Origin of the sequence: Catellatospora bangladeshensis (assembly GCF_016862575.1) — a bacterium.
Lineage (GTDB): Bacteria > Actinomycetota > Actinomycetes > Mycobacteriales > Micromonosporaceae > Catellatospora > Catellatospora bangladeshensis.
The window spans coordinates 229,079-343,714 of record NZ_BONF01000010.1; the positions used below are offsets into that span (position 1 = coordinate 229,079).

Here is a 114,636-nt window from a genome sequence, read left to right on the forward strand (position 1 = left end):
CGCCGACCGGCTGTGCGCACAGATTCGGGCCTGGGACGCGGCCCGCAAAGAGGAGCCGAAGGTCATCGCCTACCGCGGCGGCACGCTCGCCGACGACCAGCCCGGCCTGGTCGTGATCGCCAAGCGGGATTGCTCGCTGACGGTCGAGTACCCAGCACGCTGAGGCCGGTCCTGCGCAACGCTCCCCGTCACCCCCAGCGGATCCACGCGTCGCTGTTTCTCGGACGCGACAGCCGCCGTGCGCCGGACCGTACGGCGGCTGGACGCCCGCACTTCGATGGTGGTCGTCGGGGTCCTTGAGCAGCGAAAATCATCGGTCATCTTCGCTTGTGTGATGCCTCCACTCCGCGTGATGGCGGACTGGGACATCGTGACGGCGCGCCTGGGAACGTCGCGACGAGGCGGGCGGCTCCTGGTAGTTTCCCGCCGGTGTTGTCAAGCCCGGCGTGGATCCCGCTGCAGTCGCCGTGACCGCAACGCTCGCCGAACCGGGCCACTTTCGGTCGCGGTCGGGTTACCGGGTGAGTGCCTGCCCCGTCGAGGACTCGCCGCCCAACAGTGGGTCGGTGCGCTGCTCGCTCTCGGGCAGATTCATCGCTGCGGCGAGGAGATCGCCGAGCCGGCGGGCGTCGTCCAGCCCTTGCCCCTTGCCCGCCCAGTCGTCGAAGGTGAGCCTGATGTTCTCGTCCATGGTGATGACATCCAGGACGGGGCCTCGCTTGTCACGTTGACGGAACCGCACGTAGCGGATGTCCGAGAGAGGGAACTCGCGATCAATCGTCCCCTGTCTGCGCACCGCGTTCTGTGCGGAGATGAAGAAGCGTCGGGGTGTCACGCCGAGGTACGCGTTGTCGCCGACGAGGCGGTCGAGATTCACGTCGGCGATGGCCAGCAAGGGCTCCTCGTCGGGAACGGCCCAGCGGAGGATCCGCAGCACATCCGCCGGCACGGCCTCATCGAATACCGTGAGAGGCGGATCAAGCGGAGCACGTTGGGTGCGGGCGACATTGCGGAGCTCCGCCACCCGCTCGGCCAACGCTTCGGCCATGGCGACGGCGTCGCGGATGTTCCGGCGCTTGGTGGTGAACGGCAGGCTGCGCTCTTCCGGCAATTCGGCCATCAGACGGCACTGGCGTTCGAGGCCGGCGAGCAGAGCCGCCACGTCGTCCATGACCTGGGTGTGTTCGCGCTCCGCCGCGGGGACCATTTCAGCCAGCAGTCGTTCGTTCTCGACGGCATTCGCCTCGTCGCGGCTGATGTGACCGGCCCGCAACACCTGCGCGCGATACCAGGACCACTCCGCCATGAGCACGCCGTGTGCGTCGGCGAGAAGCTGCTCGATGTTCTTCTGGATGTAGGCGCGACGGCTCGGCCCGTTGGTGTCGAGCGCCTTGATGTGCCCGCGGAGGAACGACATGAAGAGGAGGCGTTGCGTGCGCAGGTCTGCCTCCCTGGTCGCGATGGGGGCGAAGACGTGGTCGGTGACAGCGCCGACCACCTGGGCCTCACGCACAGCGCGCATCGTCGTCTCGTGCAGGCCGAGCAGCGTCGCCCACTGATCCTCGTGCAGCGCCCGGAGCACGTCACGCGTGAGTTCGATGTTCTCGTCGATGCGCCGTGAGATCGACGCCAACTGCACCTGCAGCGCCAAGAGCGCGGCGGCCGGTCCGAGGGTGGCGAGCAGGCCTGCGGTCTGCGCCCCGGTCGCCGGCGCCCAGCGCACCGAGTGGGCGAACCTGCTGTTGCTCGTGACGAGCGTGCCCATGTTCCAGCCGCCCGACGTCATCGGCTGCGCCGTCTTGAGCGCCTGCAAGGTCTGGGGCGCCAGACGCACCAGCCCCTGCACAGTCGTCGCGCCCTGCGCGCCCTGCGCCGCCAGATTGCCGATGCCCGCCGCCATCGCGAGCTTGTCGGTCAGGCGCCGGCCTGTCTTAGCACTCAGCATCTCGAAGGGGATCAGGTCGAGGTCATCAGGTGCCTTGTCCGCGAAGAGTACGGCCACTCCCGGCTCGATCTCGACCAGGCTCACCGTCGGCTCATCGGTCGGGGCCGCCGGGGTTCCGGTGGGCTCTACTTCGGAATTTGTCACGTGAGCTCTCTCTCATCGCCCGGCTGGAGGGATTGTAGGGTCGGAAACCGCTGACGCGGCTCCCACGGCTGGTTGACGGGTGTTCCACCATCAGTTGTGGCGGTCCGGCTCGCTTGCTGCGGCCGTATGGTCACGCGTTGTTCTCCACGTAGGTGCGGGTCTGCTTCAGCACCAGCTCAACGGCCTCCTTGCTGGCGTCCGGCGGATAGCCGTAGCGCGCCAGCAGGCGTCTGACAGTTGTGCGCACCAGCGCCTGCGCCTGCTCACGGATCCACCAGTCGACCGGCAGGTTCTGCAGACGTTCGACGAGCTCCTTCGCGAGCTGGGCGAGCTTGGCGTCGCCGAGCACCTCCTTGGCCGACTCGTTCTGGGCGACCGCGGTGTAGAAGGCATACTCGTCCTGGGACAGGCCCATCTCGGCGGCCTTGCCGCGGTCCGCGGAGATCTGCTTGGCCAGCTCTACCAGCTCAGCGATGATCTCGGCGGCGGTGAGCCCACCCGAGGTGTAGCGCTGCATCGTCTTGAGCAGCTTCGCGGTGAAGCCCTCCTGCGCCACGATGTTGTGCGGGTGCACCGAGCGGACCTCGCGTTCGATCGCGCGGCGCAGCGCCTCGATGGCCAGGTTCGGGCGCTGGCTCTCCCGCAGCTTGCGGATGAACTCCTCATCCAGGTGTGACAGGTCGGGACGCTGAATGCCTGCGGCCTCGTAGATGTCGACGACATCCTCGACGGCGATGGCGCTCGCCGCGAGCTGCCTGATGGCGAGTTCCACGTCGGCGGGGGTGGCGAGACCGCGCTCCACGCGCTCCTCGGCTTTGAGCTTGGCCAGGTACAGCCGCACGGCCTCGAAGAACTCCAGGTCGGGGCGCAGTTGACGCAGCTTGCTGTCGCGCGGGCAGTTGCTGAAGGCGCGGGCGAGCTTGCGGGCGTTGTCCATGTACCGCTCGGAAAGGGTCGGCCTGCCCTCTTCCAGGTCCGGCTCCGGCGCGCGCAGGTAGTTCACCACGTCAAGCACCGTGTTGTAGAAGGCCCGGTGACGGCCGGAGTCCCGCTTGGCCTTCCAGTTGATGCCGTGCAGCTGAGCACTGATGACGCCGTGCAGTTCGAGCACCATGTCGGCGGCGGCGCTGATGTCCTTGCCGATCGGCATCTCCGCAGCGTCGGTGTCGGTGTACTCGGCCAGCGCCTTGGTGAGGTCGTCGGCGATGCCGAGATAGTCGACGACCAGGCCACTGGGCTTCTCGCCCCAGCGCCGGTTGACCCGGGCGAGCGCCTGCATGAGCGCGGCGCCCTTCATCGGCTTGTCGAGATACATGGTGTGCATCGGCGGGGAGTCGAAGCCGGTCAGCCACAACGATTGCACGATGACCAGCTCCAAGGGGTCCTCGCCGTTGGTGGCCCGCTGCTGGATTTTCTTGATCGCGCCGGTGGACCGAACGTGTTTGGCGACCGGCAACTGGTCCTTGGCCGAACCCGTGTAGACGACCTTGATCTGCCCGGTGGCGTCGTCCTCGGGGTCCGGATCCCAGGCCGGACGGCGCGCGATGATCTCCTCGTACAGCCGCGCGGCGATCCTGCGCGAGAACGTGACGATCATGCCCTTGCCCGGCTTGCCGGTGAGCTTGACCATCTCGGTGCGGCGCTGCTCCCAGTGGTCGACGATGTCCTCGGCCAGCAGCTTGAGCCGGTCGGCGTGCCCGACCACGTCCTCGTACTGGGCGAACGCGCGCCGGATGCGCCGTGCCTCGTCCTCATCGAGTTCGGCGGTGAGGTCCTCGGCCTCCTCGTCGAGTTCGGCGGGGTCTACGCCGTCGGGCAGCCGGACGGTGATGTGCCGGTTCTCGTAGAACACCCGCACCGTGGCGCCGTCGCGCACGGCCCGGGTCAGGTCGTACACGTCGATGTAGTCACCGAAGACCGCCCGGGTGTTGGCCTCCGCCCGTGAGATCGGCGTGCCTGTGAATGCGATGAACGCGGCGTTGGGCAGCGCGTCGTGCAGGTTCTTGGCATACCCGTCGAGGAAGTCGTAGTGGCTGCGGTGCGCCTCGTCGACGATCACCAGCACGTTGCGGCGTCGCGACAGCAGCGGGAAGTCGATGTTGGCCTCGCGGTCGGCCTTGGAGCGGTTGAACTTCTGCAGCGTCGTGAAGACGATGCCGCCGGAGGGGCGGTCGAGCAGACGCATCAACTGCTCCTTCGAGTCGGCCTGCACCGGCGTGTCCGGCATCAGGTCGCTCGCGGCGAAGGTGAGGAACAGTTGGCTGTCCAGGTCGAGGCGGTCGGTGAGCACGACGATGGTCGGGTTGCGCAGCGCCGGCTCCTTCATGACCTTCGCCGCGTAGTACGCCATCTCCATGCTCTTGCCCGAGCCCTGCGTGTGCCAGACCACGCCGATGCGGCCGTCCCCGGCGATCGCCGTGATGGTCTTATCGATGGCCTTGTTCACCGCGTACATCTGATGGGCCTTCGCCAGCCGCACCGTGTCGATGGCGCCACCGCGTTCGCGCGAGAAGCCGGTGAAGTTCGCCAGCAGGTCCAGGAAGTGGCGCGGGTCGAACGCACCGCCCAGCATCACCTCCAGCGCACGCCCGTCGCTGACGTCGGCTGGCTTGCCGACATCGTCGACGTCCCACGGCGCCATGTGCTCCCACGGCGTGAGCAGAGTGCCGATCCGCGCGGTGATCCCGTCGCTGGCCACCGCGAACGCCACGGGTGCCAGCGCCGTCGCACCGAACTCCCGCTGGTACGTCATGAGCTGGTCGTACGCCTCACGGGTGCCGTCGGCCCCGCCGGCCTTCTTCAGCTCGAACACGGCCAGCGGCAGCCCGTTGACATAGGCGACGACATCAAGGCGACGCTTGCGCTTGTCATTCTTGACCACCACCTGGTTGGCAGCGACTAGATCGTTGGCGTACGGGTCGATGAAGTCGATCACCCAGGCGGTGGCGGTGCGGTTCTCCGCTGACACCGGATCGACATAGGAGACTTTCACTCCCCGGGTAATCTTCTTGTGTAACTCGTAGCGCTCGGTAAACGGGTCCGCCGAGATCCGCTTGCCGAACTCCGCCACGACCTCGTCGACCGCATCGGCCGGCAGCAGCGGGTTGATCCGGGCCACCGCGTCACGCAGCCGGTCGTGCAGGATCAGGTCATCCCAGGCCCGACGCTCACCGTCGCCCTTGCGGGTTGGAGCCAACTCCGCGCCGTTCTGCGGCTGCCACCACTCGCCGAGTTGCTCCTTGACCTCCAGTTCCCACTCAGCCTCAGACTCGTCATGGGGGTATGCCGCCTCGTTCGCCATCGTCATCGCCAACTCTGTGAGGGGTGAATGGGGTCGGGCATCTACTCAGGCCGCGTCCGATACCAAGCACTCGGCATCCTTGAGCCGCAAGGCGCCTGAAATCAGGCCTGGCAGCAGGGAGTCGCGAAGCCCCGCGAGGTGTATGGATTCCGCGTCGAGCGACCGAACGTGGTTAAACATCGCCTGCGCATCGGCTCCAAATTTTTGGAGATCTGCTTCGTCGGGACGCACGATGCGGAAGCCCGGCAGCACATCGGCTGGGCAACGCTGTCTCCCCGAGGTACCCACCATGTTAGAGATAGCGTGCTGTCTAAACCTCGGGCTACGGGCAATGGCATAGGTGAAATGCTGAGGTATCCCCGGCTTAGATCTAAGCACGATGAATTCAGTAGATCCAACTGCGATCTCGTCGGCATCCAAGAAGTCGATGAAGGCTGTCTTGCCATTCTCAAGGCAGGGAGTGATCCGGGCCATGATTGTGTCGCCGTTGCGGAATTTCATTCCCGAGGTGGCCACTCGCCGTCCCGGCGACGTCACCCGACCGCGACTTGTCGGAACCGCAGCCATGTCGACATACGCTGCAATTCCGCGCGGAGTCGGGTAGGTCGGGTTGAAGCTGATGAGATCCATAAGAGGAACAGTGTTCGACAGCAGGCCGGGTTCATCGTCCCAGCCGTATTGGACAAAGCGTGCCGCCAACAATGCCTCGTACGTCTCGGCGATCCGCTCGTTAACCCCGATCTTGTCGTCCAGCGCTCCTAGGATTTCAGCGATGGCCATCTGGGTTGTGTAGCCAGGATCAGGTATACGGACTTTCAGTAGCTCAGGCTGCCGGATTCCAGCGACGGTTGATCCACTGGCCCTGCTGTATAGGTCTGCCTGCACACTTTTTGTCTTAAAAGCGTAGTAAAGATACCTGCTATCCAGTACCCCTTTACGGCCCCGCAGAGCATAGAGACGTTGTGCGATCGCTAATGGTTCGTCACTCTCGACTAACGCGCACTCGCCAAGGGGTGCCTCTGACGTCAAGATAACATCGTGACGATTGATCTCGACCTGCATCCAGTTCTCGTAAGTTTCCCGGGAAATTCTCCGAGCCTCTCCGAGATTGATGCGTCCATTCTTCACCGCCTTTGCTGAGATCACGGGGATGCCGTTCTCCGTATACGGAGGATTCTTTCCTCGGTTATCGATTAAGACTTCCAAGGAGTCGCCGAGAATTAGCTCAAGCATCGACCCTCCCCAACTGCTTCCTCACCGCGGCTTCAAGTTGAGCTGCCTCGTCGAAGTGTTCGAAGAGTTCCTCGGTTAGCCTTGCGATCTTCTCCTCGGTCGGTTCGCCGCCGTCGGTGTCCATCTCGGCTACCCCGACGTACCGACCGGGGCTGAGCACAAAGTCGTGTTCGCGGATCTCGGCAAGGGTGACGTTCTTGCAGAAGCCAGCTACATCGGCATAATCAATGGTCTTGTCGGTGCCTCGCCAGGCATGGTAGGTCCGGCTGATCTGCTGGATCTCTTTGTCAGTGAGCTCCTTATCGGTGCGGTTGATCATCACGCCCATGTTGCGGGCGTCGATGAACAGCACCTGATCGACGCGGTTGGCAAGTCGTTTCGCGCCCTGCGGGCTCTTGTCCTTGGCAAGGAACCACACGCAGACCGGGATCTGCGTCGAGCGGAACAGCTGTCCGGGCAACGCGATCATGCAGGCGACGAGATCACCCTCGACCATCGCTTTGCGGATGTCACCCTCTCCGGACTGCTTGCTTGCCATGGAGCCGTTGGCGAGCACGACGCCGGCGCGGCCCTTGGGGCTGAGCTTGTGGGCCATGTGTTGCAGCCAACCGAAGTTGGCGTTGCCCACTGGCGGTATGCCGTACTCCCAGCGCGGGTCCATGACGAGTCGCTCGCCACCCCAATCGGAGATGTTGAACGGCGGGTTGGCCATGACCACGTCGGCACGCAGATCGGGGTGCTCGTCCTCGTGGAAGCTGTCGGCCCACTTCTTACCGAGGTTGGCCTCGATGCCGTGGATGGCGAGGTTCATCTTCGCCAGCCGCCAGGTGTTCTGGTTGAGTTCCTGGCCGTACACGGAGATGTCGAAGGCCCGTCCGCCGTGGGTCTCGATGAACTTCTCCGCCTGGACGAACATGCCGCCTGACCCGCATGCGGGGTCGTAGACCCGCTCGCCCGGCTGCGGTTCGAGGACTTCCACCAAAAGCTTGACCACGTGCTTGGGCGTGTAGAACTCGCCGCCCCGGCGACCCTCCGCGAGCGCGAACTTCTCCAGGCAGTACTCGTACACCTCGCCGAGCACGTCACGCGCGCTGCGGCGGGTGCCGTCCTCGTTGAGCTGGTCGCGGAACCCGAGCTTGTGGATCAGATCGACGAGTTCGGCGAGGCGGCGCTCGTCAACACCGCGGCCGTTGTAGAGGCCCTGCGGCAGCGCGCCCTTGAGGTCGGGGTTGGCGTCACCGACTACCTTCATCGCGCCGTCGAGCAGCTCGCCGATGGGGGTCTGCCCGGCACCGCTCTTGGCGCGCTCGGCCAGGGTCTCCCAGCGGGCCGCGGCCGGCACCCAGAAGACCCCGCGCCCGGCGTATTCGTCGCGCTCTTCGAGGAGCTCGATGCGGTTGGCCTCGGGGATGCCCTCGTCCTCCAGCTCCTTCTCGATCTGCGCACGCCGCTCGTCGAAGGCGTCGGAGGTGTACTTGAGGAAGATCAGACCGAGCACGAAGTGCTTGTACTCGGCCGCGTCCATGCTGCCGCGCAGCTTGTCCGCCGCCTTCCAGAGGATGTCCCTCAGGTCGGCGGGCGCCGTTTCGGCGCTCTTTCGGGCACGTGGTGGCATCTGTTCTTCTCCCTCGACTGTCACTTGGCGGTGCTGAGTTTCATACGCAGGCTGAAAGCTCCGGACGCGACGCCGGTGGCCAGCCGCCTCCGAGCGGCGTCCAGTGCGTTCACCTGCTGCTGTGCCTGTTCGGTGAGTTCGGTCAGCTCCCGTGCCGCCAGGTCGAGCTGTTGCAGCTCGGTCGGCGAGAGCATCGGGACGTCAAGATGGTCCAGGCCCGCCCGGCGGACCCGGTGGTCGCCGCGGGCGGTGTTGCGGTCCGCGACCATCAGCGCGGCCAGGGCGTACGGGCCGATCCATGCCTGCTGCGGCTCGTCGCGGTGCAGCGAGCTGTGCTTGACCTGACCTGGGATGCGCAGACCCTGCACAGGGGTGAGCAGGACGCTGCCGCCCTGCTCGTCGACGATGGCGCGCAACTGCTCGCCGGTCAGGATGATGACGTCGCCGGGTTCGGTGACGGCCGCCGCGTTGTACTGCCCGAGGGCAGCCAGCTCGATCCGGCGTGCGCCGACCGGCAGGTGGCCGAGCAGCTCCTCGCTGCCCAACACCCGCTGGCCCTGGCGGGTAAGCTGTCCTGCGGGAATGCGGTGCCCCGGCAGGCGGATCAGTTGGCGTCCCCGGATCAGTTCACCGATGCTGCGGTGCACGGTTCGCGCCTGCCGGGGGGTGATGTCGATGCGGTCGAGCGCTGACACCGCGTCGACGGCGGCGGTGAACGTCGCGATCGCCGTGGTGCGTGCCCGCACGGCGTCGAGGAGGTGATCCTGCGGAGCTGCCTGCGGTGTCAGCAGGTGTGCGGGGAGCAGGGTGCGCCCGGCCAGCAGCTCGGAGGCGGGAACCTCCCGGCAGAGCCGCGCGTCCCGAGTGGCCGAACCGCACACCAGCTCGGCGGTGTGCTGGGTCCAGGTCGCGCCGACGCGGGCGCGCACCCGGTCCGCGTCGCAGACGACCACCTGACGCGTGGTGTCGCCGGTGTCGGCGGCGAGCACCAGCAGCACCAGGTCGGCCCCGCCGAGGTACGGGTGGACGTGACGCGGCAGCTGGATGATCGCGCGGACGCAGCCACGCCGCACCAGCTGCTCTCGCGACCACGTCACCGGCAGCCGGGTGGCGGTCGCGGTGCGCGTCAGCGTCCACTGCGGCACGACGGCGAAGCCGACCGCGTCGTCGTCAAGGCATTCAACGACGCTGGCCGCCCAGGAGAGCGGGTGATCCTGCTGCTGCTCATGCTCGCCGGACTGGAACGGCGGGTCGGCGAAGACGACGTCGGCACTCGCCCTGCCGTCGTGGGGAGCCACGTCACGCAGGCCGTGGCAGAGCAGGCGAAGCCTCATCAACTCCACTGCGGCGGGGTCGGTCTCCGCGTACCGCGCGGTCCGGGCTCGGCCGCGCGAGGCGGCGGTGGCCAGGAACGCCCCGCTGCCGGCGGCGAGGTCGGCGACGGCGAGCTCGCCGGACTCGCCGAGCAGCTCACTGGCAATGTGGATGGCCAGGTCACTGATGGCAGTAGGGGTCTGGGTCGGTGCCGCCCACCACGTGCCGCCTGCCGACTCGATGATCGCTTCTGCCGCGGCAGGGGCGCCCAACTGGCCGATCAGACGCTCGACTTCGGCGAGCTGCGACAACGCCACAGCCGGGTGCTCGCGGACCGGCTGGAAGACGCCGGTGAGGTCGACGTGCTGAGCCTCGGCCGCCTCGGCGGTGGCGCGCAGCTGTTCCTCGCTGGTCGGCAGCGGCCGGCCGTGGAGGTGACGCAGCGCGGCCACTGCCAGGCCGGCGCGCACGCGGGCGTCGGCGTCGGCGTCGGCGGAGTGCGTGCCGACGGCAGGACCGCGGCGCAGGCCCTCGCGGAAGAGCTCGCCGTACGTCGCGCTCCGCTGCTGAGGCAGGCTGGTCGGCCGCTGGTCGAGCCATTGCGCCACCTGCTCGGCGTCGAACAGGGGCTGGGTCGCCGAACCGCCGATCGGGCGCGGAAAGTCGCCGTGGCGGCGTCGCCAGTTGCTGACACTGGGTCGTTGCACCTGGGCAAACTTCGCAATCTGCGCCATGGTCACTGTCACGGGCATCCTCCCCTCCTTCCGCCTCGATACAGTCAAGCAGGCACGCTACGGCGGGGCTCCTTTCTGAGTCAACGCGGGTCGCTGATAAGGGGGATTATCACTATCCTTTCGAGCCGGGTTGCGAACCCCCGTTATCAGAGCAAGACATCGCCTCACCATTAATTGCTCGCTGTCATGGATGTCGTCGCCGGCCTTCCGGCGGAAACACCACTACGGAAGCGAGCACGTTCATGCGAAAGATCCACCTGGCCGGCCTCACGGCGCTCATCACCTTCTCGCTGGCCTGCGGTGCCGGCTCGGGCGACACCAGCTCGTCGGTGACTGGTGGCGACGGCACGGCCGTCGAGGCCGCGCCCGAGAAGACCACCGCGACCGCGAAGGTCGGCCAGACCGTCACCCTCACCCGCGACGGCCTCGGCGAGAAGTCGGTCGTCGAGGTCACCGTCGCCAATGCCAAGCAGCACTCCAAGGAGCCGGGCGAGTACGGCAGCAAGCCCGAGCACGGCGTCTTCCTCGTCCTGGATGTGACGGTGGTCTGCAAGGACGGGACCTATCACGCGAATCCGTTCAACTTCAAGTTCGTCGCCAAGGACGGCACCGTCTCCGAGGGCGCGTTCAGCGTGGGCTTCAAGCCCGACCTCAACGCCACCGACCTGTCCAGCGGGCAGAAGGTCGCCGGGAAGATCGTCTTCGACGTGCCGAAAGCGGCAATCACAGGCGGCCGCATCCAGATCGACGGCATGGGCTTCGACTACGACAAGCCCGCCGCCTACTGGGCCCTATAGCCCTCCCCACCTGCCCGCAGCACCGCCCGTGGCCGAAGCCTGCCTGGACCGGTTCGATCAGCGACTGGTCCGGGCGGCGCAGGCACGCCACCCAGGAGAAGGCACACCATGACCATCCCTGACGAGACCATCGACCACCTCATCCTTGACCACCTCGACAACGCCGACCTGCCCGAGGCAGCCGCGACCCTCATCCTCGCCGCCGTACTCGGCGACGACGAGTTGGCCGCGGCGCTCGACGGGGCGGCTCCGCGCGGCGAGCTGTCACCGCCGCCCACCCCCGGCGACTCCGAGCCGATCGGCACCTACCTCGCCGGTATCGAGGTCACCGGATTCCGGGGCATCGGGCAGAGCGCCACGCTCAACCTGATACCGGGTCCGGGACTGACGATCGTGACCGGCCGTAACGGTTCGGGCAAGTCCAGCTTCGCCGAAGCCGCCGAGCTGGTGTTGACCGGTGACAACCAGCGATGGGCCGGACGCAGCACGATCTGGCGCGACGGCTGGCGCAACCTTCACACGACCGAGGACCCACGAATCCGGGTACGGCTCGGCGTCGAAGGCCACCGCAACGGCGCCAGCGTCGAATGCCACTGGCGCACCGGCGGCGGCCTGACGGATTGCACCGCCTTCCTGCAGCTGACCGGCCAGCCCCGACAGTCCGTTGCCGAACTCGGCTGGGACAGGGCGCTGCAGCTGTACCGGCCATTCCTTTCCTACGCAGAACTCGGCGGCCTGCTCGGTGGCAAGCCAAGCGAGATGCACGACTCCCTGCAGCGCATTCTCGGCCTCGGCCGGCTTGTCGAGATCGAGAGCCTGCTCAAGACGGCGCGCAAGGACGCCGACGACCGCCGCAAGCTGGCCGGAGCCAGGCTGCCGGACTTGCGAGCAGCGCTGGCCGCCCACCCCGACCCGCGCAGCCGCCGAGCCGAACAGGCACTGGCCGGCAAACTCGCCGACCTCGACCAGCTCGAAGCCTTGGTGACCGCGGACGAACCGGCCGACGACGCGAACGTCACGCCGCTTCGCCAGCTTGCCGTGCTGCAACTGCCTGACCGCGACCAGGTAGCCGCCGAGGTCGAGCGACTGAGCACCGCGCTACGCCAGATTGAAGAACTTTCCGGCACGCCTGTCGAACAGGCGCGGACACTGGCCGGGCTGCTCCGCGACGCCCTGCGCCACCACCACAGCCACCCGGACCAGCCCTGTCCAGTGTGCGGGGGTCGCACCCTGGACGCGGCATGGGCCGAGCAGGCGCAAGCCCAACTGATGCAGCTCACCACGCGAGCCGAACAACTGGAAGATTCCTACCGCGTCGAGAAGCTGGCGCGCAGGGTGCTGCGCGACCTGGTTCCCGCGCTGCCCGCCGTACTGGCCCTCGACCTCACCGCCGAAGGTGTCCAGCCCGCCGACGCCCGTATCGCCTGGCGGGACTGGGACCACCTGCTCGGATCCCAGGACTCCGCCAAGATTGCGAACGGCACGCTTGCCGCACTCGATGCGCTGCACACCGCACTGCAACCGACTCAGGCGGCAGCACGACGAGCACTGGAGCGCCGCCGTCAGGCGTGGCAGCCGGTGGCAGACCAGATCCGCGACTGGATCGCCACCGAACGAGCCAGCCGGCACGCATCCGAGGCGTACAGCGCGCTACGCAAGGCGATCACCTGGCTGCAGGCAGTCAGCAACCGGATCCGCAACGAAAGGCTCGCACCTCTCATGCAGGAGGCGACCTCTATCTGGAACACGCTACGCCAGGAGAGCAACGTCGACCTCGGCGTGATCCAGCTGACCGGCACAGGTCCCACTCGCCGCCTCGATCTGAACGTCACCGTCGACGGCGTACCCGGAGCGGCGCTCGGCGTGATGAGCCAGGGCGAGCTGCACTCGCTCGCGCTCGCGCTGTTCCTGCCCCGCGCCACGATGCCGGAAAGCCCATTCCGGTTCCTGGTCATCGACGACCCGGTGCAGTCCATGGATCCCGCGAAGGTATACGGCCTCGCCCAAGTCCTCGCCGAGGTCGCCAAACACCGCCAGGTCGTCGTCTTCACCCACGACGACCGGCTACCCGCCGCGGTTCGGCACCTCCAACTGGGCGCGCGGGTCCTGACCGTCAGTCGGCTTACGGGGTCCCGAGTGACCGTCACCGGCGACAGGCTTACCAACCCGGCGATGCGCTACCTCGACGATGCGTGGGCGATAGCACGCGATGAGGCCATGGCAGACGATGTGCGCGTACACGTCGTTGGCAACCTGATCCGCGACGCCATCGAGTTTGCCTGCCAGGAACTGATCCGCATCCGCGGCTTCCAAGCCGGGATGCCCATCGCGGAGACCGAGCAGGCGATCAGCGAGGCCCATGGACTGCGCCCCATCCTGGCCCTGGCCTTGCTGTCCGACGCCAAGCGGCTCGGCGACCTGAACGCCGCTCTGCACCGGCTCCACCCGGCAGCCGCGCGGGTGGTCGCCATCGCCAACAGCAACGCGCACGGCGGCGCTGGAGCCGACCTCATCGCCCTGGTGCAAGACGCGCAGCGCGTAGTCGAGCGGCTGGGCCGGCCATGACACCTCAGCAGCTCCTCGACGTGGCAGGCAACCTGCTGATCCGACCCAGCCCCAGCATGCGCCGGTGCTGGCACCGCGGATGCGCCTGCCTGACCCGCATCGCCCTGGAGGAGGGACTACGCAGCTACTGGTCCCGCGTGGCGCCCTCCGTGGCCAGCAGCCCCATGCGTCACCAGTTACTGGCACTGCCTGCCTTCGCGGGCGACGAACCTGCTCGGACCGCGCGCACGGCCTGGTACGGGCTGTCGCGGGCGATGCACCACCACACCTACGAGCTGGCGCCGACCGCCGCGGAACTTCACGGCTGGCACCAGGACGTCGCGTCACTGCTACCCCGACTCGACCCAGCCTGGTCCGCGGCGAACAAGGCAGCGACCACGGAACGCGATGATCATCCGCCCTCAACGCCACCCGTCACTTGGGGTATCTCATGAATGACCAGCCGAATCTCCCACCGCTGCCGTCGGGCATCGGATTCCGCGTCGGATCCATGCCGACTGTCCAGGCACCCCTCCCAGTCTCGGCCCCGAAACGGCACAGGGTCTGGCTGTGGATCCTTGCCGGGGGCACCGCCGCCGTGCTGCTGTGCTGCACCGCCTTCGTGGCGAGCAGCTTCCTTAACGGCAAGGACCCGGAGCAGGTCGCCGCCACGGCCGCTGCCACACGACCGACACTGACGACTGCGGCGCCCAGTGCCGTGGCACCCAGCACCGCAGTGCCCAGCAGCCTGGCGTCGACCAAGCCCGTCGCTCCACCGCCGAAGCCGACATACAAGGCCCTCAGCGCTCGCGAATGGAAGCTGATCGCCAAGAACCCCGACTCGTACATCGGCAAGACCTATGTCGTGTACGGGGTCGTGACCCAGTTCGACGCAGCGACCGGCGACGACACGTTCCGCGCCGACATCTCGCACAAGAACATGACCAACGCTACGAATACGACACCAACACGCTGCTGTCCGGATCCTCCACGCAGCTCAAGAACCTGGTCGAAGACGACGAGTTCCGAGCAAACGTGACGGTGCTGGGCTCCTTCTCGTACGACACGCAGATCGGCGGATCCACGACTGTCCCGTTACTGCAGGTTGACTCGATCAAGATCCTCTAAATCGGTGGCGTCGATGCAGCCGGTCGCTCGGGGCCAATGCAACAACGACGGCCGGCTGCCGACCAGTGAGTAAAGGACAGCTGAGGCGGCGCCTTGCACTCCAACCTGAGCTACTACCGTGGCCCTCATCGAGCGACGATAAGGCAACTCGGGGTAATCGTAGGGCAACGGCTGGCCGTCCGTCCGATACCCGAAGTGCGCCGATTGCAACGATCCTAATCCGGCACGTGTGGGCTGTGCCAAAACCAGGCAAGTGAGGTAGATGTGGAAGATCTCGCACCAGGCCGCGAGGCCCGTACGCTCGTGGGACATGCCGAGAACATCCGTAACGCCGCATACTGTCTCATCCACGCCGAGCACAGCCAGATTGCACAGATCCGCAACCTCTCCGAGCTGGCGCGCCGTCACCTCGTGGAGGAGCAACTTCACGAATCGGACGTGACGCGTTTGCGGGCCAGCGTCCGCGGGGGCGGGCTGCGCCTCGGCCCACTTCAGGCTGCCGGCTTCCGCACGGTCGGACAGCTGGTTCAGCAGCGCCACCAGCTCGCTCACTATCCCGGCGTCGGGCCTGCAACGGTCGCCCAGGTGTCGACCGCCATCGACGCGCTGGCGCGAACTATCGCGACATCCGTGACCATCCGTCCTGATGCCAATCGACCTCGACCGTACGATGCGCAGCTGCTCCTGGCACTGGCCCGTCTGTCGCTTGTACGCCGCGAGATCCACGCGACGGTGCCAGCCGCACGCGAGCTGCATGACGCGATCGCCGGTCATCTGATCGGCGCGCGTCGAGCGGCAAGCCGTTGGCGGAGTCTGTGGCGCTCACCACGCGGGAGGGCCGCCGACCGTGATGCTCTGAGCGCAGTCGCCGATGTGATGCGCTCACCACGGCTAGATACCGCCAAGATGGCGGTGTCCGGGGCGTTTCGCAAGCTGTCGGACGAGCCGGTAGTCGACCAGCTCTGGGCGGATTACCGCCGACGCAGCAGCGAACTCCTGTCCCTTCTCGCCGCCGCGACGGGATCAGCTGCCCCCGTGGCATCCGCACAACCGAGCCTGTCCGGATCTGCCAGCGAGCCTCCGGCATCTGCTGCCGCGCAGCCGTCGGCGGCTCGTGCCACGACCGTGGTTGCCGGACTGCTTCCGGTAGGGCCACACGCCCACTGGGTACCCCACGACCAGCCTGTGCAGCTCGGTCCGCTCTTGATCGATGGCGGGCTCTTCTACCTGGGCCAAGGCCTGGAGTCCGTACACGGAATGGTCGAGCCGGCCCTCATCGACCCCAGCTTGCGCATCGACCTCAAGAACCCAGACCATGAAGGCCGTGGGCTCGACTACTGGCCTGCATATGAGGACTTGAGCCCACGTGCTCGCGCTGCGTACCTGTCCTGGCTCGCTGACGGCCGACGGTCACCACAGGCACCCATCGGTTACGTCTTTCTTTACTTCTATGGCCTTGAGCGTAGGGTTCTCGTCGACCTGTCCCACGATGCGAACGCCTTCCAGGACCTTCCCGCCATCGAGGCAGAGGTCACCAGGCTGCTCTCTGTCTATGGACGTAGCGACTCGTTCCGCTCCTACGCCTCTGGCTTTCTCGATCTGATCCGAGCAATGCGCTTGGGCAGCACACCCGGGTCCCTTCCCAAGCGGCCGCCGGCTCTCAGCGACGACCACTGGTCCGTTCCCTTGATGCTGCGCCTGGGCCTCGGTTCGTTCGCCGCTTCCGGCACCCCTGTGCCCACCGACTGGGCACGTGCCTGGGCCTGGTATCACCCCTCTATCTATCCCCGCACGCCACAGACCCGCTGCGCGGAGGAGTTCGAGAAGCTCTTTGAGCTTCGATATACACAGCGGTTCAACGAAGGCATTCGTCTACGACCCGGCAAGTCGCGCGTGCGCCTCTCGTATCATCCGGCGAGCGCTGGAATCGACTCACAGGACATACCACTTCGAGACTTCCCTGACGTGTTCGAGCAGGCTGCACCGACTCGGATGCTCACGGACCTGGTGGATTCCGTCACCGGCGAGCTAGACGCTTACAGTCGCTGGCTCGGCCGCAACCCGCAAGGCCGGGGCTCCCTCGCCGCCATGGCCCTTCTCCCTGCAGAGCTCGCCGACAATCGTTCCAGCACCGTGGCTGCGTTGCAGCAATGGGCTGAGACTCACCTCGGCGGTAGGAGGGTTGCGGTTGTCAACGGCGCCGAACTGATCGCGTTCTGGCCAGGCACAGATCAGGCCCGTCTGCCGAAGGCAGACTTCGTCGCCTTGGCGCAACTGCTGTCTCGCCTTGGATTCGGCATCGAGCCGGACATCCGATTCGGTGGTCCCGCGCTGGCCCAGACCGCAGTGCTGTTTCGCGACGAGGGCGAGACGTCGCGTACGGCGGGACCCGCCTACACAGCCGCAGCAACACTTCTGCTGTTGGCAGTGGCGGTCAGCGCCGCCGATGGAGAGGTGAGCGTTGAGGAGCAAGAACACCTCCTCTCGCATCTCAAGCACGCACTGGAGCTCAACCGCTCCGAACAGGTACGCCTGGAGGCACACCTCCACTGGCTCATCGTGAGCGGTGTCAAGCTGGCGGGCGTCAAGAAGCGGGTAGAAGCGCTGGCTCCCGACCGACTCGTGGAGATCGGTGACTTCCTCGTAACAGTTGCAGCAGCTGACGGGGTGATCTCGCCGGAGGAGGTCGCGACGCTGTCGAAAATCTACGGGCTTCTCGGCCTCGATCCGGCAACGGTCTTCGGCAAACTCCATCACGCAGCGAGTAGGCCACCATCGGCCAATCGCCCGACGCCCGCGATCGGCCCCGTGGTGGTCCGCCCGGCCTCACAGGCGCCGATCGAGTACGCGATACCTGTGATTCCGCCGTCAAGTTCCAACCAGCTGGCAACCGCAACCCGGCGACCGGCCTCCGCGTCGGTGCCGCCTCCTTCTGACGCATTCACGCTCGACTCCGAGGCGATCGCCGTGAAGCTCCACGAAACCGCGACGGTGTCGGCACTGTTGTCGAGCATCTTTACCGACGATGACGTGATGGTGAACACTTCACCGACGACGTGGGTCACCTCTGCCGACCCTAACGCCTCGTCCGAGCAAGCTGATCGCATAGCCGGACTCGACAGTGGCCACGGCGCGCTCCTTCGCGACCTGGCCAGCAAACCGTCGTGGACCCGTGCCGGATTCGAGGACCTGGCGGCTCGTCATGGACTGATGCCCGACGGCGCCATTGACGTGCTTAACGAAGCCGCGTATGAGAAGGCCGGCGAGCCGGTCATCGAGGACGACGGCGACCTTCAGATCAACCAGTACGCGTTTGGAGAGATGAGCCGATGATCGACCACATGGCCGGTACGCCCCCACGCATCCGTCCCCGCGAACGTGACGCGATCATCCAGTCACTCCGTGCGGGAGTGGTGCCGCGGATCGGACATCAACACGTACAGGTCGGTCGCTTCGAAGAGGTGAAGGCACTCCTCACCGACATCTCGCGCATCACCGATGGTGGCGCGGGGAGCCGGTTCATCATCGGCGAGTACGGCTCCGGCAAGACCTTCTTCCTCCACCTGGTTCGCTCCATCGCTATGGAGAAGCGGCTGGTCACCGTCCACGCTGACCTGTCGCCGGATCGCCGACTCCACGCAACCGGCGGTCAGGCCCGCAGCCTGTACGCCGAACTGATGCGAAACATGGCTACCCGTGCCAAGCCCGACGGCGGCGCCGTCGCGTCGGTGGTCGAGCGTTTCGTCTCGCAGGCATTGACACAGGCCCGCGACTCGGGGCAGAGCCCGCAGGTCGTGATCCGTCAGCGGCTGGACAGCCTCTCCGAACTCACCGGCGGTTACGACTTTGCCGATGTTGTGGCGAAGTACTGGCAGGGCCACGACACCGGAAATGAACAGCTGAAGAACGACGCGGTCCGCTGGCTGCGCGGCGAGTTCGCCACCCGAACCGACGCGCGCAACGCGCTCGGCGTGCGCACGATCGTCGACGACTCCAGCTTCTACGACAATTTGAAACTATTGTCCCGTTTCGTGTGCATGGCCGGCTTCGACGGCCTGCTCGTCTGCCTCGACGAGATGGTCAACCTCTACAAACTCGCCAACACGCAAGCCCGCAACGCCAACTACGAGCAGATTCTGCGCATCCTCAACGACAGCCTGCAGGGTGCCGCCTCGCATATCGGCTTCGTTTTCGGGGGAACTCCCGACTTCCTGCTCGACACCCGGCGGGGCCTCTACTCGTATGCAGCGCTTCAGTCACGGCTGGCGGAGAACACCTTCGCTCGCGACGGGCTCGTGGACTACTCCGGGCCCGTGATCCGCCTAGCCAACCTCTCGCCCGAGGACTTCTACCTCCTGCTGCGAAACCTGCGTCACGTGCAAGCCAGCGGCGACCCGAGCGCGTACCTGCTGCCCGACGAGGGACTACAGGCCTTCATGAGTCATTGCGCTGCTCGCGTTGGCGACACCTACTTCCGCACGCCCCGTAACACCATCAAGGCCTTCCTCGACCTGCTCGCCGTACTCGAACAGAATCCCGGACAGGACTGGCGAGCGCTTCTAGGCGCGGTGACGATCGCTCCCGAAACCGATCCCGATTTTGAACCACTCGACACCACCGATGAGCCAGCCATCGCAGGCGCGCCTGATGACGAACTCGCTACCTTCCGACTCTGACCTGCGCTTCGGACCCGAGCATGCTCCACGGGCCAACGCTTCGGCGGCGTTCGACATCTTGCATCAGAAGGTCCAGCGTTGGGTCTACGCCAAGGGCTGGACACGTCTTCGTGAGGCGCAGGAGAAGGCGGTCGAGCCGATCCTCGCCGGCGGCCGCGACGTCATCATCGCGGCCGCGACCGCAAGCGGTAAGACTGAGGCCGCATGGCTCCCGATCTGCTCTGCGCTGCTCTTCGGAGCCGAGCATCGCCGAGACCAGGTACCCGGAGTAAAGGCGCTGTACATCAGTCCACTAAAGGCCTTGATCAACGATCAATATATGCGTCTTACAGGTCTATGCGAGGATCTCGACCTGCCGGTGCACCGGTGGCATGGTGACGTCGCCAGTTCCCAGAAGTCCAGAGTGGTCCGCAATCCAGATGGCATTCTGCTTATCACGCCCGAGTCTGTCGAGTCGCTGTTCGTCAACCACGGTTCCAGCTTGGCGACGTTGTTCGGAGGTCTGCAGTACATCGTCGTCGACGAACTTCATTCGTTCATCGGTACTGAGCGGGGTGCTCAGCTACAGTCGCTCCTGCACCGCATCGAACTGGTCGTTCGTCGCCGCGTTCCTCGCATCGCGCTGTCAGCGACATTGGGCGACTTCTCCACGGCCGCAGACTTCCTTCGGCCACGGAAAGGTGCCGAGGTCGAAAGGATCAAGGCGGTAGACGGTGATGTCGAGATCAAACTCGTATTGAAGGGATACAAGTGCGCCGAGCCGAGCCGAGCGACGAACACCGCGACGGGATCGGACGCCGCTGCGCCAAGGGACGACGAGAGCAGCGAGTATGACAAGGCCGCGATCGCTGCCCACCTCTTCCAGACGTTGCGCGGGACAGACAACCTGATATTCGCAAATACCCGGCGCGACGTCGAGATCTACACAGACCTCCTAAACAGACTATGCGCGGAAGCGCGCGTTGCGACCGAGTTCTTTGCACACCACGGCAATCTCTCGAAGGAGATCCGCGAGCACGTCGAGGGCCGGCTCAAGGACGGATCTTCACCCGCATCTGCCGTGTGTACATCAACCCTTGAGATGGGAATTGACATCGGCTCGGTCGACTCCATCGCGCAGATCCGCGCCCCGGCAAGTGTCGCCGGCCTTCGCCAACGTCTCGGGCGGTCAGGGCGGCGTGACGGGAAGAGCGCTATCCTGCGCATCTACGTCTCCGAGCCGGAACTTACTAACTCGACACCTCCCGTCGACCTTCTCCGCGCAGAGACGTTCCAGAGTGCCGCAATCGTCGAAATGCTACTGCAGGGTCGCTACGAGCATCCATATGTCGGCGAACTACACCTCTCTACGCTGATTCAACAGATTCTCTCAGTAATAGCGCAGCACGGGGGTGCCGATGCACAACAGCTCTATGGCGCATTGTGCGGCCATGGGCCGTTCGCTCAGGTTGATCGGTATACCTTTACCGCTCTGCTTCGCGCGATGGGGCAGCATGACCTGCTGACTCAGGATGGCCGGGGCATGCTACTTCCGGGCATACACGGCGAGCGGGTGATCAACCACTACACGTTCTACACTGCCTTCCAGACACCAGTCGAGTACCGGCTCGTCAGCAACGGGCAGACGATCGGCTCCGTACCTGTAGACCAAAGCATTCTGCCTGGCGCGCTCCTGATCTTCGCCGGACGGCGTTGGAAGATCCTCAATGTGGATGACAGGCAGAAGGTCATCGACCTGACTCAGGCTGGCGCTGGTCGACCGCCGAAGTTCTTCGGCGGTGGCGGAGAGGTCGCCGATGAGGTACGGCGCACGATGCGAGCGCTTTACTCCTCCGACGTCGTGCCCCGATACCTCGACAATGGCGCGCAAGATCTATTCATTGAAGGTCGATCGGCCTTCCAGCGCCAGGGCCATGCCCACTCCATGATCTTCGGTTGGGGAGGAGACGTGCTTCTCTTCCCATGGCGGGGTGACCGGATCATGAACACTATTGCCGTTGTCCTGGCATCGCGAGATCTCGAGGTCGGACTTGATGGCCTGGCATTGACAGTTCATAGAACGAGGCCAGATGACCTGCACCGGCTCGTCGCTCGGCTCGCAGGTGAGTCGAAGCCGACTGCTGAGGCGCTCGCGGCCGTAGCGGACGGCAAGGCCCGCGACAAGTACGACGGCTACCTCAGCGATGAGCTACTCGACCGCGCCTACGCAGCGAGAGCATTCGATATCGATGGCGCTTGGGACACACTCACCATGATCGCAAGTTCGCCGCCACGTGCAGTCGACGCAGAGCTATGAGTTGCGCCGTAGACCTTGGCGGTCTGGGCCGGCGGCCGGCGGCTTCCTGACGTACGTAGGGAGTGGTCCCGGAGGAGTTCGCATTCCGGGACCACTCGTGGCGCGACTACTACTTCGTGGGGTGTCGACGGGCAGGCGTAGGTAGGGCGACCTGTTCCGAAAGGATGAGCACGCGGGCCGCAAGGTGCGATGCGGATCCGCGTGGACCCCCTATAGCGTTAAGAAGGTGCCCTTCCTTTCGGTTTCGACGGCATGGCGACAGAGTGGGGCGGGACAGGCGAGGGCTTTGCCAACCTGGGGGCGACGTGATGCCGCGGCCTGGCCCGGGGCTGCGGGCGGGTGTCGGGGAAGGAGTCGGCGATGAGTCCCACCAGGGCCGGACCGGCGGGGGTACGCATTCTCGGGCCCATCGAGGTGGCCGGGGCCGACGGCCCGGCGGCGCTGTCCGGCGCCCGCCAGCGGGCCCTGCTCGCGGTGCTGGCGATGAACGCAGGCACCGTGGTGCACCAGCCGCGGCTCATCGACGCGCTGTGGGGCTGGGATCCGCCGCGCACGGCGGTGAAGACGCTGCACAGCCACATCGCGCGGGTACGCCAGGCGCTGGAGGCGTGCGGGCTGCCCGGCACCCTGCACACCCGGCACGCCGGATACGTGCTCGACATCCCGGCGCAGTCGGTGGACGCGTTCCTGTTCGAGTCCAAGGTGGCCGCCGCGCGCCGCCACCTCGGCGCCAGTGCGCCCGAACAGGCCGCCCGTGAGCTGCGCGAGGGTCTGGCGCTGTGGCGCGGCGACGCGCTCGTCGACGGCGAGCCCACCGGCTGGGCCGCGGCCGAGGCGGCGCGGCTCAACGAGGTGCGCCTGTGCGCGGTCGAGGAGCTGTGGGACGCCGAGCTGCGGCTGGGCCGCCACCGCGCCGCGGTCGGCGAGCTGGAGCGGCTGCTGGTGACCCAGCCGCACCGGGAACGCCTGGTCGGGCTGTCCATGCTGGCCCTCTACCGCTGCGGCCGGGCCGCCGACGCGCTGGACGCATACCGGCGGCTGCGCGCGTTCCTGGCCGAGGAGCTGGGCACCGACCCGGGCCCGGACCTGCAGCGCCTGCACACCGCGATCCTGCGCGAGGACCCGGCACTGGACCACACCGGACCCGTGCCCGAGCCTGCCGCGACGGAGCCGCCCGCCGGGACCGGCGAGCCGGTGCCCACGGAGCTGCCCAGCCCGGCCGGGCACTTCACCGGCCGGGACACGGCACTGTCCGCACTGGACGGGGTGCTGGCGCAGCGGGGCCCGCAGCCGCGGATCGCGTTCGTGGCCGGGCCCGCGGGCATGGGCAAGACCGCCCTGGCGCTGCAGTGGGCGCACACCGCGCTCGCCCACTTCCCCGACGGGCAGCTGTTCCTCGACCTGGCCGGGCACGACCCGGCCGCCGCGCTCGGCCCGGCCGAGGCGCTGGCCCAGCTGCTGAGCAGCCTGGGCGTGCCCGCCGGGCGGGTGCCCGCCGAGCTGCCCGCCCGCGCCGCGCTCTACCGCACGCTGCTGCGCGAGCGCCGGGTGCTGGTGCTGCTGGACAACGCGGGCGGGGCCGACCAGCTGCTGCCGCTGGTGCCGCCGAGCCCGTCGAGCCTGCTGCTGGTCACCAGCCGCAGCCAGCCCACCGGGCTGAGCACCCACCACGCCGTACACGCGGTCGGCCTGGACGCCCTCGACCGGCACGAGGCGGTCGCGCTGCTCGCCGAGGTGCTCGGGCGCGACCGGGTGGACCGCGAACCGGCCGGGGCGGCCCGGCTCGCCGCGCTGTGCGGCGGGATGCCGCTGGCGCTGCGCATCGCCGCGGCCAAGCTCACCGCCCGCCCCGGGCGCACCCTCACGGAGCTGGCCGAGGAGCTGGCCGACGACGACCGGCTGGACGGGCTCTCCGTCCCCGGCGACAGCCGCAGCGTGCGTACGGTGTTCGCGTCGGCGTACCGGTCGCTGCCCGGACCGGCGGCGCGCCTGTTCCGCCTGCTCGGCCTGCATCCGGGACCGACGTTCACCGCGCACCTGGCGGCGGCGGTCACCGGGACGGCGCCCGCGGGGGCGCGGCGGGTGCTCGACGAGCTGGTCGCCGCGCACCTGGTCGCCGAGGCCGGGCCGGACCGGTTCCGCTGCCACGACCTGCTGCGGCTGTATGCCCGCGAGCGCGCCCTGAGCGAGGAGCCGGCGCCGGCCCGCGACGAGGCGCTGGCCCGGATCGTCGACTGGCACACGGCCGTCGCGGACGCGGCCAACCGCCTGGTCGACCCGGGCCGCGACCGGGTCACCCCCGTGCTGGCCCACCCCCCGGCGCAGCTGCCGTTCCCCGCCGACCACCACGCCGCGCTGGACTTCCTCGACCGGGAGCGGGCGGGCATGCTCGCCGTGGTGCGCCACGCCGCCGAGCACGGCCACGACACCGCCGCCTGGCAGCTGACGTACCTGCTGACCGGGTTCTTCGACTCGCGCGGGCACTGGGAGGAACGGGTCGACCTGTGCCGGTGGGGTGTCGCCGCGGCGGCCCGCACCGGCGACCCGGCCGCCGAGGGCCTGATGCGCAGCGGGCTCGGCGTCGCCCTCATCATGACGCGCCGCTTCGACGAGGCGCTGGACGTGCTGCGCTCGGCGCTGGCGCTGATGCGCCGCTGCGGCGACGTACGCGGCGAGGGCCACGCGCACAACAACATCGCGGTGGCGAGCGCGGGGCTGCGCCGCTTCGACGACGCGGTGCAGGCCTACCAGCAGGCGCTGACGCTGCACACGTCGATCGGCAACGGGCTCGGGGTGGCGCTGGCGCTCAACAACATCGGCGACGTGTACGTCCGGATGGGACTGCCCGAGCTGGGCGCCGAATACCTGACCCGGGCCCTGGCCGCGGCCGGGGAGCTGCCCAACGCCCGGCTGGAGGCGGCCGCGCTGAGCGGCCTCGGACAGGCGCACCTGGCCCTGGACGACTTCGGCGCGGCGCTGGAGCACCTCGGGCGGGCGCTGGCCGTACGCCGGCACAGCGGCGACCGCCGCCACGAGGCCGCCACCCGTAACACCATCGGTGTGGCGCACCTGCGCGGCGGGGACCGGGCCGCCGCGCTCGCCGAGTTCGGGCAGGCGCTGGCGCTGAGCCGGGAGCTGGCCGACCGGCACCTGGAGGCCACCGCGCTGGCCAACATCGGCCGCACCCACCTGCGCCACGACGACACCGTCGCGGCGGGCGGCTACCTGCGGCTGGCGCAGGCGGTGCGCGACCGCGCGCCCGACCCGTACGAGGCCGCCGAGCTGGCCCGCGACCTGGGCGACCTGGCGCACCGCACCGGCGACGCCGACGCCGCCCGGGAGCAGTGGCAGCTCGCCGTGGACCTGTTCCGCAAGGCCGACGCCACCGACGAGGCCGACCGCCTCGCGGCGACCCTGGTCTGAACACACCGAGGCCCCGCCCGAGCAGCCGGCTCGGGCGGGGCCTCGTATCCCGAGGAGGGGTCTGGCGCCTAGACGCCGTCGCGGATGACGACGGTGGCGGTGGCCACGACGCGGCCCTCGCGGTCCAGGTACTCGATCAGGAAGGTCTCGCCGCGCTCACGCACGCTGTCGCCCTCGACGAAGACCTCCAGCTGCAGGGAGCCACCGGGTTTGAGCCACAGCACGCCCTCGCGCACCTCGGTGTAGTCGGCCGGGGCCGACGCGGTGCCGTCGGCGGTGCGGTACGGCAGCGCATACCCCTCCTTGGGGAGCGTGCCCTTGATCTCGATGGGGACGGCGCACCACTCCTTCTCCCAGCAGATCGCGTCACGGGAGATGCCCAGGCAGTCGTGCCCGCACGGGATGGGAGCGGCGGCCGCGGGCTGCGGCAGCAGGACGATCGTCGCCAACAGTGCCAGAGCTGAGGCGCTGAGCCAGCGCACGAAGCGGTTCATGCCCGGCACCGTAGGCCGGGCGGGTTGTGGAAAGGTTGTGTGCCTGGCCACCGGCCCTGCGGCCGGCGACCAGGCACCCGGTGCTCAGTCGATCAGTAGAGCAGGCTCCAGCCGCGCACGTGGCCGCTCTCGCCCTTGACCACGTCCTCGACGACCAGGGTCCACTCGCCGGGCTCGGCGACGCCGCCCAGCCGGACCGGGAACACCTCGGTCACGTCGGCCTCCCGGTCCTCCCGGTTCTGCGCCTTGATCAGGTACTCCTTGCCGGCCGGCGAGACCAGCGAGATGCGCAGGTCACCGCGGCGCGGGTGGGTGATGTTGACGCCCACCTCGATCGTCTCCAGGCTGCCCTTCTCCTGGATCTTGTGCAGCCACTTGTACGGGCCCGGGTCCGGGATCGGATTGCGCGGCCACTCCTCCCACACCAGGTCCCAGACCGGGATGATCAGGCACTCGATCGGCAGCGCCGAGCCGACGCCGACCGCCGCCCACGCCCGCGCCACGCTGCGGTACGTGGTGCCGCACTTGCCGTACAGCTCGGCCGTGGCCGCCAGCGTGTCCGAGCGGGCGTTCTTGAACGACTCACCGGCGGTGAAGTAGTGCCGCAGCGCGTGGTACCAGATCTTCGCGGCCTTCGTCCGGCCGATGCCGACCAGGCTGGAGTTGTTGCAGGTGGTGCTGCTGCCGTACGGGGTGTTGCCGCTGCCCTCGGCGAGCAGGAAGAAGAAGTGGTTGCCCACGCCCGAGGAGTAGTGCACGTCGAGGTTGCCGACGCCGTTGTAGTAGCAGTCCACCGAGGCGCCGTCCAGCGACGGCTGGTTCATGTAGCGCAGCGGCTCGCCGTTGCCGAACAGGTCCAGCTCCTCGCCGATCTCATAGTCGGCCGGGTCGCTGGCGTTGGCCGCGTAGAACTCGGCCATCGTGCCGAAGATGTCGCTGGTGGTCTCGTTGAGCCCGCCCGACTCGCCCGTGTAGAGCATGCCGTCCGGCGGGATCTCGGCCTGGTTCACGCCGTGGGTCATCTCGTGCCCGACCACGTCCAGCGCCACCAGCGGGCTGGCGTCGTTCACGCCGTCGCCGTACTGCATGACCTTCTGGCTCAGGCTCCAGCTCGCGTTGACCCAGCCGGTGCCGCGGTGCACCCGCGACTCGACGCCGGTGCCGTCGCCGAAGATGCCGTTGCGGCCCTGCCGGTTCTTGAAGTAGTCCCAGGCGTTGGCCGCGCCGTAGTGCACGTCGACCGCCGCGGTCTGCGCGGTCAGCGGGTTGCCGTCGCCCCACACGTTGTTGAAGTCGCTGAACGTGGTGCAGGTCCCCGACCAGGCGTGGTTGAGGTTGCACGTGCGGGAGTTGCCGCGCAGCGGGTCGATCGTGCGGTAGCCGAGCAGCCCCGCGGCCGAGGTGCTCAGGGTGACGGTGCCGCTGTAGATGCTGTTGCCGGTGCCCGTCGCGGTGTGCTCGTCCGGCAGGGCGCGCAGCACCCGGCCCTCGGTCGCGTCGACGGTCGCGTCCGCCGCGCCCGCCTCCAGCGTCACCGGCAGCTGCCAGGCCAGCCGGCCGGCGCCGCCCGCGGCATCGACGAGCAGCTGCGGCGTGCCCACCTCCTTGGCCTTGAGCTGCTCCTTCGCCGCTGCCGCGGCCTGCTCCGCGGTCAGCTTCGGGGTGGTGTCGACCGCCAGGGGCTTCTCCAGCGACACCGACACCCCGTCGAAGGAGCCGTCGGGGGTGAGGTGGACGACGAAGTCGCCGCCGGTCACGGGCAGGCCCTTGAAGAGCCGGGTGAAGCGGACGTGGGCGGCGCCGGTCTCGGTGACGTTCGCCTTCCACACCTCGTACCGGTCGCCCTCGGCCGTGCGCACCGCCTCCGGGTTTCGCTTGATGGCGTCCAGGGCACGGGCGATCGCCGTGTCCTCGGGGGTGCCCGCCGCCTGTGCGGGCACGGACAGCGCCACCGCGCTGCCGCACAGCAGCACCGCGGCGAGCGCCAGGGGGATCCGTCTCATCACGACCAACCTTTCGAACGTCGAGTTGCCCACAGGGGTACGCGGGCGCGGCTGTCACGGGGTTGTGGCAGGGTTGTGCCGCAGGTCCGCGCCGTGGCAGCCGGGCGGGGCCGCTTCCGCCGGACCGGGTGCGGCTGGCATGATCCCCGCCATGACCGAGCACGACGCCGACGACTCGTACGGCCACATCCGTCTCACCACCGTCGAGCCCGACGGCGAGCTGATCACCGAGGTGCTGCCCGCGCGGCAGCTGCCCGGCGGGCTCATCGAGCTGCTCGGCAGCCCCGGCGTGGTCACCGGCGCCGCCGCCGGCGACGTCGTCGTCATCCAGGCGAACGGCTTCCACGTGGTGCGCCGCGGCCCGAACGACTGCGTGCAGGTGTACGCCGACCCGGCGCTGGACGAGCACGCGCTGGCGTGGCTGGCCAAGGCGTTCGAGTCGGTCGGCGGCTACGTCGAGGCGCCGCCGCAGCGGCAGTTCGCCGTGGCGACCGTGCCCAGCACCGTCGAGTCCGCCGAGCTTGAGGCGATCATGGCCGCGGCCGCCGAGCAGATCCCCGGCCTGGAGTGGCAGCTCGGCACCCGCTGACCCGCAGGCCGCCCGCCGCCCATGCGGAAGCTCCCGTCACGTCGTCGCAACGACGGGACGGGAGCTTTGCTCAGCGCGCTCGGGCCGCGAGCAGGGTCAGGAAGGGCTGCCGATCTCGGCGAGCTGCTTGAGCGCGGCGGCGGTGCTGTCGGGGTCGGCCTCCAGCAGCGGCGGGCGCACCGAGGGGGTCGGGATGCGGCCCTGCGCGTGCAGCGCGGCCTTGATGACGGTCGGGTTGGGCTCGGCGAACAGCGCCTGCGACAGCGGCGCGAGCCGGTGCCCGAGCGCGCGGGCGCGTACCGCGTAGCCGTCCCGCCAGGCGGTGACGAGGTGGGCGAACTGTGCCGTGGCCAGGTGCGCGGAGGCGAGGATGCCGCCGCGCGCGCCCAGCGCGAGCAGCGGCGAGATGAACGCGTCGTCGCCGCCGAGCACCGCGAACCCCGGCAGCGGCTCGGCCAGCAGCGCGATCGTGTCCTCGTTGAGGCCGCCGACGGCGTACTTCACCCCGGCCACGTTCGGCAGGGCGGCCAGCTGCCGCAGCGCCGTCACGGACAGGTACTGCCCGGTGCGGTACGGGATGTCGTACACGACCAGCGGCACCGGGCTCGCCGCGGCCAGCCGCGCGAAGTGGGCCACCACGGCGGCCTCGCCCGGCCGGACGAACGGCGGCACCACGGTCAGCGCCGCCGTCGCCTCCGGCACCTCCCCGAGCGCGGCCAGCGCCTCGGCGGTGGCGGCGCCGACGATCAGCGGCGCTGAGCGCTCCCGGCACACCCGCGCGACGGTCGCCACGACTGCGTGCTTCTCCGCTTCGGTCAGCGCGCCCGGCTCGCCGGTGCTGCCGAGGGCGACCAGCCCGGTCGCGCCCGCGTCCAGGCTGTCGTGGGCCAGCCGCTCCAGCGCGCCGTGCGCCACCCCACCGTCCGCGTCGAACGGGGTGACCAGTGGAATCCAGAGCCCGTGCAGTGTCGTCATGTCACCGATGCTGCCGCCCCGGACCCGGAAGGACCAGTTCCGGTTCCTGAGGGGATCCGTAAGCTGAGCTGATGCTTGACGTACGCCGCCTGCGCCTGCTGCGCGACCTGGCCCGGCTGGGCACCATCGCCGCCGTCGCGCAGGCCCACACCTACTCCCCCTCGGCGGTCTCGCAGCAGCTCGCGGCGCTGCAGCGGGAGGCGGGCGTGCCGCTGCTGGAGCGCACCGGCCGGGGCGTCACCCTCACCCCGGCGGGCACCGCGCTGGTCCGGCACGCCGAGACGGTGCTGGCCGCGCTGGAGGCGGCGACGGCGACGCTGGCCGCCGCGCGCAGCGGCCTGCACGGCACCGTCCGGATCGGCGCGTTCCCGACCGCGGTGCGCACCCTGCTGCCCGCCGCGCTGGTCGCGCTCGGCCGCGAACACCCGGCCCTCGACCTGATGGTCACCGAGCTGGACCCGGTGCACATGCCCGACGCGCTGCGCGAACGCCGCCTGGACGTGGCGCTGCTGCACGACTACGACCTCGCGCCGGTCACCCCCGATCCGACCGTGGAGTCGGAGCCGCTGCTCGACGAGACGGTCTTCCTCGCGCTGCCCGCCGACCACCCGGTGGACGGCGACCCCATCGCCACGGTCGAGCACCGCGCCTGGATCGCGGGCACGCCGGGCACCCTGTGCCACACCGTGGCGCTGCGCACCTGCCAGGCGGCGGGCTACCAGCCCCGGGTACGCCATCACGCCGACGACTTCACGGCCGTGCTCGCCCTGGTCGCGGCTGGGCAGGGGGTGGCCCTGGTGCCGCAGCTCGGCGCGGTGCACGCGCCGCCCGGCGTGCGGCTGGTGCCGCTGCCCTCACGCCGGCGCACCCGGCTCGCGTACCGCCGCGGCTCCGGCGGCCACCCCGCGGTGTCCGCCTGCGTCACCGCCGTCCGCACCGCCACCGCCGCGTACCTCGCCTCCGCCGCCGGGCCGGGCGCGTAGCGTGGAGGTGATGCGACTGGTGATCATGGCGGACACGCACGTGCCGAAGCGAGCCAGGGATCTGCCCGCACCGCTGTGGGCCGCGGTGGACGGCGCGGACGTGGTGGTGCACGCCGGGGACTGGGTCGACGTGGCACTGCTCGACGCGCTGGAGGCCCGCTCCCGCAGGCTGATCGGGGTGTACGGCAACAACGACGGTCCCGCCCTGCGCGCCCGGCTGCCGGAGATCGCCCATGCCGAGCTGGCCGGGCTGCGCCTCGCGGTGGTGCACGAGACCGGCCCGGCGAGCGGCCGGGAGCGCCGGTGCGCGCAGTCGTACCCGGACGCCGACGTGCTGGTCTTCGGCCACTCGCACATCCCCTGGGACACGGTGGCCCCGAACGGGTTGCGCCTGCTCAACCCGGGCTCGCCGACCGACCGGCGACGTCAGCCGCACCACACCTACCTGACCGCGACGGCCATGAACGGGCTGCTCACCGACGTCCAGCTACATCGGATACCGGCATCGGTGTAAAGAATTATTGACACCACCCGGGGTCGCAGCCTACCGTGATGGTGTCAAGAATTCTTTACATGGGCGATGCGCGTGATCCGCCGCCCGCCCCGCGCGAGAGGATGCCGTCATGACCCCCGAGGCCGACACCGACCGCGTGCCCATGACCTTCGAGGAGCGCAACACCTGGCTGGCCGCGATCCTCGTGCCGCTCAGCACGCTGGGGTATCTCGCCGTGGTGATCCCCCGGCTGCTGAGCCGGCCCGTCGGCGAGGTCGCCTGGGCCGGGCCGATGCTCTGGTCGATCGGCGCCGTCATCGTCGCCTCGATCATCGGCTCGATCATCTCAGCGATCATGTCGGCGATCGTCTCCCGCGAGGCCAGGATGGAGACGGACGTCCGCGACCGCGACATCAACCGGCACGGCGACCGCATCGCCCAGGCGATCACGGGGTTCGGCGCGGCGGCGGTCTTGGTGCTCGCGATGCTGCGGGCCGACCAGTTCTGGATCGGCAACGCGCTGTTCCTCATCGGCGCCGTCGGCACCACCTGGGGTGCGGTCGCGAAGATCCGCGCCTACCGCGGGGGGTTCCATGGTTAAGCCCACCCGCGTCACCAACTCGATCCGCGCCCTGCGCGCCCGGCACGACGACATGACCCAGGCCGCGCTCGCCGAGCGGCTCGGCGTCACCCGCCAGACCGTCATCGCCATCGAGCAGGGCAGATACTCGCCGTCGCTGGAGATGGCGTTCCAGATCGCCCGCGTCTTCGGGGTGCCGCTGGACGACGTGTTCCAGTACCCCGACGCCGGCTAGGCAGCTCACCCTCTTCTCCCGGTTCGCGTGCGCGAGGCACGCGGCCTTCCCTCACCGCGCCCGCAGACGGGCTTAGGAGACGCCATGTCCGACCCCAAGACGCTCGGCCGCCTCGCCGGGCTGTGTTACCTGGCAGTGGCCGTGTTCGGCGGCTTCGCCGAGCTGTACGTACGCGACCGCGTCCGGGTGCCCGGCGACGCCGCCGCCACCGCCGCGAACATCACCGCCGACGAGACGCTGTTCCGCCTCGGCCTGGCCGCCGACCTGCTCATGGCGATCGCGTTCATCCTGCTCGGCCTCACCCTGCACCGGCTGCTGCACGAGTCACACCGACGCGCGGCGACCGCCCTGCTGGTGCTCGTCACGGGCGGTGCCACGGCGATCCTGGCGAACTCCGTGTTCCACGCCGGGGCGATGCTCGTCGCCACCGACCCCGCGTACGACAGCGGGCTGGCGCTGCTGCTGCTCGACCTGCACCACCACGGGTACGTGCTGGGCGGCGTCCTGTTCGGGCTGTGGCTGCTGCCCGTGGCGTACGTAGCCATGCGTTCGGCGCTGTTCCCCACGGCGCTGGGCGTGCTCCTGCTGGTCGGCGTGATCACGTGGCTGGCCGACCCGCTGCTGTTCTTCGCGGCGCCCGGACTGCCGGAGACGGTCCGCACGGCGGTCTCGGTGCCGACCAGCCTCGCCGAGTTCGGGCTGCTGCTGTACCTGCTGATCGTCGGCGTGCGGCGGACGGGTCAGCAGCTGGAGCAGGCGCGGGTGGACAGCACCACCCGATAGCCGTCGGGCCGGGCGAGCCGCTCCGCGCGCTCAGTGCGGGATGGCTCGCCGGGCCCGGGTGCGGTCCAGACCCTCGCGGTACGCCTCGATCGCAAGCGCCACCTCCATCGGCGTCCGGGTCCGCTCCAGGCCGTCCAGGTAGTGCACGTGCCGGGCCAGCCCGTCCAGGTCGGCGGTGAAGTACATCGCCATCAGAGGGTTGACGAACAGCTCGGTGCCCGCCGTGCGCCCGGTGCTGTGCACGTCGCCGAACTCGCCGCGCAGCGCCGCCGCGACCTGCGTGTTCACGATGCTGGCGTGCAAGGGGGTCTCCCTTGCCGCGTGTGCGACGGCGTCCACGTACGCGCGAGCCTCCGCGCTGCCGGGCGGGATGGAGAAGGCGCCGAGGTACGCCCCGGCGCGCTGCAGCGCGGCGAGGTTCTCCAGCACGTGCGCGTGGCATACGCCGTGGTGGGCGTCGATGCCGAAGCCCAGGCTGACCACGAGCTTGACCGGCACCTTGAGGCCGGCGACGGCGGCGAGGCTGGTCATGTCCTCCTCGGGCGTGCCGAGACCGGCCTCGTCGCCGCGCATGAGGATGTCGGTGCCGCCGTCGGCGAGCACCACCGCGTCGATCCCCAGCGACTCGATCAGTGCCCGGTACGCGGCCCGCAGCGGGCGGACGCCGGTGCGCTGGAAGGCGTACACGACGGGATCATGGCCCTGCCCCGCCAGCCACCGAGCGAGCGTGCGTTCGGGGAAGTAGCGGTCGTTGCCCGGACTGTCCGGGCGCACCGTGGCCAGGCCGGTGCGCCGCCAGGCGCCTGGACCGAGCTGCCCGAGCTCGCTGACGGCGAAGCTCGCCAGGGTGACCCGGGTGCCCGCGTTGCGCAGCGCGAACGCGAGCGGCAGCCCGGCGTACACGTCGAAACCGCCGCCCGCGCCCGCGACGAGCACGTGCCGCGCCTGGCGGAGCCGCTGGGAGACCGGGGGTTCGAAGAGTGCGTGCACGGCCCGCACGGTAGCCGCCGACGCGCGCCCGTCGCAGCTGCTTATCGCCCGGAGCGGCCCGCTCGTCACCTAACATGAAATGTGATCTAAAGGGACGAAGGCGAGCTGATGGACGCACTCCGGACGGCCGGATCGAAGGCGTGGGCGCTGGTGGGCATCGCCGTCGCCGTCGCCATCGGCGTCTTCGTGATCCTGCTGCTCAAGCCTCTGGTCGTCGCGCTGCTGGGGGCGCTGTGCGTGTCCCTGGCGCTGTCGCCCGGAGTGGACGCCCTCGCCCGCCGCGGGCTGCGGCGCGGCCTCGGCGCCGGGCTGGGCGTGCTGCTGCTGATCTTTCTGGGCATCCTCGTGGTGTGGCTGGTGGTCACCGGCCTGGCCAGCCAGTGGAGCGAGCTGACCGCGGCCATGAACAAGGCCGTGGCGGACCTGCACGCATGGCTGCAGTCGAGAGGCCTGCAGGGCTCGCTCGCCGAGTCGGCCCGCGACTCGCTGGAGGACCGCGGTTCGACACTGGTGTCCGGGCTCCTGCCGAAGCTGGGGAACCTCGCGGGCACCACCGCGAGCCTGTTCGTGGGGCTGTTCGTGTTCCTGTTCACCACGTTCTTCATGCTCAAGGACGGCCCGCGGATGGCGCGCGGGGCGGAGCCGTGGATCCCGCTCGGGCGCGCCTGGATGGACCAGGTCGGCCGCATCATCCGCGGTTACGTGGTGGGCCTGACCCTGCTCGGGGCGTTCAACGCGGCCGTGGTCGGGCTCGGCGCGCTGGCGCTCGGCGTGCCGCTGATCGGCACCCTGCTGATCATCACGCTGCTCGGCAACTACGTGCCCTACCTGGGAGCCTGGGTCGCGGGGGCGTTCGCGGTGCTCATCGCGCTCGCCTCGGGCGGCCCGAAGACGGCGCTGATCATGACGCTCGTGGTGTTCCTGGCCAACGGCACGCTGCAGACGCTGCTCCAGCCGTTCGCCTACGGCGCCGCGCTGCGCATGCGCCCGCTGACCATCCTGCTCGCCACCGTCGTGGGCGGCCTGCTCGCCGGCATCATCGGCGTGATGATCGCCGCCCCCGTCGCCGCGATAATCCAGCACACCGCCGAACTCCTCCGCGCTCCCCCAACCGCCCCGTCCCCGCCCCCGCCCGACGGCCAAGATCCCGACGATCTTGCGCGAACTGTTGACGATACGCCCGATTAGCGCGTGTCGCACCCACAGTCCACGCAAGATCGCCGGGGTAGAACGTCAGTAGGTCAGGCCGAAGCCGTAGGGGAAGAGGGGGGTTTTGGGGTCGCCGTGGTTGACGGGTTCCTGGTCGGGGGTGGCGGGCCAGGACATGGGGAGTTTGCCGGTGGGTTTGTGGGAGCCGAAGAGGACGTCGGCGACGCCGGCGCCCTCGGTGCCGGGGAGCCAGGCGGCGAGCAGGGCGCGCCACTGCGGGAGCTGGGCGGTGACGTCGACGGGGCGGCCGGAGACGAGGACCACGACCACGGGCTTGCCGGACTTGCGCAGCTCGGCGAGGGTGTCGAGGTCGGCCTGGGTCAGGGTCACGCCGTCGGGGCGGTCGCCCTCGTACTCGGCGTAGGGGGTCTCGCCGATGACGGCCACGGCGACGTCGGTGTCGGCGGGCACGCCGGTGCCGTCCGCGCTGAAGGTGACCTTGCCGGAGGTGCCGACGGCGTCCCGGATGCCCTGGAGGATGGTGGTGCCGTCGGTGATCGGGCCGGACTGGCCCTGCCAGGTCAGCGTCCAGCCGCCGGACTGGTTGCCGATGTCGTCGGCGTTGCGCCCGGCCACGAAGATCCTGCTGTCCTTCTTCAGGGGCAGGACGCCGCCGTCGTTCTTGAGCAGGACCTGCGACTGGCGGACCGCCTGGCGGGCCAGCTCGCGGTGGGCCGGTGCGCCGACCTTGTCGAACTGCGAGCGGTCGGCCATCGGGTGCTCGAACATGCCCAGCTCGAACTTCTTGGCCAGGATGCGGCGGTTGGCGTCGTCGATCCGGTCCAGCGGCACCCTGCCCGCGTTGACCTCGTCGCGCAGCACGCTGATGAACTCGCGCCAGCGCTCGGGCACCATGACCATGTCGATGCCCGCGTTGACCGCAGCGCTGACTTCTTCGGGCGTGAACACGTCGCGTACGCCGTCGATCTGGTCGATGGCGTTCCAGTCCGAGACGACGAACCCGGTGAAGCCCAGCTCGCCCTTGAGCACGTCGGTGATGAGCTGCCGATGGCCGTGCAGCTTGACGCCGTTGAACGAGCTGAACGAGATCATCACCGAGCCGACGCCGGCCTTGACCGCGGCCTGGAACGGCGGCAGGTGGACCTTCCGCAGCTCCTCCTCGGACAGCTGCGCGTCGCCCTGGTCCTTGCCGCCGTTGGTGCCGCCGTCACCGACGTAGTGCTTGGCGGTGGCCAGCACCGAGTTCGGCCCGCCCAGCTTCTCGCCCTGCAGGCCGGTCACGATGGTGGTCATCGCCGAGGCCAGCTCCGGGTCCTCGCCGAACGACTCGTAGGTGCGGCCCCAGCGGATGTCCCGGGCCACGCACAGGCATGGCGCGAAGTCCCAGTCCAGCCCGGTCGCGGTCACCTCGATCGCGACGGTCTCGCCGATGCGGCGGACCAGCTCCGGGTCACGGGTGGCGCCCAGGCCGATGTTGTGCGGGAAGATGGTGGCGCCCTTGACGTTGTTGTGGCCGTGCACCGCGTCCACCCCGTAGATCATCGGGATGCGCAGCCGGGTGGCCATGGCCTCGGCCTGGAACGCGTCGTACATGTCGGCCCAGCCCTGCGGCGTGTTGTCGGACGGCACCGAGCCGCCGCCGGACAGCAGCGAGCCCAGCGCGTACGAGGTGATCTCCCCCGCGCCGACCTCCTTGCGCTCGGCCTGCGTCATCTGGCCCAGCTTCTCGTCCAGCGTCATCCGGCCCAGCAGGTCGTCCACCCGCTCGGCGACCGGGCGGGACGCGTCCAGGTAGGGCGCGTCGGGGTCGAACGCGCCGGTCTGCCCGTCGTCGCGGGTGAACCAGTAGACGCCGCCCGCGGCCAGGAGCACCAGTGCCAGCCCGGCGGCGATCAGCAGGGGGCGGCGCGGCGGCGGGGCGGGGGCGGTCGGCGGGGCGGACACGGTCGTCGTCATCTAGCCTCTCCCGAAGGGGTTTGGTGGCATGGGGAAACGGCCGCGAGTGCCCCTCTCGCGGCGATGAGCACCCGCCAGCCAACACGGCGCGCGCTGCGGTGTCAACGAAATCCTGAAACATAATGCGCCGCAGGTGAAACGCACGATGTAACAGAATCCGCGGCGGGTATCGGCTTCCGCGCTGAAGCCGGACGTTGCCGTCACCGGTTCATACGCGGCGGGCCGCCGCCGGGGTGGCCCCCTCGTCAGCCGAAATGGATCGACTGCCCGGGACCGCGTCCGTAGCGTTGCCGCCCATGGCATTCCAGCATCCCCTGGCGTTCCTGCTCGGACTGGAGGGCGTCGCGCTGCTGCGCTCGTTCGCCGGTGATCCGGGTATGGACCGCGATTTCGTGCACGCGCGCCTGGCCGAGGTGCGCAGGCTGCTCGACGAGGCGGCGCCGCAGCTCGGCGACGGGATCGACGCCGGGCAGGTGGACACCGTCGGCGGCTACGGCATCTGGTCGCGGACCTACGACGACCCCGGCAACCCGCTGATCGAGGTGGAGGAGCCGGTGTTCCGCCGCATCCTCGACACGCTGCCGCCCGGCGACGCGCTCGACGCCGCCTGCGGCACCGGCCGGCACACCGGGTACCTGGCGGCGCGGGGGCACCGGGTGATCGGCGTGGACAGCTCCCCGGACATGCTCGACCGTGCTCGCGCGAAGGTGCCGGGCGCGGCGTTCCAGCTCGGTGACCTGCACGAGCTGCCGCTGCCGGACGCCTCGGTCGATCTGGTGACGTGCGCGCTGGCGCTCACCCACGTGCCGGACCTGGCGCCGGTGCTGGGCGAGTTCGCGCGGGTGCTGCGGCCCGGCGGGCACCTGGTGGTCTCCGACATCCACGTCATGTCGCTCTACCTGGGCGGGGTCGCCCACGCCGAGGGCCCGGACGGGCGGCGTGAGCTGCTGCCCGCGGGCCGCTTCCTGGCCGGGGACTACCTGAACGCGGCCGTGCCGCTGGGGCTGCGGGTGCTGCGCTGCGAGGAGCCGCGCTGGACGCCGAGCCCGTGGGCGGGCGGGCCGCAGGCGCGGCAGTGGTGCCCGGAGGCGGCCGCGGCGGCGTACGAGGCCACCCCGGCCGCGATCATCTGGCACTTCCAGCGGGACTGAAACCACGAGGTAGCGCCCGCTGTGCCGGGCTCCGGGGCGCCGAGTCCGCCCCGGAGCCCGTAAGCGTGCTCCGCACGGCCTGTTCACCGGACGCACGTCTGGCCGTGGCACGGCCGACGGTTCGGCTTACCACGAACGGCGCAGCATGGGCAGGACGCCGTCCGGATCGGCGCGCGCCGTCGAGGTGCCCAGCGGCGTTTACCGGGTGCGAACACCCGTACCGCCGTCTGGAGGAGATCTGATGACGACGTTGAGCCCGCGCGGCCGCCTCGCGGTCGCGACGATGACGACCATGCTGTTCGCGGCCGTCGCGATCGGATACCTCCTGCTGCCGTGACGAGAGCCCGCCGGTCGCGGGCGACCTTGGCGGACGCCGCGCGCTCAGCGCCACCAGGGACGACGGCGTTGCACGGCCAGCGCCTGGGCGGGGACCACCAGGTCGGCGAGGTGGAGTTCCAGGTGTCGTAGGTGCTCGCCGACCCAGCGGCGGCGGAGGCGCTGCGGCGCGGTGCCGCCGGGCAGTGCGCCGGAGACCTCGCTGCGGTCCGGCGCGGGTGGGGTCAGCGGCGGCGGCATCGGACCGGTGGGGCGGCCGAGCTGGTCGGCCAGGCTCGCGTAGAAGGCGGCGAGCGCGTCGGCGTGGCGGACCAGGGCGTCGCAGTTCGGGTCCGGTGAGGCGTCGCGCGGCGTGAGGTCGTCGAGGGCGTCGGCGGTGAGGCGGAGGCGGACGCCGGCGATGACGAGGCGCCAGAGGTCCTGCCGGTTCATCCGCTTCGAGCCGGGTTCGGCGAGGTAGCCTCGCAGCGCGTCCTCAAGTCGGAAGCCGGCCCCGGCGGCGCGCTGTGCGGGGGCGGGCAGTATCGGGCGCAGGCCCAGAGACCAGGAGACGGCCTCGGACAGGCGTACGCCGCCGTCGCGGTACAGCTCGGCGACGTCGTCGCGGACCAGGTCACCCGCGCCGCGCGGCCACACCAGCAGGCCCGCGACCAGGCTGACCGAGCAGCCGATCGCGACGTCCTGGAGCCTGATCAGGCCGAGCGTCCAGCCGGTGGGCGCGAGGATGTCGTAGAGCACCAGGATCACGACCGTGAACGCCGCCTGCCCGGCGACGTCCGGCAGCACGCCGGGCGCGTACGCGACCACGAACACCGCCACCACCAGCGCTGCCCAGTGCGCCTCCGGCGATCTGCCCAGCGCGGGCAGCAGCGCCGCGCCCACCGCCACCCCGGCCGCGGTGCCGACGATCGCCTTCACCGCCATGGTCCCCGTGGACGCGGCGCTGGTGCGCAGCACGCTCAGCGCGCCCAGCAGCACCCAGAAGCCGCTGCGCACGTCGCTGAGCTGCACGATCATCACGGCCACGGACAGGGCCAGCGCGCCGCGGAGCGCGTTGACGAACCACACCGAGCGCAGGTTGGCGTTGCGCAGCACGATCCCCGCCACACCGGCCAGGGTGACCAGCCGGGCCAGCGGCGGGCGGTCCGGCCGGGCCAGGCCGTACCAGCGGCGCACGCTGCTGCCGGCGGTGAGCGGGTCGGCGCCCCGGGTGGCGATCAGCACGTCGGTGGCGAAGGAGTGCACGCAGGTGGCGGTCGTCTGGCCGTAGAAGGCGACGACCAGCTCCATGTCGTCCGCCTCGCCGCGGCCGGGCCGGGTCAGCTGCGCCACGCTGTCCACGCGGGCCTGCTCCAGCGCGGCGAGGTCCGGGTCGACCGGCTCGCCGCGCAGCACCGCCGCGGCCTGGCGCAGCACCCGGGCCGACGCCTCCAGCGGGGCGCGCTGGGTCGGCGGCGCGTCGCGCAGGTCGCCGCAGCGTTCGATGCCGTCGGCGACCAGGCCCTTGCACCACTCCAGCTGGCTGACCGCGCCCGCCATCGCCTGGTCGGCGATGACCAGCCCGCTCGGCCGGTACGGCGCGGACACGAACAGCGCCATCATCTGATGGGTGGCACCGGACACCGCCGCCCGCAACTCGGGCAGGGCGGCCCGCCGCCCTCCGGCCTCCAGCAGGTCGGCCAGCCCGCTCGCCAGCGTCGCCGTGGCCAGGCGCAGCTCGCGGCCGGCCGAACGGGGCGCGGTGAGCACCACGGCGATCCCGCCCACGACCGTGGCCAGCACCCAGCCGCTCACCCGCGGGCCGATGACGTGCGCCGGGGCCGCCGCCGAAGCGGCCAGCATGTACGGCAGCATCGCCGCCGCCGCGCCGGAGGCGTCGTTGGGCCCGATCACCGCGGCGAAGTACGAGGTGAACGCGACCAGGGCGGTGGCCGCCGTCGCGGCGACCACGGACGAGCTGACCAGCGTGCCGATCACGATCAGCGCCGCGCCCGCCGCGGTCAGCATCAGGTGCGCCACGGCCCGGTCGCGCCGGGTCCCGCCGAACGAGGCGAGCACCAGGCTCGCGAAGCCGCCGAACGCCGCGAAGGTCGCCACCTGCGGCAGCCGCAGCACCAGCAGGCAGAACGCGAACACCGCCGGGACCAGCACGGCGGCCCGCACGGCGCGTACCAGCGCCTGTCTCGACCAAAGCCGGCCCCACCACGGTTCGGCCGCAGCCTCGTGGGCGGCCCGGCCGGGTGCGCCGCCGGGTGCACCCGCCGACCCGCCCGGCGGGCCGGTGGTATGGCCCACCTGCGGCGGCGGCCGGTCCCCGCGCTCGGTCACGCCATCAGCGTCCCCTGAATCGCCGCCCCGCGCGGCCGGTTCCCGGCGATGATCGGGCAGTTCGGCGCGATCATCACGCGATTCGGCCCCGTGATCACGCGATTCGGCCCCGTGATCACGCGGTTCCGCTCGATGATCGCGGTCTCGTGTCATGATCTGCGGCTGGAGCGCAGATCATGACACGAACTCGCGATCAACGCCGCGAAGGCAGCCCGAAGCCGGGCCGCGACCGGGGCCGGCCGGACCGTGGTCAGTCGTGGACCAGGGGGGTGACCTCCTGGGCGGCGAAGGCCATGAAGCCCTCCGGGTCGGGGTCGTCGGGGGTGGGCTGCAGGACGACCGTGTCGGCGCCGGCGGCCGCCCAGGCGCGCACCGCTTCCGCCACCGCCTCCGCGCCACCGGCGACGCCGTGGCCGTCCATGGTGTCGTATCCCCACCGCACCCGCTCGGCCTCCATCCGGGACGCGGCGTCGGGGCCGGTCGCGCAGTGCAGGTACACCACGATGCGGTGCGGGTCGGTGCGCCCGGCGCGAGCCCGGCCTTCGTCGATCAGCCCGCGCGCCCGGCGTACCTGCGCGACGGTGCTGCCGCCGGTGAGAATGGTGCCGTCGGCCAGCTCGCCGGCCAGCCGCAGCGTATGGTCACCCGTCGCCCCGGACAGCAGCTCGGGCATCCTCGGCGGCGGCCAGTCCAGGGCGACGCCGTCCAGCTTCACGTACCGGCCGGAGCTGGTGACGCGCCGCCCGGACAGCAGGGACCGCAGCGCGGTCAGGTGCTCGCGCAGCAGGGTGAGCGGTGACTCGGCGCGCGCGCCGACCTGGCCCATCCAGTCCTGCACACCGTGCCCGACGGCGATGCGGGCCCGGCCCGGGAACAGCCGGTGCACGGTGGCCAGCTCCATCGCGGTGATGGCGACGTTGCGCAGCGGCACCGGCAGCAGGCCGACGCCGACGGTGAGCCGCTGCGTCCAGGCCAGCGCCGCGACGGCCGTGGTGATGCCGCTCTCCAGGAAGCAGTCCTCCCACAGCCACAGCTCGTCGAGCCCGGCCTCGTCGGCGGCCTGCGCCACCGACTTCAGCCGCTCCGGCGGCAGCTGCGGCACGAACACCGCGCCCACCCTGGTCGTCGTCTGAGCATCCGATCCGGTCACGTGATCATGCTGCCGTACACGATGGCGCTCCGCCAGCCTGACCCGGCGCGGCGATGCCGACCCCGCCGGCCGGCGCGAAAACCCGCTGCGCGGGCGTGCTACCCGGGCTAGCGTCGGCCCTCATGACCATCTCCCGCGTACGCCCACCCTTCGACGCCGACGAGCGCACGGCCCTGATGGGCTGGTACGACATGCAGCGCGCGATCGTGCGATACAAGTGCGAGGGCCTGTCCGACGCGGACGCGCACCGCGCCGTCCTGCCGTCCTCGCCGCTGATGACCGTGGCCGGCCTCGTGTCACATCTGCGCTGGACCGAGCACTGCTGGTTCGAGGTGCTGTTCCTGGGCAAGGCCGCGGACTCGCCGCCGTTCGACCAGACCGAGGAGGATCTCGACTTCAAGGTCGCCGCGGGCCGTCCGCTGTCCGAGCTGCTCGACGAGTACGAGCAGGCCTGCGCGCGGTCCAACGAGATCATCGCCGCGCACTCGCTGGACGACACCGGCCGCCATCCCGACTTCAGGTCGGCGCAGGCGAACCTGCGCTGGATGATCATCCACATGATCGAGGAGACCGCCCGGCACCTCGGCCATCTCGACACCATCCGCGAGATCCTCGACGGCGAGACCGGCTACTACTGAGGCCGGGCCGCCTCAGGCGCCTCCTCGGCGGCGCGGGCCTCGTCGATCAGCGCCACCCCGCCGCCGCCGAGGCGCAGCTCGCGGTGCAGGTCGACGGGGCGCTCGCGCTCGACGACGGTGTGCTCGCCCTCCGGCGCTGAGCAGCGGAACCGCAGCTCCCCGTGCGCCACCGCGTCGCCCGCGGTCAGTGCCGTCAGCCGGCCGGCCTCGACCACCGCCGCCAGCGCGGTGACCGTGAGCTGCACGGTCACCGCGGCGGTCAGCGTGCTCACCGTCCGGCCGTCGACGACCACGTCCACGTCGGCCTCGTACTCCCACGGCATGGTGAAGCTGCGGATGCCCACCTCTCGCCGCAGGCCGGGCTGGGCGTAGGTCTCCCGCGCGGCGGCCAGCAGCGCGGACCGGGTGCGCCACGCGCCGACCAGCAGGTCGCTGACCTCGATGTCGAGCAGCTCGGTAACCTTCGCCAGCACTGCGCGGGCCAGCGCGGGCGCGGGCGTTTGCGGCCCTTCGCCGACGACGCCCGCCTCGGCGAGCCGCTCGGCCGCCCGCTCGACCTCCCGGGCGGCCGCACCGGCCTCGCCGGGCAGCAGTTCCCCGAACAGGATGTCGCGGACCGTGGTCACCCGTCCTCCCGGTACTGGTCGGTGCGGTAACGGGTGCGGACGGTGCGCACCACGACCTCGATCCCGCCCACGGGCGTGGGCCGCCGTCGCCCCCGGCGCAGCGCCAGCACGGCGAGCAGGGCGAGCAGCAGCAGCGCGAGCAGGCCGACGATCGTCAGCGCCTGGTTTCGGCTGGCGCCGCTGTCGGGGAGCAGGTCGCCGACCGGCGCGTCCGGCGCGGCGACGGGGAACAGGCAGACCGGGGTGAGGCGCATGGGCGCTGGTGCGGCGTCGGTGGTGTACGCGCTCACCCGCACCGTCCACGTCGCGTACGCCGACGGCCCGTCCTCGGCCACCGAGTACTGCCGCTGCCCCGCGGCGTCCCCCGCCCGGAACCCGCCGCCGGAGGTCAGCGCGCCCGGCGGGCAGTGCGCGGTGGCCACGCCAAGGCGGGGCACCAGGCACACGCCGGCCGCGATGCCGGGCACGCATTCGCGCGCCAGGGTGTCCAGGTTGAACGAGACGTCCTCGACGGCCACGGGCTGCACCGGCCCGGTGAGGCACACGGCGTACGCCGTCGCCCAGTTCGACGCACGCAGCGCGGCCTGGCCGCGGGTCAGCCCGGCGTCGACCGCCCAGCCGCGCTCGCCCACCGGGTGGCTGCCGCTCACCACGGCCGCGCCGAGCCTGGCCTGCCAGGCGGTCGCGTAACCGCCGCCCGAGCGCACCGTGCCGGACGGGCACTCGGCGGGCGGCGGGTCCGGCAGGCCGTCGGCGGGCGGGCCCGCGAAGGCCGCCGCGGTGACCTCGCCGCCGGCCAGGCAGAGGGCGCTGACCCGCAGGGAGCCCGCCGACTGCCGCAGGCCGAGCACGGTGACGGTCCAGGCACGGGGCTGAGAGCCGGCGGCGACGGGGCCGCCCTGATCGTCGGTGGGGTGGCTGGCGAGCACCCGGACCTCCGGGTCCGCATCGCCGTATCCGCCGCTGAGCAGCTGCTCGCCAGGGGCGCAGCCGACGGTGAACGACTGAGGCGCGGCGGTCGGCCCGAATGCGACGGTGCGGCTGCGTACGGCCGGCTCGCCGAGGTCGATCGCCACGGACGTGCCGGGTGCGGCGGCCTGCGCGGCAGAATGCAGCACCGCCACGGCGAGCAGTGGCAGCACGGTGTGAAGGAACGCCGACGGTCGCATCGCGTTCAGGTTCGCATGGCAGCGGAGTCCTCGCTGTCCCGCCGCCGACAGCCGGTGCGGTCACTGGAAGGTTAAGAAGGGCACCTTCTTCTACGCAGAACGATAAGAAGGTGCCCTTCCTTTCCGCGGGGCGCCTCGGCGTGGCGGCCGCGGGGTCAGGAGGCCCAGATCTCGAATTCGGAGAGCTGGGCGGCGGGCCAGCCGGTGTTGGCGGTGAAGTTGAGGCGGACGTAGCGGGTGGAGGTGGCCGGGAAGGTGATGGTGACGCTGTTGCCCGAGGCCGGGTTGAAGGTGTAGCCGGCCGAGCCGACGAGGTTGCCGAACGTGGAGCCGTTGGTGCTGCCCTGCACGGACAGGGTCTGGGTGCGTGCGCCCCAGGCCGCGGGCGGGGGCAGCTTGAGCACGATGCGGCTGATCGTGGTGGCCGCGCCGAGGTCGACCTGGATCCACTGCGGGAACGCGTTGTTGGCGCTCTCCCAGTACGTGTCGGCGTTGCCGTCGACCGCGTTGGCCGGGACGTAGTTCTGGTTGTAGCTGCTGGCCGTGGCGGGCTTGTTGCGGGCCAGGTTGGACGAGGGCGCCGCGCTGGTGGTGGCCGAGACGGTGTTGGACGGCGACGACGTGTTGCCCGCCGCGTCCTGCGCGGTGACGGTGAAGCTGTACGTGGTGGACGGGTTCAGGCCGGTCACCGTGTACGCCGTGCCGGTCGCGCCCGCGACGACGTTGCCCGCCTGGCGCACCTGGTAGCCGGTGACGCCGGTGTTGTCGGTGGACGCCTGCCAGGACAGCGAGACGCTGTTGCTGGTCTGGCCGGTGACGGTCAGGTTGCCGGGGGCGCTCGGGGCCTGCGTGTCGCCCTGCGGCGCGGTGCCGTACACCTCGAACGACGCGCACTGCGCGGCGGGCCAGCCGGTGTTGCCGGTGACGTCGAGGCGCACGTACCGCGCGCTCGCCGCCGGGAACGTGATGGTGACGGTGTTGGCCTGCGCCGGGTCGAACACCCGCCCGGCCGACGCGGCCAGCGTGCTGAACGTCGAGCCGTTGGTGCTGCCCTGCACGGACAGCGTCTGGGTGCGGGCGCCCCAGCCGGTGGGCAGCTTGAGCACCACCCGGCTGACCGTGGCCGCCGCGCCGAGGTCGACCTGCAGCCACTGCGGGAACGCGTTGTTGGCGCTCTCCCAGTACGAGCCCTGGTTGCCGTCGACGGCGTTGCCGGTGCCGAAGCCGCCGTTGACGCTGCTCGCCGAGGTGGGCTTGTTCAGCGCCAGGTTGGTGTCGACCGGCGGCTGCCCGCCGACCACCGGCTGGGTGGGCCGCACCGCGGTCAGCGGGAGCTGCCCCTTGAGCATCCTCCCGCCGTCGGCGGTGATGCGCAGGTAGTAGTCGGAGGAGCAGACGGTGCCGTCCTCGTCGAGGGTGACGATGCCGGAGTTGGTGGGCACCTGGGAGGCGTTCTCGGCGGTCTTGGCGATCTGGTTGCCCTCGTTGTACTCGTCGAACATCGAGACGTAGAGGCCCTGCGCGCCGACCCGGATCATGTTGTAGAGGTGCCGCCAGTAGAAGTCGCCGTGGTAGCGGTGGTGCGAGGACAGATCGCCGGGCATCACGCAGGGCTGGTAGTCGATGCCCCGGTTGTTGCACTCGGCCTGGTCGGGCACGTTGACGTTGGTGTAGAACCAGTCCAGCCCGTTCAGGTCGCCGGTGCGGCCCACCATCCACGGCGAGATCATGTTGAACGCCGTGTACACGTCGAAGAAGCCGGACCGGGAGTCGTTGATGCCCTGCCGCCAGTAGGTGGGCACGCCGCCGATGACGTAGCAGCCCTGGGCCTTGAACCAGTTGATGACCTCCAGGCACGGCGCGGGCGCGAACGGGCGGCCCGGGTCGTTGAAGCCGAAGCCCCAGATGCACACGACCGGCTTGCCGTTCTGCCGCGCGTACGCGGGCGAGGCGGTGTACGCCGACATCTTGGTGGTCCAGTCGGTCTTCAGTTCCGACTGCATGTTGGTCCAGTTGGTGACGTCGTACATGATGTAGAACTTGCGCCCGTAGGCCTCCGCGGCGGTGCGCACCTTGGCCGCCATCGCGTCGCGGGTGGGGCCCTCGCCGCCGAACGGGTTGAACCGCTGCAGCGCCGCCGTGTCGCAGCCGTGCTGCTGCATCCACTGGAAGTGCAGGTTCACCGTGGACTGGTCGTAGGACGAGAACAGCTTCGCGGGCTGGCCGCTGCCCAGGTTGGCGTACGCCGTCTGGTACTGCGCCGGGTAGTCGCGCATGTCCGGCCAGGACACGATCGCGTTGTTGCTCGGCGAGGGCGGCTGCCCCCAGTTGTTGCTCCAGTGCCACCAGCCGTTGATCGGCGCGCCGTCACCGATGGCGGCGAACCAGCCCTGGTAGCCGACCGAGATCTTGCCGACGACGTCGCCGGGCGGGCTGGCCGCGGCGGCCGGGCTCGCCGCCGTGAGGCCTCCCGCGACGGCGCCGCCGGTGGCGGCCAGTGCGGACCCGGACGCCACGGAGGCGACGAACCTCCGCCGGGTTACTGCCATGACGCACTCCCTTTCGTGCACAGCCGGAGGGTGGCGTGGCATGGGAGCGAGACACCCTCCGTCGCCGGAACATCGGATGTCCGGCAGCGAACGGGCGGTGAGCGGGACCGCGTCCCCGGGGCGGGGATTGGCAAAACCCTATGCCCACGCAATCAGCTCGGCAAGATGTCGACGGAAACATTTCCAAAATCCGATCGTTACACCCGAGCTTTCCGCCGTCTACATTGCAATCTGTTGCACAGCAGTGGCTTCCGGTACACGAGGACCCCGTCACACCGGATGACGGGGTCCTCGTCGGAACAGGTGAGGGCGCAGACTGCTCACTCGGCCGCCAGCAGGTCGCCGATCCGGTCGGCCGGGTAGGGCGTCGCCGTCGCCCCGGCGAACAGCTGCCAGTAGAAGTCGTTCATCTCGGCCGCGACCGGCGCGTACCGGCTGATCATGTCCGCGACCTCGGCGGGCACACCCGCCGGGGCGGCGCCCTCGGCGCAGCGGCGCACATACGCGTTGCGCTGGACCGGGCCGCCCTCGTCCGGCACGGGGACCCCGGCCACCCGCTGCACCAGCCAGTTCACCAGCCGCATGCGCGCGTACGCCGCGTCGTGGGTCTCGTTGCGCTCCAGGAACTCCCGCTCCGCCTCGGACAGCTCGAACCGGTCCGAGACGGCCAGGCCGAGGTCACCGAGGTAGACATCGGTGCCGTCGGTCAGCAGGTTGCCCAGGTGCGCGTCGAAGTGGTGCAGGCCCGCCGCGCGCAATCCGGCCACGGCGCCGAGCAGGCCGTGCTCCAGCATCCGGCACGCGGCGAGCAGTTCGTCCCCGCCCGCCGCGACCGGCCCGGCCAGCCACGCGTCGAGCTGGTGCGGCACGTGCTCCAGGCACAGCACCAGCGTCCCGGAGGCCGCCGCGAGCGCCTTGAGCCGCCGCCGCACGCCCGACGCCCCGCCCCAGAACGCCGTCTCCGCGTCGACGTCGACGGGCCTGGCCGGCGGCGGCCCCGGCAGGACCCGCCAGTGGTGCAGCAGCGGGAACACCGCCGTGCCACCGGCGACCACCGCGGCCGTGCTCATCAGGCTCGCCTGCAGCTCGCGCCACGCGCCGAAGCCGGGCGAGCCGACGCCGTACTGGCAGTGCGGGGGCACGTCGAACAGGTTCGCGGTGCTGCGGACGTGCTCGGGCCGCAGCTCCAGGTCGGTGAGCGGGATGCGCTTCACGAACACGCGGATCCCGCCGACGTCCAGCGCGCAGCTGGTGCCGCCGATGCTGGTGACGGCGTTCCCGGACGCGGCCAGCCGCGCCGTGAGGTCGGCGTCGCCGAGCCGTGCCAGCTCGGCGCCGACCAGGCGGTGCCGGGTCAGGCGCGCGTCCCGTCCGGACATGATGTCGTCTCCCCCGCCCGTGCGGGGGTCCACGGCGCCGGTGGTCATTCCCGCTCGTCGGCGAAGGTCTGCCCGCGCGCGGCCAGCGTCTCGCGCAGCACGCGGATCGCCTTCGGCCCCACGCCGTGCAGCTTGAGCAGCTCTTTCGCGCTCAGGGCGGGGAACTGCGAGAGTCTGGTGTATCCGGCTTCCGCGAACGCGCCGGTGGCGGGCCTGCCGATGCCCCGGGGGAGAGCCTCATCGTCGGTCACGCACCCGATGCTAACCCGCGAGATCATCCGACTCGCCCGGCACATGGGCGTATCTTGACCGAGTTTTCGCCCGTATGCCTGGCAAGTCGGATGATCTTGTCAGCACCGCGCGATGATGGTCGCGTGGACTCGATGGCGGCGTGGGAGGTGGCGCGGCCGGGGCCGATCGCGGGGCGGCCGCTGCGGGCGGTGCGGCGGGCGGTGCCCGCGCCCGCCGACGACGAGCTGCTGGTACGCGTACGCGCCTGCGCGGTGTGCCGCACCGATCTGCACGTGGCGGAGGGGGATCTGCCGCCGCACCGCAGCCCGGTGATCCCGGGGCACGAGGTGGTCGGCGAGGTCACCGCCCTCGGCGCGGCGGTGACGGGGTGGGCCGCGGGCGAGCGCGTGGGCATCGCCTGGCTGCGCCACACCGACGGCATGTGCGCATACTGCCGCCGCGGCCAGGAGAACCTGTGCCCGGCGTCGCGCTACACGGGCTGGGACGCCGACGGCGGCTACGCCGAGTACGCCGTGGTCCCGGCGGAATACGCCTACCGGCTGCCCGCGGGCTACGACGACGCGCACCTGGCGCCGCTGCTGTGCGCGGGGATCATCGGCTACCGCGCGCTGCGCCGGGCCGAGCTGCCGCCCGGGGGCCGCCTGGGCATCTACGGCTTCGGCGCCTCGGCGCACCTCACCGCGCAGGTCGCCCTCGCCCAGGGCGCGACCGTGTACGTGATGACCCGCTCGGCCGAAGCACGCGAGCTGGGGCTGCGCCTCGGCGCGGCGTGGGCGGGCGGGGCGGACGAGCGCCCGCCGGAGCCGCTGGACGCGGCGATCCTGTTCGCGCCGGTGGGCGACCTGGTGCCGCCGGCGCTGTCGGCACTGGACCGGGGCGGCACGCTGGCCGTGGCGGGCATCCACCTAAGCGACATTCCGGTGCTGAATTACCAGCGGCACCTGTTCCAGGAGCGGCAGCTGCGCAGCGTCGCGGCGAACACCCGCGACGACGGCCGGGAGTTCCTGGCGCTGGCCGCGGCGCACCCGCTGGCCGTGACGGTGACGCCGTACCCGCTGGACCGGGCGGACGAGGCGCTGGCGGACCTGGCCGCGGACCGGGTGGAGGGCGCGGCGGTGCTCATACCCTGACGGCGGTTTGCGGAACTGTGCAAACAACTGCCGCACGGAAGTATATTTCTTGCGGATTTCCCGTCCACTTCATACGCTGGCGGCTGTGTCAGACGTGATCGCACAAGCCACGGGGCTCGTCAAGACCTATCCGCCGCGCGACCGGCGCTCCTCTCCCTTCACCGCCGTGAACGGCGTCGACTTCACCCTGCGCCGGGGCGAGGCGTTCGGCTTCCTCGGACCCAACGGCGCCGGCAAGTCCTCCACCATGCGGATGATCGCCTGCGTCTCCCCGCCCACCGCCGGGACGCTGCGCGTGCTCGGCATGGACCCCGCCACCGACGGGCGCTGCATCCGCGCCCGCATCGGCGTCGTACCGCAGGACGACGCCCTCGACAGCGAGCTGAGCGTCCGGGAGAACCTGCTCATCTACGGCCGCTACTTCGGGCTGTCCCAGCAGGTCGTCGCCGAGCGCACCACGGGCCTGCTCGACTTCGCGCAGCTGGCCGAGAAGGCCGGCGAGCGCGTCGAGGCGCTGTCGGGCGGGATGCGGCGGCGGCTCACCATCGCCCGCTCGCTGATCAACGAACCCGAGATCCTGCTGCTGGACGAGCCCACCACCGGCCTGGACCCGCAGGCCAGGCACGTGCTGTGGGACCGGCTGTTCCGGCTCAAGCAGCAGGGCGTGACCCTGGTGCTGACGACGCACTACATGGACGAGGCCGAGCAGCTGTGCGACCGGCTGGTGGTGATGGACGGCGGCCGGATCGTCGCCCAGGGCTCCCCCGCCGAGCTGATCGCCGCCCACTCCACCCGCGAGGTGCTGGAGCTGCGGTTCGGCATCGGCGAGCAGGCCGCCGCGGTCGAGAAGCTGCGCCAGTCCCGCACCGGCGACCGGATCGAGGAGCTGCCCGACCGGCTGCTGTGGTACACCGCCGAGGGCGACGCCGCGCTGGCCGCCGCGCATGCCCTGGGCCTGTCCCCGGTCACCGCGCTGGTGCGCCGGGCGAGCCTGGAGGACGTGTTCCTCGCGCTGACCGGCCGGACGCTGGTCGACTGATGACGACCACCGCCGTCGCGCCGGACATGGCCCTGCGCTTCTACCGCTACCTCTGGCTGCACTACCGGCGCAACTGGAAGGGCACCATCGTCATCAGCGTGGCCAACCCGCTGCTGTTCCTGGTCGCCATCGGCGCCGGGCTGGGCACCCTGGTCGGCTCCGGCAACGCCACCCTGGGCGGGGTGAGCTACCTGGCGTTCTTCGCCCCCGGCATGCTCGCCGCCGCGTCGATGCAGAACGGCATGGTCGAGTCGGCGTTCCCGGTCAGCTACCACCGCATGCCCGGCCGGGCGTACCCGGTCGCGGTGTCGACGCCGCTCGAGCCGGTCGACGTGCTGCACGGGCACGCGCTGTTCATGGCCGTCAAGGTCGCCATCGGCGCGGCCGCGTTCTGCGCGGTGATGTTCGCGTTCGGGGTCGCGGCGTCGCCGCTGGCCCTGCTGGCGCTGCCCGCCGCGACGCTCACCGGGTTCGCCTTCGCCATGCCGGTGACCGCCTGGGCGGTGACGCTGCCCGACGTACGCCCCGTGCAGACGCTGTTCAAGTGGGTGGTGATGCCGCTGTACCTGTTCTCCGGCACCTTCTTCGCCACCGCCCAGCTGCCGGACGCGCTCGGTCACCTGGTCGCGCTCACGCCGCTGTGGCACGGCGTCGAGCTGTGCCGCACGCTCACCCTCGGCACCGCCACCTGGGCGGGCAGCCTCGGGCACGTCGCGTACCTGTCCGTCATGGCGCTCGCGGGCTACCTCGTGGCCCGGCGCAACTTCCGCCGACACCTGCACCCGTGAGAGGGGCCGTGATGCCCGCAGCGCACCTGATCGTCCTGCGGCACCTGTGGGTGCTGCGCAAGGGCCGCCCGTGGAACCTCGCCGTCAACGGGGTCTTCGAGCCGTTCCTCTACCTGATGTCCATCGGCGTCGGCATCGGGCAGCTCATCGACGGCGGCTCGGCGGCGTACGCGGCCTTCGTCGCTCCGGCGCTGCTGGCCACCTCGGCCATGAACAGCGCGATCAGTGAGACCACCGGGTCGGTGTGGTGGCGGCTGCGCTTCGAGCGCTTCTATGACGCGATCGTCACCACGCCGCTGACGGTGCGCGACATCACGTACGGCGAGATCGCCGCGTCGGTGCTGCGCGGCACCCTGTCCTCGGCCTGCTTCCTCGCCGTGATCGCGGGGTTCGGGATGGTGCGCTCGTGGTGGGCGCTGCTCGCGCTGCCCGCCTGCGTGCTGGTCGCGTACGCCTTCTCGGCCGCGGGCATGGCCGCGATCACCGTGATCCGCGAGTTCCACCACCAGCAGTACCTGCAGCTGGTGATGCTGCCGATGTTCCTGTTCGCGACCACGTTCTACCCGCTGTCGGTGTATCCCGAGGTGCTGCGGCCGGTGGTCGCCGCGCTGCCGCTCTACCAGAGCATCGAGCTGCTGCGCGGGCTCACCACCGGGCAACTCGGGCCGGGCACGCTCTTCGCCGTGGCGTACCTGCTGCTCATGGGCCTGGCCGGCGGCTGGATCGCGTCGCGGCGGCTGACCCGGATGCTGCTGCCCTGAACGGCGCCGGGGACCCTCCGTGTCGAAGGGTCCCCGGCGTCATGGCTGGTCACAGGTCAGAGCGGGATGCCCTTGCCCTTGCTGCCGCGGACCGACTTCTTGACGGTCTTCTTGCCGAAGGAGATCGCGCAGCGCACCGCGTGGTCGCCCGACGCCCAGGTGTCCTTGTCACGGACCGTGGCGATGCCGCCGTAGTAGAGGGTCTGGTTCACGCTGACGCCGACGAACTTGGCGGTGAGCTTGTCGCACTCCCGGTGGATGCGGTTCCACTGCCGGTCGGACGTCGGGTACGGGCTGGTGGCCGTGTCACGGAAGACGCCCACGTACTCGGCGTGGTGCGCCTTGCTGCACGGCACGTCCTCCATCTGGGAGATGTCGTCGCCGGTCTTGTGCACGACGACGCAGCCTGCCAGCAGCGCGGCCGGGATGGCGCCCTTCAGGCTGCCCGTGCGGGTGGTGAAGCTGCTGTCGTCCTCCACGGTCTTGACCTGGGCGACCTCGCAGCGGAACCAGCGGGCGCCGCTCTCCCAGGTGCCGGTGCGCGGGAACGCCACGCGCAGCTCCAGCCGGGCGTCGCCCCACGGGCGGCCCAGGTAGGTCTTGGCCTTGGCGTCGCACTCGGCCAGCGCCGCGGCCTTCTGCGCCGGGCCCGGGTACTTGTCGCCCTTGATGGTGCCCACGTGCACGACCTCGCCGAAGTGCGTCTCCGCGCAGTCGACGATCGGCGCGCTGCGCATCGCCACGTCCGTCGGGGCGCCGCCGAGGCACTCGCCCACCTTCGGCTCCCAGCCCGTGACGGCGGCCATCTTGGCCCAGTCGTCGACGAGCTTGCCGTCCGCCTGCGACGGCAGGCCGGGCGCACAGCCCGCCAGCGCCAGATTCGTCAGCAGTGCGGCCAGCACAGTGCCGGCCAAAAGGCGTCCCCGCATCGCCAGTCCTCCCAGGTCGTAGCCTGGGCGATGGTATGCGATCTTGAGATGCCGCAGATCAGCCGAACGGCCAGAAAGATCCGGTGGCGGGTTGCGCAGGCCGTGCTGTCGAGATGGCGACCGACGGTGACTGCGGCCCCGGTGGCGGCACCACCATGGTGGTCCACGCAACCGGCCGGCGAACCCCGTCACCCCTCGGAGGACCAGGATGAACCGACGACGCACCCTCGCCCGGCGCACGACCGGCACCGCCGCCGCGATGTTCCTGCTGGCCGCCGCCGCGCTGGCCGGGCCTACCACCGCACCCGCGAGCGCGGGACCCCTGCCCTGCCTGGCGCCCGCCAGCGCGACGCTCTACGACGCGGGCGCCGTGCTGAAGTGGCAGCTCGCCACCTATCGCGTCACCACCCGCAGCAACTTCTGGTCGGTCGTGGCCACCCGGGGTTCGCAGGGATACGACTCCGACATCGTGCTGTTCAGCCTGGAGGGATGCGCGATCGGCGAGAGCCGGCAGGGTGACTTCATCCCCTCCGACTGGGTCGCCTTCGACAACAACTCCGGGCGCCTGCCCGCCGGGGCCTACGCGACCCGGGTGCTGGGACACCCGGGCGAGACCAACCCGGTCAAGTACAACGTCCAGTTCGTCGAGGGCGGGCGCACCCTGTCCACGTCGACGCCGGCCGTCGACCAGCCCATCGGCGCGAGCTACCTCGACTGGATCGTCGACATCCGCGACGTGTACCTGTCGAACACGGCCACGTACACGTTCACCGCGACCGGTGGGTTCAGCTCGCTGCAGCTGCTCGGCAGCAGCAGCACCGAGCCCGCCACGTGGGCGCGGACCCCCGGCACCGCCGTGGCCTCCGCCTCGACGCCGGTCTACGACCTGGACACCCCGCAGACCGCGACGCTCACCTTCCGGCCCGCGCAGTCGGGCTGGTACGGGGCGCTGTTCGTCCGCAACGGCTGGTGGGGTGCGCCGGTGTCGGTCCGCGTCTCGGCGTCCTGACCGCCTGACCGCTTCCCGGGTTGAAACGGTTCATTGATGGGTCTAACATCGCTCGCGGGAGCAGGGCACGCTACCGCGAACTACGCCAACCGGATGCACGGGCATGCATCGGCCGGTCGGCAGCGACCCCCGTACCTCCTTCCTCGGGAGCACACAGATGCCCACACGTACCCGACGGCGCCTGGCGATCCTCGCCGGCGCCACCGCAACGGCCCTGACCGCCGGCCTGATCGCGGCGGTCAGCGCCCAGGCCGCCGCGGGCTGCCGCGTCGACTACGCCGTCACCAACCAGTGGGGCGGCGGCTTCGGCGCCAACGTCACCATCACCAACCTCGGCGACCCGGTCAACGGCTGGACCCTGACCTGGAGCTTCACCGGCGGGCAGGTCATCAGCCAGCTGTGGAACGGCACGTTCACCCAGTCCGGGACGGCCGTGTCCGTCCGCGACGCCGGCTACAACGCGCCCATCGCGACCAACGCGAGCACCGCGTTCGGCTTCAACGCCAGCTGGAACGACGTGTCGAACCCGGCCCCGGCGAGCTTCGCGCTCAACGGCACCACCTGCACCGGCGCCCCGGTGCCGACCTCCGGCGCGCCGTCGCCGTCGGCCAGCGCGTCACCGAGCCCGTCGGCGTCGCCGTCGGCCTCCCCGTCACCCTCCGCGCCGCCGTCGCCGAGCCCGTCCGGGCCGCCGCCGTCCGGCGCGAAGCAGATGGAGGACCTGAACCGGGGCCTGGTCAGCGTCCGCTCCGGCAGCGCCAACCTGGTGTCCTGGCGGCTGCTCGGCACCGAGTCCTACAGCACCGGGTTCAACCTGTACCGGGGCGGCACCAAGGTGAACGCCTCCCCCATCACGAACTCGACGAACTACCTCGACAGCGGTGCCGCGGCCGACGCGTCCTACACGGTGCGGGCCGTCGTCAACGGGGTCGAGCAGGCCGCGTCCGGGGCGTCGCTGCGCTTCACCGGGGGCAACTACCTCGACGTGCCGATCTCGGCGCCGGCCAGCGGATACTCGGCCAATGACGCGTCGGTCGGCGACCTCGACGGCGACGGGCAGTACGAGATCGTGCTCAAGTGGGACCCGGACAACGCCAAGGACAACTCGCAGTCCGGGGTCACCGGCAACGTCTACGTCGACGCGTACCGGCTCAACGGCACCCGCATGTGGCGCATCGACCTGGGCCGCAACATCCGGGCGGGGGCGCACTACACCCAGTTCCAGGTGTACGACTACGACGGCGACGGCCGCGCCGAGGTCGCGATGAAGACCGCCGACGCGACCCGCGACGGCGTCGGCACGGTCATCGGCAACGCGAGCGCCGACTACCGCAACTCCTCCGGCTACGTGCTGACGGGGCCGGAGTACCTGACCATGTTCAACGGCCTCAACGGGGCGGCGCTGTCGACGGTCAACTACGAGCCGCCGCGCGGCACGGTTTCGTCCTGGGGTGACAGCTACGGCAACCGGGTCGACCGGTTCCTGGCGGGCACCGCGTACCTCGACGGGGCGCGGCCGAGCCTGATCATGTCGCGCGGGTACTACACCCGTACCGTCATCGTGGCCTGGGACTTCCGCAACGGGAGCCTGACCCGCCGCTGGACCTTCGACTCCAACAGCGCGGGCAGCCAGTACGCCGGGCAGGGCAACCACCAGCTGTCCATCGGCGACGTGGACGCCGACGGGCGCGACGAGATCATCTTCGGCGCGATGACGATCAACGACAACGGCCAGCCGCTGTGGAACACCACCCGCGGCCACGGCGACGCCCTGCACGTCGGCGACCTCGTCCCGAGCCGGGCCGGGCTGGAAGTGTTCAAGGTCAGCGAGAGCACCAGCCAGCCAGGTTCGTGGTTGGCCGACGCGCGGACCGGCCAGATCCTCTGGAGCACCGCCTCCGGGGCCGACAACGGGCGTGGCGTGGCGGGCGACATCTGGGCCGGCAGCCCCGGCGCGGAAGCCTGGTCGGCCTCCGACACCACCCTGCGCAACACCTCCAACGGTGCGTCACTCGGCCGTGAACCCAGCTCGATCAACTTCCTGGTCTGGTGGGACGGCGACCCGGTGCGGGAGCTGCTCGACGGCACGCACATCGACAAGTACGGCACCTCCGGCGACACCCGCCTGCTCACCGGCAGCAACGTCGCCTCCAACAACGGCACCAAGTCCACCCCGGCCCTGTCCGCCGACCTGTTCGGCGACTGGCGCGAGGAAGTCATCTGGCGCACCAGCGACAACACGGCGCTGCGTATCTACGCCACCACCAACACCACCGACCGCCGCATCCACACCCTGATGCACGACCCGATGTACCGGGTCGCCATCGCCTGGCAGAACACCGCCTACAACCAGCCGCCCCACCCGAGCTTCTTCATCGGCGACGGCATGAGCACCCCCACCCTCCCCAACATCTACCTCCGCTAGAAAGGAAGGGCACCTTCTTAACGCTATGCGTAGAAGAAGGTGCCCTTCTTAACTCCGGATCACGGTGTGCTGTCGACAAGCGGTCCTACGCTCAGACATCAGTCGCCAGCATGGCCGGAGGGTCGATGGACCTGCTGAACTCTGTACTTCCGCTGTTCGGTGTCGTCGTCGGCGCAGCAGGAGCCTACTGGGCGACGGCCGCCACGGAGCGCCAGCGCTGGCGGCGAACCCAGAGCACTCGCTGGGACGACCGCAGGCTCACTGCCTACATAACCTATGGCGAGACGAGCAAACAGATCATGACGATCGCCCACCGTATCGCCGCTGCTCGCGGGCTTGACAAGGCGATCGAACCGCTCTCGCCCAGAGAGGGTCTCGACCAGCTCGCCACCGCGATAGCCGCGCGGCAGGCCGCTTGGGAGGCTGTGCTGCTGCTCGGCGATGTCGACGCTGTGCATGCCGCGCGAGCATGGGATCGGGCTCTGTGGCGACCTGTCGAGATCGTCCGCGGAGACGCTTGCACCCGACAGCAATGGCGAAAAGCCGACATCGCCGTAGGCGAAGCCCGTGACGCTTTCTATGCGGCGGCGCGCCGTGACCTCGGCGTACAGGCTATCGGTCCGCTGCCCCAGCTGCGCCCTCCGGCCAGCGACGCCGACGGCTAGTGAGCGCCAGCGCCGGACGCCTGCACCGATCAAAAGGGCACCTTCTTGTTCGTCGAACAAGAAGGTGCCCTTTCCTGCTCAGGGCTTGTCGAACTGTCTGGGCTCGCATGATGCTTGACGGTACGGCGTCGCAGGATGCTTTACACCCAGTCAAGATCGATTTGTGTCATGTCCGGTGCTGACGCCGATGGTACGGCGCCCGAGACCGGCGAGGCCGTCTTGGCGGCATCGGCACTCGTATGATCTCCCGATGATCGAGCCCTCGCCTGTAACCCGGTCGTCGCTGCGCCACGTATTACCGATCCTCGTGCCAGCGCCGATGGCGGTGCTGCCGACCCGGACCTGGTCCGACGAGCAGTGGGAACGAATCACGCTCGGTTACCGCGCCCGTGGCATGGACGAGCGGTGGGACGTGTTTGTCGAGGACCAGACCGTGTTCCTGCACCGCAGCTGGACGGGGTTTGGGATCTACGAAGCATCGTTTTCGGCCGTGGCCGGCGAAGGCTGGCGCATCTCAGCGGCGGTCACAGAAGCCGATCCGTCGCGATGCGGCCGCACCTCGGATCAGTACGACCGCGTGATGCTTGAACTTGTCCTCAGCACGATCGTGCTTGGCGAGCCCGCCGGGGAACTGCGCGTCGAGTTGGTCGCTTTGATGACGCAGACGTCCGGACGCACAGATACTCCGGCAGGTCTCATCGAACACAGCATGGTCGGGCTGCGATCAGATCGGTGAGTACCAGATCAGGCACGTAGGCGCGTTTGCTCCTGCTGATCCGGGATGGAAGGCGGCGGCGTGACACCGCGACGACCAGCCTCGAACCGCAGTCGACGCGGACCCCATCGAGGGTGATCCCGGCGCAGCTCACATACCAGCGCTTCGGTCTCGGCGTCAACCCGGTGCGGGCAGAGGCGGGGCCGATGAGATCGGTCTTCCAATCCCTCGACGCCCTCGGCGGCATACCGGGTCAGCCAGTTGTGGATCGTTTGCCGCGACACCGCATAGCGGGCGGCAACCTCCGTCTTCGGCGTCCCGCCCAGGCACTCCATCACAGCATGGAACCGCTGCTCCAACACGCTCAACTCCGCAAGTCCCACCCGGTGCCCCTCACGCCTGAATACAGGCGCAACGAGACGCGACAAGACACCGCCTACAACCAGCCGCCCCACCCGAGCTTCTTCATCGGCGACGGCATGACCGCCCCCACCCTCCCCACAGCTACCTCCGCTAGAAAGGAAGGGCACCTTCTTAACCAGCACCCGACCTGAGGGCCCCTGTTCGAAGCCGCCCAGGACGAATCGGCCGCCGCTTCCCGTCGGCGGCGTTCGCTGGGAGGATGCCGCGCATGACGGGGACGAAGGGTGAACACCGCGACGGCAGGTGGCGCGGCTGGGGAACGTGGCGGGTACTGCGTATCGCGCTGGTCGGCGCGTGGTGCCTGTGGGCGGTCGCAGCATGGTGGTCGGCGCCGCGTCCGGCGGAGGCCGACGACGCCCGCACGGACATCGCTGCCGGACAGGTGACGGTCTACCAGTGGGCCGACAAGTGGGAACGGCCAATGCTGTCCTCGTGGGGCACGGTGCCCGAACTTCGGTCGTGGGGCCACAACGGCCCCCTGTTCATCTGGCGCACGAACGAGGGACGCACGTACTACGCAGTGGCCGATGCCGCACCCGCCGACCGTCTCCTGGCCGGCGGCGGTGCCGAGCCGTCCCGCCCGCAGACGGAGGCGATCCGCGCGGCGGTGATGGCGTCGCTGCTGGACACCGCCCGGCCGCTGCACGGCGACATCCGCCCGGCCTCCCGCTACCTGCCGATGCTCATCGGCCTCATCTGCCTGGCCATCATCGTGAGGGGGCCGGCGCCCGCCCTCGGCACGCGGTGGTACTGGTTCTGGCTCACCACGGGGGTTCCCCTCGGACTGGGTGTGCTGGCCTGGCTGGCCATCGAACGCCCATGGTCAGCGCGGCCGGGCCCGATGTCCGAGCCTGACGTGGACAGCCGCCACCGGGGCCTGAGGGGACTTCTCATCGCCGTCGCGGCCTCGGTCGCCCTCGCCGCGCTGGGCTTAGTCCTCCGCGAGTTCTTCGGCACCTGGGCGTTCCCGGAACCGCTCGGCTGACCGGCGATCCGGTCGGGCCGGGCCCCTTCATCAGCTGAAGGGCGCCCGGCCCGGACCTTGGTCGCTCAGGGCTTGTCGATCAGCTCCGCGAGCGCGGCCTCGCCCTGAGCGAACACGGTCCCGCCGCTGCCGGTCGACATGATCCGGTGACAGCCGCCGAGCTCCACATAGTTCTGCGGGTCGAAGCCGCTCACCGAATGCACCAGTGCGAAGCGGCGCGCGTGCTCGGTGCACGGCTTCGGCGGCCCCGCCGCCAGCAGCGCCTGCTCGATCGCCACCCGCCGGTCCTCCGGCAGCACCGTCCCGTGGACGAACTCGCCCGCGCCGTCCCGGCCCTGCGCCACCTCGTACACACACACCCGGACCGGCCCGGACGGGAACGGCGTGGGTGTTCCCGGGCGAGGGCTGGACTCGGTCGTGGCCTGGAGGGCGATCACGTCCTTGTAGCTCTCGCTGCACCCGGACGCGGCGGCTTCGGCAGAGATCACCTCCCTGATCCGCCATGTCGCGACCGTGGTCGTCTGCAGTGCCCGCAGCGCCTGGGTGAACTCCGGCCGGGACGCGCGGCACCGCCCGAGCGGGATGCCCGGCCGGGTCCACCGCCCGTCCGCGTCGACGACCGCCAGCCACGGAGCGCCCGGGAGCATCGCGAAGCAGGGGCCTTCCGTCGCCGTGGGCTCATCCGGCAGGCGAAGTGCGGCCACGATGGCGGCCACGTCCTCGCCGCGCCGCTCGACGCCCATCATGTCCTCGCCGCCGTCGGGCCGCCGCTGCTGCTCCTGACCGCAGAGAACGACCGCGACGGGGACGAAGCCGTCGTCGAGACGCGGCAGGTCCGCGGCCTCATCCGCCGTCAGGTGGTAGCGCAGCAGACCCTGCTCCGGTGCCGTCCGCTCGCAGGAGACCCAGCGGCTCGGCTCGACGGAGGCTCCGAGCGTGGTGGCGGGCGTGGTGACGCCCCCGCCGAGCATCCGCACCCCGCCGAAGCCCAGCCCCACAGCGAGCACCAGGGCGAACGCGCTGCCCGCGAGCAGGCGCTGCCGCTGTCGGCCGACCCTCCGGGCCACCGCGCCCACCCGGTCCTCCGGCGCGGCCAGCACCGGCACGGCCCCGTTCAGCAGCCGCTTGATGTCCTCGTCCTCGGGTGTCATGTCACGGCCTCCCTGCGGCGAACAGTTCGAGATTCGGATCGGTACGCAAGGACCGCAGCGCGCGCAGCGACTGGACCTTGACCGTGTTCTCGGAGCAGCCGAGCACCTCGGCGGTGCGCTGCACCGACAGGTCCTCGACGTAGCGCAGCACCACCACCGCCCGCTGCTGCCTGCTGAGCCGGGCCAGCGCCCGCCGCACCGCGTCCCGGTCGGCGGACTCCCCCGCCGTGTCCCCGCCCGCCGACCGCTCCGGCGGGTCGCTGGGGATCTCCGCCCGCCACCGCCGCCGCCACCACGACACGTACGTGGTGAACAGCGCCTTGCGCGCGTACGCCTCCGGCTGCCCGCCGTCGGTGATCGAGGCCCAGCGCCGCCACAGGTCGGTCAGGACCGTCTGCAGCAGGTCCTCGGCCCGCCCGGCGTCACCGGTGAGCAGCCAGGCCGACCGCAGCAGCGCATCCGAGCGCGCGGCGACGAACTGGGCGAAGCCCTCCGGCGGCGCCGGTTCCCAGAGTCGTTGCATGTGTGAACCTCCCACCACCTGAACGCTCCGGGCGGCGGGTGAGGTTAACGCATCGGGTGGGCGAGCCGGCAACGGCGCGGCGCGCACAGGAGAAGGCCGTCCCAGCACCGGGCGAGCGGTGCCGGGACGGCTTCGACAGGAGCCTCACGCCTGGCAGCAGCACCTCCCCGTGCCCGCTGCCGCGTGCGTGTACAGCAGCTCGGCGACGTCGTGCGCCTGGTGCGAGGTGAGCGAGACCGAGCCGGTCGCGGTCTCGGCCTCCGGGGATGGGTAGACGACCAGGTCCCGGCGGCCGGAGTGGTGGCACACGATGGCCAGGCGCCGCCCGTCGGACGTGGTGAGGCTGAACCGCACGCCGATCCCGGGCAGGGCGGCACGTTCGATGAGTGTCACGGCATCTCCTCTCCCGCCGGCGGCCGGTCGCCCCGGCGGCTGCTGTCGGGCGCTCGCGGTCCGGGCGGGGACGCCGCGTGGCCGGACCAGCCCGTCCGGCTCATCGCGCCGCCCGCCCCGCCGTCGAGCAGGCGTACGGCGGCAGCGGCGAGCAGCAGCCCGGCGGCGAGCACCGTCCCGTCGCCCTGGGCCACGGCCACGCCCAGCACTACGAGCGCGGCGAGCAGCGTCAGCCCTGCTCGGGCCCGGCGGCGGGACGGCGGTGCCTTCGCTCTCGCGTCCTCGCGGGTGGACGGGTCTAGGTGAAGTAACGCAGCCATACGTACCCCCAGGCGATGATCGTCGTCACGACGGTCGTGACGATGCCGTATCTCGTGAACTGCCAGAACGTGATCGGCTGCCCCGCCTTCGCGGCGATGCCGAGCACGACGACGTTGGCGCTGGCGGCGACCGCGGTGCCGTTGCCGCCGAGGTCGGCGCCGAGCGCGAAGGCCCACCAGAGGTTGCGCCCGGTGGCCGGGTCGGGGCTCTGGGCCACCAGGTCTTCGACGATCGGGGACATCGTGGCGACGTAGGGGATGTTGTCGAAGAACGCGCCCAGCACCGCCGACCCGAAGATCAGGCCGGTCGCGGCGACCAGGTAGTCGGAGCCGACCGCGTCGGCGGTCCACTGCCCGATCCGGTGGATGACGCCGGTGTCGACCAGGCCGCCGACCATGACGAACAGGCCCATGAAGAACACGAGCGTGGACCACTCGACCTCGGCGAGGTACTGCGCCGTGTCGGCGCGGGACACCAGCACCATGAGACCGGCGCCGAGCAGCGCGATGATGGCCGGTTCGACGTGGATGACGGTGTGCAGGGTGAATCCGGCGGTGACCAGTCCGAGGACGATGAGGCAGCGGATCAGCAGCCGCCCGTCGGTGATCTTCTCGCGGGGGTCGAGCGCCGCGATGTCGGCGAACTTCTCCGGCCGGTACACGAACGACTTGCGGAACATCACCCGCGCCATCAGCACGAACACCGCGAACAGCACCACCGTGATCGGTGCCATGTGGATGAGGAAGTCGTTGAAGCTCAGCCCGGCCCGGCTGCCGATGATGATGTTCGGCGGGTCGCCGATGAGGGTGGCCGCGCCGCCGATGTTGGAGGCGAGCACCTCGGCGATCAGGTACGGCGCGGCGGGGATGCCGAGCTGGCGGCAGACCGAGATGGTGATCGGGGCGACGAGCATGACCGTGGTGACGTTGTCCAGGAACGGTGACGCCACCGCGGTGATGAGCATGAGCAGGACCATCAGCCGGTACGGGCGGCCGCGGGAGCGCTGGGCGGCCCAGACGCCGAGGTAGTCGAACACCCCGGTCTGCTTGATCACCCCAACGATGATCATCATGCCGAGCAGCAGGAAGATGACGTCCCAGTCGATGCCGGCGTGCGGGGAGTAGAAGACGTGCGAGCCGGGCACGAGCCCGAGCAGGGTCATCAGGCCGGCCGCGCCGAGCACGACGGCTACGCGGTGGACCTTCTCGGTGGCGATGAGCACGAACGCGACCGTGAAGATCGCGAGTGCCACGACGGCGGGCAGGTTGGTCACGCGCGCCCACCCGGCGGGCCGGTGTCCGCGTCGGCGGCGCGGTGGTGCGGGTCGGGTGGATTGGGCAAGCGCCTGCGATCGGTGGCGGGACGTGTCATCGGGTCCTCCTGAGGGTCGTCCCGTAGGCCCACTGCCTGCGGGTACGGTGGCGGGCCGGCCGGGAGGGGCCGGCCCGTGTCCATGCTCGGCCGCGAGGGTGTTCCGCGACCATGCGTGCCGCCACCCATAAGCACGTGGGGGTCACCCGCATTCGGGCCGGCGCCGCCGGAAATGGGTGGCAGTGCCCATTGCCGCCGGGCGCGGCGCGCGCTTGCCTTGGCGTGAGCGCGTGGCGGCCGTCCCGGGCCTGGTCGCGCGCGGTCCGCGTACGGCAAGAAGGGGATAGCGTCGTGGTGACGGAGGGACGGGCCTCGAACCGCGTCAGCCGGGCTGCCCGCGCGACAGCGATGATGCGGGCCCGCGAACGGCACGTCCCCGAGCCCCGTGGAGGGAGACGATCGGTGCCGCTGTTCTGGCGGATCTTCGCGCTCAACGCGGCCGTGCTGGTCGCGGCGACCGTGGTGCTGCTGCTCGGCCCGGTCACCGTGTCGACGCCGGTGGTGCTCACCGAGGCCCTGGTGCTGGCGGTGGGGCTGGCGCTGATGCTGGTCGCGAATGCGGCGTTGCTACGCGTCGGGCTGGCCCCGCTGCGCCGCCTCAGCCGCGCCATGAGCACCATCGACCTGCTCCAGCCCGCGCCGCGCCCGCTGGTGACCGGGCACTCCGGCATCGCCGACCTGATCCGGGCGTTCAACACGATGCTCGACCGGCTGGAGGCCGAGCGGGCCACCAGCACCGCCCGCGCGCTGTCGGCGCAGGAGGGCGAGCGCCGCCGGGTCGCCCAGGAGCTGCACGACGAGGTCGGCCAGACGCTCACCGCCGTGCTGCTCCAGCTGGAGCAGGCGGCGCGGCGCGCGCCCGAGCCGGTGCGGGCCGAGCTGCGCCAGGTGCAGGAGACGACCCGGGGCAGCCTCGACGAGATCCGCCGCATCGCCCGCCGCCTGCGTCCCGGCGTACTGGAGGAGCTGGGGCTCAACGCCGCGCTGAAGGCGCTGATCACGGAGGTGACCGGGCACACCGACCTGACGGTGACCCATCGGCTCGGCCCCGACCTGCCGCCGCTGGACGCCGAGACCGAGCTGGTGCTCTACCGGGTCGCGCAGGAGGGCCTGACCAACGCCGTCCGCCACGCCCGCGCCTCGGCGGTGGAGGTGTCCTTGCAGCGCCGAGGGCAGGACGTGGAGCTACGCGTCACCGACGACGGCCGGGGCGCGGCGGGCGCCGCCGAGGGCGCGGGCATCCGCGGGATGCGTGAGCGCGCGCTGCTCATCGGCGCCCAGCTGTCCGTCGACCGCAGCGCCACCGGCGGCACCGAGATCCGGCTGCGCGCCCCGATCCGCCAGGAGGGCCCGGCGACGTGAGCACACCCGTCCGCATCCTGCTCGCCGACGACCACGCGCTGGTACGCCGCGGCGTCCGGCTGATCCTCGACAGCGAACCCGACCTGACCGTGGTGGCCGAGGCCGGCGACGGCGCGGAGGCGATCGCGCTGGCCCGCACCGAGCGCCCCGACCTGGCGATCCTCGACATCGCCATGCCGCGGCTCACCGGCCTGCAGGCGGCGCGGGAGCTGTCGCGGCTGCTGCCGGGCATCCGCATCCTGATCCTGACCATGTACGACAACGAGCAGTTCTTCTTCGAGGCGCTGCGGGCCGGGGCCAGCGGCTACGTGCTCAAGTCGGTGGCCGACCGGGACCTGGTCGAGGCGTGCCGGGCGGCGATGCGCGACGAGCCGTTCCTCTACCCGGGCGCGGTCACCGCGCTGATCCGCGACTATCTGGACCGGGCGGCCCGGGGCGGCGAGCTGCCCGCGCGGGTGGTCACCGAGCGGGAGGAGGAGGTGCTCAAGCTGGTCGCCGAGGGCCACTCGTCCAAGGAGATCGCGGGGCTGCTGTTCATCAGCGTCAAGACCGTGGAGCGGCACCGCGCCAACCTGCTGCAGAAACTCGGGCTGCGGGACCGGCTCGAACTGACCCGCTACGCCATCCGGGCCGGTCTGATCGAGCCGTGACCCGGCTCAGTGCCGGACCAGGCCCGCGTAGTCGTCGCAGGTCAGCGGCTCCTCGGTGAGCGAGCCGTCCTCGCGGGGCACGCCGATGCGCGCGCCCTGCCGGGTGAACAGCACCCGGCTGATCTCCTGGCGGCTGGACAGGGTGCACACGAGCTGCGCGAACGGCAGCACGTCGTCGGCGCGGCCGGTGACCTCCAGCGCGGTGGACAGCTCCACGGTCGCCGAGCCGCCCGCGTCGGTGGCCGAGCTGATCGCGGTGACCCCCTGCAGCGCGCTGATGATCCCGGCGTCCTGCTCGGCCTGGGTGGGACCGGCGATCAGGTCGGCGACGAGCTGCTGCGCGTCGGGCCGGGTGGGCACCTTGCGCTCGACCGCGACCAGCAGGCCGTCGTGGACCAGGAACAGCCGCTCGACGACGGTGCCGGTCGCGGTCACGGCCGGGGCCGGGCTGCGCCGAACGGCGGGGGCGGTCTGCTCCATGACCCGGGCGGTGTCCTCGGCGGGCACCCCGCAGCCGGACAGGCCCCCCAGCAGCAGGAAGCCCCCGGCCAGGGCGGCGACGGCGCGGATCATGCGTCCTCCCGCGGCAGTACGACTCGGAACCGGGCCCCGCCGCCGGGCCGGTCCAGCACCTGCACCGTGCCGCCGTGCGCCGACACGTGCTGGGCGACCAGCGCCAGGCCCAGGCCGGTGCCCTCGGTGTTGCCGCGTGCCCCGGCCGAGCGGCCGCGCACGAACCGGTCGAAGATCGCGTCGCGGTCGGCGGGGCTGACGCCGGGGCCCTCGTCATCGACCTCCAGCACGTGCCCGCCGGGGTCCCGCCCGACCCGTACGGCGACCGCGCCGCCGCCGTGCGCCTGCGCGTTGTCGACGAGGTTGGCCAGCACCTGCTCGACGCGCCGCCGGTCCACCTGCCACAGCGCGCCCGCGTCCGGCGCGACCACCACCAGCTCGGCGGGCAGGCCGCGGCTGCGGCAGACCTGCCGGGCCAGCGCGGCGATGTCGGTCGCGGCCACGTCGGCGGGCTGGTCGCTGCGGGCCAGTTCGAGCAGGTCGGTGACGAGTTCCTGGAACCGGTCGACCTCCTCGACGAGCAGCCGCGCGGCCAGCCCGGTGCGCTCGTCGTAGTTCGCGCTGCGCCGCTGCAGCACGCTGGCGGCCGACGACAGCGTCTGCAGCGGCGAGCGCAGCTCGTGGCTCACGTCGGCGGCGAAGCGCCGGTCGCGCTCCATCCGGGCGGAGAGCTGGTCCACCATGCGGTTGAACGAGGCGGCGAGCCGGGCCAGGTCCGGTTCGGTCTCCGGGTCGAGGCGGGCGCTGAGCCGGCCGTCGGCGATGTCGCGGGCGGCGTCGGCCACCGTGCTCAGCGGGCGCAGCACGCGGCGGCTGGCGTACCAGCCCAGCAGCGCGCCCGCTCCGGCGGTGCCCGCGGCGGCCAGGGTGAGCACCAGCGCCAGCGCCTTCAGCGAGCGGTCCAGCTCGTGCAGGTAGTCGACCTCGTAGAGGGCCGTGGACGGGCCGAGCGGCACCCCGAACACCATGGCCGGGCGGTCGTTGATGCGCACCCGCTGCACCCCGGGCTCGCCCCGCTCGACGAGTGCGACCAGGCTGTCCGGCAGGTTGCGGGCCAGTCCGGAGTCGACCGTGCGGGAGTAGGGCACGCCCTCGCGCAGCAGCAGCGCCCGCCGGTTCGCGCCGGTGTCCAGCGAGCGCAGCACCTCCAGCTCGTCCGGATCGTCGCCGCTGAGACCGGCCCGCACGATGCCGGCGTCGGACAGGACCGCACGCCCGGCGCTGCGCTCCCGCTCGTCGAGCAGGTAGCGCTCGGTGACCTGGTACGACAGCAGCGCCATCGCCGCGGACACCAGCAGCGCCCCGACGGCGAAGCCCGCGGTGACCCGGGTGCGCAGGCCGGGGCGCCTCATCGCGGCATCTTGTAGCCGAGACCGCGTACGGTCACCAGCCGCTGCGGGCTGCCCGGGTTGTCCTCGATCTTCTGGCGCAGCCGTCCCACGTGCACGTCGACCAGGCGCTCGTCGCCGAAGTCGTACTCCCAGACGCGCTGCAGCAGCTGCTGGCGCGACAGCACCTGCCCGGCGTGCTCGGCCAGCTCGCTCAGCAGCCGGAACTCGGTGCGGGTCAGCGTCAGCTGCTCGCCGCGCAGCAGCACCTCGCCGGCCAGCGGCCGCACCTCCAGCTCGCCCAGCACCAGCTCGGCCGGCTGGGCGGCGGGCAGCGGCCGGGCCCGGCGGCGCAGCGCCCGCAGCCGCGCCGTCAGCTCCTTCGTCGCGGCGGGCTTGACCAGGTAGTCGTCGGCGCCCGCCTCCAGCGCCGCGACGATGTCGTGGGTGTCGTCGCGGGCGCTGATGACGACCACCGGCACGTCGTCGGTGCGGCGCAGCTCCCGGATGCACTGGAAGCCGTCGATACCGGGCAGCATCAGGTCGACCAGCACCGTGTCGGCCGGCTCGCGGCGCTGGCTGAGCAGGCCCTCCTCGGCCGTGGCCGCGGAGCGCACGACGTAGCCCTCGTCCTCCAGGGCCAGGGTCAGCGCCAGCCGGATCCGGTCGTCGTCCTCGATCACCAGTACCTCGAACACCGCGGCATCATGCCGCACCCCGGCCGGAGGTAAACAGGCCTGATCAGGCGTTCTTGGGGTTTGTCACAGAACTGTCATGCGTCCGCGAGGTTTTCGCCACACCGCGCCGCGATCGTTTGCCGCACCGTGACCGCAGGAGGTGGACGTGCCGTTTACGCACCGTGACATGCCGCGAAAGGGCTGCTCCGGCCGGAGGAGCCGGTGACCGCCGCGCTCCGGCTGCGCCTCTACTCCACCGCGCTCGGCCTCTACCTGACCGCGGGCGGGCGGCTCGACACGGCCAGCGCGCACCGGCTCACCACGACGATCGACCTGGCGCTGCGCCGGCTGCGCCCGTCCCGGCTGGTGCTCGACCTGCGCGACGTCGACCACATTGACGCCGCCGGGGTGGCCACCCTGATCGCGTGCCGCCGCGACGTCCGCGCGCGGGGCGCCGAGCTGCGCATCACCCAGCCGAGCGCCTGCGTACGGGCCACCGTGCGCGCCTGCGGCGCCGACGACCTGCTCGCGCCCGCCCCGGGGACCCGGCCGCAGCTGCCGCCCGCCGCCGCGCTGCGCCGCAGCCACCGCCCCGGACGGCACTGCCTGCGGCCGCCGCGGCTGGGCCGGCTGTCACTGTCGAGGCGGCCGCACCGGTGAACGCCTGTCACACAACTGTCACGGTTCCGCGGGGTGATCGCCGTACCCCCGCGGAAGGCTCGGTCCCGGCGGTGAGGGAGGCGGCAGTGGACGAGGCTCAGGCGGTGCCGGTGGTGCCGCTGGTCGAGGTGCGGGTGAACGGCGATCTGAATGCCCAGTCCGCCCCGGGCGTCAACGACATGCTGGAGGAGGCGCTCGCGCTGCACCCGCGCCGGCTGGTCATCGACCTGGCCGGCTGCGAGATGATCGACGCCGCGGGCATCCTGCTGCTGCTGGACACGCACCGGCGGGCGATGCGCGACGGCGGCTCGGTGGCGCTGCGCTCGCCGTCCGCCCGCGCCCAGCGCAACCTGCGGCTGGCCAAGGTCGACCGGGTGCTGCAGGTCATCGGCGCCGACGGCACGCTCACCCTGGGCGGCACCCAGCAGGCCGCGCTGTGAGCCGGGACCGCCGGGCGGGCCGCCGTGGCTGAGGACCTCCAGCTGCGGCTGGCCGGGCGCCCGAGCCCGGTGCAGCTCACCGCCGCCGGTGCGCTGCACGCCGACAACGCCCACCGGCTGCCGAAGTTCCTGGTCTCGCTGCTGCGTACGCGCCGGGTCGGCGCGGTGCGGCTGGACCTGCGGGCGGTGCGCCGCATCGACGACGTGGGCGTTGCCGCGGTGGTGCTGTGCGGGCGCGAGGCGGCCCGGCGCGGCATCCCGTTCACCCTGGACGGCTGCTCCCGAGTGGTGGCCGCGTCGCTGCGCGCATACGGCGCCGGGCATCTGCTGCCCGCCCGTCCGCGGCGCGGCATGCCACTGCGCGCGCCGCACACCGGGACCGTGTGCCCCGGCGCCGCGCCGGACGGCCGGCGCCTCCCCCCGGCGCCGGCCGTCCCCTTCGGACGGTCGTGGCTTCAGTGGCCGTGCCGGTGGCGGTAGCCGTCGCGTGGCGTGCGGTAGGGCGGTGACATCAGCGCCACGGAGCTGACGGCGACGCTGACGAGCAGCAGGATCGTGACGAGCAGGTTGATGATCATGTGGCCTCCCCCGGGCCGTGACCTTTCCTCCACGGTCACGCCCGACGCCGCCCCTGGTCAACCTCAGCTTTCTCACCCGTCACACACAGGAAGCTCACAGGTCAGGTGGCTAGCCTGGCGCTCCGAGGGGAGTACTTCGGCAAGTTCGCTCCGGACAGTACGGGCTGGTCATCCAGCCCCCGGATCGGCGCCCGCAGGCGGGTGAAGGAGACCTCAGACCGAAACGTCTGGGAGACCTCATGTCCGCGTCCGTCCTCGCCGCCCCGCTGCAGTCGATCGCCACGCCGACGCTGTGGGCGGTCACCATCGGCGTACTGCTGTTGCTGCTCGCCGTCGACTTCGTCGTCACCCGCCGCCCGCACGAGGTCGGCATGCGCGAGGCCGTCGGCTGGAGCGTCTTCTACCTCGCCCTGCCCGCCGTGTTCGGGCTGTTCGTGTGGTGGACCTACGGCTCCACGCCGGGCGTGGAGTTCTTCACCGGATACGTGGTCGAGAAGTCCCTGTCCGTGGACAACCTGTTCGTCTTCATGCTGCTGCTGTCGGCGTTCGCGGTGCCCGCCGCGCTGCGCCAGCGGGTGCTGCTGTACGGCATCGTCGGCGCGCTGGTGCTGCGCGCGATCTTCATCGCGGCGGGCGCCGCCGTGCTGCAGACCGGCACCTGGGCGTTCCTGCTGTTCGGCGCGGTGCTGCTGGTGACCGCGGTGAAGGTGATGCGCGACGCGACCCGCGACGAGGAGCACCACGTCAACATCGGCGACCTGCGCAGCGTACGCCTGCTGCGCCGCCTGATGCCGGTGACCGAGCAGTACCACGGCTCGAAGCTGACCGTGCGCCTGGACGGCGTGCGGACGCTGACGCCGATGGCGCTGGTCGTCGCCGCCGTGTTCATGACCGACGTGGTGTTCGCGGTCGACTCCGTCCCGGCCGTGTACGGCGTCACCGAGGACCCGTACCTGGTCTTCGCGACCAACGCGTTCGCCCTGCTCGGCCTGCGCGCGCTGTACTTCGTGCTGCACAACGCCCTGGGCGCGCTGCGCTACCTCAACCACGGCCTCGCGCTGATCCTCGCCTTCATCGGCGTCAAGCTGGTGCTGCACTGGGCGCACACGGTGTGGCCCGCGGTGCCGGACGTGCCGACCCTGCTATCGCTGGGCGTCATCCTGGGCGTGCTGACCGTCGTGATCGTGGCCAGCGTGCTCGCCAACCGGCGGGACCGCCGCAGCGCCCTCGCCGCCGAGGCCGCGCTCGCCGTGGACGGATCCCGCGGGGACACCGTCAGCCGCACCGGAGCCTGATCAGGGCTGCCGCCGGTCCGGGCGCCGCCACGCCAGGCGCGCCCGGACCGCCCGCGCGGCCGGGAGTCGGCTGGTAGACAGTTGCCGTTGTCGATACCGGCTACCGTGCGCGTCGTGACCGTCCTCATGATGTTCGCTGCCTGCTACGGCGTATGGCAGCTCACGATGCTCGCCTCGGCGACGCGCACGGTACGGATGCCGCTGCTGATCCTCGGCGTGGTGACCGGCCTCTACGGGGCCGGCATGCTCGCCCTGGGCCTGCAGCTGGCCTACACCCGCGGCGTGGCCGCGCTCACCGGCGACTCCGTGGCCGAGATCGTCCGGACGGCCAGCTACACCACGGACCCGCTCATCGAGGAGCTGGCCAAGGTGGCGCCGTTCGCCCTGCTCGCGCTGCTGCACCGCAAGGTGCGCGCGCAGTGGGGCCTCACCGACTTCCTGCTGCTCGGCGCGGCGAGCGGGGCCGGGTTCGCGCTCGTCGAGCAGCTCCTGCGGCACGCCGGCGAGGCCGCGAACGCGGGCGCGGGCGGGCCGGTCCAGGGCTGGACGATCATGCGGGGCTTCAGCTTCCTCCAGGTCTGGGGCCTGCCCGACCTGCTGACCTCGTGGCTGCCGACCCCGGTGTCCTACCTCGACGCGTTCGGCACCGACACGCCCAGCCCGGACACCAACCTGCACCTGGTGTGGAGCGCGCTGGCCGGGCTCGGGCTCGGCCTGCTGATCCGGGGCAGCGCGCTGCAGCGCCTGGCCGGGGCGGCGCTGATCGTGTTCCCGTGGCTGGACCACGCCGCGTTCAACCACGACGTGGTCAACCCCGAGGAGGGCGGGTTCATCGGCGTGGTCGCCGGGCCGCTGGCCTTCCTGCGGCACGCGCTGTGGCTGTACCCGCTGATCGCGCTGGGCGCCGCGACGTTCCTGGACCGGCGTACGCTGCTCGCGGCCAAGCGCGCCTGGCCGGACACGCTCACCGAGCCGGAGCGGGCCGGGCGTCCCGCGTTCGCGGCGCTGAGCGGGTTCGCGTTCGCCGGGCTGCCGTGGACGCCGTACCCGGCCTGGGTGTACGTGCTGACCCGGCGCGCCGCGCTGTACGGCCACGGCCGGACCGGCGAGGACGACCCGATGCGGCGCGCCGTCGCCGAGGCCACCACCGCCCTCGACGAGTCCCGCAGCGCCGAGGCGTGGCGCGGGGCCGGGCTGCGCCGCCGCGCGGGGGTGACGCCGCCGCGCGGGCTGAAGGCGTACCTGCCGCTGCTGCTCTGGCTCGTGCTGCTGGTGCCCGCGGTGCTGTACTTCCTGCCCGGCGGCCTGCCCACCTTCTCCGGGGTGCAGGAGCTGCTCGGCTCGTCGTTCGTCTTCCCGCTGGTGATGGCTGGTGCGGTGGCGGGGCTGATCTGGCTCGGCTGGCAGCTGGTGGTCATCGTCCGGCGGCTGCGGCCGTTGCTGGCCGTGCCGGCCGCGTACGGCGCCGTCACCGCCGAGCTGCGCCTGCTCACCGGCCTCGGCAGCCTCACCGCCGCGGCGAGCAGCCTGCTGTTGGGCCTGGCCGCGGGCGGCTCGGCCGACCGGCCGATCCTGCCGGCGCACATCCTCGACGCCATCAGCAACACGCTGTTCATCGCGTCGCTGCTGCTGGCCATGCTCGCCATGGTGTGGTTCCCGCCGTTCGGCATGGCCGCGCTGGCCGGGGGCGGGTTCGAGATCGTCATGACCGCCGCGGCGGGCAAGTTCCTGGCCACGCTGGGCGCGGCGGGCGCGATGGCGATCCTGGCGATGATGATGGGCGGCAGTGGCAGCGGGGGCCGGGGCGACGACTACTGGGAGGAGAAGTACGGCCAGGACGATCCGCCGCCGCGCCGGGAGCGCATCAGCGACGCCAACAAGGCCGAGCTGGAGGACTCCGGCTGGCTCAAGAACAAGATCAAGGACCCGCAGACGCGCCGCGACTTCATGAAGTGGCTGGAGCAGGGACACAAGCAGGGTGAGGCGCACGAGCACCTGCGCCCCGGCTCGCCGGAGGCCGAGGCCAAGCTCGCGGAGTTCCTCGCCGAGATGCTCTGACCGGAGAGTTAAGAAGGGCACCTTCTTCTACGCATAGCGTTAAGAAGGTGCCCTTCCTTTTAGGAGAGGGGTTGCCACCAGGGGTCGAGGGTGGGTGGGGTGTCGACGTCGACGCGCTCGCCGGGGCGGGGGACGGCGAGGGGGACGTCGTGGGCCTTGCACTCGGCCCAGACGCGGTCGACGGGTTCGGACCAGGCGTGCAGGGCCAGGTTGAAGGTGGCCCAGTGGACGGGGATGAGGAGGTTGCCGCGCAGGTCGAGGTGTGCGGCCACGGCTTCCTCGGGGAACATGTGGATCTCGGGCCAGCCCTTGTCGTAGGCGCCGATCTGCATGAGGGTGGCGTCGAAGGGGCCGTGGCGCTCGCCGATCGCGGCGTAGCCGTCGAAGTAGCCGGAATCGCCGGTGTAGAAGACCCGGCGGTGCTCGCCCGCGACCACCCAGGAGCTCCACAGGGTGCCGTTGCGGCGCAGCGTACGGCCGGAGAAGTGGCGGGCCTCGGTGGCGGTGAGGGTCAGCCCGGCGACATCGGCGCTCTCCTCCCAGTCCAGCTCGATGATGCGGGACTCGGGCACGCCCCAGCGGGCCAGGTGCGCGCCCACGCCCAGCGGCACCAGGAACGGTGCTTGCTGGCTGCGGTTGAGCGCCTGGATGGTGGGCATGTCGAGGTGGTCGTAGTGGTCGTGGGAGATGACGATCGCGTCGAGCCGGGGCACGTCGGCCAGCGCGACGGGCATCGCGTGCAGCCGCTTCGGGCCGACGCCCGGGGTCGGCGAGCACCGGTCGCTCCACACCGGGTCGAGCAGCACCCGCCTGCCCTCGATCTCGACGAGCACGGTGGCGTGGCCGTACCAGGTCAGGTGCAGGCCGGACGCGGCGGTGGCGGCGGGCGGCTCGGTGACCAGCGGCACCGGGCCGGACGGCCGCCGCTTCTCGCCACCGGTGAGGAACTCGCGGACCGACGGGCGGCTGTCCCCGCCGACCATGGTTCGGGTCTGCATCGTGTTGTGGAAGGCGCCGTCGCGGTAGTGCGGCGAGCGCCGCACGCGCTCCGCGCGGGCTCCGGTGGGCTGGGCGCCCAGGGCGGCGAGGATGGTCATCGAATCGTCCTAAACGGTCGGTGGGTTCAGACTGGGTACGTGACGCCGGTGAGCTGGAGCGACTCCTGCCACAGGCGGCGCTGGGCGAGCTTGTCGTGCGAGCGGGCGGACGAGGCGACGCGGCGCGGATGGCCCTTGACCTCGCCGAGCCCGTCGGGGCCGTAGTACTCGCCGCCGCGCACGTCCAGGTCCGTGGCGGCGCGCAGGGTGGGCAGCGCGCCCTGCGCGGCACTCTGGCTGAGCAGCGGGCCGACGATCGGGAACAGAGCCCGGATCAGCGGCGGCGAGTTGCGGACCAGCTCGGTGGCCGAGCCGCCGGGGTGCGCCGCGACGGCTGCCGTGTCCACCCCCGCGACCTCCAGGCGGCGCTGCAGCTCGTACGTGAACATCAGGTTGGCCAGCTTCGACTGCGCGTAGGCGCGGTGGCGGCCGTACCCGCGCTCGGACTGGAGGTCGTCGAAGTCGATCCGGCCGCTGCGGTGGCCGATGCTGCTGACGGTGACCACGCGGGAGCCCGCCACGGGCAGCAGCCGGTCCAGCACCAGCCCGGTGAAGGCGAAATGGCCCAGGTGGTTGGTGCCGAACTGCAGCTCGAACCCGTCGGCGGTGGTGCTGCGCGGCGGCCACATCACGCCCGCATTGTTCACCAGCAGGTCCACCTCGGGGTGGCGTTCGCGCAGCTCGGCGGCGGCGGCGCGGACGGAGGCGAGGTCGGACAGGTCCAGCGCGAGCGTCTGCACCCGCGCGCCGGGCGCGGCGGCCTCGATGCGGGCCACGGCGTCGGCGGCCCGGCGCGGGTCGCGGCAGGCGAGCACCACGGTCGCGCCGTGGGCGGCGAGCACCTGGGCGGTCTCGTAGCCGAGGCCGGTGTTGGCGCCGGTGATCACGGCGACCCGGCCGGTCTGGTCGGGCACATCGGCCGCGGTCCAGCGGCGGGCCCTGGTGGCTGTCGGGGTCATCGGCGGAACTCCTCGGGCATATAATCGGAACGTGCGCCCCACTTACTATACGGAACGTTCGCTCCGGTTAGCCAGTGACCCAGGTCTCCCCGTCCGGGTGACGCCGTGAGCGACCGTTCCGGCACGGTGGAGCCCGTGAAGCCGCTGCGCGCCGACGCCCGCCGCAACCGCGCCAAGGTGCTCCAGGTCGCCTACGAGGTGTTCGCCGCGGAAGGGCTGGGCGTGCCCATCGACGAGATCGCGCGCCGGGCCGGGGTCGGCGCGGGCACGGTCTACCGCCACTTCCCCACCAAGGAGGCCCTCTACCGGGCGATCGTGGTGGACCGGGTCGAGCACCTGGTGGCCACCGCCCGCGAGCTGGCCGCCACACAAGCCCCCGGCGAGGCCTTCTACGCCTTCTTCGACCTGATGACCACCGAGGGCGCCACCGACAAGGGCCTGGCCGACGCGCTGGCCGGAGAGGGCATCGACCTGGGCGACGTGATGCCCGAGCACGAGCGCGCGTTCAAGGACGCGCTGGGCCAGCTGCTGAGACTCGCCCAGGCCGCCGGGACGGTGCGGCCCGACGTCACCGTCGCCGACGTCAAGACGCTCATGGTCGGCTGCCAGGCGATGCAGCGCTACGGCGGGGACGCCGCCCCGGAGCGCGTGCTCGGCGTGGTGCGCGAGGGCCTGCGCCCCTGAACCACGGCGAGCCGCCTGCCCGAGCGCCCGCGGCACGGCACGATGGGCACGTGGACGCAGCATCGCCCAGGATCGTGGTGGTAACCGGAGCCAACCGGGGCATCGGCCGGGAGGTCGTCCGGCAGCTCTACGCCCGCGGCGACACCGTCGTGCTCGGCTCCCGCGACCACACCAAGGGCGCCCAGGCCGCCGAGGAGATCACCGCCGGGCAGGACGGCGGGCAGCTGCTCGCGCTGCACATGGACGTCACCGACCCGGCCGTCCTGCGCTCGGCCGCGGCCACCGTCGGGGAGCGGTTCGGCCGGGTCGACGTACTGGTCAACAACGCCGCGATCCTCTACGACACCTGGCAGTCGGCCGTCACCGCCGACCTGGACACGGTGCGCGCGGCGCTGGAGACCAACCTGCTCGGCGCCTGGCAGACCACCCTGGCGCTGCTGCCGCTGCTGCGCGTGGGGCAGCGCCCGCGCATCGTCAACGTGTCCAGCGAGGCCGGGTCGCTGGAGACCATGGGCACGGGCGCGCCCGCGTACGCCGTGTCGAAGACCGCGCTCAACGCGCTGACCCGCCAGCTCGCCGTCGAGCTTTCCACCAGCGGCATCCTGGTCAACGCGGTCTGTCCGGGGTGGATCGCCACGGACATGGGCGGGCCGGGCGGGCGCCCGGTCGCCGAGGGCGCGGCGAGCGTGCTGTGGGCGGCCGACCTGCCCGAGAACGGCCCGACCGGCGGCTTCTTCCGGCACGGCGTGCCGCTGCCGTGGTGACGACAGGTGCCGGGGAGGCGCGCCCCGCCGAGTTCACCGCGGCGGTGCGCGCCTTCCTCGGCAGGGTCACTTCCCGTACGTGACGTAGTCCTGGTCGTCGTCCGGCGGGCTGCCCAGCGAGCAGATCTTGCCGTACTTGGCCAGCACCAGGCGGCCGTCACGGGCGTCGGACTCGTCGTCGAACACGTGCAGCACGTGGTCGTCGTCCTTGACCCGCCAGCCGTGCCCGCTGCCCATGTCGTTGACCTGGAGGTTGCCGCGGTCGTACGACGAGCAGGCCTCGTCCTCGCCGGGGATGGTGGTGCGCTTGCCGGACGAGTCGCGCCAGTAGTCGAAGACGTAGGCGTTCTCGTCCTCGCGCCCGTTGCCGCGGCCGATGAAGCAGTGCCGCTTGTAGCGCTGGGCCAGGGCCAGACCCTGCTCGCCGATCTGCTCGCCCGGCCCGCCGTGCAGGCGGGCGACCACCTTGGACCCGTCGCGGACCTCGTGGATGCCGGCCTCGTAGTGCACCGTCAGGTTGTTCGGGTTGTAGGAGACGCAGTCGGCCGGCGACGGCCACGACGGGGCCGCCGGGGACGGCCGGGCGGAGGTGCGGGCCGGGGACGGCGCGGCCGAGGTCGCCGGGGCGGCCGACGGGCTCATCACGCTGGAGAACGTCGGCGGTGCGGTGACCGGGTCACCGCCCTTGCCGCCGCAGGCGGTGCCGGCGGCCAGCACGCAGGCCGCGATCAGGATCAGGCGAGGGGTTCGGCGCATGCCTGGATGGTAGGGGCGCGACCGCCGGATCTCAGTCGGGAAAGCGCCCGCCCGCGGTGCCGTACCCGACAGACCGGGCCGCGCCGCGGCGGCCCGGTCCGCCTGTGCTCAGCCCCGGTACTCGGCGATCTGCATGAGGTTGCCGCAGGTGTCGTCGAAGACGGCGGTGACCACCGGGCCCATCTCCGTCGGCGGCTGGGTGAACACGACGCCCAGCTTGGTGAGGCGCTCGTACTCGGCGTGCACGTCGGTGACCGCGAGGGAGTTGAACGGGATGCCGTCGGCTACCAGCGCCGCCTTGAACGGCTTGGCCGCCGGGTGGCCGTCCGGCTCCAGCACCAGCTCGACGCCGTCCGGGTCCTCGGGCGATACGACGGTGATCCAGCGGGCCTCGCCCATCGGGATGTCGTGCTTCGTCACGAAGCCGAGCACGTCGGTGTAGAAGGCCAGTGCCTTGTCCTGGTCGTCGACGAGGACGCTGGTCAGGGTGACTCTCATGGGTTCTCCTGTGGCTTGCGGAGCCACCGCTGGGCGATCTGCGCCAGCGGTGCGGTGTCCAGGGTGTGGAACTTGTAGCGGCCTTCGCGGCGGGTGCGCACCAGCCCCGCCTCCTCCAGCAGCTCGAGATGCTGCGAGATCGCCTGCCGGGAGGAGCTGATCTGATGCTGGGTGGCCAGCCGCGCGCAGATCTCGAACAGAGTCTGGTCGTCGCGCTCGGCCAGCCCGTCGAGAATGCGCCTGCGCGTAGGGTCGGCCAGCGCTTTGAAAACGTCGCCCACGTCAGCCACTATAGGCAAGTAACCACTTGCCTATCAAGCCGCCATCCCGGGGCTTATTCCGCGCTGCGGAAACGGACAGGCCGGCGGTCGCTCACCCCCGTCAGCGACCGCCGGCCTTCTACTGTCCGGGTGGACGCCGTCCCCCAACGGCATCTGTCCACCCATCCCCCTGTGCACTTCGCTCGGCGCCTCCTGACGGAATCTCTCCGCCCGGGCCGGCCCGCTGGGACCCCTGGGGCCTTCATCGAGCGTCGCGCCACTGCTGAACACGCTACGTCGGCCGACAGGGCCCCGTCCAGGGCAAACTCAAGATTTTTTCACTGAACGTAATCGAGACCTCTACGCTCCGCAGTCAGCGGGCAGGTTGTCCTCTCCGGCTGTGTACCGCACCACCGGCTGCTCAAACCTTGACGGACCAGTCCGTGTTCCCGGCCCGCCACTCCAGCCGCCCCAGGTTGACGAAACCGGCGTGGACCAGGCCGGCCACATGCCGGGGAGCCTGAGGCGATCTCGCAACGGTGTCCGAAGTGGCGGCCCGTAAGGTGATGCGCATGCCAGTCCCGCCCCTGACGCCGCCCCGGTGCGAGGCATGAGCCTGCTGCTCGAACCCCACCAGGCGCAGACCGCCCCGCCGCCCGCCCCGCCCGCGCCGTTCACCGCCTGGTGCCGCCGGGTCGCCGAGTCCCGCGCCTTCGAGATCGCGATCGTCGTCGCCATCGGCGCCAACGCCGTCCTGCTCGGCATCGAGACGTACCCGGACCTCGGCGCGGCCCGGCCCTGGCTGCAGGCCCTGGAGTGGATGTTCCGGGTCGTCTTCGTGGCCGAGATCGCGATCCGGCTGCTCAGCTACGGCAGGCGCCCGCAGGACTTCTTCCGGCACGGCTGGAACGTCTTCGACCTCGCGGTGATCGCGGCCGCGTTCGTGCCCGGCCTGCACGGCGACTCGGCCGTGCTGCGCGTGGTGCGGATCGCCCGGGTGGTGCGGCTGGTGCGCTTCTCGCCCGGCCTGCGCACCATCGTCAACGCGCTGCTGCGCAGCCTGCCCGGCGTCGGCGGCTTCCTCGCCCTGGCGATGGTCACCTTCTACGTGTACGGCATGGCGGGCTGGCTGATCTTCGCCGAGCACTACCCGGAGCAGTACGGCACCATCGGCCGGGCCGTGCTGACGCTGTTCGTGCTGCTGTCCCTGGAGACGCTGCCCGACCTCATCGAGCAGGGCCTGGCCCTGTCGCCGTGGACGCTGGTGTACTACGTCAGCTACGTGCTCATCACGGCGAACCTGCTGCTCAACATCCTGATGGCGGTCATCGTCAACTCGATGGAGGAGGCGCGGCGGCTGGACATGACCCGGGGACTGGCGCCCGACTTCGACTCCGACGGCGACGGCGAGCCGGACCACGTGGACCGGATCCTCATCACCCAGCGCCTCGACGACCTGCGGGCCGTCCTCGACGAGCTGGAGCGCGACCTGCGGATCGACCGGGACGCCCCGGCGAGCGCGCGCGACCACACCCGTACGCGGACCTAGCGGCGCCACGGCAGGGGCATGGCCGGGCGTCTATGCTGTGGCCACGATGGACACCACGCCGCAGCAGACCCGGGCCGACCTGGTCCGGCTCGTCGCCGCCGAGGCCGTGTCCAACATCGGCACCCGGATGACCTTCTTCGCCATCCCGTGGCTGGTGCTGGTCACCACCGGCGATCCGGTCAAGGTCGGCCTGGTGGCCGGGGCGGAGACGCTGACGTACGTGGTCAGCGGGGTGCTCGCCGCGCCGCTGCAGGACCGGATCGGCGCCCGGCGCACCTCCCTGTGGTCGGACGCGGGCAGCGTCGCGGTGATGGCCGCGGTCGCGCTCGCCGGGCGGCAGAGCTTCGCGCTGCTGCTGGTGCTGGTCGCGGTGCTGGGCGTGCTGCGCGCGCAGGGCGACCGGGCCAAGACGACGCTGCTGGTGCCGCTGATGGGCGCCACCGGCACCGACTACGCCCGGGTCGCCGCGGTGCGTGAGGGCGTGCTGCGCACCTCGACGCTGCTGGGCTCGTCGCTGGCCGGGGTCGCCGTGGTGGTGCTCGGGCCGATCGGCGGCATCTGGTTCGACGCGGCCACGTACGTCGTCGCGGTCGCGCTGACCGTCCCGACCCGCACGGCGGAGGCCGCCGCGCCGGAGACCCCGGCGGTGCCGTACTTCACCGCGCTGCGCGACGGGTTCACCTGGTTCCGGCGCAACCGGCTGATGCGCGCGGTGACCGGCATGCTGTTCTTCACCAACCTGTTCAACCAGGCCGCGGCCGTGGTGTTCGTGCCCCTGTGGGTGTACGCCAACATGGACGACCCGGCCGCGCTCGGCGCCGTCGCGACCGCGTACGCCGTCGGCCTGATCGCCGGGAACGCGCTGGTGGCCTGGCTGTCCCCGGTCCTGCCGCGGTATCCGATGCTGGTGGCCGGCTACCTCATCGGCGGCGTGCCGCGTTTCCTGGTGCTGGCGCTGTCCGACGACCTGCTCGTGATCGTCGCCGTGACGGTGGTGGGCGGGGTGGCCATGTCGTCGCTCAACCCGACCGTCGGCGCGATGATCTACCAGCGGACGCCGAAGGAAATGCTGGCCCGGATGGGCGGCATCATCACCGCGGTGGCGTTCGGCGGGGTGCCGCTCGGCGGGCTGCTCGCCGGATACCTGGTGCGGTTCTTCGGGCTGACCGACGCGATCCTCGTGGCGACCGGGCTCTACTTCGCGGTGACGCTGACCCCGGTGATCGGGCACCGGCTGTGGCGCGAACTCGACGACACCGCGCCCGCCCCGCCCAAACCGGGCGACGGCAGGCCGCTGCCCGCGCTGTACGGCCTGGCCGGGGCGGTCACCGGGCCACGGGTCAGCCTGCGGTACGCCGACGGCGGCTGGACCCTGCACGCCCGGCACGGCCTGCGCCGCCTGGCACGGCAGCGGCCGGTCGCACCCGGTGCCGCGGTCGGCGCGCTGACCCGGCTGGACGTGCCGCCGCTGCACGCGGCGCTGCGCGAGACCGTCACGCACGAGCGCGCCAGGGTCGCCGACCGGACCCGCACGGTGCGCACCCGAGTCGTCCACCTGGAACGCCGCCTGGCCGAACTCACCAGCGCCCTGGAACGCGGTTAGATAGGCGACGGCCGCTGGACACGGTCCGGCGAGCGCACCGAAGATGTTCAACATGACCGATGTGACATGGGATTCGCCCGTCCGCGCCAGACCGTCACATCTGGTGGAACTGCCGCTCAGCCCGCTGCAGGCCCGCTGGTGGTTCCTGTGCACCAGCTATCCCGGCGGCATGTCGCCGCTGGTGGACCTCGTGCACCGGCTGCGCGGACCGCTGGACGCCGGCGCCTGGGCGCGCGCGGTCGACGCGGTGGTGAACCGGCACGAGATCCTGCGCACCCTGTTCGCCTCCCGGCCCGGCGGTCCCGTTCAGCTCGTCGGCCCGCCCGACGGCATCCGCATGGAGGTCATCGACCTGCGGGACCTGCCCGCCGGCCGGCGCGAGGAGCGGGCCCGCGAGCTGCTCGACGAGCGCCGCCGCCTGACCCTGGATCTGGAGACCGGGCCGCTGGTGCACACGTCGCTGCTGCGGCTGGCCGACGACGACCACGTGTGGCGGATGACGATCCACCACATCCTGGCCGACGGCGCCTCGCTGGCCGTCATCGACCGCGAGCTGACCGCGCTCTACCCCGTGCTGGCCGCGGGCCGCGAACCCGACCTGCCCGCCCCGGCCGTGCAGTACGGCGACTACGCGGTGTGGCAGGCGCACGCCGACACCGAGCAGGCCGATGAGGATCGCGCCTACTGGCGCGAGCAGCTCGCCGGGCTGGTGCCGCTGGAGCTGGTCGAGGCGCTGCCCCGGCCCGCCGCCAAGGGCGCGCCCGCCGCCGAGGTCACCCGGACGCTGGACGCGGAGCTGACCCGGCGGATCGAGGAGCTGGCCCGTGGCGCGCGCGGCACCCGGTTCATGGTGCTGCTCGCGGCCCTGCACGTGCTGCTGGCGCAGGCGAGCGGGCAGGACGGCTTCGCGATCGGCATCCCGGTGGCCGGGGCCGGGCGGGCCCGTCCCGAGCTGGCCGGGATCGTCGGCCTGTTCAACAACGCGCTGGCGCTGCGCGGCGACCTGTCCGGCGATCCGCCGTTCGGCGAGCTGCTGGCCCGCACCCGGGAGACGGTGCTCGACGCGCTGGACCACCAGGAGCTGCCCTGGGGCCAGGTGGTCGCGCTGCTCGACGAACCCGCCGACCCCGGCCGGGCGCAGGGTTTCCAGGCCATGTTCCTGCACGACGAGGTCGAGCCGGCGGCCCGCCTGGTCCTGCCCGGCCTGCGGGTGGAGGGCTTCCCGCTGGGCATCCCCCGCGTGCTGCACGACCTGATGGTGTACGCCGGGCCGAGCCCCGAGGGCCTGTCCCTGAAGTTCGTCTACGACACCGGAGTGCTGGCCGAACCCACCGTGACCGCCCTGGCCGCCACCTACGAGCACCTGCTGCGCACCGCCGTCGAGGACCCCGGCCTCCGCCTGTCCGAGCTGGGCAAGCAGCGCTGACCTCGGGATCGAGGCTCCCGCCAGGCCTGCCTGGCCGCAGGCGGGAGCCTCGATCAGCGGTGGATCAGGGACGGTCGGCGGGCAGGCGCTGCTCGATGGTCTTGGCCATCGCGGACAGGGTCGGCGCGTCGAAGATCTGGCGCATCGAGAGCCGGACCCCGTAGGCCGCCCGGACTTGGGCGACGAGCTGCACGGCCGTCAGCGACGTGCCGCCCACGGCGAAGAAGTCGTCGTCAGGCCCGAGGTGCTCGATGCCGAGCAGCGCCGTCCATACGGCCGCCAGCCCTACGGCCGGGCCCGGCGAGGTTGCCTGCCCGGCGAGCTGATCCGGCGGGGCCTCGTGCCTGGCGACCTGGGCGGCCGCAGCGCCTTCCGCCGAGTTGCCGGTCGCCGCAGCGGCCGCCACGGGCGGATCGGGGTCGATCCAGTGCCGGCTCCGCTCGTAGGGGTAGCCGGGCAGCGGCACCCGGCGGCCCGTGCCGCCGACGGTGACCGGCAGGCCCTGCACCCACAGCCGCCCGGCGGCGGTGTAGCAGGTCGTGACGGCGTCGGCGGGTTCACCGGCGGCGGGCAGGCTGTGCAGCGGCGCGGGTGAGCCCTTGGGCAACTGCATCTGCGCCAGCCCGGCCAGCTGCCGCCCCGGCCCGCACTCCAGGAACTGGGTCGCGCCACCGGCCAGCGCCACCGCGACCGCAGGTCCGAACAGGACCGGCTCACCCAGCAGCCCGGCCCAGTGAGCCGGATCGGTCGCGTCGGACGGGGTCACCGGCTGCCCGGTGCGGCAGGACAGGTAGGGCTGCGCCGGGGCGGACGGGTGGGCCGCCGCCACCGCCACCGCCAGCTCGTCCAGCATGGCGGCGGTGACGGCGCCGCGCTCGGGCAGGTCCGCGCGCAGCCGCCGGGCCTGGATCGGGCGTCCCGTCGCCGGATCGGTGAGCGGCTGCGCGAACACCTCGGCCGGCGCGGTGACGACGCTGCTCGCCGGGCCGTTGACCGCCACGACCGCCGCCTCCGGCGGCAGCAGCCCGGCCAGCGTCGCCGCGCTCGCCGACACGGTGAATGCGGGAGTCGTCGGCAGTCTCTCCTGCAGCCGCCCGTGCAGCTCGACCAGGCGCAGCGCGGCAGGCAGGGTGAACACCCCGGCCAGGGTCGCGGCGGCGTACTCGCCGGTGCCGTGGCCGAGCATGGTGGCCGGGCGCAGGCCCCACGAGCGCCAGAGCAGCGCCGTGGCGTAGCCGAGCGCGAACGAGCCCGGCAGTGGGTCGGCGAGCAGGTCCGGCACGGTCCGGCCCAGCGCGGCCGCGCAGCGGTCGACCGCCTCGGCGAACACCGGCTCGGCGGGGTGAAGGCCGGGATCCACGGGTGGGACGGCCTGGTCGCCGAAGAGCAGCACGACCCGGGGCACGGTGACCGTGGCCGGGGCCGTGAGCAGCCGCTGCGGGGTACGCAGCGCGGTCACCGCGTCTGCCGCGCCGGTCGCGACGACCGCGGCGCGGTGCGGGTGCTCGGCGCGACCGGCCCGAAGAGTGAACGCGACGTCCGCCAGGTCCGGTGCGCCGGCGGCCGCAAGGTGGTCGGCGAGCCGTGCCACAGCCGCGTCCCGGGCCGCGGCGGATCGGGCCGAGAGCACCAGCAACTGTGCGCGCGGTGTGCATCCCAGGGGTTGCGGAGGCAACTTCTGGGATGCCTCCCGCGGCACGCCTGACATGGCGCCGGGCGGTTGCGCCACGGCGCCGTCCCGGGGCGCGTCGTCGTGCCGGGCGGGTGGCTGTTGGAGGACGACGTGCGCGTTGGTGCCGCCGATGCCGAACGAGCTGACCGCGGCGCGGCGCGGCGCGTCCCCGGCGTCCCAGGTCGCGAGGGTGGCGTTGACGTAGAACGGGCTCGCCGTGAAGTCGATCGCCGGGTTGGGCGCGGTGTAGCCCAGGCTGGCCGGGATCAGGCCGTGTTCCAGGGCGAGCGCGGTCTTGATGAGCCCGACGACGCCCGCGCCCTGGCTCAGGTGGCCGATGTTCGACTTGACCGAGCCGATGGCGCACCACTGCCGATCAGCGCGACCACGCCCGTACACACTGGTCAGGGCCTCGACCTCGATGGGGTCGCCGAGCGCGCTGCCGGTGGCCGACGCCTCGACGTAGGTGACCGTACGCGGGTCGACGCCTGCCGTGGCCAGCGCGTTCGCGATCACGGCGGCCTGGCCCGCGACCCCGGAGGCGGTGAAGCCGACCTTGGCGGCGCCGTCGTTGTTGACCGCGTTGCCGAGCACCACCGCGTGCACGTGATCGCCGTCGGCGAGCGCGTCGCCGAGCCGTTTGAGCAGCACCACTCCCCCGCCGCTGCCCGCGACGACGCCGGTGGCGGCCGCGTCGAAGGGACGGCAGCGGCCGTCGGCGGAGTCGGCGGCGCCCTCGCGGTGCAGGTAGCCGTGGTCGGCGGGCAGCTCGATGCTGACGCCCCCGGCCAGCGCCATGTCGCACTCGCCTGCGCGCAGCGCCTCCGCGGCCGTGTGCACCGCGACCAGCGACGTCGAGCAGGCCGTGTACACCCCGACACTGGGGCCGCGCAGGTTCAGGTGGTACGAGACCAGGGTGGTGAACGTGTCGGCGTGGTTGCCGTTGCCGATCGTGGTGTGGTCGGTGACCGCCATGATCGCCCGGTTGGCGTGGATGTGCCGCCACCGGTAGTTCTCCATGCCGCGCCCGCCGTACACGCCGATGTCGCCCGGGTGGCGGGCCGGGTCCCAGCCCGCGTGCTCCAGCGCGGCGTGGCACAGCTCCAGGAACAGCCGGTGCTGCGGATCGGCCAGCGCCGCCTCGCGCGGCGTCATGCCGAACAGCCCCGCGTCGAAGTCCTCCAGGCCGTCGAGCAGGTACGCCACCGGCACGTAGTCCGGGTCGTCGGCCTGCTCCGCCGGGACGCCCGCGCGCAGCAGGCGCTCCCGGCTCAGCTCGGTGCGCGCGTCGCGCCCGGCGACCAGGTTCTCCCAGAACCGGCCGAGGTCGGGCGCGCCCGGCACCCGGCAGGCCATTCCGATGATCGCGATCGGCTCGACGCCGTCGTCCGGCTCGTTCACAGTTCCTCCCCTGCCACGCCGGGCCGCTGCCGGGTCCGGGCACGCCGTGCCGCCCCCCGGCGCAGGGCCAGCTCCACCGCGTCGTCCGTGCCGTCGGCGCCCTGCCCGGCACCGTCGAGGTGGGCGGCCAGCGCCCGCACCGTCGGATACCGGAACAGGTCGACCACGCGAAGCTTCCGGCCCAGCAGCCGGTTGAGCCGCTGCTGCACGGTCGCCATCGCCAGCGAGCCGCCGCCGGAGTCGAAGAAGTTGTCGGTGACCCCGACCGCGTCCCGGCCCAGCACCTCGCACCAGACCGCGGCCACCGCCCGCTCCGTCGCCGTCTCGGGCGGCCGGCTGACCACCGCCTCCGCCTTGACCGGCCGGACCCGGGCCCTGGGCGTCGCCGCCCGCGCGCCCCGGATCGGCTCCCGCACCAGCTCCGCCGCGGACAGCTCGCCGTCGGCCGTGCCGCGGACGATGACCTCGCGCAGCGCGTCCAGGAACCCGTCCATCGTGGACCGGTCGTACAGGTCGCTGTTGTAGACGACCTCCAGGCGCATGCGCCCGTCGCGCTCGACGCCGTACAGCGTCAGGTCGAACGCGGAGCCGGGGGCGGGCACCGGCACCGGCTCGGCGGTCAGCCCGGCCAGCTCCAGCCGGGGCGCGGCGAAGTTGAAGACGTTGAACAGCACCTGGACCAGCGGGCTGCGCACGGTCTGGCCGCCCAGCCCGAACGCCTGCACGATGCGCTCCAGCGGCGCCTCCGGGTGCGCCAGCGCCGCGATCAGCTCGTCCCGCGCGGCGCGTACGTGCTCGGCGAAGCCGCGCCCCGGCTCGGCACGCAGCCGCAGCGGCATGATGTCGATGAAGAACCCGACCATGTCCTCGAAGTCGGGGTGGCGGCGGTCCACCGCGGGCGTGCCGACGACCAGCTCGTCCTGCCCGGCCCGGCCCGCCAGCACCAGCCCGAACGCGGCCAGCAGCACGGCCGACGGGGTCGCGCCCAGGCTCCGCGCGAAGCGGTGCAGGCCGGCGGTGGCGGGCTCGTCGAGCCAGCAGCCCGCATAGCCGCCCGCGTAGGTCTGCTCGGCCGGGCGGGGCCGGTCGCCGGGCACCTCCAGCACGGTCGGCACGCCGTCCAGGTGGGACGTCCACCAGTCCAGGTCGCCGTCCGCACGCCGGGTGCGCCGCTCGTCGCGCCAGGCGACGTAGTCGGCGTAGGTCGCGGGCAATGGCGGCAGCGCGGCCGGGTCGGCGTACGCGACGGCGAGGTCGGCGTACAGCAGGGACTGGGACCAGCCGTCGAACACCGCGTGGTGGGCGGTGATCGCCAGCACGTGCTCGTCCGGGCCGAGCCGGAACAGGCGCACCCGCCACAGCGCGTCGGCGGCCAGCCGGAACCGGCGCCCGGCCTCGGCGGACAGCGCCCCGGCCAGCTCCTGTTCACGCTGCTCGGCAGGCAGGCCGCTGAGGTCGGTCACCAGCAGCGGCACCGGGGCGGCCGGGTCCAGCACCGCGTACGGCACCCCGTCCGTGTCCGGGATGCGCCAGCGCAGCATCTCCTGCCGGGCGGCGACGGCGGTCAGCGCGGCGCGCAGCGCCTCGGTGTCCAGCGGCCCGCGCAGCCGTTCGGCCAGCACGATGTTGTACGCCGCCGCCGCCTCCGGCGAGTAGCGCTCCAGGAACCACAGCCGCTGCTGCGACGGCGACAGCGCGGGCGGTCGGCCGCGCACCGGCTGCTCGCCGTCCAGCGCCGCGGCGGCCGCGGCCCGCTCGGCGATCACCCGCAGCGTGCGCCCGTGCAGCACGTCCTCGACCGCGACATCCCGGCCCAGCCTGGCCCGCAGCGCCGCGACCAGCCGCATCGCGGTGATCGAGTGGCCGCCGGTGTCGAAGAAGTCGTCGCCGCGCCCGACCCGGGCCAGCCCGAGCAGCTCGGCCCACGCCTCGGCGACCTCGCGCTCCACATCCCCGGCGGGCTCCTCGTACGGCCCCTCGCCGCCCGGCGCGGCATGGTCGGCGAGCAGCCGGTCGAGGTCGACCTTGCCGCTGGGCAGCAGCGGCAGCTCGGGCACCGGCACGACCCGGGCCGGCACCATCGCCGCACCGAGCCGCGCCGCGCAGTGCTCGCGCACCGACTCCGGCGAGGCGCTCCCGGTCACGAACGCGAGCAGCTGCGTACCGGCCGGTCCGGCGGACGCGGCGACGGCGGCGTGCCCGATCTCGGGATGCCGCCGCAGCACCGCCTCGACCTCGCCGATCTCCACCCGCTGGCCGCGGATCTTCACCTGGCGGTCGACCCGCCCGAGGAACTCCAGCTCGCCGTCCGGCCCCCAGCGCACCAGGTCGCCGGTGCGGTAGAGGCGGGCGCCGGGCAGCCCGGAGAACGGGTCCGGAACGAACCGCTCGTCGGTCAGCTCGGGCGCCCCCAGGTAGCCCCGGGCCAGCCCCGCCCCACCGGCCAGCAGCTCGCCCGCCTCGCCCGGGGCGACCTGGCGCAGCTGCTCGTCGACGACGTACACCCGGTGGTTGAACGCCGGGCGGCCGATGGGCAGCGGGCGGTCCCAGACCCCCGCCGCCTCGAACCAGGTGACCAGCACGGTCGTCTCGGTCGGCCCGAACAGGTTGAGGAAGCGGCCGCCGCCGGCCGTCCAGCGGGCGGCCTGTTCCGGGCCGGGCGCCTCGCTGCCGGTCAGCACCACCCGCAGCTCGGGCAGCGCGGCCGGGTCGAGCACCGGCAGCAGCGCCGGGGGCAGGAACGCGATCGTGACCCCGTGCTCGGCGCAGAACCGCTGCAGCCGGACCGGATCGGCCCGGTCCGCCGTCCCGGCCAGCGCGATCGTGCCGCCCGCCGCCAGCGGCGCGAGCAGGTCGATCACCGAGGCGTCGAACCCGATCGAGGCGAACCCCAGCATCACGCTCCGCGCGCCGAGCCCCGCGATCGCGGCCAGGCTGCTGACGAACTCCGTCAGCGCCTCGTGCGTGATCATCACGCCCTTGGGACGGCCCGTCGAGCCGGATGTGAACATCACGTACGCGAGATCCTCGGCCGTGGCCGGGCACCCGCCCGGGTCGGCGGCCGTGTCCGGCAGGGACAGCAGCTCCAGGCCGGAGTCGGCGAGCAGCCGCGCGCCGACGTCGTCGCAGACCACGGTACGCAAGCCCGCCTCGGCGGCGATCTCGCGCAGCCGCGCGGGCGGCAGCGCCGGGTCCAGCGGCACGTACCCGGCACCGGCGCGCAGCACGCCGAGCAGCGCGGTGACCAGCGGCGGACGCCGGTCGGCGCATACGCCGATCAGGGGCTGCGGGGCGGCCGCGCGCAGCCGTGCCGCGAGCGCTCCGGCGGACGCGTGCAGCTCGCCGTAGGTCAGCGTGGCGTCCCACTGGCGGACCGCGACGGCGTCCGGGAACGCGCGGGCCCGGTCGGCGACCAGGTCGGGGAACCGCCGGTCGGGATAGGGCAGCACATCGCCCTGGGTCATCGGTCTCTCCTGGTCATCGGGCGGTTGCGGGGTCGCGTACGGTCATCCGCAGCTCGCTGAGGTAGCGCCGGCCCGCGCCGTCGGGCACCCACGCCTGCTCCGGCGCGGGCAGCAGCTCCGAGACGGTCAGCGGCACGTCCGGGCCGCCGTCGCGTGCCGCGGCGCGCACGAGCGCCACGAACGCGGCCACGTACGCCGGGCCGGTGAAGTCCACATAGCACGGCTTGATCTCCGTGCCCACCTTGACGAACACCCGCTCGGGCAGGCCCAGCCGCTCCCGCCAGCGGCGGATCGCCAGGTAGCGCTCCGCCTCGCCGGACCGGGGCGCGTCCACGCCGCAGTCGCCGACCGTGGTGCGCCACGTCTCCCGCTGCACCACCAGCCTGCCCACGGCGACGCGCGGGGTGTACGGGCGCGCGTCCACCAGCTTGCACGCGTTGACCGACCGCGCCGACAGGAACGAGCCGAACAGCTCCACCAGCGGCCACGCGCGCCCGTCCGGGGCCTGCCCGACCAGCTCACCGTCCACGACGGACACGGTCACGGCAGCCGTGGGCAGCACCTGCGCGCCGGGCGGCACCGGTGCCGGGGTGTACGCCAGCCGTACGTCGTCCGGCCCGTTGAGGGTGAACGCCATCCGCGCCGTGAACTCGGGGAAGTCCTGCGGATACAGCGGTACGACCCGGTCGCCCAGGTCCCGGTGCACCGCGGCTCGCAACGCCCCCGGCTCCGGGTGGAACCGGGTGAAGATGCCGTTGTCGCAGGTGAGCCAGGCCACGTGCAGCTCGCCGAGCACCGCCGTGAACTCCCCCGCCGCGAGCTCCGCCACGCTCCCCGCGCTCAGGTGCAGGTCCGGGCTGTGCAGCCGGGCCGCCCGCCATCCCGGCGCCGCCGCGGGGAACTCCCGCGCGACGGCATCGGTGACCTCGGCCGGGTCCAGGCCGATCCGCCCGCCGTCGCCACCGGCCCGGCCGTCCAGCCGGAGCACGCGGGACCAGCGTGCGGAGAAGTCGTCGATCACGTCGGCGACCGGCCCCGCGCCGAAGATCACGCCGAGCGCGGCGTCCCAGATGTCGCCGAGCGGCACCGCGCCGCCGCCTGCTTCGGCGTGCAGCTCCCGCAGTGCGGACTCGAACGCGGCGGCCATCGCGGCGGTCAGCCAGCGTGCGGCCGTGAGCAGCGGGACCAGGGTCTCGGCGAGCAGGTCGAGCACCGGCCCGCCGAGCGTCACGTCGAGATCCCGGACGGTCTCCTCGTAGGCCAGGCCGCGCCCGACGTACGTGGCTCCGGGCCGGTGCACCGCCTCACCGCCGGTGATCGCGGCGAACTCGTCGCGCAGATGGAGCGTCGCAGCGCGGACCGCGTCGGCGTCCCCCGCCGCGCGGGCCAGCCCGTCGCGGGCCGCGAGCAGCCGGGACAACCCGGATAGCGCCTCGTCCCGCAGCTCCGGCTCGCCCAGGGCGGCCAGGCTGTGCAGCAGCACGTCCTCGGCGGCGATGGTCAGCGGCAGGTCGATTCCCCGCCGGACCAGACCCTGCTCGGCCAGCTGCGCCAACGCCAGCAACGCGTCGGCCTCCTTGCGGAACCCGGCACGCGGGTCGGCCAGCACCGCGGCAGCCACCTCCCGTGCCGTCCGCCCGTCGCACGCGCCGAGCAGCGCCGCCGTCGCCGGAGCGAGCCGTTGCGGGGACAGGCCGGGCTGGAGCAGGTCGTCGCCGTCCAGCGCCAGGTCGGGGCGCCGGGACACCGGCAGCCACGGGTGGTAGCGAGTGTCTTCGGCGAGCCGTTCGGCGTACGCGGCGAGCGCCCGCCATTCCAGGTCCACCTCCCGCGCCCGGGTAAGCGCGGGTCCGGCGTGCACCGTGGCGGCCGGGCCGCCGTCGGACAGCGCCGCCCAGCAGACGGGGCCGAAGAAGCCGATGGTGTCGTTCTTGGCGCAGTAGCGCTGCCAGTAGCGGGTGATCACGATCTCGCGCTGCCGGTGCCGCGAGTTGCGGGCCGTGTCCGGGCCGGTGCGGGCGAGCCCGTCCAGGGCCTCCACCGAGTGCAGGCTCTGCCAGGTCACCGCCTCGCGGAACAGCGGATCGGCGGCGATCGCGGCGAGCTGCCCGCTCGACCGGGCCGTGGCGGCCGTGAACGCCGCCTCGAACCCGGCGCGGTCCAGGTCACCGGCGAGGAACGCGTCGGCATGCTTGGCGCAGTCGGGCGCGGCCAGCAGGTCCAGGCCGGACGCGGCGAACCCGGGGGCGCGCAGCACCGCGGATCGCCATACGTGCCAGCCGGTCTCGCCCAGCGGCACCAGCGCCTCCGGCTCAGCCACGGCGACCTGCCACCGGCTCGATCCAGTGCCGCCGCCGCTGGAACGGATACCCCGGCAGCGGCACCTTTCGCCCGCTGCCGGCGGGCACGTCCCCGCCGCTCAGCCAGGTCTCCCGCAGCCGCCGGACCTCCTCGGGCGCACCGTCCGGGACCGTACCCGGCCCGCCCGCCGCGACCTCGGCCAGCCCTGCTCGGGCCTCCGTCTCGTCCCGGCACAGCACGGCGGCGCGGTGCGGCAGGCGGCGGCGTCCGACGGCCAGGGTGTACGCCACGTCGGCCAGGCCGCGCGGCGCGGCGTCCCCGCCGTCGGTCCCGGTGCCCGGTCCCGCGCTCGGCGTGCGCTGCGAGCCGGTGGCCAGCGTCTCGGCCAGCCGCCCCGCGAGCTGCGGCAACGCCTGGGAATCGCCCGCGCTCAGCGGCAGCAGCAGCCAGCGCTCGCGGTCCCCGGCGGTGGGTTGCGCCGTAGTCCACGACTCAGGAGTTGTGCTCACCACTCCTGAGTCGTGGACCGCCGAAGACGGTGCCTGCTGGACGAGCACGTGGGCGTTCGTGCCGCCGAGGCCGAACGAGCTGACCCCGGCCCGGCGCGGCCCGACCCACGATCGCGCGGCGGTCTCGACGGTGAAGGGGGTCGCCGCCAGGTCGACGTCGGGGTGCGGCTGTTTGAAGTGGAGGGTCGGCGGGATGACCCCGTCCCGCACGGCCAGGGTCGCCTTGATCAGGCCGATCACCCCGGCGGCGGCGTCGAGGTTGCCGAGGCCGCCCTTCGCCGAGCCGAGCACGCAGTAGCCCGACCGGCTCGTGGACGCACGATACGCCCTGGTCAGCGCCTCTATCTCGATCGCATCGCCGAGCGCCGTGCCGCTGCCGTGGCCCTCCACGAAGCCCACGTCGGCGGCGTCCCAGCCCGCCGCGGCCAGGGCCTCGGCCACCACGGCCGCCTGCCCCGCCACACCGGGCACGGTGAACCCGCCCCGGGCGGCCCCGTCGTTGCCGACCGCCCAGCCCGCGAGCACGCCGTACACGTGGTCGCCGTCGGCGATCGCGTCGGCCAGTCGTTTGAGCACCACCGCGCCGCCGCCGTTGCCGAACACCTGGCCGGTCGCGTCGGCGTCGTACGGGCGGCACACGCCGTCGGACGACCAGGTGCCGCCGGGCCGGTGCCGGTAGCCGCGCTGCACGGTCGAGGCGACGGCAGCGCCGCCCGCGATCGCCACGTCACAGCGGTAGTCGAGCAGGCTCTGCGCCGCCTGGCACACCGCCACCAGCGACGACGAGCACGCCGTCTGCACCGCGACGGCCGGGCCGGTCAGGCCCAGCGCGTACGCGACGCGGGTGGGCAGGTAGTCGCAGCTGCCACCGGCAAGCGCGTCGTCCCAGTCGTCGGGCAGCGGCCCGGCCGCTCCCACGGCGGGGTTGCCGAGCAGGTGGTGGCGCAGGTAGCGGTCGGCGCCGCAGCCCGCGAAGACGCCGATCTGCGCCTGCGCGCGGGACGGGTCGAGCGCCGCGTCCTCCAGGGCCCACCAGGCCAGCTCCAGGAAGATCCGGTGCTGCGGGTCGAGCAGCGCCGCCTCGGCGCCGATGTACCCGAACAGGTTGGCGTCGAAGTCCTCCAGCCCGTCCAGGTGACCGAACGCGGGCACGAACGTGCCGTCGTCCGTGGGCAGACCGGCCTCGGCCAGCTCGTCCGGGGTGAACCGGCGGATCGCGTCCACCCCGTCGCACAGGTTGCGCCACAGCGTCGCGGTGTCGGATGCGCCGGGCACCCGGCAGGCCATGCCGACCACGGCGATCAGGTCGTCGTCGCTCACGAGCGCGCCTCCACGGGCACGGCGGCGCGCTGGCGGGCCTCGCGGCGCCGCCGCATCCGGTCGGCGGCCCGGTCCGGCGCGGCCTCCGCGGCGGGCGGCCCCGCCCGCAGGAACGCGGCCAGCCCGGCCACCGTCGGATGCTCGACCAGCCGCAGCAGCGGGATTCGCTGCCCCAGGACGTCCGCGAGCCGCTCCTGCACCAGCGCCATCAGCAGCGAATGCCCGCCCAGCTCGAAGAACGAGGTCTCCCGCGGCACGGACTCGACGCCGAGCGCCGTGCACCACACCGCCGCGATCCGCTCCTCCAGCACGTCGGAGACGGGCGAGGGCACACCGCCGGCGGTGGGCGGCTCGGGCAGCGCCCGCACGTCCAGCTTGCCGGTCGGCCCCATCGGCAGCGCGCCGACGAGGACGACGGCCCGGGGCAGCATGTAGTCGGGCAGCAGCCGGGCCAGGGCGGTGCGCAGCCCGGCGGGATCCACGGACGCGCCGCGCGCCGGGACGGCGTACGCGATGATCTCCTTGGTGCGCGGGCCGGAGCCCTCGCCGGTGTCCCGGGCCACGACGGCGGCGTGGCCCACCCCGGGCAGCGCGGCCAGGCGCGACTCGACCTCGCCCAGCTCCACCCGGTAGCCGCGGATCTTCACCATGCGGTCGGCGCGGCCCAGGAAGACCAGCCGCCCGTCCGGCAGCCGCCGCGCGATGTCGCCGGTCCGGTACGCCCGCACCCCTTCGAACTCCCCGAAGCGCGTCGCGGTCAGCTCCGGCAGCCCGTGGTACCCGAGCGCGACGTGCGCACACCGGACCACCACCTCGCCGGTGTCCTCCGCGCGCCTGCCGTCCGCGCCGACCAGCACCACCTCGATGCCGTCGAGCTGCCACCCCACCGGCACCACCGCGTGGTCCAGCTCCGTGTCCGGTCCGATGTGGTGCTGCGCCGCGAAGCTGATCTCCGTGGTGCCGTACCCGTTCACGAAGACGGCGTCCGGCGCGAAGTGCCGCCGGGCCAGCTCGACGTCGTGCCGGGTGACCTCCTCGCCGCCCAGCAGGACCGCGCGCACCGCGGGCAGCCGCCCGTCCGGCCCGAGGCTCGCCAGCAGGTAGCGGTACACGGTCGGGGTGGAGTGGTAGACCGTCACCCGGTGCCGGGCCAGGGTCCGCGCCAGGTGCGCCAGGCCGTGGGTACGGATGTCGGACGGCACCGCCGCCGCGCCCGACAGCACCGCGCTGAACATGTCGGTCACCGCCATGTCGTACCCGAACGAGGTGAGCACGCTGGTGCGGTCGCCGGGGCGCAGCGCGAAGTTGCGCACGTGGTTGGCCACGCCGAACAGCACGTTGCGGTGGCTCTGCACCACGCCCTTCGGCTCCCCGGTCGAGCCGGAGGTGTAGAGCAGGTACGCCGGGTCCTCCGGCGCCGCGGCGCTCGCCAGCCCGACGACCACCTCGTGCAGGTCCGGGTCCGGCGCCGGCGGGCCGATGTGGACCATGGCCAGGCCGGGCCGCCCCGCCGCCGTGGCCAGCTCACGCGCCCACGCGGCGTGCGCGGCGTCGACCAGCAGCACGTCCGGATCGCTGTCGGCCAGGATGTGGGCCAGCCGCTCGGCCGGGAAGCTCGGCTCCAGCGGCACGTACGCGCGCCCGCTGACCAGCACGGCGAGCAGCCCCGTGATCGTGGTCGCGCCGTGCCGGCACAGCAGCGCGGCTCGCCCGCCGCCCGTCCCGGCGTCGCCGACGGCGTCGCGGATGGCGGCCGCGGTCGCCGCCACGGCCGAGCCGAGCTGCCGGTACGTCAGCTCGGCGTCGTCGGCGAGCACCGCGGACCGCTCCGGGTGGCGCGCCACCTGCGCGGCGAACGCGGTGCAGAGGGTGTCGGCCGCGACCGTCCAGCCCAGCGGCTCCGTACGCGGGCCGCCGTGCAGCGCGGCGAGATCGACCGTCATCTGCCGCCGCCGAGCACCGCCGCCGCGATCTCCTCCACGGTGGACACCTCCGCGTCCGGCTCGCACACGGTGTAGTCGTCGCCCCGGTAGCAGCCGGATCCGTGCACGACCAGCTCCTGCCCGGTCGGCACCAGGCCCCGGTCGATCGCGTTGAGCACGCCGGTCAGCGCCATCACGATGGACCACTCGCGCAGGTCCGCCGGGTCGGCGGGCAGCTCGCACGGCGTGCCGCGCAGCCGCTCCCGCAGCACCGGGTAGCGCTCCAGGCACTCGCGCCGCGACACCGTGACGCCGTCGCCGCCGTACCGTCCGATCAGGTCGTTCATCGCCGGGGAGGTCACCGGGCGGTGGGTGTAGAACGTGGGGTCGAGCACCTCGTCCGGGTCGTCGGTGACGGCCGGGAAGTGCGGGTCGGCGTCCTGGCGCCACACCCCGGCGGCGTCGCGCCGGTACGCCGGCAGCCGGTCCCGCGAGAACGTGCCGTGCCGCAGGCTGAGCACCATGTCGGGGGTGCCCAGGTGCTGCACCAGCAGGAAGCCGGGACGCGGCGAGCCGTCGGCGCGGCCGGAGTCCTCCAGCACGTCACGGCCGAGGTTGTAACCGAGCAGCCCGAACGCGCTGGACACGGCGTGCGCGTGCCAGCGCGGCGCGGCGGCGGTGGCCGGGGCGGCGTCCAGCTCGAACGCGGCCCGCGCCGCGTCGGCGACCAGGTAGTTGGGCAGCGCCAGCGAGAACCACAGCGCGGTGCCGTGCTTGTCGTACGCCTCCCGCGCGTACGCGTCCACGAAGGCCCGGCCCAGCGCCTTGACCCCCTCCGGCTCGTCGCCGGTGAAGCGCAGCAGCGGGTTAAGCGCCCGCAGCGCCGGGTCGGCGGCCAGCGGGTCGTGGCGGAACTTGTGCCGCGTCGAGCCGGGCGCGAGCACGACCACCCGCAGCTGGCCGGGGGTGACCAGGCCCGCGGCGACGGCCCGGCCGACCGCGTCGCGCAGCGCGATGCCCTTGTTGGCCGAGGTGGGGGTGAAGATGCAGACGCGCTCGCCGGTGCGCCGGATGTGCTCCACCGCCCGCGCCACGATCAGCATGGACGGGAACGTCTTGGTGGTGTGCGTGCCGGGGTTGCCGGTCAGGTCCATGAACCGCAGCTCGTGACCGCCGTACGCGCCCAGCTCGCGCCAGGTGGCGGTGGCCACGGCGAAGAACTGCCGCACGTCGCCGGACAGCTCCGGCAGGTCGAAGCCGGGCGCGAAGCCCGGGGTGCCGGCGGGGTCGCCGGGTCCCGCGCCGAGCCGGGCGACGGCGGACGAGATCACGTCGTAGTAGTCGACGATGAGGTTCCGGGTGACCGGAGCGGTGGCTGTGGTGAGCACCGGTGCTCCTTCTGGGGTTCGGTGGAAGGGGTGAGTCAGACGGCGGCCGGGCTCGTGGCCCGCAGCCGCCGGCGCAGGGCGCGCAGGCGGTCGTGCACCTCGTCGTATGCGGCGGCGTCCCAGCCCTGCGCGAACTCCGGCAGGTGCGGCGCCAGGACCGCGGCGGCCTGCGGCAGGTGCCGCACCCGCCCGTCGGCGATCTCGATGCCGTCCCGGCGCCCGGCGTGGTGGTTCCACGCGACCGCCTCCGGCAGGGTCAGGCCCGGCAGGTCCGGGGCGAGCGCCCCGCCGGACACGCGCACCGGGTAGCCGCCGGGCAGTCCCAGCGGCCCCGGCACGCTGGTGTGGAACTCCGCCCCGGACAGCAGGTCGGTCAGCAGCCGCGCGGCGGCGTGCCCGGCCAGCGCGTTCAGGTCGGCGCGCGGCAGGGCGCGGTAGGGCGCCAGCAGCTCGGTCACGCCGGGCACCGGCACGCCGTCGCACCAGGCCAGCACCTCGCCGTCCGGTCCGTCCGGGGCGTCGAGCTGGGCGTGGTGCCCGAGCACGGCCAGCCGCCGCTGGTCGGGCAGCCCGAGCGCCGCCTGCAGGCACGCGGCCAGGGTGGCCACGTTGCCGATCCCGCACAGGACCGGCAGGCCCAGCGCGGCCAGCAGCGGGTTCACCGCGTCCGGGAAGCAGCCGTTGACCAGCCTGGTCTGCGGGCACTCCGCGGCGACCGCCCGCGCCAGCCGCACCGCGAGCACCGCCTGCAACGGCAGCGTCACCCCGAACCCGGCCTGCCCGAGCAGGTGCGTCCAGGCCGAGGGCTGGAGCGCCTTCTCGTACGGCGAGTGCGCGGACGCGCAGCACACCAGCAGGTCCGGTTTCAGCCGGGCGGGGGCGGCGAGGTCGTCGCCGAGCGCCTGCCCGGTGAAAGTGACGGTGGTGCCGGCCACGGCGGCCCGCACCCGGCAGTCGCGGACGATGGCGTCCACGGCCGCGGCGTTGCGGGCCGACACGGTGACCTGGAGCGGGGCCGCGCCGGGCGGGGTAAGCACCGCCAGCGAGCGGCAGATCGCGGCGGCCAGGCTGCCGCTGCCGACGACGGCGACGTGGTGCGGGCTGGTCATGGTTCAGACGGCGGGATCGCTGTGCACCGCGGCGATGCGGTTGGCCTCGTCGACGAAGACCACCTTCGGCTTGCAGTCGCGGGCCTCGTCGTCGGACATGACGGCGTACGCCGCGATGATGACCAGGTCACCGGGGTTGACCAGGTGTGCGGCGGCGCCGTTGATGCACACCACGCCGCTGCCGCGCTCGCCCTCGATGACGTAGGTCTCCAGGCGCGCGCCGTTGGTGACGTCGAGGACGTGGATCAGCTCGCCGGGCAGCAGGTCGGCGGCGTCCATCAGGTCGGGGTCCAGGGTCAGCGAGCCCACGTAGTGCAGCTCGGCCTGGGTGACGGTGGCACGGTGAACCTTGGACTTGAGCATTGTGCGGAACATGTGGAGCAGAGCCTCCGGGATGACGACCGTCTGAATGGGACACGACGGCGAAGGCCATGCCCCTTCGCGCAAGCGATTCTTACATGGGGATACAGCGATCTTTAAGAGCTTGTCTCACATGCGTCAGACGGCGCCGCGGTCCCGCGCGGAACCCCTGCCAGCAGCATGCACAGCCCGCAGCGCCTTCTTGTCGACCTTGCCGAGCCCGGTCAGCGGAAGGCGTGACACGAACTCCACCGATAACGGCGCCCACAGGTCATTGAGGCGCTCCGTGCACCATTGCCGCAATTCGTCGGCTTCGGCCCGCGCGCCGGGGCGCAGCCGCACCACGGCGTGCACCGCCTCGCCCAGGCGCTCGTCCGGCACCCCGATCACGGCGGCCTCGCGCACCGCCGGATGCGCGGCGAGCACGTCCTCGACCGTGCGGGAGTACACGTTGGACGAGGTCAACCCCGTGACGATCATGTCCTTGGCCCGGTCCACCAGGTAGAGGTAACCGCCGTCGTCCAGGTAGCCGAGGTCGCCCGTGCGCAGCCACCCGTCGACCAGGGTGCTCGCGGTGAGCTCGGGCTGGCCCCAGTACCCGGAGGTCATCAGGCGGGCCGACGCCCACACCTCGCCCACCTCGCCGGGCGGCAGGGGTGTGCCGACGTCGTCGCGGATCTCGACCCGGGACGTGCCGACCGGCTGCCCGCACGAGGCCAGGCGCTCCGGGTGCGCCGGATCGTGCGACGCCGCCGGGTACGCGGCGATCAGCGTCGCCTCGCTCATCCCGTACGCGACCAGCAGCACCGGCCCGAACCGGTCCATCGCCTCGGCCAGCCGCGACGGCGCGACCGCGCTGCCCGCGCAGGACAGCATGGCCAGGCTGGAGGTGTCCGTGCCGGGCAGGTCCGGGTGGTCCAGCACCTGGTAGAGCATCGGCGGCGGCAGCGTCGCCACCGTGATCCGCTCCCGCTGCACCGTCTGGAGGAACCGCCCCGCGTCGAACGCGTCGTGCTGCACCAGCAGCCCGCCGCTGAACAGCGTGATCAGCCCGGACGCCTGCTGGCTGGAGTGCCAGAACCCGGCCACGGCGAGCTGCCGCAACCGCGGCCCGCCCGCGTCGCGCTGCCGTATCGCGGCGTCCAGCACGTTGCGGAAGAAGTCGTGCCGGTGGTGCACCAGCTTGGGCCGCCCGGTGGTGCCACCGGTCTGGAACAGCGACTGCGGCTCGGCCTCCGTCCCCGCCGATGTCTCGGTCTCCGGCAGCGGCCAGGCGCCGTCCGGCGCGGTCAGATCCGGTCCATCCCCGTCCGCGCCGAGACACCAGACGGGCAGGTGCGGCAGGTGCCGGGCAAGGGCCAGCCCAGGCGCCGCGTGGGTACTCGGGTCGTAGACGAACCCGTCGACCTCGGCCAGCGCGAGGTACTCGGCGCACAGCGCGGGCGGGGCGTTCGGCGCGACCCACACCGACCGGCAGCCCAGCAGATGCAGGGCGAGCTGCGCGTACACCGCCTCCGGCCGGTTGCCGGCGAGCACGGCGATCGCGGCGCCCGGCCTCACCCCGTGCCGCAGCAGCGCCCCGGCGACCCGGAACACCCCGGCGCGCAGCTCGGCGTACGTGATCCGCCGGTCGCCGTGCACGATCGCCTCGGCCTCGCCCTGGCCCGCGAACAGGGCCAGCCCACGCCGGACGTAGTTGTCCTCAGCCGCCATGGCACGCGACGGCGAGGGTGTCGTGGCCGCGCAGGATCAGCGGCTTGGGCGCGCCGCCGGACGGCTCGACCAGCGCCAGCTTCGGGAACCGCGCCAGCAGCGCGGGGAACGCGACCTGGCCCTCCAGCCGGGACAGCGCCGCGCCCATGCAGTAGTGCGGCCCGAACCCGAAGCTCAGCGAACCCGCGTCGGCCCGGCCGGGGTCGAACGTGTCCGGGTCGGCGAACCGCGCCGGGTCCCGGTTGGCCGCGCCGACCATGGCGAGCACCGCCTGCCCCGCGGGCACGGGCACGCCCTCGATCTCGGCGTCCTCCGGCGCGTACCGCACCAGGATCTGCACCGGCGGCTCGAAGCGCAGCATCTCCTCCACGTAGGACGCGACGTTCTCCCCCGACAGCGACGCGGCCAGCTCCGGGCGCTCCAGCAGCATGGTCAGGCCGTTGCCGAGCAGGTGCGTGGTCGTCACGAAGCCGGCGTTGAACGTCGTGATCAGGTTGCCGATCAGCGCGTCCTCGCTGAGGTCCTCGGCGGCCAGCAGGCTGATCAGGTCGTCGCGCGGCTCGGCCCGCCGCAACGCGACCAGCTCGGTGAAGTAGGCGGTCAGCTCGCGCGCGGCCGTGTCGGCGCGGGCCATGTTGCGCCAGGTCGCCCCGTCCAGCTCCAGGATCGCGCCGATCGCGAGCACCCGCGGCCGGAACCAGGCCAGATCGTTCTGCGGCACCCCGAGCAGCTCCGCCATCACGCTGCTGGGCAGCAGGTACGCGAACTCGCCCATGAACTCGACCGGGCCGTCCGCGGACAGCTCGTCCATGCGGTCGAGCAGGCGGTGGGTCAGCCCGGTCACGGCATGCTCCAGCCGCGCCACCCGCCGCGCGGTGAACACCCGGCCGATCATCTGCCGGACGCGGTCGTGGGCCGGGCCGTCGGTGAAGAACATCGAATCGCGCAGCACGCGCAGCGCCGGGTGGCGCCGCCACTGCGGCGTGTGCAGGTCCAGGTAGGCCGCGTCGAGCTGGTGGAACCGCCCGTCCTTGAGCACCTGGGCGACCGCCTCGAAGCCGTGCACCGCGACGGCGAAACCCCGCGCGCCACCATCCACCGCCACGGCGGCGCCGGCACGGTGCAGGCGGGCGTAGAGGGCTGGTGGATCCACGCGTCCCTCCTCGGAGAGGAGTTCATTGAGATCCATGAGCACAGTCCTACCACAACGCGCCTCCCCCGAGGAGTCGCGTTTTCCGTACGAATACCCGCTCCCGCAACACCTTCCGCAGCCCGCCCCACCTCAGGCATGCCGCCCCTCCGAACGCGACGGAAAGACGACTCCCGCCCGCGCCCCCCATGATCGCCCGACTTGCCTGGCACACGGGCGAATCTTGAGTACTCATTCGCCCATGTGCCAGGCAAGTTCGATGATCTTCGCGGGGCGCGGGCGCGGGGCCCGGCGGGTCGGCGGCCGGTTAGCGGGTGGCCACGGTGGCGAGGGCGGTGGCCGTGTCGGGGTGGCGGCGGAGGAGGTCGTGGACGGGGCCGGTGCCCGGCTCGGGGTCGGGCTGCTGCCAGGGGCCGGGGCAGCCGAGCAGCGCGGCCAGCGCGTCGGTCGGCTCCGGGTGGGCCGTGAGCAGCGCCGTCACCGGACCCGCCGCGGCCCGCGGCGCACCGGTGGCGGCCGGTTCGGCCGGCTGCGCCGACCAGGGCGGGGTCCACGAGTCCAGGGCGGCGAGGCCCGCCGGGAAGACCCGGCCCGCCTCGCGGACCAGCAGGCCGACGTGGTCGCCGCCCTCCTTGCGCAGCGTGGTGATCAGCGTCGGCAGCCACGGCAGCAGCACCGGATCGGGCAGCTTCGCGAACGCCTCCGAGATCGCCTCGACGACGAACCCGGCCAGCGCCGGGACCGGTTCGAGCGCCTGCACGAAACCGCTCAGGTACTGCGGGTAGGCGGGCAGGACCAGCGGGTTGGCCAGCAGCTCCGCGCAGCGTTCGCGCAGCTCGGCACGCGACATCCGGCCGAGCTGGTGCTGGGCCGCCCACAGCAGCGCGGTCTTGGCGGGCGTGGTCGGGTGCGACTGCGCCACCGCCAGCTCCAGCTGCGTACGGTCGCAGCCCAGCGACAGCGCCAGGCTCTCCATGCTGAACAGGAAGCCCAGCATCGCGGCCACCTGCCGGGTGCCCGTCTCCTCGTCGACGAACGCGTTCGGCAGCAGGGTGCAGTAATGGGCGTACCCGGCCTTGACGAACGACTCCAGCCAGCCGGGGAGCACCGGCTCGGTGGCCCGGTAGTGCGCGAGCAGGCGCCGGGCCCGCCGCAGCACCTCGGGCGCGTCGTCGACGGTGCGCTCGGCGGCCAGCAGGTCCACCGCGCGGGCCCCGAGTTCGTCGGCGAAGCGGCGGCTGCGCAGGTAGAGCGTGGCGTCCTCGACCGCTCGCAGCGCGACCGAGGCGGTGGCCTGCGGCCCCCACACCGAGCGGCGCAGCCGCTGTTCGAGGACCTGCTCGACGGTGATGCCCTCGTACCCCAGCTCGATCAGCTCCCGCTGGTGGGTGCCGAGCGCCAGGTCCCAGGACTCCTGGATGGCCGTCTCGCCGAGCCGCCGCTCGCCCATGATCGGCCGGACCGCGGCCTGCGGCATCAGGTAGCGCAGCATCCACAGCACGTCCGAGCAGCGGCCGAGCTCCGGCCGGGCGGCGATGTCGAGCAGCGCCCGCTGCACGCCGCGCTGCTCCAGCTTCAGCCCCAGCGGGGTGAGCCGGTCGTGCACGTCACGGGCCAGCGGCGGCAGCGAGTCGTAGCCGACCTGCCCGATCCGGTCGCCGCCGAGCATGATCTCGCAGAGCCGCCGCACGTCGCGCCGGCCGGGCACGGACTCCTTCTCGATGCAGGTGACCGCCGCGTCCTGGAAGTCGTACGGCGTCGGCCGGGCCCGGTTGCGCATCCCCGCGAGCAGGATCGACGTCTCGAACACGGCGATGGCGTCGGCGGTGCTGGCCAGGTAGCCGTTGCGCCGGGCCAGCCGCACGATCTCCACCGACCAGCCGAGCAGCTCGTCCTCGTCGAGCGTGTCCAGCACCGGCGGCCGGGCCAGGAACCCGGACAGCCGGTCGGCGACCTGCCGCGACACCGGCGACACGACCGCCGCCGCCTTGGCCTTCTTCTTGGGCGCGGCGCCCGAGCCCTGCTGGCCCTCCAGCCGGTAGGGCGTGACGCCGGTGCGGGTCAGCGACTTCCCGAACACCGCCGCCGCGATCGACACCGAGCCCGAGGCCAGCCCGAACTGCGCCTCGATCGCCGAGTGGCTGGACGGGATGAGCCCGTAGTGCCACTTCGTCGCCGTACGCGGGCTGATCTCGTACGTGTCCGCGCCGTCGAGCCCGAACTCGTCCACCCGGCTCGCCGCGTGGAACGCGCCGCACACGTAGAGGCAGTCCGCCGCGTCGGCCCCGGTCGCGGCGAGGTGCTGCCGCATCCGGGTCCACATGTAGCGCTCGCGCTCCTCGTCGGAGGCGACCCGGTCGTGCGCGCCCGGCGCCAGCCGCCGGAACAGGCTGCCGATCAGGACCATGACCTGCCGGTACGTGTCGTAGTCGGCGTCGCCGAGCGGCTGCTCGACGTACTGGTCCCACCACTCCGACCAGTGCCGGACCTTGCCGTGGTGCAGCAGGTGCTGCTCCAGCTCGGCGAAGCGCGGCCGCAGGTCGCCCATCTCGACGCCGACCGCGTCGCCGTGCAGGTCGGCGTCCTCCGGCGGGGCCTCGGGCAGTTCCTCGCCCTCCGGCGCGACGGCCGTCTCAGCCGTCTTGTCCTTGCGCGGCTGCCACTGGAACACGTGGTCGGTCGACCGGTCCACCAGCACCAGCTCGACCCCGGGCGTGTCCAGCGCGTACGCGATGGCCTGGTATTCGGCCGACGCCTCGGTGATCGGGGCGACCACCGACAGCGGCGCCCAGTCCTGCGGGAAGCCGTCCAGCTCGGACGCGAACGCCTGCACCGCCACCGGCAGCCGGCAGTTGCGCAGCTCGGTGAGCAGCGGGAGCATGTCCTCACACAGCTCCATGTAGATCACCTTGGGCTGCTTCTCGCGCAGCCGCCGGGCCATCGCCAGCGCGGACGCGGGCGAGTGGTGGCACACCGGGAAGATCTCCATGCGCTCGCGCAGCGCCCGGTCCACGTCGTCCACGATGCCGGACAGGATCCCGGCCAGCGCGTCCGGACCGTCGGCCAGCGCCGCGGCGGCGTCGAGCAGCTGCCCGCGCAGCGCGTCGAAGGTGGGAGTGGTCACGACAGGGTCTTGATCGCGTCGCGGCCGCCCTCGAGGAACTCCGGCCACAGCCCGCCCTCGGCCTTGCTGCGCGGCTCGACCACGCCGTGCCAGTACTTGTTGAGGATGGCCAGGTCCTCCGGTGCGCGGCGGGCCAGCGAGCCGACGAGCGAACCGGCCAGGGTCTGCGCACGCAGGGCCCGGTCGCCGAAGAAGTTGCTGTGCAGGATCGCGTCCTCCAGCACGCCGATCTGCTCGGCGGTGGACAGCGCGGACTCCAGCTTCTCGTCGTCGCTTCCCGCCGACGCGGCCGCCGCACGCAGGTCGGCGAAGCTCTGCAGCAGGATGTCCAGCAGCGTCGGCGGCACCTCCAGCTCGATCTGGTGGCGGCGCAGCAGCTCGCCGGTGCGGAAGCGGACGATCTCCGCCTCGCTCTTCTTGTTGGTCACCACGGGGATGCGCACGAAGTTGAACCGCCGCTTGAGCGCCGAGGACAGATCGTTGACGCCCCGGTCCCGGCTGTTCGCGGTGGCGATGATCGAGAAACCAGGCTTGGCGAAGACGATGTTGTCGTCGTCCAGCTCCGGGATGGACACGTACTTCTCGGACAGGATCGAGATCAGCGCGTCCTGCACATCGCTGGTGGAGCGGGTCAGCTCCTCGAAGCGGCCGATGACGCCCCGCTCCATCGCCGTCATGATCGGCGACGGGATCATCGAGGCCCGGGACTGGCCGTTGGCGATGACCGCCGACACGTTCCACGAGTACTTGATGTGGTCCTCGGTGGTGCCGGCGGTGCCCTGCACCACCAGCGTCGAGTTGCGGCAGATCGCTGCGGACAGCAGCTCGGCCAGCCAGCTCTTGCCGGTGCCGGGGTCGCCGATGAGCAGCAGACCCCGGTCGGAGGCCAGGGTCACGATGGCCCGCTCCACGAAACTGCGGTCGCCGAACCACTTCTGGCTGATCTCACGGTCCAGCCCGTCGGCGCGCTCGGAGCCGAGCACGAACAGGCGCACCATCTTCGGGCTGAGCCGCCACGAGAACGGCTTCGGGCCGTCGTCGACCGACTCCAGCCAGTCCAGCTCCTCGGCGTACTTCACTTCGGCGGGGGCGCGCAGCATGTCAGACATAGGGTCGATCTCCTAGGCGAGGAAGTTCTTGAGTTCGAACACGAGCTTGCGAATGTGGCCCGAGATCACGGGCGTGCCGAGGTCCTTGAACCGCTGGCGGAACCAGGGGTTGACGATGCCCTGGCCGGAACTGGTCACCGAGCCGACCGGGATGAAGCGCACCCCGGACCGGTGCACCGCGACGATGCTGTCGTACAGCGGCTGGGAGCGGTCGAACTCGTAGAAGTCCGAGATCCATACCATGGCGGTGTTCTTCGGCTCGGCGATCTTCGGGCGGGCCATGGCCATCGCCACCGGGCCGTCGTTGCCGCCGCCGAGCTTGGTGCGCAGCAGCACCTCGAACGGGTCGTGCACCCACGGCGTCAGGTCGATCGCCTTGGTGTCGTACGCGATCAGGTGCACGTCGACCTTCGGCAGGCCCGCGAAGATCGAGGCCAGGATCGTGCAGTTGACCATCGAGTCGAGCATGGAACCGGACTGGTCCACCACCACGATCAGCCGCGACGGCGTCGTCCTGCTGGCGGTGTGCCGGTAGAAGAGCCGGTCGACGTAGAGCTTCTGGTCGTCGGGGCTCCAGTTGGTCAGGTTCTTCCAGATGGTGCGGTCCAGGTCCAGGTTCCGGAACACCCGCTTCGGCGGCACGCTGCGGTCGATCGTGCCCGCCGCCGTGCGCTCCACCTGGGTACGCAGCACCGCCGCGACCTCTTCGACGAAGCGCCGGATCAGCGCCTTGGCGTTGGCCAGCGCGACGCCCGACAGGTTCGACTTGTCCCGCAGCAGCTGCTCGATCAGCGACATGCTCGGCGTGAGCTGCGCGGCCAGCTTCGGGTCGGCCAGCACCTCGCGCAGCTGCATCCGGCTGATCAGGTCGCCTTCCAGCTCGCCGAGCGTGCCGCCCATCCCGCCGCCCTCGCCGCCCGGCCCGCCGCCGCCCTGGCGGCGCAGGCTGCCCGGCTCCTGCCCGAGCGCCCGCTCCAGCCAGCCCGCGTCGGACTGCCACTTGGCCAGCTGCGTCGCCGACACCGATCCCGACCCGGTGTCGAACACGTTCAGCAGCACCTTCGCCGCCAGCGCCGCCCGCCGCACCTCCGCCGCCGAGTCACGCCCGGCGTCCGCGTCGGTCTCCGGGGTCATCAGGCCGTCGAAGTCCTCGGCCAGGTCCGGGAAGCGCTGGACGATGTTGTCCACCGAGACCGACGGGTCGAGCAGCGCGGCGGGCAGGCCGAGGTCCTCGACGACGGCGAGGCTCGCCGATTCGAGGGCGGCCTGCTCCTCGCGGCTGAACAGCCGGGCGATGAGCCGCCAGTAGAGCACCTGGCGGCGGTTGAAGTCCGCGTCCACGGTCATTTCCGCAGCAGCCTTCCCGCGCGTTCGCGCAGCACCTTCACCGCGTCGGCGGCGGCCGCCTCGGCCTTGGCCCCGGCGGCGTCGCTCGCCCCGCCCGCCCACGCGCCCGCGTGCACGGCGACGGTCTTGCGCTTCACCGGCGTCTCGACCGCCAGCGGCTGGAGCAGCCAGCGGCCGTCCCAGCGCAGCAGCCCGACGCACGCCGTCGACGCGGCGACCAGGGCGGGGGTGAGGGGACCGGCGCTGTGCAGTCCGTCCACCTCGATGGTGAGGCCGGGCAGGGTGAACGTGACGACGTCGTCCTGCGCAGCGGCGGCGTACCCCTCGACGAGCACCGGCTCGGCCAGCCGCACCGGGTGCCGCTCCAGCGGCGGGACCGGCGCGGCCGTCGCCCCCGCGAGCAGCACCCGCGCCGTGGCGAACGACTCGGCGGGCTCCCCCGCCTTGGCACACGCGTCGGACCAGATCAGATCCCCGCCCGCGGTGACCGGCATGTCCGTCAGCTCCATCGCCCGCTGCTCGGAGTACGCCCCCAGCAGGGCGCTGTGCACGCGCAGCAGCTGCCACACGCCCGGCCCGACCAGCGTGTCCACCTTCGGCGCGGACACGCTCGCCCGCACCAGGCGCGGCCCGTCCGCCGTCTCCAGCACCGCGTGGACCTGCGCCTGCACCGCCGTCGGGTGCTCGTGCAGGTCGACGCCGAGCGGCAGCAGCCGCCCGGACACCGTGCCCACCGGCACCGGCGCGAGCGCGCCCGGCTGCGCCAGCAGCACCGCCCGCGCCCACAGGTCGGCCCAGCGCCGCACCGGCACCCGGGGCATCGTCGCCCCGGGGCACCAGGCGCGCAGCTCGCCGGCGAACCCGTCGAGCAGCACGCCCAGCCGCCGCAGCCGGGGCTCGGCCAGCAGCGCCGCGACCGCTTGGTCGGCGTGCGACACCAGGTCGTGGTCGATGCCGCGCCAGCCCGCGATGGCCAGGTCGGACAGCCACGACCGGGCCGCCGCCAGCAGGTTCTCCCCCGCGACGTCGCCCGCCGGGGTCACCGGCCACGGCTCGCGGGAACGTCCCGCGGCCTCGTCGAGCCGGGCCAGCAGCGCGTCGTGCGCCGCGCCGAGCAGCGCGGACCGCGCCGCGACCAGCGCCGCCACGTGCTCCTCGGCGATCGAACCGGCGATCGTCTTCTCCACCGCCTCGGCCACCCGGCCCGCCAGCGGCGTCACCGACACCGCGCCGCCCAGCGCCTGCAGCGCCGCCACCTGCTCCGTGCCCGGCCGCAGCAGGCCCTGCACCAGCACCTCGTCAAACCCGGCCACCACGTCGTACGCCTCGGCGACGCCGTCGACCGGCGCGGCCAGCATGTCGAACCGCATCAGCGCACCGCCCCGCCCGCCGGGAACCACTGCAGCTCCGCCAGCGGCTCGGTCGACGCCGGCAGCTCCAGGTAGGCCAGGTGGCGCAGGAAGCGGCTGAACACCGGCGCGCCCGCCGACGGCTGGTGCCACGCGTTCACCGCGCTGAGCACCTCACCGCCCGTGGTGGCGCTGTCGGCCACGTCGGCGCGCAGGTAGCGGGCCACCCGGGCGATGCCGTACTGCAGCACCGCCTCGTCGGCCAGCGCCCGCAGGTGGTTGCAGCCGCCGGAGCGGATGCCGCCGCAGGGGCGGTTGTTGTTGGTGCTGCAGTGGAACGAGTAGTCCTTGGCGGTCAGTGACGACACGTACACGCGCTCGATGTCCGAGCCGCTCGACACGACACCCTGCAACCGGCCGTCGGCCAGCTCGACGAACGGCACCTTCGCCAGCTTGCGCGGCCGGGCCGGCGACAGCACCCGCGCCGTGCTGCGCTGCTCCCACGGCGGCGTCTGGGCAGCATTCACCCGCGTACACCTCCCTCAACGGTGGTTTCCACCGGCCAGAGCGGCTGCGGCGGCGCGGTGAAACTACCGTCGGCGCACGACAATTTCCATTCGCCGCCGCGTACGGGCGCTCACTCGGCCGCGACGGTGACGACGACGTTGCCGGTCTTGTGGCCGGAGTCGACGTAGCGGTGCGCCTCGACGATGTCTGCCAGCGGGTAGGTGCGGTCGATGACGATGCGCAGGCGGTCCTGCTCGATCAGGTCGCGGATGTAGACCAGCGCCTCGTTCTTGGACACCGACATGCCGGTGACCACGCGCGGGCCACCGCGCAGCGCCGTCCACCAGGACAGCGGCAGGTGGTGCAGGCCGGTCGTGGGCAGGTAGCAGCCGCGCGGCGCGAGCACCCGGCGGCACCGGGTGAACGAGCTGCGGCCGACCGTGTCGAACACGACGTCATAGGTGTCGCCGGTGGCCGTGAAGTCCTCGGCCGTGTAGTCGATCACCCGGTCGGCGCCGAGGGACGTGACCAGTTCCACGTTGCGCGTGCCGCACACGGCGGTCACATGCGCCCCGAGGTGCCTGGCCAGCTGCACCGCGTACGTGCCGATGCTGCCGGACGCGCCGATGACCAGCACCCGCTGACCGGGCTGGAGTCTCGCCCGGTCACGGAGGAAGAACAGCGCGGTCGTCGCCCCGTCCACGGCGGCCGCTGCCTGCGGGTAGCCGACGTTCGCGGGCATGGCCGCGAGCGAGCCGCGCTCCGGCATCGCCTTGTAGTCGGCGTACGCGCCCAGGCCGAAGCCGGTGAAGCCGAACACCCGGTCGCCGGGCCGGAACCGGGTGACCCGAGCACCGACCGCGACCACGTCCCCGGCCAGCTCCATGCCGAGCGTCCGCAGCCTCCGGCGGGGCCGGGTGAAGCCGATGATCACCCGCCCCCAGCGCGGCTCCCCGCGCCGCATCGCGCACTCGGCCGAGGTGACCGTGGTCGCGGCCACCCGGATCAGCACGTCCCGCTCGCCCGGCACGGGAGTGTCCACTTCGGTGAGCCGGAGGACGTCCGGCGACCCGAACGCGGTGTGCACGACAGCTCGCATGACGACCTCATCCCTGCGGCGGCAACGGCATCGGGCGGCGTCGGCCGATACCTCACGCTAGGCAGCGGGCCCGCCGCACCGCATCGGCGTGAACCCTGAACCCGCCCCTTAGGTGCCCGTCCCCGCGGGATCGATGGATGTCGAGAAGGGCTGCTATTCTCCGGCCATGTCCGATGTTTCGGGGGCGCCGCACTCCGGGCGACCGCCCACCCCCCGTTTCCTCGCGGCCTGGCTGTGCGCGGCCGGGGCCGCCGTCCTGATGGTGCTGATCGCGGTCGCGCTCGTGTCCGGCGACGCCTTCGGCCGGGGCGACGCGAGCCTGAGCGGCAGTGCGCTCGCCGCCGTGGTCGTGGCCCTGCTGCTGGTGGCCGCCGTCGCGACGGCCCTCGCCTACGCAGGGCACGCCGTCTGGCGGCACGGCCGCCGGCTGCCCGCCGGGGTGCTGGCGGGCCTCGCTCTGCTGCTCAGCGTCTGGGGGCTGGTCGCGGAGTTCGCCGAGTCCGGCGGCGGCGAGCAGCGAGCGCTGCTCAGCTGGGGCGCGCTGGCGGCATGGGCCGTGGCCGTGCTGGTGTCCCTCACCATCCCGGCACCCGCGGCCTCGATCACCACAGCCGCGACGCTCCCACCGCCGAGCTGAGCCGTCCGTCACCGAAGCTCCGGTCCTGCCGCATCCCTGGCACGGCGGGAGCTTCGATGACCGTGGCGGGAGCCGTCACCGGCGCGGGACCGGGCGCAGCGGGTCGGGGCCGAGCTGTTCGAGTTCGTAGCCGCCGGGATAGTGCCGGGACGGCTGGCCGGGCACGAAGAAGTCCTTCGGCCTGCGGAACCGCCGTGTCACCGCGCTCATCCGCAGCATCGCCGCAACCGTGACCCGCACGGCCAGACCCGGCCTGGGCACGCCCAGCGCCCGGCGCAGGTCCTCGTCGAGCAGCGCGTCGCCGAACGCGCCCGCGAACCGGCGCAGCGGCCGCGGGAACTTCGCGGCCAGCAGGTGCCGGGTCGCGCCGATCAGCGCCGTCGCGGCCGGGTCGTGGCCCAGCTCGGCCCGCTCGAACCCGTCGAACCACGCCTCGAACTCCGCCCACGTCGGCGGCAGGTCGCGGATGTTCATCAGGCGGCCGACCTCGCTCCAGAAGTGGAACGCCGCGTCCCGCTCCTCCGGCCGCAGCCGTCGCGGGCCGTGCCGGTCCACCCAGCGCACCGGGATGAAGATCAGCGTGCCGAGCACGTAGCGGTACTCGTCCGGCGTGATGTCGTACACCCGGTGGATGCGGTTGAGGGCCGCGATGACGTGGCGGCCGCGCGGGTGCGCCGGGCCGTGGTGGATCAGCTCGTACAGCATCAGGCCGGTGTCGTCGGCGCGCTTGCCGGTCCGCTCGGTCATCTCGCCCGTGTCGGCCAGCAGCCGGGCGATCCGCGGGATGGCGAACGTACGGTAGAACGCCAGGTTCAGGCCGATGCGCATGTCCGGGCCCAGCTCCCGCAACGCGACCCGCCGGTACACCGCGTGGTGCTGCGCGAGCGGCCCCGCCTCCTGCGACGACATGCCGTGGCACCTCCCGTGAGAAACCTCGTGGCAGGTGGTAACCGCGACGGCGCTGGTGGACATTCCCGGGTATGGAATCAGACGACGCGGCCGCACGCGCGCGCTTCGAGGCGCTGTTCGACGCGCACTACGCGGAACTGACGCGGTTCGCCTCCCGCCGGGTCGGCGCGGACACGGCCGGGGACGTCGTCTCCGGCACGTTCCTCATCGCCTGGCGCAGGCTCGCCGAGGTGCCCGAGACGCACCCCCGGGCCTGGCTGTACGGCGTGGCACGGCACGTCATCGCCAACGAGCTGCGCTCCCGCGAACGCCGGGACCGCCTCGTCGCGAAGGCGGGAGGTGCCGAGCACGCCGTCACCGAGGACCACGCCGGGCAGGTCGGCGAGCACCTGCGGGTCCGGGCGGCGCTGTCCGCGCTGTCCCCCGCCGATCAGGAGGTGCTGCGGCTGACCGCCTGGGACGGGCTGGACGTGGCCGAGGCCGCGCTGGTGCTGGGCTGCAGCCGCACCGCGCTCAAGGTCCGCCTGCACCGTGCCCGCCGCCGCTTCGCGGCCCGCCTGCGGGCGGCCGAGGGAGCCGACCTCTCCACCGCCCGGCGCGGTCCACTGCCGACGATCCTTCCCGAAGGGAGCACCCGCTGATGAACGACGTCGTCGAACACAGCCTGCACCGGCTGCGCGCCGCCGACCCGGCCGTCGCGCCGCCCGACCCGCACGACCCGTACGCCCGCGCCCTGCTCGACCGGGTGCTGGCCACCGAGGACCGCACCGTCCCCACCCGGCCGCGCCGCCTCCTGCCCCGCCTCGCGATCGGCGCCGCCGCGGTGCTGACCGCCGGGGCGCTCGCGGTGGTCCAGCCCTGGTCCGCCGGGGACCCGGCCACGGCGTACACCGTCGACCGGCACCCCGACGGGTCGGTCAGCGTGACCATCCGCGCGCCGCAGCTGACGGACCCGGCGAAGCTGAACGCCGAGCTGGCCCGGTCCGGCACGCCGGTGACCGTGCTGGCGATGGTGCCCGCCGAGCGCTGCCCGGTGCCGCCCGGCGTCGACCCGGCCTTCCAGCTGCCGCCGGACCCCACCGCCGAGCAGCGCGACGCACTGTTCGCGCGGATGCCGGTCCGGTACGAGCTGCGCGGCGAGCAGGTCGTCATCCTGATCCAGCCGTGGAAGATCCCGGCCGGGGACACGCTCGTGCTCGGATACACCATCCGCCGTGACGCGGATCGCACCACCCTGGTGTGGCCCGCCGTGGTGACCGCGGTGCCGTCCTGCGTGGCGGAACCGGTTCCGGGCGCGGGACGCTGACCAGCGTCGCACGGCTGCTGCCGGACGTCGGCGGGGACGGCTACAGTTCCGTTCGCCGCCGGACGAGGGCCAGCAGCCGTGCGGTGAAGGGATGCCGTCCATGTCCGACCCCACCACCGAGGGCTACACCGTCTCCGTCGCCGAGATCGAGGGGATGGTCCGCAACCTGTGCGGGTACGCGCTCAGCGAGCCCGATCCGCTGCAGCGCTACCTGGACCTCACCCATCACCAGGTGCTGTTCGACGGGATCGTCGAGGCGCTCCGGCGCGAACGGGGCCGTGCCCTGGCCGACCTGGTGGTGTCCGGGACGCCGGTAGAGGCGGTCGCGGCTAAGACGAACCTCGGCGCGGTCCCGAAGGTGCGCAAGCTGATCACCCTGGCCGGGGAGAACGACCGGGTCAAGGCCGCGGCCGCCGCCGCCAAACCGGCCAAGGCCGCGAAGCCGAAGAAGGCGGCGGAGGCCGAGCAGCCCGAGACCCCGCCGCCGCCACCGATCCCGATCACCGGCAAGCGCATGCTCACCGCCGCCGAACGCATCGCCCTCGGCCTACCCGCCGACGGCCCTGCCCCCCGCCCGAAACCGGCCAAGCGCCGCCGAGCCGCGGCCTGACCGGCCCACCCCGCGTGCCGCGCGTGCCGCGCTCCGCCCGCCGCGCGCAGCGCGCCGCACCCAAGATCGCTGGTTCGTGTCAGAAAGTGCGGTCTGACCATAGGTTTCGACACGAGACAGCGATCTTCGCGGGCCGGCCGTCGAGCCGAGCCGGTCAGGACAGCTCCAGGACGTCGTAGGCGTCGAGTGCGTCGGTGTAGTGGTCCGGGTGGAAGGTCGCGAGGGGGTGGACTACGTTGCTCGCCATGGGTCTGCTGGACAGGTTCTTCGGATCGCCCCGGGACAGGTTCGCGGCCGAGGCGCTGCGGATCGCCCGCCGCGCGCCCGGCATCGTGCGCGCCGCCTACGACGCGGAGAAGTTCGCCGTCGCCGCGTGGCGCGACGGCTCGGGCAGCCCGGTCTGGATCTACCTGGCGAACGTGTTCGCCGAGACCCAGGACGCCCGCCCGGCCGATCGGGCGGCCCGCCTGACGCAGCTCGTACGCATCATCCTGACCCCGCACGACGACGAGAGCTGGGACGAGGTGCGGACCCGGCTGCGGCCGGTGCTGCGCCCCGACACGTTCGGCCAGGCCGGGCCGATGGGCATGGTGCCGCCGCTGTCCCGGGCCGCCCTGCCGCACCTGCGCGAGCTGGTCGTCGTGGACCGCCCCGAGTCGATGGCGTACGTGACGCCGCCGCGCCTGGAGGAGTGGGGCGTCAGCGCCGACGACGTCTTCGCCGCCGCCCGGCAGAACCTCGCCGAGCTGGCCGAGCAGTCGCTGCGACAGCACTGGCCGGACGGCAACGCCATGGTGCGCATGGTCGACTCCGGGGACGGCTACTTCACCTCGCTGCTGCTCGCTCCCGGCTGGCTGGCCGGGGTCAGCGAGCGGATGGGCGAGCCGGTCGTCGCGTTCGTGCCGGACGTGAACACGGTGCTGCTGTGCCCGGCCGACGGCGGCGCGGCGACCGCGCTGCACACGATCGTGGAGAGCGAGTTCGGCGAGGCGGCGCGCAGCATCTCGCCGGTCGGCTACATCGCCGGGGACGGCGGCCGGGTGGTGCCGTACGCGCCGCCGCCCGGCCACCCCGCACATCCCGCCGCCCAGCGCGCCCGGGTCCTGCTCACGGTGACGCAGTACCGCTCGCAGACCGAGTGGCTGTCCGCGCAGTACGCCGAGCACGGCATCGACGTGTACGTCGGCGGCCTGCTCGCGGCGGCGGGGGCGGACGAGCCGCCGTTCACCGTGGCGTCCTGGGGCGACGGCATCGAGTCGTTGCTGCCGGAGGCGGACTTCATCGCGTTCGCCGGGCCGGACGGCGTCTGGGGCCGGGTGCCGTGGGACGCCGTCGCCCGGCTCGTCCCGCTCGCACCGGAGCCCCTGCTCACCCCTGCCCGCTACCGCGTCGGCGGCTGGCCCGCCCCCGACGTCATGCAGCAACTCCGCGCGTACGCCGTCGACTGACGCCCCACGCCCACAAGATCATCCGACTTGCCTGGCAGACGGGCGAATCTTGCACGCGCTTCCGCCCAGGTGCCTGGCAAGTCGGATGATCAGAGGTCACTTGTTCGGCGGCGATTGGCTGATGTCGGCCAGGGCCGAGTCGGGGTCACGCTCCGTGGCCAGGTCGCCGATGGAGACGATGCCCACGGCGTGCCCGTTCTCGGTCACCGGCAGGCGTCGCAGCGCGTGCTCGCGCATCAGCTGCACGGCCCGGGATACGGGCTCGTCCGGGCGGATCGTCACGGCGGGTTCGCTGACGACGTCCCGGAGCAGGGTGCTGTCGGGCTGCCTGTGCTCGGCGAGCGCGCGTACCACGATGTCGCGGTCGGTGAGCACGCCCTCCAGATTGCCCTGCCGGTCGGTCACCAGCACGTCACCGATGTTGCGCCGGCGCATCTGCTCGGCCGCCTCCGTGACGGTGGCACTGTCGAGCATGCACACCGGATCGGTGGTCATGATGTCTCGGACCATCTGCGCGGTTGCCATCTCGAACCTCCTTGTGTGGCATTTCCGTGCAATGGTTGTCTTCCCCGCCCGAACCGGACCAAACGTGATCCGGTCGAGCGGGACGCCCGTCAGGTGAAGATGCTGACTCCACCCGGGCCGACCAGCAGGCCGACGACGATCAGCACGATCCCCCACAGGATCTCCCTGCGCAGCAGGGCGAAGATACCCGCGATCACGAGTACGACCGCGAGGATCCACAGCAGCGTGGCCATGTGCGTCCCCCTTCGATCTGTGCATCGGCCCGCGCTCCGCGTCGGAGGGTGGTGCCGATTCGCACCATTTATCCGTTACCCGGGAAGGATCTCGGCCAAACGCGGGGCGGCCTCAGCCGGTCAGCGCCGAGGCGGCCAGGCGCAGATCGGCGACCAGGCCGTCGTAGAGCGCATCGCGGTCGACGGCGCGCAGCACCGCCGACGGGTGGACGGTGGCCAGCAGCCGCGCCCCCTCCTCGGCGAACAGCTCCGGCCGGTGCGCCGAGGCCGGCCACGGCAGGAGCACCCCGCGCGAGCCCG

96 protein-coding genes and 1 pseudogene (2 of these 97 only partly in view) are annotated in these 114,636 nt (G+C 72.0%); 44 read left to right on the forward strand and 53 right to left on the reverse strand.

The genetic code is table 11. The features are described from left to right. On the forward strand, positions 1–163 hold the final stretch of the coding sequence (gene fxlM, locus Cba03nite_RS10205) for a methyltransferase, FxLD system (protein ID WP_203744549.1). The gene continues 1,067 nt to the left of window position 1, outside the view; 163 of the gene's 1,230 nt are visible here — the last part of the coding sequence; its start codon lies off the left edge, out of view; its stop codon occupies positions 161–163. 351 nt (positions 164–514) lie between these two features. Here the strand turns inward: fxlM and Cba03nite_RS10210 are convergent, their stop codons facing one another. The 5 genes from Cba03nite_RS10210 to Cba03nite_RS10230 form a co-directional block, all read right to left on the reverse strand. Further along, complete coding sequence (locus Cba03nite_RS10210) at positions 515–2,029, reverse strand: hypothetical protein (RefSeq protein WP_203744551.1); 1,515 nt, start codon at positions 2,027–2,029, stop codon at positions 515–517. A 190-nt stretch (positions 2,030–2,219) separates the two neighbouring features. Next, positions 2,220–5,396, reverse strand: a complete 3,177-nt coding sequence (locus tag Cba03nite_RS10215) for a type I restriction endonuclease subunit R (RefSeq protein ID WP_203744553.1) — start codon at positions 5,394–5,396, stop codon at positions 2,220–2,222. Between the two features lie 39 nt (positions 5,397–5,435). Beyond that, positions 5,436–6,623, reverse strand: coding sequence for a restriction endonuclease subunit S (locus tag Cba03nite_RS10220; protein WP_203744555.1), 1,188 nt, complete (start codon positions 6,621–6,623; stop codon positions 5,436–5,438). Further along, the gene (locus tag Cba03nite_RS10225) at positions 6,616–8,238 is read right to left on the reverse strand and encodes a class I SAM-dependent DNA methyltransferase (RefSeq protein ID WP_203744557.1); all 1,623 of its coding nucleotides are present in this window, start codon (positions 8,236–8,238) and stop codon (positions 6,616–6,618) included. The genes Cba03nite_RS10220 and Cba03nite_RS10225 overlap by 8 nt, the downstream gene beginning before the upstream one ends. A gap of 20 nt (positions 8,239–8,258) precedes the next feature. Continuing rightward, positions 8,259–10,304, reverse strand: a complete 2,046-nt coding sequence (locus Cba03nite_RS10230) for an RsmD family RNA methyltransferase (RefSeq protein WP_203744559.1) — start codon at positions 10,302–10,304, stop codon at positions 8,259–8,261. A 224-nt stretch (positions 10,305–10,528) separates the two neighbouring features. Here Cba03nite_RS10230 and Cba03nite_RS10235 point away from each other — a divergent pair, with 224 nt between their 5' ends. The 7 genes from Cba03nite_RS10235 to Cba03nite_RS10265 all read left to right on the forward strand — a co-directional run bounded on the left by Cba03nite_RS10235 (position 10,529) and on the right by Cba03nite_RS10265 (position 25,150). Beyond that, positions 10,529–11,083: a DUF4352 domain-containing protein gene (locus Cba03nite_RS10235; RefSeq protein ID WP_203744561.1), complete on the forward strand. Its 555-nt coding sequence runs from the start codon at positions 10,529–10,531 to the stop codon at positions 11,081–11,083. A 108-nt stretch (positions 11,084–11,191) separates the two neighbouring features. Then, entirely contained in the window at positions 11,192–13,648 is a 2,457-nt protein-coding gene (locus tag Cba03nite_RS10240) for an AAA family ATPase (protein WP_203744562.1), read from the forward strand. A gap of 430 nt (positions 13,649–14,078) precedes the next feature. Further along, a complete protein-coding gene (locus Cba03nite_RS10245; RefSeq protein WP_203744564.1) occupies positions 14,079–14,666 on the forward strand; it encodes a hypothetical protein in 588 nt (195 codons plus the stop codon). A gap of 353 nt (positions 14,667–15,019) precedes the next feature. Next, entirely contained in the window at positions 15,020–18,088 is a 3,069-nt protein-coding gene (locus Cba03nite_RS10250; RefSeq protein WP_203744566.1) for a tellurite resistance TerB family protein, read from the forward strand. Beyond that, positions 18,085–19,431, forward strand: a complete 1,347-nt coding sequence (locus Cba03nite_RS10255; RefSeq protein ID WP_203744568.1) for an ATP-binding protein — start codon at positions 18,085–18,087, stop codon at positions 19,429–19,431. The genes Cba03nite_RS10250 and Cba03nite_RS10255 overlap by 4 nt, the downstream gene beginning before the upstream one ends. After that, entirely contained in the window at positions 19,376–21,727 is a 2,352-nt protein-coding gene (locus Cba03nite_RS10260; protein WP_203744570.1) for a DEAD/DEAH box helicase, read from the forward strand. The genes Cba03nite_RS10255 and Cba03nite_RS10260 overlap by 56 nt, the downstream gene beginning before the upstream one ends. A gap of 360 nt (positions 21,728–22,087) precedes the next feature. After that, positions 22,088–25,150 (forward strand): AfsR/SARP family transcriptional regulator, encoded by a 3,063-nt coding sequence (locus Cba03nite_RS10265; protein ID WP_203744572.1) that lies wholly within the window; start codon positions 22,088–22,090, stop codon positions 25,148–25,150. A gap of 68 nt (positions 25,151–25,218) precedes the next feature. On the opposite strand, the gene Cba03nite_RS10270 is transcribed toward Cba03nite_RS10265, so the two are convergent. Together Cba03nite_RS10270 and Cba03nite_RS10275 are read right to left on the reverse strand one after the other, a co-directional pair. Next, the gene (locus Cba03nite_RS10270) at positions 25,219–25,644 is read right to left on the reverse strand and encodes a Calx-beta domain-containing protein (RefSeq protein ID WP_203744574.1); all 426 of its coding nucleotides are present in this window, start codon (positions 25,642–25,644) and stop codon (positions 25,219–25,221) included. Between the two features lie 92 nt (positions 25,645–25,736). Further along, a complete protein-coding gene (locus Cba03nite_RS10275) occupies positions 25,737–27,647 on the reverse strand; it encodes a M4 family metallopeptidase (protein WP_203744576.1) in 1,911 nt (636 codons plus the stop codon). Between the two features lie 151 nt (positions 27,648–27,798). On the opposite strand from Cba03nite_RS10275, the gene Cba03nite_RS10280 reads away from it, so the two are divergent. After that, positions 27,799–28,236: a DUF4265 domain-containing protein gene (locus Cba03nite_RS10280; protein WP_203744578.1), complete on the forward strand. Its 438-nt coding sequence runs from the start codon at positions 27,799–27,801 to the stop codon at positions 28,234–28,236. A gap of 96 nt (positions 28,237–28,332) precedes the next feature. Here Cba03nite_RS10280 and Cba03nite_RS10285 read toward each other — a convergent pair whose 3' ends face one another. Continuing rightward, the gene (locus tag Cba03nite_RS10285) at positions 28,333–29,211 is read right to left on the reverse strand and encodes a dihydrodipicolinate synthase family protein (RefSeq protein WP_203744580.1); all 879 of its coding nucleotides are present in this window, start codon (positions 29,209–29,211) and stop codon (positions 28,333–28,335) included. 71 nt (positions 29,212–29,282) lie between these two features. Between Cba03nite_RS10285 and Cba03nite_RS10290 the strand changes: the two genes are divergently transcribed. The 5 genes from Cba03nite_RS10290 (at position 29,283) to Cba03nite_RS10310 (ending at position 32,285) form a co-directional block, all read left to right on the forward strand. After that, on the forward strand, positions 29,283–30,194 hold the full coding sequence (locus tag Cba03nite_RS10290) for a LysR family transcriptional regulator (RefSeq protein ID WP_203744582.1): 912 nt from the start codon (positions 29,283–29,285) through the stop codon (positions 30,192–30,194). A gap of 10 nt (positions 30,195–30,204) precedes the next feature. Further along, on the forward strand, positions 30,205–30,708 hold the full coding sequence (locus tag Cba03nite_RS10295; protein ID WP_203744584.1) for a metallophosphoesterase family protein: 504 nt from the start codon (positions 30,205–30,207) through the stop codon (positions 30,706–30,708). Between the two features lie 109 nt (positions 30,709–30,817). Continuing rightward, the gene (locus Cba03nite_RS10300) at positions 30,818–31,288 is read left to right on the forward strand and encodes a hypothetical protein (protein ID WP_203744586.1); all 471 of its coding nucleotides are present in this window, start codon (positions 30,818–30,820) and stop codon (positions 31,286–31,288) included. Then, positions 31,281–31,502 carry a helix-turn-helix transcriptional regulator gene (locus Cba03nite_RS10305; RefSeq protein ID WP_203744588.1) on the forward strand — a complete coding sequence of 74 codons (222 nt, stop codon included), beginning with the start codon at positions 31,281–31,283 and terminating at the stop codon, positions 31,500–31,502. Before Cba03nite_RS10300 ends, Cba03nite_RS10305 begins: the two co-directional genes overlap by 8 nt. Positions 31,503–31,586: 84 nt before the next feature. Beyond that, positions 31,587–32,285 carry a DUF4386 domain-containing protein gene (locus Cba03nite_RS10310; protein WP_203744590.1) on the forward strand — a complete coding sequence of 233 codons (699 nt, stop codon included), beginning with the start codon at positions 31,587–31,589 and terminating at the stop codon, positions 32,283–32,285. Positions 32,286–32,315: 30 nt separating this feature from the next. Here Cba03nite_RS10310 and Cba03nite_RS10315 read toward each other — a convergent pair whose 3' ends face one another. After that, the gene (locus Cba03nite_RS10315; protein WP_203744593.1) at positions 32,316–33,275 is read right to left on the reverse strand and encodes a DUF1152 domain-containing protein; all 960 of its coding nucleotides are present in this window, start codon (positions 33,273–33,275) and stop codon (positions 32,316–32,318) included. A 108-nt stretch (positions 33,276–33,383) separates the two neighbouring features. Between Cba03nite_RS10315 and Cba03nite_RS10320 the strand changes: the two genes are divergently transcribed. Beyond that, positions 33,384–34,463: an AI-2E family transporter gene (locus Cba03nite_RS10320; RefSeq protein ID WP_203744595.1), complete on the forward strand. Its 1,080-nt coding sequence runs from the start codon at positions 33,384–33,386 to the stop codon at positions 34,461–34,463. Positions 34,464–34,508: 45 nt separating this feature from the next. Here the strand turns inward: Cba03nite_RS10320 and Cba03nite_RS10325 are convergent, their stop codons facing one another. Further along, positions 34,509–36,401, reverse strand: a complete 1,893-nt coding sequence (locus Cba03nite_RS10325; protein WP_203744597.1) for a glycoside hydrolase family 3 protein — start codon at positions 36,399–36,401, stop codon at positions 34,509–34,511. 296 nt (positions 36,402–36,697) lie between these two features. Here Cba03nite_RS10325 and Cba03nite_RS10330 point away from each other — a divergent pair, with 296 nt between their 5' ends. Next, positions 36,698–37,552 (forward strand): class I SAM-dependent methyltransferase, encoded by an 855-nt coding sequence (locus Cba03nite_RS10330; RefSeq protein WP_203744599.1) that lies wholly within the window; start codon positions 36,698–36,700, stop codon positions 37,550–37,552. Positions 37,553–37,933: 381 nt separating this feature from the next. On the opposite strand, the gene Cba03nite_RS10335 is transcribed toward Cba03nite_RS10330, so the two are convergent. Next, positions 37,934–40,216 (reverse strand): FUSC family protein, encoded by a 2,283-nt coding sequence (locus Cba03nite_RS10335; protein WP_203744601.1) that lies wholly within the window; start codon positions 40,214–40,216, stop codon positions 37,934–37,936. A 250-nt stretch (positions 40,217–40,466) separates the two neighbouring features. Beyond that, on the reverse strand, positions 40,467–41,366 hold the full coding sequence (locus Cba03nite_RS10340; RefSeq protein ID WP_203744603.1) for an LLM class flavin-dependent oxidoreductase: 900 nt from the start codon (positions 41,364–41,366) through the stop codon (positions 40,467–40,469). 122 nt (positions 41,367–41,488) lie between these two features. Between Cba03nite_RS10340 and Cba03nite_RS10345 the strand changes: the two genes are divergently transcribed. Next, complete coding sequence (locus Cba03nite_RS10345; protein ID WP_203744605.1) at positions 41,489–42,004, forward strand: DinB family protein; 516 nt, start codon at positions 41,489–41,491, stop codon at positions 42,002–42,004. On the opposite strand, the gene Cba03nite_RS10350 is transcribed toward Cba03nite_RS10345, so the two are convergent. The 5 genes from Cba03nite_RS10350 to Cba03nite_RS10370 all read right to left on the reverse strand — a co-directional run bounded on the left by Cba03nite_RS10350 (position 41,998) and on the right by Cba03nite_RS10370 (position 47,978). Further along, complete coding sequence (locus Cba03nite_RS10350; protein WP_203744607.1) at positions 41,998–42,630, reverse strand: hypothetical protein; 633 nt, start codon at positions 42,628–42,630, stop codon at positions 41,998–42,000. The two genes, Cba03nite_RS10345 and Cba03nite_RS10350, sit on opposite strands and share 7 nt — an antisense overlap. Further along, on the reverse strand, positions 42,627–43,799 hold the full coding sequence (locus Cba03nite_RS10355) for an LPXTG cell wall anchor domain-containing protein (RefSeq protein ID WP_203744609.1): 1,173 nt from the start codon (positions 43,797–43,799) through the stop codon (positions 42,627–42,629). Before Cba03nite_RS10355 ends, Cba03nite_RS10350 begins: the two co-directional genes overlap by 4 nt. Positions 43,800–43,954: 155 nt before the next feature. Further along, the gene (locus Cba03nite_RS10360) at positions 43,955–46,348 is read right to left on the reverse strand and encodes a discoidin domain-containing protein (RefSeq protein WP_203744611.1); all 2,394 of its coding nucleotides are present in this window, start codon (positions 46,346–46,348) and stop codon (positions 43,955–43,957) included. Positions 46,349–46,668: 320 nt separating this feature from the next. Beyond that, a complete protein-coding gene (locus tag Cba03nite_RS10365) occupies positions 46,669–47,727 on the reverse strand; it encodes a serine/threonine protein phosphatase (protein ID WP_203744613.1) in 1,059 nt (352 codons plus the stop codon). Between the two features lie 44 nt (positions 47,728–47,771). Beyond that, positions 47,772–47,978 carry a helix-hairpin-helix domain-containing protein gene (locus Cba03nite_RS10370; protein ID WP_203744615.1) on the reverse strand — a complete coding sequence of 69 codons (207 nt, stop codon included), beginning with the start codon at positions 47,976–47,978 and terminating at the stop codon, positions 47,772–47,774. A gap of 132 nt (positions 47,979–48,110) precedes the next feature. On the opposite strand from Cba03nite_RS10370, the gene Cba03nite_RS10375 reads away from it, so the two are divergent. From Cba03nite_RS10375 to Cba03nite_RS10390, 4 genes are all read left to right on the forward strand, one after another. Further along, complete coding sequence (locus Cba03nite_RS10375; protein WP_239125634.1) at positions 48,111–49,109, forward strand: zinc-binding alcohol dehydrogenase family protein; 999 nt, start codon at positions 48,111–48,113, stop codon at positions 49,107–49,109. An 85-nt stretch (positions 49,110–49,194) separates the two neighbouring features. After that, complete coding sequence (locus tag Cba03nite_RS10380; RefSeq protein WP_373315736.1) at positions 49,195–50,148, forward strand: ABC transporter ATP-binding protein; 954 nt, start codon at positions 49,195–49,197, stop codon at positions 50,146–50,148. Next, positions 50,148–50,936: an ABC transporter permease gene (locus tag Cba03nite_RS10385; protein WP_203744619.1), complete on the forward strand. Its 789-nt coding sequence runs from the start codon at positions 50,148–50,150 to the stop codon at positions 50,934–50,936. Before Cba03nite_RS10380 ends, Cba03nite_RS10385 begins: the two co-directional genes overlap by 1 nt. 11 nt (positions 50,937–50,947) lie before the next feature. Next, positions 50,948–51,697, forward strand: a complete 750-nt coding sequence (locus tag Cba03nite_RS10390) for an ABC transporter permease (RefSeq protein ID WP_203744621.1) — start codon at positions 50,948–50,950, stop codon at positions 51,695–51,697. Positions 51,698–51,753: 56 nt separating this feature from the next. Here Cba03nite_RS10390 and Cba03nite_RS10395 read toward each other — a convergent pair whose 3' ends face one another. After that, positions 51,754–52,611 (reverse strand): septum formation family protein, encoded by an 858-nt coding sequence (locus Cba03nite_RS10395; protein ID WP_203744623.1) that lies wholly within the window; start codon positions 52,609–52,611, stop codon positions 51,754–51,756. Between the two features lie 223 nt (positions 52,612–52,834). On the opposite strand from Cba03nite_RS10395, the gene Cba03nite_RS10400 reads away from it, so the two are divergent. The 4 genes from Cba03nite_RS10400 to Cba03nite_RS10415 all read left to right on the forward strand — a co-directional run bounded on the left by Cba03nite_RS10400 (position 52,835) and on the right by Cba03nite_RS10415 (position 57,461). Then, entirely contained in the window at positions 52,835–53,635 is an 801-nt protein-coding gene (locus tag Cba03nite_RS10400) for a hypothetical protein (RefSeq protein ID WP_203744625.1), read from the forward strand. A 157-nt stretch (positions 53,636–53,792) separates the two neighbouring features. Next, positions 53,793–56,060, forward strand: coding sequence for a rhamnogalacturonan lyase family protein (locus Cba03nite_RS10405; protein WP_203744627.1), 2,268 nt, complete (start codon positions 53,793–53,795; stop codon positions 56,058–56,060). Between the two features lie 125 nt (positions 56,061–56,185). Further along, entirely contained in the window at positions 56,186–56,725 is a 540-nt protein-coding gene (locus tag Cba03nite_RS10410) for a hypothetical protein (protein ID WP_203744629.1), read from the forward strand. Between the two features lie 250 nt (positions 56,726–56,975). Next, positions 56,976–57,461, forward strand: coding sequence for a hypothetical protein (locus Cba03nite_RS10415; RefSeq protein WP_203744631.1), 486 nt, complete (start codon positions 56,976–56,978; stop codon positions 57,459–57,461). Between the two features lie 47 nt (positions 57,462–57,508). Here Cba03nite_RS10415 and Cba03nite_RS10420 read toward each other — a convergent pair. After that, a pseudogene (locus Cba03nite_RS10420) lies at positions 57,509–57,808 on the reverse strand (helix-turn-helix domain-containing protein); the annotation flags it as partial. Here Cba03nite_RS10420 and Cba03nite_RS40610 point away from each other — a divergent pair. Both Cba03nite_RS40610 and Cba03nite_RS10425 read left to right on the forward strand, forming a co-directional pair. Next, entirely contained in the window at positions 57,782–57,994 is a 213-nt protein-coding gene (locus tag Cba03nite_RS40610; RefSeq protein WP_373315737.1) for a rhamnogalacturonan lyase family protein, read from the forward strand. The pseudogene Cba03nite_RS10420 and the gene Cba03nite_RS40610 sit on opposite strands and share 27 nt — an antisense overlap. A gap of 77 nt (positions 57,995–58,071) precedes the next feature. Then, positions 58,072–58,848, forward strand: coding sequence for a hypothetical protein (locus Cba03nite_RS10425; protein WP_203744633.1), 777 nt, complete (start codon positions 58,072–58,074; stop codon positions 58,846–58,848). 65 nt (positions 58,849–58,913) lie between these two features. Here Cba03nite_RS10425 and Cba03nite_RS10430 read toward each other — a convergent pair whose 3' ends face one another. The 5 genes from Cba03nite_RS10430 to Cba03nite_RS10450 all read right to left on the reverse strand — a co-directional run bounded on the left by Cba03nite_RS10430 (position 58,914) and on the right by Cba03nite_RS10450 (position 62,509). Further along, on the reverse strand, positions 58,914–59,999 hold the full coding sequence (locus Cba03nite_RS10430; protein WP_203744635.1) for a hypothetical protein: 1,086 nt from the start codon (positions 59,997–59,999) through the stop codon (positions 58,914–58,916). Between the two features lies 1 nt (position 60,000). Beyond that, a complete protein-coding gene (locus Cba03nite_RS10435) occupies positions 60,001–60,522 on the reverse strand; it encodes a SigE family RNA polymerase sigma factor (RefSeq protein ID WP_203744637.1) in 522 nt (173 codons plus the stop codon). Between the two features lie 144 nt (positions 60,523–60,666). Next, a complete protein-coding gene (locus Cba03nite_RS10440) occupies positions 60,667–60,915 on the reverse strand; it encodes a cation:proton antiporter regulatory subunit (protein ID WP_203744639.1) in 249 nt (82 codons plus the stop codon). Beyond that, positions 60,912–61,235: a hypothetical protein gene (locus Cba03nite_RS10445; RefSeq protein ID WP_203744641.1), complete on the reverse strand. Its 324-nt coding sequence runs from the start codon at positions 61,233–61,235 to the stop codon at positions 60,912–60,914. Before Cba03nite_RS10445 ends, Cba03nite_RS10440 begins: the two co-directional genes overlap by 4 nt. Continuing rightward, positions 61,214–62,509 (reverse strand): ArsB/NhaD family transporter, encoded by a 1,296-nt coding sequence (locus tag Cba03nite_RS10450; protein ID WP_239125617.1) that lies wholly within the window; start codon positions 62,507–62,509, stop codon positions 61,214–61,216. The genes Cba03nite_RS10445 and Cba03nite_RS10450 overlap by 22 nt, the downstream gene beginning before the upstream one ends. A 500-nt stretch (positions 62,510–63,009) precedes the next feature. On the opposite strand from Cba03nite_RS10450, the gene Cba03nite_RS10455 reads away from it, so the two are divergent. Further along, a complete protein-coding gene (locus Cba03nite_RS10455) occupies positions 63,010–63,969 on the forward strand; it encodes a HAMP domain-containing sensor histidine kinase (protein WP_203744643.1) in 960 nt (319 codons plus the stop codon). Next, a complete protein-coding gene (locus Cba03nite_RS10460) occupies positions 63,966–64,619 on the forward strand; it encodes a response regulator transcription factor (RefSeq protein ID WP_203744645.1) in 654 nt (217 codons plus the stop codon). The genes Cba03nite_RS10455 and Cba03nite_RS10460 overlap by 4 nt, the downstream gene beginning before the upstream one ends. A 6-nt stretch (positions 64,620–64,625) precedes the next feature. Here Cba03nite_RS10460 and Cba03nite_RS10465 read toward each other — a convergent pair whose 3' ends face one another. Genes Cba03nite_RS10465 through Cba03nite_RS10475 form a run of 3 tightly spaced genes read right to left on the reverse strand, consistent with a single transcriptional unit; the run spans position 64,626 to position 67,218 of the window. After that, the gene (locus Cba03nite_RS10465) at positions 64,626–65,192 is read right to left on the reverse strand and encodes a GerMN domain-containing protein (protein WP_203744647.1); all 567 of its coding nucleotides are present in this window, start codon (positions 65,190–65,192) and stop codon (positions 64,626–64,628) included. Beyond that, positions 65,189–66,544: a HAMP domain-containing sensor histidine kinase gene (locus tag Cba03nite_RS10470; protein ID WP_203744648.1), complete on the reverse strand. Its 1,356-nt coding sequence runs from the start codon at positions 66,542–66,544 to the stop codon at positions 65,189–65,191. Before Cba03nite_RS10470 ends, Cba03nite_RS10465 begins: the two co-directional genes overlap by 4 nt. Further along, positions 66,541–67,218, reverse strand: coding sequence for a response regulator transcription factor (locus Cba03nite_RS10475; RefSeq protein WP_203744650.1), 678 nt, complete (start codon positions 67,216–67,218; stop codon positions 66,541–66,543). The genes Cba03nite_RS10470 and Cba03nite_RS10475 overlap by 4 nt, the downstream gene beginning before the upstream one ends. A 201-nt stretch (positions 67,219–67,419) precedes the next feature. On the opposite strand from Cba03nite_RS10475, the gene Cba03nite_RS10480 reads away from it, so the two are divergent. The 3 genes from Cba03nite_RS10480 to Cba03nite_RS10490 all read left to right on the forward strand — a co-directional run bounded on the left by Cba03nite_RS10480 (position 67,420) and on the right by Cba03nite_RS10490 (position 68,777). Continuing rightward, a complete protein-coding gene (locus Cba03nite_RS10480) occupies positions 67,420–67,857 on the forward strand; it encodes an STAS domain-containing protein (protein WP_203744652.1) in 438 nt (145 codons plus the stop codon). An 86-nt stretch (positions 67,858–67,943) separates the two neighbouring features. After that, positions 67,944–68,297 carry an STAS domain-containing protein gene (locus Cba03nite_RS10485; protein ID WP_203744654.1) on the forward strand — a complete coding sequence of 118 codons (354 nt, stop codon included), beginning with the start codon at positions 67,944–67,946 and terminating at the stop codon, positions 68,295–68,297. 24 nt (positions 68,298–68,321) lie between these two features. Further along, a complete protein-coding gene (locus Cba03nite_RS10490) occupies positions 68,322–68,777 on the forward strand; it encodes an STAS domain-containing protein (protein WP_203744656.1) in 456 nt (151 codons plus the stop codon). On the opposite strand, the gene Cba03nite_RS40270 is transcribed toward Cba03nite_RS10490, so the two are convergent. Then, positions 68,753–68,875 carry a hypothetical protein gene (locus Cba03nite_RS40270; RefSeq protein ID WP_275411570.1) on the reverse strand — a complete coding sequence of 41 codons (123 nt, stop codon included), beginning with the start codon at positions 68,873–68,875 and terminating at the stop codon, positions 68,753–68,755. The genes Cba03nite_RS10490 and Cba03nite_RS40270 overlap by 25 nt on opposite strands. A gap of 239 nt (positions 68,876–69,114) precedes the next feature. Here Cba03nite_RS40270 and Cba03nite_RS10495 point away from each other — a divergent pair, with 239 nt between their 5' ends. Continuing rightward, positions 69,115–70,170 (forward strand): TerC/Alx family metal homeostasis membrane protein, encoded by a 1,056-nt coding sequence (locus tag Cba03nite_RS10495; protein ID WP_203744658.1) that lies wholly within the window; start codon positions 69,115–69,117, stop codon positions 70,168–70,170. A gap of 114 nt (positions 70,171–70,284) precedes the next feature. Further along, on the forward strand, positions 70,285–72,228 hold the full coding sequence (locus Cba03nite_RS10500; RefSeq protein ID WP_203744660.1) for a PrsW family intramembrane metalloprotease: 1,944 nt from the start codon (positions 70,285–70,287) through the stop codon (positions 72,226–72,228). 59 nt (positions 72,229–72,287) lie between these two features. Here the strand turns inward: Cba03nite_RS10500 and Cba03nite_RS10505 are convergent, their stop codons facing one another. Next, positions 72,288–73,325, reverse strand: coding sequence for an MBL fold metallo-hydrolase (locus Cba03nite_RS10505; protein WP_203744662.1), 1,038 nt, complete (start codon positions 73,323–73,325; stop codon positions 72,288–72,290). 26 nt (positions 73,326–73,351) lie between these two features. Then, positions 73,352–74,284 carry an SDR family NAD(P)-dependent oxidoreductase gene (locus Cba03nite_RS10510; protein ID WP_203744664.1) on the reverse strand — a complete coding sequence of 311 codons (933 nt, stop codon included), beginning with the start codon at positions 74,282–74,284 and terminating at the stop codon, positions 73,352–73,354. A 105-nt stretch (positions 74,285–74,389) separates the two neighbouring features. Here Cba03nite_RS10510 and Cba03nite_RS10515 point away from each other — a divergent pair, with 105 nt between their 5' ends. After that, positions 74,390–74,968, forward strand: a complete 579-nt coding sequence (locus tag Cba03nite_RS10515) for a TetR/AcrR family transcriptional regulator (RefSeq protein WP_239125618.1) — start codon at positions 74,390–74,392, stop codon at positions 74,966–74,968. Between the two features lie 50 nt (positions 74,969–75,018). Beyond that, positions 75,019–75,732, forward strand: a complete 714-nt coding sequence (locus Cba03nite_RS10520; RefSeq protein WP_203744666.1) for an SDR family NAD(P)-dependent oxidoreductase — start codon at positions 75,019–75,021, stop codon at positions 75,730–75,732. A gap of 66 nt (positions 75,733–75,798) precedes the next feature. On the opposite strand, the gene Cba03nite_RS10525 is transcribed toward Cba03nite_RS10520, so the two are convergent. The 3 genes from Cba03nite_RS10525 to Cba03nite_RS10535 all read right to left on the reverse strand — a co-directional run bounded on the left by Cba03nite_RS10525 (position 75,799) and on the right by Cba03nite_RS10535 (position 77,276). Beyond that, positions 75,799–76,488 carry a hypothetical protein gene (locus Cba03nite_RS10525; RefSeq protein WP_203744668.1) on the reverse strand — a complete coding sequence of 230 codons (690 nt, stop codon included), beginning with the start codon at positions 76,486–76,488 and terminating at the stop codon, positions 75,799–75,801. Positions 76,489–76,596: 108 nt separating this feature from the next. Next, the gene (locus Cba03nite_RS10530) at positions 76,597–76,986 is read right to left on the reverse strand and encodes a VOC family protein (RefSeq protein WP_203744670.1); all 390 of its coding nucleotides are present in this window, start codon (positions 76,984–76,986) and stop codon (positions 76,597–76,599) included. After that, the gene (locus tag Cba03nite_RS10535; protein WP_239125619.1) at positions 76,983–77,276 is read right to left on the reverse strand and encodes an ArsR/SmtB family transcription factor; all 294 of its coding nucleotides are present in this window, start codon (positions 77,274–77,276) and stop codon (positions 76,983–76,985) included. The genes Cba03nite_RS10530 and Cba03nite_RS10535 overlap by 4 nt, the downstream gene beginning before the upstream one ends. Positions 77,277–77,856: 580 nt before the next feature. Here Cba03nite_RS10535 and Cba03nite_RS10540 point away from each other — a divergent pair. Genes Cba03nite_RS10540 through Cba03nite_RS10550 form a run of 3 tightly spaced genes read left to right on the forward strand, consistent with a single transcriptional unit; the run spans position 77,857 to position 81,824 of the window. Then, positions 77,857–78,795: an ion transporter gene (locus Cba03nite_RS10540; RefSeq protein WP_203744671.1), complete on the forward strand. Its 939-nt coding sequence runs from the start codon at positions 77,857–77,859 to the stop codon at positions 78,793–78,795. Positions 78,796–78,841: 46 nt separating this feature from the next. After that, positions 78,842–80,398: an MFS transporter gene (locus Cba03nite_RS10545; RefSeq protein WP_203744673.1), complete on the forward strand. Its 1,557-nt coding sequence runs from the start codon at positions 78,842–78,844 to the stop codon at positions 80,396–80,398. Positions 80,399–80,450: 52 nt separating this feature from the next. Beyond that, positions 80,451–81,824 (forward strand): condensation domain-containing protein, encoded by a 1,374-nt coding sequence (locus Cba03nite_RS10550; protein WP_203744675.1) that lies wholly within the window; start codon positions 80,451–80,453, stop codon positions 81,822–81,824. A 64-nt stretch (positions 81,825–81,888) separates the two neighbouring features. On the opposite strand, the gene Cba03nite_RS10555 is transcribed toward Cba03nite_RS10550, so the two are convergent. The 16 genes from Cba03nite_RS10555 to Cba03nite_RS10630 form a co-directional block, all read right to left on the reverse strand. Next, entirely contained in the window at positions 81,889–84,897 is a 3,009-nt protein-coding gene (locus Cba03nite_RS10555) for a type I polyketide synthase (protein WP_203744677.1), read from the reverse strand. Beyond that, on the reverse strand, positions 84,894–88,361 hold the full coding sequence (locus tag Cba03nite_RS10560) for a non-ribosomal peptide synthetase (RefSeq protein ID WP_203744679.1): 3,468 nt from the start codon (positions 88,359–88,361) through the stop codon (positions 84,894–84,896). The genes Cba03nite_RS10555 and Cba03nite_RS10560 overlap by 4 nt, the downstream gene beginning before the upstream one ends. Positions 88,362–88,374: 13 nt before the next feature. Next, the gene (locus Cba03nite_RS10565) at positions 88,375–90,681 is read right to left on the reverse strand and encodes a lantibiotic dehydratase (protein ID WP_239125620.1); all 2,307 of its coding nucleotides are present in this window, start codon (positions 90,679–90,681) and stop codon (positions 88,375–88,377) included. After that, the gene (locus Cba03nite_RS10570; RefSeq protein WP_203744681.1) at positions 90,674–92,491 is read right to left on the reverse strand and encodes a beta-ketoacyl synthase N-terminal-like domain-containing protein; all 1,818 of its coding nucleotides are present in this window, start codon (positions 92,489–92,491) and stop codon (positions 90,674–90,676) included. The genes Cba03nite_RS10565 and Cba03nite_RS10570 overlap by 8 nt, the downstream gene beginning before the upstream one ends. After that, positions 92,488–94,434: a non-ribosomal peptide synthetase gene (locus Cba03nite_RS10575; protein WP_203744683.1), complete on the reverse strand. Its 1,947-nt coding sequence runs from the start codon at positions 94,432–94,434 to the stop codon at positions 92,488–92,490. The genes Cba03nite_RS10570 and Cba03nite_RS10575 overlap by 4 nt, the downstream gene beginning before the upstream one ends. Beyond that, a complete protein-coding gene (locus Cba03nite_RS10580; RefSeq protein ID WP_203744685.1) occupies positions 94,431–95,801 on the reverse strand; it encodes a DUF6002 family protein in 1,371 nt (456 codons plus the stop codon). Before Cba03nite_RS10580 ends, Cba03nite_RS10575 begins: the two co-directional genes overlap by 4 nt. Positions 95,802–95,836: 35 nt before the next feature. Then, positions 95,837–96,910, reverse strand: coding sequence for a potassium transporter TrkA (locus tag Cba03nite_RS10585; RefSeq protein WP_203744687.1), 1,074 nt, complete (start codon positions 96,908–96,910; stop codon positions 95,837–95,839). Between the two features lie 3 nt (positions 96,911–96,913). Beyond that, the gene (gene panD, locus Cba03nite_RS10590; RefSeq protein ID WP_203744689.1) at positions 96,914–97,285 is read right to left on the reverse strand and encodes an aspartate 1-decarboxylase; all 372 of its coding nucleotides are present in this window, start codon (positions 97,283–97,285) and stop codon (positions 96,914–96,916) included. 123 nt (positions 97,286–97,408) lie between these two features. Continuing rightward, the gene (locus Cba03nite_RS10595; RefSeq protein WP_203744691.1) at positions 97,409–98,983 is read right to left on the reverse strand and encodes an AMP-binding protein; all 1,575 of its coding nucleotides are present in this window, start codon (positions 98,981–98,983) and stop codon (positions 97,409–97,411) included. Beyond that, entirely contained in the window at positions 98,973–100,136 is a 1,164-nt protein-coding gene (locus Cba03nite_RS10600; protein WP_239125621.1) for a cytochrome P450, read from the reverse strand. Before Cba03nite_RS10600 ends, Cba03nite_RS10595 begins: the two co-directional genes overlap by 11 nt. A 304-nt stretch (positions 100,137–100,440) precedes the next feature. After that, positions 100,441–103,257, reverse strand: a complete 2,817-nt coding sequence (locus Cba03nite_RS10605) for a DUF5682 family protein (protein WP_203744695.1) — start codon at positions 103,255–103,257, stop codon at positions 100,441–100,443. Beyond that, entirely contained in the window at positions 103,254–104,366 is a 1,113-nt protein-coding gene (locus tag Cba03nite_RS10610; RefSeq protein WP_203744697.1) for an ATP-binding protein, read from the reverse strand. The genes Cba03nite_RS10605 and Cba03nite_RS10610 overlap by 4 nt, the downstream gene beginning before the upstream one ends. Before the next feature lie 12 nt (positions 104,367–104,378). Next, positions 104,379–105,713: a VWA domain-containing protein gene (locus Cba03nite_RS10615; RefSeq protein WP_203744699.1), complete on the reverse strand. Its 1,335-nt coding sequence runs from the start codon at positions 105,711–105,713 to the stop codon at positions 104,379–104,381. Next, positions 105,710–107,083 (reverse strand): hypothetical protein, encoded by a 1,374-nt coding sequence (locus Cba03nite_RS10620; protein ID WP_203744700.1) that lies wholly within the window; start codon positions 107,081–107,083, stop codon positions 105,710–105,712. The genes Cba03nite_RS10615 and Cba03nite_RS10620 overlap by 4 nt, the downstream gene beginning before the upstream one ends. After that, complete coding sequence (locus Cba03nite_RS10625; RefSeq protein ID WP_203744701.1) at positions 107,083–107,589, reverse strand: hypothetical protein; 507 nt, start codon at positions 107,587–107,589, stop codon at positions 107,083–107,085. The genes Cba03nite_RS10620 and Cba03nite_RS10625 overlap by 1 nt, the downstream gene beginning before the upstream one ends. 110 nt (positions 107,590–107,699) lie before the next feature. Continuing rightward, the gene (locus tag Cba03nite_RS10630; protein ID WP_203744702.1) at positions 107,700–108,668 is read right to left on the reverse strand and encodes an NAD(P)-dependent alcohol dehydrogenase; all 969 of its coding nucleotides are present in this window, start codon (positions 108,666–108,668) and stop codon (positions 107,700–107,702) included. A 166-nt stretch (positions 108,669–108,834) separates the two neighbouring features. On the opposite strand from Cba03nite_RS10630, the gene Cba03nite_RS10635 reads away from it, so the two are divergent. Next, positions 108,835–109,305 carry a hypothetical protein gene (locus tag Cba03nite_RS10635; protein ID WP_203744703.1) on the forward strand — a complete coding sequence of 157 codons (471 nt, stop codon included), beginning with the start codon at positions 108,835–108,837 and terminating at the stop codon, positions 109,303–109,305. A 75-nt stretch (positions 109,306–109,380) separates the two neighbouring features. Here Cba03nite_RS10635 and Cba03nite_RS10640 read toward each other — a convergent pair whose 3' ends face one another. Continuing rightward, positions 109,381–110,214, reverse strand: a complete 834-nt coding sequence (locus Cba03nite_RS10640; protein WP_203744704.1) for an oxygenase MpaB family protein — start codon at positions 110,212–110,214, stop codon at positions 109,381–109,383. Positions 110,215–110,285: 71 nt separating this feature from the next. Between Cba03nite_RS10640 and Cba03nite_RS10645 the strand changes: the two genes are divergently transcribed. From Cba03nite_RS10645 to Cba03nite_RS10660, 4 genes are all read left to right on the forward strand, one after another. Beyond that, positions 110,286–110,855, forward strand: coding sequence for an RNA polymerase sigma factor (locus tag Cba03nite_RS10645; RefSeq protein ID WP_203744705.1), 570 nt, complete (start codon positions 110,286–110,288; stop codon positions 110,853–110,855). Continuing rightward, positions 110,855–111,520, forward strand: a complete 666-nt coding sequence (locus Cba03nite_RS10650; RefSeq protein WP_203744707.1) for a hypothetical protein — start codon at positions 110,855–110,857, stop codon at positions 111,518–111,520. Before Cba03nite_RS10645 ends, Cba03nite_RS10650 begins: the two co-directional genes overlap by 1 nt. Before the next feature lie 100 nt (positions 111,521–111,620). Beyond that, entirely contained in the window at positions 111,621–112,130 is a 510-nt protein-coding gene (locus Cba03nite_RS10655; protein WP_203744709.1) for a hypothetical protein, read from the forward strand. Positions 112,131–112,375: 245 nt separating this feature from the next. Beyond that, positions 112,376–113,578 (forward strand): DUF1444 domain-containing protein, encoded by a 1,203-nt coding sequence (locus Cba03nite_RS10660; protein WP_203744711.1) that lies wholly within the window; start codon positions 112,376–112,378, stop codon positions 113,576–113,578. A 96-nt stretch (positions 113,579–113,674) separates the two neighbouring features. Here Cba03nite_RS10660 and Cba03nite_RS10665 read toward each other — a convergent pair whose 3' ends face one another. The 3 genes from Cba03nite_RS10665 to Cba03nite_RS10675 form a co-directional block, all read right to left on the reverse strand. Further along, positions 113,675–114,103, reverse strand: coding sequence for a CBS domain-containing protein (locus Cba03nite_RS10665; protein WP_239125622.1), 429 nt, complete (start codon positions 114,101–114,103; stop codon positions 113,675–113,677). Between the two features lie 89 nt (positions 114,104–114,192). Continuing rightward, the gene (locus Cba03nite_RS10670) at positions 114,193–114,336 is read right to left on the reverse strand and encodes a GPGG-motif small membrane protein (RefSeq protein ID WP_203688747.1); all 144 of its coding nucleotides are present in this window, start codon (positions 114,334–114,336) and stop codon (positions 114,193–114,195) included. Between the two features lie 112 nt (positions 114,337–114,448). Next, positions 114,449–114,636, reverse strand: partial view of a UdgX family uracil-DNA binding protein gene (locus Cba03nite_RS10675; RefSeq protein WP_203744713.1) — the 3' portion only. 481 nt of this gene lie beyond the right edge of the window; only the last 188 of its 669 coding nucleotides appear in the window; the start codon falls outside the window, past its right edge — the gene reads right to left on this strand; it ends in the stop codon at positions 114,449–114,451.

What these genes read in the sequence shown, in the direction of transcription:
- Cba03nite_RS10305 (WP_203744588.1), top strand. Translation starts at nt 31,281, where the DNA reads ATGGTTAAGCCCACCCGCGTCACCAACTCGATCCGCGCCCTGCGCGCC.
- Cba03nite_RS10425 (WP_203744633.1), top strand. Translation starts at nt 58,072, where the DNA reads ATGACGGGGACGAAGGGTGAACACCGCGACGGCAGGTGGCGCGGCTGG.
- Cba03nite_RS10670 (WP_203688747.1), bottom strand. Translation starts at nt 114,336, where the DNA reads ATGGCCACGCTGCTGTGGATCCTCGCGGTCGTACTCGTGATCGCGGGT.
- Cba03nite_RS10320 (WP_203744595.1), top strand. Translation starts at nt 33,384, where the DNA reads ATGGACGCACTCCGGACGGCCGGATCGAAGGCGTGGGCGCTGGTGGGC.
- Cba03nite_RS10355 (WP_203744609.1), bottom strand. Translation starts at nt 43,799, where the DNA reads ATGCGACCGTCGGCGTTCCTTCACACCGTGCTGCCACTGCTCGCCGTG.
- Cba03nite_RS10260 (WP_203744570.1), top strand. Translation starts at nt 19,376, where the DNA reads ATGAGCCAGCCATCGCAGGCGCGCCTGATGACGAACTCGCTACCTTCC.
- Cba03nite_RS10630 (WP_203744702.1), bottom strand. Translation starts at nt 108,668, where the DNA reads ATGCGAGCTGTCGTGCACACCGCGTTCGGGTCGCCGGACGTCCTCCGG.
- Cba03nite_RS10665 (WP_239125622.1), bottom strand. Translation starts at nt 114,103, where the DNA reads ATGGCAACCGCGCAGATGGTCCGAGACATCATGACCACCGATCCGGTG.
- Cba03nite_RS10300 (WP_203744586.1), top strand. Translation starts at nt 30,818, where the DNA reads ATGACCCCCGAGGCCGACACCGACCGCGTGCCCATGACCTTCGAGGAG.
- Cba03nite_RS10645 (WP_203744705.1), top strand. Translation starts at nt 110,286, where the DNA reads ATGGAATCAGACGACGCGGCCGCACGCGCGCGCTTCGAGGCGCTGTTC.
- Cba03nite_RS10235 (WP_203744561.1), top strand. Translation starts at nt 10,529, where the DNA reads ATGCGAAAGATCCACCTGGCCGGCCTCACGGCGCTCATCACCTTCTCG.
- panD (WP_203744689.1), bottom strand. Translation starts at nt 97,285, where the DNA reads ATGTTCCGCACAATGCTCAAGTCCAAGGTTCACCGTGCCACCGTCACC.
- Cba03nite_RS10615 (WP_203744699.1), bottom strand. Translation starts at nt 105,713, where the DNA reads ATGACCGTGGACGCGGACTTCAACCGCCGCCAGGTGCTCTACTGGCGG.
- Cba03nite_RS10310 (WP_203744590.1), top strand. Translation starts at nt 31,587, where the DNA reads ATGTCCGACCCCAAGACGCTCGGCCGCCTCGCCGGGCTGTGTTACCTG.
- Cba03nite_RS10285 (WP_203744580.1), bottom strand. Translation starts at nt 29,211, where the DNA reads ATGACGACACTGCACGGGCTCTGGATTCCACTGGTCACCCCGTTCGAC.
- Cba03nite_RS10430 (WP_203744635.1), bottom strand. Translation starts at nt 59,999, where the DNA reads ATGACACCCGAGGACGAGGACATCAAGCGGCTGCTGAACGGGGCCGTG.
- Cba03nite_RS10530 (WP_203744670.1), bottom strand. Translation starts at nt 76,986, where the DNA reads ATGAGAGTCACCCTGACCAGCGTCCTCGTCGACGACCAGGACAAGGCA.
- Cba03nite_RS10400 (WP_203744625.1), top strand. Translation starts at nt 52,835, where the DNA reads ATGAACCGACGACGCACCCTCGCCCGGCGCACGACCGGCACCGCCGCC.
- Cba03nite_RS10330 (WP_203744599.1), top strand. Translation starts at nt 36,698, where the DNA reads ATGGCATTCCAGCATCCCCTGGCGTTCCTGCTCGGACTGGAGGGCGTC.
- Cba03nite_RS10230 (WP_203744559.1), bottom strand. Translation starts at nt 10,304, where the DNA reads ATGCCCGTGACAGTGACCATGGCGCAGATTGCGAAGTTTGCCCAGGTG.
- Cba03nite_RS10220 (WP_203744555.1), bottom strand. Translation starts at nt 6,623, where the DNA reads ATGCTTGAGCTAATTCTCGGCGACTCCTTGGAAGTCTTAATCGATAAC.
- Cba03nite_RS40610 (WP_373315737.1), top strand. Translation starts at nt 57,782, where the DNA reads ATGGAACCGCTGCTCCAACACGCTCAACTCCGCAAGTCCCACCCGGTG.
- Cba03nite_RS10505 (WP_203744662.1), bottom strand. Translation starts at nt 73,325, where the DNA reads ATGACCATCCTCGCCGCCCTGGGCGCCCAGCCCACCGGAGCCCGCGCG.
- Cba03nite_RS10495 (WP_203744658.1), top strand. Translation starts at nt 69,115, where the DNA reads ATGTCCGCGTCCGTCCTCGCCGCCCCGCTGCAGTCGATCGCCACGCCG.
- Cba03nite_RS10385 (WP_203744619.1), top strand. Translation starts at nt 50,148, where the DNA reads ATGACGACCACCGCCGTCGCGCCGGACATGGCCCTGCGCTTCTACCGC.
- Cba03nite_RS10540 (WP_203744671.1), top strand. Translation starts at nt 77,857, where the DNA reads ATGAGCCTGCTGCTCGAACCCCACCAGGCGCAGACCGCCCCGCCGCCC.
- Cba03nite_RS10550 (WP_203744675.1), top strand. Translation starts at nt 80,451, where the DNA reads ATGACCGATGTGACATGGGATTCGCCCGTCCGCGCCAGACCGTCACAT.
- Cba03nite_RS10215 (WP_203744553.1), bottom strand. Translation starts at nt 5,396, where the DNA reads ATGACGATGGCGAACGAGGCGGCATACCCCCATGACGAGTCTGAGGCT.
- Cba03nite_RS10435 (WP_203744637.1), bottom strand. Translation starts at nt 60,522, where the DNA reads ATGCAACGACTCTGGGAACCGGCGCCGCCGGAGGGCTTCGCCCAGTTC.
- Cba03nite_RS10620 (WP_203744700.1), bottom strand. Translation starts at nt 107,083, where the DNA reads ATGCGGTTCGACATGCTGGCCGCGCCGGTCGACGGCGTCGCCGAGGCG.
- Cba03nite_RS10295 (WP_203744584.1), top strand. Translation starts at nt 30,205, where the DNA reads ATGCGACTGGTGATCATGGCGGACACGCACGTGCCGAAGCGAGCCAGG.
- Cba03nite_RS10265 (WP_203744572.1), top strand. Translation starts at nt 22,088, where the DNA reads ATGAGTCCCACCAGGGCCGGACCGGCGGGGGTACGCATTCTCGGGCCC.
- Cba03nite_RS10510 (WP_203744664.1), bottom strand. Translation starts at nt 74,284, where the DNA reads ATGACCCCGACAGCCACCAGGGCCCGCCGCTGGACCGCGGCCGATGTG.
- Cba03nite_RS10275 (WP_203744576.1), bottom strand. Translation starts at nt 27,647, where the DNA reads ATGAGACGGATCCCCCTGGCGCTCGCCGCGGTGCTGCTGTGCGGCAGC.
- Cba03nite_RS10610 (WP_203744697.1), bottom strand. Translation starts at nt 104,366, where the DNA reads ATGTCTGACATGCTGCGCGCCCCCGCCGAAGTGAAGTACGCCGAGGAG.
- Cba03nite_RS10345 (WP_203744605.1), top strand. Translation starts at nt 41,489, where the DNA reads ATGACCATCTCCCGCGTACGCCCACCCTTCGACGCCGACGAGCGCACG.
- Cba03nite_RS10415 (WP_203744631.1), top strand. Translation starts at nt 56,976, where the DNA reads ATGATCGAGCCCTCGCCTGTAACCCGGTCGTCGCTGCGCCACGTATTA.
- Cba03nite_RS10655 (WP_203744709.1), top strand. Translation starts at nt 111,621, where the DNA reads ATGTCCGACCCCACCACCGAGGGCTACACCGTCTCCGTCGCCGAGATC.
- Cba03nite_RS10595 (WP_203744691.1), bottom strand. Translation starts at nt 98,983, where the DNA reads ATGGCGGCTGAGGACAACTACGTCCGGCGTGGGCTGGCCCTGTTCGCG.
- Cba03nite_RS10585 (WP_203744687.1), bottom strand. Translation starts at nt 96,910, where the DNA reads ATGACCAGCCCGCACCACGTCGCCGTCGTCGGCAGCGGCAGCCTGGCC.
- Cba03nite_RS10240 (WP_203744562.1), top strand. Translation starts at nt 11,192, where the DNA reads ATGACCATCCCTGACGAGACCATCGACCACCTCATCCTTGACCACCTC.
- Cba03nite_RS10640 (WP_203744704.1), bottom strand. Translation starts at nt 110,214, where the DNA reads ATGTCGTCGCAGGAGGCGGGGCCGCTCGCGCAGCACCACGCGGTGTAC.
- Cba03nite_RS10360 (WP_203744611.1), bottom strand. Translation starts at nt 46,348, where the DNA reads ATGGCAGTAACCCGGCGGAGGTTCGTCGCCTCCGTGGCGTCCGGGTCC.
- Cba03nite_RS10635 (WP_203744703.1), top strand. Translation starts at nt 108,835, where the DNA reads ATGTCCGATGTTTCGGGGGCGCCGCACTCCGGGCGACCGCCCACCCCC.
- Cba03nite_RS10410 (WP_203744629.1), top strand. Translation starts at nt 56,186, where the DNA reads ATGGACCTGCTGAACTCTGTACTTCCGCTGTTCGGTGTCGTCGTCGGC.
- Cba03nite_RS10390 (WP_203744621.1), top strand. Translation starts at nt 50,948, where the DNA reads ATGCCCGCAGCGCACCTGATCGTCCTGCGGCACCTGTGGGTGCTGCGC.
- Cba03nite_RS10255 (WP_203744568.1), top strand. Translation starts at nt 18,085, where the DNA reads ATGATCGACCACATGGCCGGTACGCCCCCACGCATCCGTCCCCGCGAA.
- Cba03nite_RS10650 (WP_203744707.1), top strand. Translation starts at nt 110,855, where the DNA reads ATGAACGACGTCGTCGAACACAGCCTGCACCGGCTGCGCGCCGCCGAC.
- Cba03nite_RS10465 (WP_203744647.1), bottom strand. Translation starts at nt 65,192, where the DNA reads ATGATCCGCGCCGTCGCCGCCCTGGCCGGGGGCTTCCTGCTGCTGGGG.
- Cba03nite_RS10270 (WP_203744574.1), bottom strand. Translation starts at nt 25,644, where the DNA reads ATGAACCGCTTCGTGCGCTGGCTCAGCGCCTCAGCTCTGGCACTGTTG.
- Cba03nite_RS10660 (WP_203744711.1), top strand. Translation starts at nt 112,376, where the DNA reads ATGGGTCTGCTGGACAGGTTCTTCGGATCGCCCCGGGACAGGTTCGCG.
- Cba03nite_RS10325 (WP_203744597.1), bottom strand. Translation starts at nt 36,401, where the DNA reads ATGACGACGACCGTGTCCGCCCCGCCGACCGCCCCCGCCCCGCCGCCG.
- Cba03nite_RS10445 (WP_203744641.1), bottom strand. Translation starts at nt 61,235, where the DNA reads ATGGCTGCGTTACTTCACCTAGACCCGTCCACCCGCGAGGACGCGAGA.
- Cba03nite_RS10525 (WP_203744668.1), bottom strand. Translation starts at nt 76,488, where the DNA reads ATGCGCCGAACCCCTCGCCTGATCCTGATCGCGGCCTGCGTGCTGGCC.
- Cba03nite_RS10545 (WP_203744673.1), top strand. Translation starts at nt 78,842, where the DNA reads ATGGACACCACGCCGCAGCAGACCCGGGCCGACCTGGTCCGGCTCGTC.
- Cba03nite_RS40270 (WP_275411570.1), bottom strand. Translation starts at nt 68,875, where the DNA reads ATGATCATCAACCTGCTCGTCACGATCCTGCTGCTCGTCAGCGTCGCC.
- Cba03nite_RS10470 (WP_203744648.1), bottom strand. Translation starts at nt 66,544, where the DNA reads ATGAGGCGCCCCGGCCTGCGCACCCGGGTCACCGCGGGCTTCGCCGTC.
- Cba03nite_RS10375 (WP_239125634.1), top strand. Translation starts at nt 48,111, where the DNA reads ATGGCGGCGTGGGAGGTGGCGCGGCCGGGGCCGATCGCGGGGCGGCCG.
- Cba03nite_RS10290 (WP_203744582.1), top strand. Translation starts at nt 29,283, where the DNA reads ATGCTTGACGTACGCCGCCTGCGCCTGCTGCGCGACCTGGCCCGGCTG.
- Cba03nite_RS10280 (WP_203744578.1), top strand. Translation starts at nt 27,799, where the DNA reads ATGACCGAGCACGACGCCGACGACTCGTACGGCCACATCCGTCTCACC.
- Cba03nite_RS10245 (WP_203744564.1), top strand. Translation starts at nt 14,079, where the DNA reads ATGAATGACCAGCCGAATCTCCCACCGCTGCCGTCGGGCATCGGATTC.
- Cba03nite_RS10225 (WP_203744557.1), bottom strand. Translation starts at nt 8,238, where the DNA reads ATGCCACCACGTGCCCGAAAGAGCGCCGAAACGGCGCCCGCCGACCTG.
- Cba03nite_RS10575 (WP_203744683.1), bottom strand. Translation starts at nt 94,434, where the DNA reads ATGACGGTCGATCTCGCCGCGCTGCACGGCGGCCCGCGTACGGAGCCG.
- Cba03nite_RS10365 (WP_203744613.1), bottom strand. Translation starts at nt 47,727, where the DNA reads ATGTCCGGACGGGACGCGCGCCTGACCCGGCACCGCCTGGTCGGCGCC.
- Cba03nite_RS10405 (WP_203744627.1), top strand. Translation starts at nt 53,793, where the DNA reads ATGCCCACACGTACCCGACGGCGCCTGGCGATCCTCGCCGGCGCCACC.
- Cba03nite_RS10560 (WP_203744679.1), bottom strand. Translation starts at nt 88,361, where the DNA reads ATGACCCAGGGCGATGTGCTGCCCTATCCCGACCGGCGGTTCCCCGAC.